Annotated in this window: 96 protein-coding genes and 3 pseudogenes (2 of these 99 only partly in view); 40 read left to right on the top strand and 59 right to left on the bottom strand. The window is 58.7% G+C overall.

The window, feature by feature from the left end:
* The 6 genes from ACI5GA_RS16590 to ACI5GA_RS16565 all read left to right on the top strand — a co-directional run.
* Window positions 1-1,098, top strand: the 3' portion of a protein-coding gene (locus tag ACI5GA_RS16590; RefSeq protein WP_404635560.1) for an aspartate ammonia-lyase. 327 nt of this gene lie to the left of the window's left edge; the window shows 1,098 of its 1,425 coding nt (coding positions 328-1,425); its start codon lies beyond the left edge, outside the window; it ends in the stop codon at window positions 1,096-1,098.
* Between the two features lie 344 nt (window positions 1,099-1,442).
* Window positions 1,443-2,897 carry an alanine/glycine:cation symporter family protein gene (locus ACI5GA_RS16585; protein WP_404635562.1) on the top strand — a complete coding sequence of 485 codons (1,455 nt, stop codon included), beginning with the start codon at window positions 1,443-1,445 and terminating at the stop codon, window positions 2,895-2,897.
* Window positions 2,898-2,926: 29 nt separating this feature from the next.
* Window positions 2,927-3,931, top strand: coding sequence for an asparaginase (locus ACI5GA_RS16580; RefSeq protein ID WP_421423461.1), 1,005 nt, complete (start codon window positions 2,927-2,929; stop codon window positions 3,929-3,931).
* 228 nt (window positions 3,932-4,159) lie between these two features.
* Window positions 4,160-5,152 (top strand): AraC family transcriptional regulator, encoded by a 993-nt coding sequence (locus ACI5GA_RS16575; protein ID WP_421423459.1) that lies wholly within the window; start codon window positions 4,160-4,162, stop codon window positions 5,150-5,152.
* 179 nt (window positions 5,153-5,331) lie between these two features.
* Window positions 5,332-6,360: a histone deacetylase family protein gene (locus ACI5GA_RS16570; protein WP_404635568.1), complete on the top strand. Its 1,029-nt coding sequence runs from the start codon at window positions 5,332-5,334 to the stop codon at window positions 6,358-6,360.
* Between the two features lie 35 nt (window positions 6,361-6,395).
* Window positions 6,396-7,496, top strand: a complete 1,101-nt coding sequence (locus ACI5GA_RS16565) for a polyamine ABC transporter substrate-binding protein (protein ID WP_421423457.1) — start codon at window positions 6,396-6,398, stop codon at window positions 7,494-7,496.
* A gap of 141 nt (window positions 7,497-7,637) precedes the next feature.
* Here the strand turns inward: ACI5GA_RS16565 and ACI5GA_RS16560 are convergent, their stop codons facing one another.
* Window positions 7,638-8,519, bottom strand: coding sequence for a bestrophin family protein (locus ACI5GA_RS16560; protein WP_404635572.1), 882 nt, complete (start codon window positions 8,517-8,519; stop codon window positions 7,638-7,640).
* A gap of 205 nt (window positions 8,520-8,724) precedes the next feature.
* Between ACI5GA_RS16560 and tkt the strand changes: the two genes are divergently transcribed.
* A complete protein-coding gene (gene tkt / locus ACI5GA_RS16555; RefSeq protein WP_421423454.1) occupies window positions 8,725-10,794 on the top strand; it encodes a transketolase in 2,070 nt (689 codons plus the stop codon).
* 148 nt (window positions 10,795-10,942) lie between these two features.
* On the opposite strand, the gene ACI5GA_RS16550 is transcribed toward tkt, so the two are convergent.
* Both ACI5GA_RS16550 and ACI5GA_RS16545 read right to left on the bottom strand, forming a co-directional pair.
* Entirely contained in the window at window positions 10,943-12,154 is a 1,212-nt protein-coding gene (locus tag ACI5GA_RS16550) for a YeeE/YedE family protein (RefSeq protein ID WP_404635576.1), read from the bottom strand.
* A gap of 204 nt (window positions 12,155-12,358) precedes the next feature.
* Window positions 12,359-13,894, bottom strand: coding sequence for a PLP-dependent aminotransferase family protein (locus ACI5GA_RS16545; RefSeq protein WP_421423452.1), 1,536 nt, complete (start codon window positions 13,892-13,894; stop codon window positions 12,359-12,361).
* Window positions 13,895-13,982: 88 nt separating this feature from the next.
* Here ACI5GA_RS16545 and ACI5GA_RS16540 point away from each other — a divergent pair, with 88 nt between their 5' ends.
* From ACI5GA_RS16540 to ACI5GA_RS16525, 4 genes are read left to right on the top strand one after another with little or no spacing between them, the layout of a single operon-like run.
* On the top strand, window positions 13,983-14,621 hold the full coding sequence (locus tag ACI5GA_RS16540; RefSeq protein WP_421423450.1) for an FMN-binding negative transcriptional regulator: 639 nt from the start codon (window positions 13,983-13,985) through the stop codon (window positions 14,619-14,621).
* Window positions 14,614-15,060 carry a GNAT family N-acetyltransferase gene (locus tag ACI5GA_RS16535; RefSeq protein ID WP_404635582.1) on the top strand — a complete coding sequence of 149 codons (447 nt, stop codon included), beginning with the start codon at window positions 14,614-14,616 and terminating at the stop codon, window positions 15,058-15,060. Before ACI5GA_RS16540 ends, ACI5GA_RS16535 begins: the two co-directional genes overlap by 8 nt.
* 17 nt (window positions 15,061-15,077) lie before the next feature.
* Window positions 15,078-15,749: a GNAT family N-acetyltransferase gene (locus ACI5GA_RS16530; protein ID WP_421423447.1), complete on the top strand. Its 672-nt coding sequence runs from the start codon at window positions 15,078-15,080 to the stop codon at window positions 15,747-15,749.
* A 58-nt stretch (window positions 15,750-15,807) separates the two neighbouring features.
* Window positions 15,808-18,795 carry an autotransporter outer membrane beta-barrel domain-containing protein gene (locus ACI5GA_RS16525; protein WP_421423445.1) on the top strand — a complete coding sequence of 996 codons (2,988 nt, stop codon included), beginning with the start codon at window positions 15,808-15,810 and terminating at the stop codon, window positions 18,793-18,795.
* A gap of 155 nt (window positions 18,796-18,950) precedes the next feature.
* Here ACI5GA_RS16525 and oadA read toward each other — a convergent pair whose 3' ends face one another.
* Window positions 18,951-20,756 carry a sodium-extruding oxaloacetate decarboxylase subunit alpha gene (gene oadA / locus ACI5GA_RS16520; RefSeq protein ID WP_404635588.1) on the bottom strand — a complete coding sequence of 602 codons (1,806 nt, stop codon included), beginning with the start codon at window positions 20,754-20,756 and terminating at the stop codon, window positions 18,951-18,953.
* A gap of 11 nt (window positions 20,757-20,767) precedes the next feature.
* A complete protein-coding gene (locus tag ACI5GA_RS16515) occupies window positions 20,768-22,183 on the bottom strand; it encodes an acetyl-CoA carboxylase biotin carboxylase subunit (RefSeq protein WP_404635590.1) in 1,416 nt (471 codons plus the stop codon).
* A gap of 197 nt (window positions 22,184-22,380) precedes the next feature.
* On the opposite strand from ACI5GA_RS16515, the gene ACI5GA_RS16510 reads away from it, so the two are divergent.
* Window positions 22,381-23,331, top strand: coding sequence for a LysR family transcriptional regulator (locus ACI5GA_RS16510; protein ID WP_404635592.1), 951 nt, complete (start codon window positions 22,381-22,383; stop codon window positions 23,329-23,331).
* On the opposite strand, the gene ACI5GA_RS16505 is transcribed toward ACI5GA_RS16510, so the two are convergent.
* The 3 genes from ACI5GA_RS16505 to ACI5GA_RS16495 all read right to left on the bottom strand — a co-directional run bounded on the left by ACI5GA_RS16505 (window position 23,297) and on the right by ACI5GA_RS16495 (window position 26,685).
* Window positions 23,297-23,506 (bottom strand): PA3496 family putative envelope integrity protein, encoded by a 210-nt coding sequence (locus ACI5GA_RS16505; RefSeq protein ID WP_404635594.1) that lies wholly within the window; start codon window positions 23,504-23,506, stop codon window positions 23,297-23,299. The genes ACI5GA_RS16510 and ACI5GA_RS16505 overlap by 35 nt on opposite strands.
* A 128-nt stretch (window positions 23,507-23,634) precedes the next feature.
* Window positions 23,635-24,501 carry a transcriptional regulator HexR gene (hexR, locus tag ACI5GA_RS16500; RefSeq protein WP_166593990.1) on the bottom strand — a complete coding sequence of 289 codons (867 nt, stop codon included), beginning with the start codon at window positions 24,499-24,501 and terminating at the stop codon, window positions 23,635-23,637.
* Between the two features lie 144 nt (window positions 24,502-24,645).
* Entirely contained in the window at window positions 24,646-26,685 is a 2,040-nt protein-coding gene (locus tag ACI5GA_RS16495) for a putative bifunctional diguanylate cyclase/phosphodiesterase (protein ID WP_404635596.1), read from the bottom strand.
* 336 nt (window positions 26,686-27,021) lie between these two features.
* On the opposite strand from ACI5GA_RS16495, the gene uvrD reads away from it, so the two are divergent.
* From uvrD to ACI5GA_RS16480, 3 genes are all read left to right on the top strand, one after another.
* Window positions 27,022-29,208, top strand: coding sequence for a DNA helicase II (gene uvrD, locus ACI5GA_RS16490; RefSeq protein WP_421423440.1), 2,187 nt, complete (start codon window positions 27,022-27,024; stop codon window positions 29,206-29,208).
* A gap of 339 nt (window positions 29,209-29,547) precedes the next feature.
* Window positions 29,548-30,399: a Tim44 domain-containing protein gene (locus tag ACI5GA_RS16485; protein WP_421423438.1), complete on the top strand. Its 852-nt coding sequence runs from the start codon at window positions 29,548-29,550 to the stop codon at window positions 30,397-30,399.
* Between the two features lie 130 nt (window positions 30,400-30,529).
* Window positions 30,530-30,937 carry an SMI1/KNR4 family protein gene (locus ACI5GA_RS16480; RefSeq protein ID WP_404635602.1) on the top strand — a complete coding sequence of 136 codons (408 nt, stop codon included), beginning with the start codon at window positions 30,530-30,532 and terminating at the stop codon, window positions 30,935-30,937.
* Between the two features lie 32 nt (window positions 30,938-30,969).
* On the opposite strand, the gene ACI5GA_RS16475 is transcribed toward ACI5GA_RS16480, so the two are convergent.
* Window positions 30,970-32,733, bottom strand: a complete 1,764-nt coding sequence (locus ACI5GA_RS16475) for a cation:proton antiporter (protein WP_404635604.1) — start codon at window positions 32,731-32,733, stop codon at window positions 30,970-30,972.
* 308 nt (window positions 32,734-33,041) lie between these two features.
* On the opposite strand from ACI5GA_RS16475, the gene ACI5GA_RS16470 reads away from it, so the two are divergent.
* A complete protein-coding gene (locus ACI5GA_RS16470) occupies window positions 33,042-33,527 on the top strand; it encodes an acyl-CoA thioesterase (RefSeq protein ID WP_404635606.1) in 486 nt (161 codons plus the stop codon).
* Between the two features lie 174 nt (window positions 33,528-33,701).
* Here the strand turns inward: ACI5GA_RS16470 and pdxY are convergent, their stop codons facing one another.
* On the bottom strand, window positions 33,702-34,574 hold the full coding sequence (gene pdxY, locus ACI5GA_RS16465; protein ID WP_421423435.1) for a pyridoxal kinase PdxY: 873 nt from the start codon (window positions 34,572-34,574) through the stop codon (window positions 33,702-33,704).
* Window positions 34,575-34,708: 134 nt separating this feature from the next.
* Between pdxY and ACI5GA_RS16460 the strand changes: the two genes are divergently transcribed.
* Window positions 34,709-35,101 (top strand): DUF3301 domain-containing protein, encoded by a 393-nt coding sequence (locus tag ACI5GA_RS16460; protein ID WP_404635610.1) that lies wholly within the window; start codon window positions 34,709-34,711, stop codon window positions 35,099-35,101.
* 20 nt (window positions 35,102-35,121) lie between these two features.
* On the opposite strand, the gene ACI5GA_RS16455 is transcribed toward ACI5GA_RS16460, so the two are convergent.
* Window positions 35,122-36,084 (bottom strand): CobW family GTP-binding protein, encoded by a 963-nt coding sequence (locus ACI5GA_RS16455; protein WP_421423433.1) that lies wholly within the window; start codon window positions 36,082-36,084, stop codon window positions 35,122-35,124.
* A gap of 54 nt (window positions 36,085-36,138) precedes the next feature.
* On the opposite strand from ACI5GA_RS16455, the gene ACI5GA_RS16450 reads away from it, so the two are divergent.
* On the top strand, window positions 36,139-36,510 hold the full coding sequence (locus ACI5GA_RS16450; RefSeq protein ID WP_404635614.1) for an NADH:ubiquinone oxidoreductase: 372 nt from the start codon (window positions 36,139-36,141) through the stop codon (window positions 36,508-36,510).
* A 161-nt stretch (window positions 36,511-36,671) separates the two neighbouring features.
* Here ACI5GA_RS16450 and zigA read toward each other — a convergent pair whose 3' ends face one another.
* Complete coding sequence (zigA, locus tag ACI5GA_RS16445) at window positions 36,672-37,874, bottom strand: zinc metallochaperone GTPase ZigA (protein WP_404635616.1); 1,203 nt, start codon at window positions 37,872-37,874, stop codon at window positions 36,672-36,674.
* Between the two features lie 89 nt (window positions 37,875-37,963).
* Here zigA and ACI5GA_RS16440 point away from each other — a divergent pair, with 89 nt between their 5' ends.
* Window positions 37,964-38,353, top strand: coding sequence for a glutamine synthetase (locus ACI5GA_RS16440; RefSeq protein ID WP_421423430.1), 390 nt, complete (start codon window positions 37,964-37,966; stop codon window positions 38,351-38,353).
* Between the two features lie 143 nt (window positions 38,354-38,496).
* Here ACI5GA_RS16440 and ACI5GA_RS16435 read toward each other — a convergent pair whose 3' ends face one another.
* Window positions 38,497-39,738: an N-acetylmuramoyl-L-alanine amidase gene (locus tag ACI5GA_RS16435; RefSeq protein ID WP_404635620.1), complete on the bottom strand. Its 1,242-nt coding sequence runs from the start codon at window positions 39,736-39,738 to the stop codon at window positions 38,497-38,499.
* A 227-nt stretch (window positions 39,739-39,965) separates the two neighbouring features.
* Entirely contained in the window at window positions 39,966-40,487 is a 522-nt protein-coding gene (locus ACI5GA_RS16430; protein WP_404635622.1) for a DUF3617 domain-containing protein, read from the bottom strand.
* 179 nt (window positions 40,488-40,666) lie between these two features.
* Between ACI5GA_RS16430 and cls the strand changes: the two genes are divergently transcribed.
* On the top strand, window positions 40,667-42,106 hold the full coding sequence (gene cls / locus ACI5GA_RS16425; RefSeq protein WP_404635624.1) for a cardiolipin synthase: 1,440 nt from the start codon (window positions 40,667-40,669) through the stop codon (window positions 42,104-42,106).
* A 217-nt stretch (window positions 42,107-42,323) separates the two neighbouring features.
* On the opposite strand, the gene cfaB is transcribed toward cls, so the two are convergent.
* The 5 genes from cfaB to hflK (ACI5GA_RS16400) all read right to left on the bottom strand — a co-directional run bounded on the left by cfaB (window position 42,324) and on the right by hflK (ACI5GA_RS16400) (window position 49,817).
* On the bottom strand, window positions 42,324-43,508 hold the full coding sequence (gene cfaB / locus ACI5GA_RS16420; protein ID WP_421423427.1) for a C17 cyclopropane fatty acid synthase CfaB: 1,185 nt from the start codon (window positions 43,506-43,508) through the stop codon (window positions 42,324-42,326).
* A 282-nt stretch (window positions 43,509-43,790) separates the two neighbouring features.
* Window positions 43,791-45,749 carry a cation-translocating P-type ATPase gene (locus ACI5GA_RS16415; RefSeq protein ID WP_404635628.1) on the bottom strand — a complete coding sequence of 653 codons (1,959 nt, stop codon included), beginning with the start codon at window positions 45,747-45,749 and terminating at the stop codon, window positions 43,791-43,793.
* Window positions 45,746-46,813 (bottom strand): protease modulator HflK, encoded by a 1,068-nt coding sequence (gene hflK, locus ACI5GA_RS16410; protein ID WP_421423424.1) that lies wholly within the window; start codon window positions 46,811-46,813, stop codon window positions 45,746-45,748. Before hflK (ACI5GA_RS16410) ends, ACI5GA_RS16415 begins: the two co-directional genes overlap by 4 nt.
* The gene (gene hflC / locus ACI5GA_RS16405) at window positions 46,810-47,841 is read right to left on the bottom strand and encodes a protease modulator HflC (RefSeq protein ID WP_421423422.1); all 1,032 of its coding nucleotides are present in this window, start codon (window positions 47,839-47,841) and stop codon (window positions 46,810-46,812) included. The genes hflK (ACI5GA_RS16410) and hflC overlap by 4 nt, the downstream gene beginning before the upstream one ends.
* Before the next feature lie 11 nt (window positions 47,842-47,852).
* Window positions 47,853-49,817, bottom strand: a complete 1,965-nt coding sequence (gene hflK / locus ACI5GA_RS16400) for a protease modulator HflK (RefSeq protein ID WP_421423420.1) — start codon at window positions 49,815-49,817, stop codon at window positions 47,853-47,855.
* A gap of 322 nt (window positions 49,818-50,139) precedes the next feature.
* Here hflK (ACI5GA_RS16400) and ACI5GA_RS16395 point away from each other — a divergent pair.
* Window positions 50,140-51,016, top strand: a pseudogene (locus tag ACI5GA_RS16395) (LysR substrate-binding domain-containing protein).
* A gap of 307 nt (window positions 51,017-51,323) precedes the next feature.
* On the opposite strand, the pseudogene ACI5GA_RS16390 reads toward ACI5GA_RS16395, so the two are convergent.
* Window positions 51,324-51,688: pseudogene (locus ACI5GA_RS16390) on the bottom strand (MFS transporter); the annotation flags it as partial.
* Window positions 51,689-51,783: 95 nt separating this feature from the next.
* A pseudogene (locus ACI5GA_RS16385) lies at window positions 51,784-51,864 on the bottom strand (hypothetical protein); the annotation flags it as partial.
* Window positions 51,865-51,945: 81 nt separating this feature from the next.
* Between ACI5GA_RS16385 and ACI5GA_RS16380 the strand changes: the two are divergent.
* Together ACI5GA_RS16380 and lpdA are read left to right on the top strand one after the other, a co-directional pair.
* Window positions 51,946-52,578, top strand: a complete 633-nt coding sequence (locus tag ACI5GA_RS16380; RefSeq protein ID WP_404635636.1) for a CDP-alcohol phosphatidyltransferase family protein — start codon at window positions 51,946-51,948, stop codon at window positions 52,576-52,578.
* A gap of 219 nt (window positions 52,579-52,797) precedes the next feature.
* Window positions 52,798-54,198 (top strand): dihydrolipoyl dehydrogenase, encoded by a 1,401-nt coding sequence (gene lpdA, locus ACI5GA_RS16375; protein ID WP_421423417.1) that lies wholly within the window; start codon window positions 52,798-52,800, stop codon window positions 54,196-54,198.
* A 103-nt stretch (window positions 54,199-54,301) separates the two neighbouring features.
* Here the strand turns inward: lpdA and ACI5GA_RS16370 are convergent, their stop codons facing one another.
* Complete coding sequence (locus tag ACI5GA_RS16370; RefSeq protein WP_421425487.1) at window positions 54,302-54,775, bottom strand: Lrp/AsnC family transcriptional regulator; 474 nt, start codon at window positions 54,773-54,775, stop codon at window positions 54,302-54,304.
* A 153-nt stretch (window positions 54,776-54,928) separates the two neighbouring features.
* On the opposite strand from ACI5GA_RS16370, the gene ACI5GA_RS16365 reads away from it, so the two are divergent.
* From ACI5GA_RS16365 to ACI5GA_RS16340, 6 genes are all read left to right on the top strand, one after another.
* A complete protein-coding gene (locus ACI5GA_RS16365; RefSeq protein ID WP_421423415.1) occupies window positions 54,929-55,558 on the top strand; it encodes a LysE family translocator in 630 nt (209 codons plus the stop codon).
* Between the two features lie 181 nt (window positions 55,559-55,739).
* On the top strand, window positions 55,740-57,359 hold the full coding sequence (locus ACI5GA_RS16360; protein WP_421423413.1) for a glucan biosynthesis protein D: 1,620 nt from the start codon (window positions 55,740-55,742) through the stop codon (window positions 57,357-57,359).
* 448 nt (window positions 57,360-57,807) lie between these two features.
* On the top strand, window positions 57,808-59,112 hold the full coding sequence (locus ACI5GA_RS16355) for a hypothetical protein (protein WP_421423411.1): 1,305 nt from the start codon (window positions 57,808-57,810) through the stop codon (window positions 59,110-59,112).
* A gap of 5 nt (window positions 59,113-59,117) precedes the next feature.
* Complete coding sequence (locus ACI5GA_RS16350) at window positions 59,118-60,410, top strand: hypothetical protein (RefSeq protein ID WP_421425486.1); 1,293 nt, start codon at window positions 59,118-59,120, stop codon at window positions 60,408-60,410.
* A gap of 166 nt (window positions 60,411-60,576) precedes the next feature.
* A complete protein-coding gene (locus ACI5GA_RS16345; RefSeq protein ID WP_421423409.1) occupies window positions 60,577-61,356 on the top strand; it encodes a substrate-binding periplasmic protein in 780 nt (259 codons plus the stop codon).
* Window positions 61,357-61,563: 207 nt separating this feature from the next.
* Window positions 61,564-62,223 carry a hypothetical protein gene (locus ACI5GA_RS16340; RefSeq protein ID WP_421423407.1) on the top strand — a complete coding sequence of 220 codons (660 nt, stop codon included), beginning with the start codon at window positions 61,564-61,566 and terminating at the stop codon, window positions 62,221-62,223.
* A gap of 63 nt (window positions 62,224-62,286) precedes the next feature.
* On the opposite strand, the gene ACI5GA_RS16335 is transcribed toward ACI5GA_RS16340, so the two are convergent.
* A complete protein-coding gene (locus tag ACI5GA_RS16335; protein ID WP_421425485.1) occupies window positions 62,287-63,984 on the bottom strand; it encodes an FAD/NAD(P)-binding protein in 1,698 nt (565 codons plus the stop codon).
* On the opposite strand from ACI5GA_RS16335, the gene ACI5GA_RS16330 reads away from it, so the two are divergent.
* A complete protein-coding gene (locus ACI5GA_RS16330) occupies window positions 63,928-64,089 on the top strand; it encodes a hypothetical protein (RefSeq protein WP_404635722.1) in 162 nt (53 codons plus the stop codon). The two genes, ACI5GA_RS16335 and ACI5GA_RS16330, sit on opposite strands and share 57 nt — an antisense overlap.
* 2 nt (window positions 64,090-64,091) lie before the next feature.
* On the opposite strand, the gene sbnB is transcribed toward ACI5GA_RS16330, so the two are convergent.
* The 8 genes from sbnB to gcvA all read right to left on the bottom strand — a co-directional run bounded on the left by sbnB (window position 64,092) and on the right by gcvA (window position 72,751).
* Window positions 64,092-65,099 carry a 2,3-diaminopropionate biosynthesis protein SbnB gene (sbnB, locus tag ACI5GA_RS16325; protein ID WP_421423406.1) on the bottom strand — a complete coding sequence of 336 codons (1,008 nt, stop codon included), beginning with the start codon at window positions 65,097-65,099 and terminating at the stop codon, window positions 64,092-64,094.
* Window positions 65,092-66,111, bottom strand: a complete 1,020-nt coding sequence (sbnA, locus tag ACI5GA_RS16320; RefSeq protein ID WP_404635652.1) for a 2,3-diaminopropionate biosynthesis protein SbnA — start codon at window positions 66,109-66,111, stop codon at window positions 65,092-65,094. Before sbnA ends, sbnB begins: the two co-directional genes overlap by 8 nt.
* The gene (locus tag ACI5GA_RS16315; RefSeq protein WP_404635654.1) at window positions 66,108-67,466 is read right to left on the bottom strand and encodes a SidA/IucD/PvdA family monooxygenase; all 1,359 of its coding nucleotides are present in this window, start codon (window positions 67,464-67,466) and stop codon (window positions 66,108-66,110) included. Before ACI5GA_RS16315 ends, sbnA begins: the two co-directional genes overlap by 4 nt.
* 50 nt (window positions 67,467-67,516) lie before the next feature.
* On the bottom strand, window positions 67,517-68,464 hold the full coding sequence (locus ACI5GA_RS16310) for an ABC transporter substrate-binding protein (RefSeq protein WP_421423405.1): 948 nt from the start codon (window positions 68,462-68,464) through the stop codon (window positions 67,517-67,519).
* Entirely contained in the window at window positions 68,461-69,585 is a 1,125-nt protein-coding gene (locus ACI5GA_RS16305) for an NAD(P)/FAD-dependent oxidoreductase (protein WP_404635658.1), read from the bottom strand. Before ACI5GA_RS16305 ends, ACI5GA_RS16310 begins: the two co-directional genes overlap by 4 nt.
* A 17-nt stretch (window positions 69,586-69,602) precedes the next feature.
* Window positions 69,603-71,111: a methionine--tRNA ligase gene (locus ACI5GA_RS16300; protein WP_404635660.1), complete on the bottom strand. Its 1,509-nt coding sequence runs from the start codon at window positions 71,109-71,111 to the stop codon at window positions 69,603-69,605.
* Window positions 71,111-71,554 carry a cupin domain-containing protein gene (locus ACI5GA_RS16295; RefSeq protein WP_404635662.1) on the bottom strand — a complete coding sequence of 148 codons (444 nt, stop codon included), beginning with the start codon at window positions 71,552-71,554 and terminating at the stop codon, window positions 71,111-71,113. Before ACI5GA_RS16295 ends, ACI5GA_RS16300 begins: the two co-directional genes overlap by 1 nt.
* A gap of 288 nt (window positions 71,555-71,842) precedes the next feature.
* Window positions 71,843-72,751, bottom strand: coding sequence for a transcriptional regulator GcvA (gcvA, locus tag ACI5GA_RS16290; protein ID WP_404635664.1), 909 nt, complete (start codon window positions 72,749-72,751; stop codon window positions 71,843-71,845).
* 158 nt (window positions 72,752-72,909) lie between these two features.
* Between gcvA and ACI5GA_RS16285 the strand changes: the two genes are divergently transcribed.
* Window positions 72,910-73,833, top strand: a complete 924-nt coding sequence (locus tag ACI5GA_RS16285) for a DMT family transporter (RefSeq protein ID WP_421423404.1) — start codon at window positions 72,910-72,912, stop codon at window positions 73,831-73,833.
* A 63-nt stretch (window positions 73,834-73,896) separates the two neighbouring features.
* Window positions 73,897-74,829, top strand: coding sequence for a LysR substrate-binding domain-containing protein (locus ACI5GA_RS16280; RefSeq protein ID WP_421423403.1), 933 nt, complete (start codon window positions 73,897-73,899; stop codon window positions 74,827-74,829).
* A 9-nt stretch (window positions 74,830-74,838) separates the two neighbouring features.
* Here the strand turns inward: ACI5GA_RS16280 and ACI5GA_RS16275 are convergent, their stop codons facing one another.
* From ACI5GA_RS16275 to rpmH, 22 genes are all read right to left on the bottom strand, one after another.
* Entirely contained in the window at window positions 74,839-75,582 is a 744-nt protein-coding gene (locus ACI5GA_RS16275; protein WP_421423402.1) for a substrate-binding periplasmic protein, read from the bottom strand.
* 161 nt (window positions 75,583-75,743) lie between these two features.
* Window positions 75,744-77,579 (bottom strand): glutamine--fructose-6-phosphate transaminase (isomerizing), encoded by a 1,836-nt coding sequence (glmS, locus tag ACI5GA_RS16270; RefSeq protein WP_404635672.1) that lies wholly within the window; start codon window positions 77,577-77,579, stop codon window positions 75,744-75,746.
* A gap of 9 nt (window positions 77,580-77,588) precedes the next feature.
* Window positions 77,589-78,356 carry a DeoR/GlpR family DNA-binding transcription regulator gene (locus ACI5GA_RS16265; RefSeq protein ID WP_404635674.1) on the bottom strand — a complete coding sequence of 256 codons (768 nt, stop codon included), beginning with the start codon at window positions 78,354-78,356 and terminating at the stop codon, window positions 77,589-77,591.
* 175 nt (window positions 78,357-78,531) lie between these two features.
* The gene (gene glmU, locus ACI5GA_RS16260) at window positions 78,532-79,899 is read right to left on the bottom strand and encodes a bifunctional UDP-N-acetylglucosamine diphosphorylase/glucosamine-1-phosphate N-acetyltransferase GlmU (protein ID WP_421423401.1); all 1,368 of its coding nucleotides are present in this window, start codon (window positions 79,897-79,899) and stop codon (window positions 78,532-78,534) included.
* A 117-nt stretch (window positions 79,900-80,016) separates the two neighbouring features.
* Window positions 80,017-80,442 (bottom strand): F0F1 ATP synthase subunit epsilon, encoded by a 426-nt coding sequence (locus ACI5GA_RS16255; RefSeq protein WP_108236319.1) that lies wholly within the window; start codon window positions 80,440-80,442, stop codon window positions 80,017-80,019.
* Window positions 80,443-80,486: 44 nt separating this feature from the next.
* On the bottom strand, window positions 80,487-81,863 hold the full coding sequence (gene atpD / locus ACI5GA_RS16250) for a F0F1 ATP synthase subunit beta (protein WP_421423400.1): 1,377 nt from the start codon (window positions 81,861-81,863) through the stop codon (window positions 80,487-80,489).
* Between the two features lie 28 nt (window positions 81,864-81,891).
* On the bottom strand, window positions 81,892-82,752 hold the full coding sequence (gene atpG / locus ACI5GA_RS16245) for a F0F1 ATP synthase subunit gamma (RefSeq protein ID WP_421423399.1): 861 nt from the start codon (window positions 82,750-82,752) through the stop codon (window positions 81,892-81,894).
* 50 nt (window positions 82,753-82,802) lie between these two features.
* Window positions 82,803-84,347, bottom strand: a complete 1,545-nt coding sequence (atpA, locus tag ACI5GA_RS16240) for a F0F1 ATP synthase subunit alpha (protein ID WP_421423398.1) — start codon at window positions 84,345-84,347, stop codon at window positions 82,803-82,805.
* A gap of 21 nt (window positions 84,348-84,368) precedes the next feature.
* Entirely contained in the window at window positions 84,369-84,905 is a 537-nt protein-coding gene (locus ACI5GA_RS16235; RefSeq protein ID WP_404639367.1) for a F0F1 ATP synthase subunit delta, read from the bottom strand.
* 12 nt (window positions 84,906-84,917) lie between these two features.
* Window positions 84,918-85,388, bottom strand: coding sequence for a F0F1 ATP synthase subunit B (locus ACI5GA_RS16230; RefSeq protein WP_404639369.1), 471 nt, complete (start codon window positions 85,386-85,388; stop codon window positions 84,918-84,920).
* Between the two features lie 57 nt (window positions 85,389-85,445).
* Window positions 85,446-85,703, bottom strand: coding sequence for a F0F1 ATP synthase subunit C (gene atpE, locus ACI5GA_RS16225; RefSeq protein WP_002555987.1), 258 nt, complete (start codon window positions 85,701-85,703; stop codon window positions 85,446-85,448).
* Window positions 85,704-85,837: 134 nt separating this feature from the next.
* Window positions 85,838-86,707, bottom strand: coding sequence for a F0F1 ATP synthase subunit A (gene atpB, locus ACI5GA_RS16220; RefSeq protein WP_404639371.1), 870 nt, complete (start codon window positions 86,705-86,707; stop codon window positions 85,838-85,840).
* Between the two features lie 16 nt (window positions 86,708-86,723).
* Complete coding sequence (locus tag ACI5GA_RS16215) at window positions 86,724-87,131, bottom strand: F0F1 ATP synthase subunit I (RefSeq protein ID WP_421423396.1); 408 nt, start codon at window positions 87,129-87,131, stop codon at window positions 86,724-86,726.
* A gap of 146 nt (window positions 87,132-87,277) precedes the next feature.
* Window positions 87,278-88,150: a ParB/RepB/Spo0J family partition protein gene (locus ACI5GA_RS16210; RefSeq protein WP_404639374.1), complete on the bottom strand. Its 873-nt coding sequence runs from the start codon at window positions 88,148-88,150 to the stop codon at window positions 87,278-87,280.
* Between the two features lie 9 nt (window positions 88,151-88,159).
* Entirely contained in the window at window positions 88,160-88,954 is a 795-nt protein-coding gene (locus tag ACI5GA_RS16205) for a ParA family protein (protein ID WP_404639376.1), read from the bottom strand.
* Between the two features lie 18 nt (window positions 88,955-88,972).
* The gene (rsmG, locus tag ACI5GA_RS16200) at window positions 88,973-89,617 is read right to left on the bottom strand and encodes a 16S rRNA (guanine(527)-N(7))-methyltransferase RsmG (RefSeq protein WP_404639378.1); all 645 of its coding nucleotides are present in this window, start codon (window positions 89,615-89,617) and stop codon (window positions 88,973-88,975) included.
* Window positions 89,614-91,512: a tRNA uridine-5-carboxymethylaminomethyl(34) synthesis enzyme MnmG gene (gene mnmG, locus ACI5GA_RS16195; protein ID WP_404639380.1), complete on the bottom strand. Its 1,899-nt coding sequence runs from the start codon at window positions 91,510-91,512 to the stop codon at window positions 89,614-89,616. The genes rsmG and mnmG overlap by 4 nt, the downstream gene beginning before the upstream one ends.
* A gap of 522 nt (window positions 91,513-92,034) precedes the next feature.
* Window positions 92,035-93,405, bottom strand: a complete 1,371-nt coding sequence (gene mnmE / locus ACI5GA_RS16190; RefSeq protein WP_421423395.1) for a tRNA uridine-5-carboxymethylaminomethyl(34) synthesis GTPase MnmE — start codon at window positions 93,403-93,405, stop codon at window positions 92,035-92,037.
* A 79-nt stretch (window positions 93,406-93,484) separates the two neighbouring features.
* Window positions 93,485-95,161 carry a membrane protein insertase YidC gene (gene yidC, locus ACI5GA_RS16185; protein WP_421423393.1) on the bottom strand — a complete coding sequence of 559 codons (1,677 nt, stop codon included), beginning with the start codon at window positions 95,159-95,161 and terminating at the stop codon, window positions 93,485-93,487.
* 2 nt (window positions 95,162-95,163) lie between these two features.
* Window positions 95,164-95,409, bottom strand: coding sequence for a membrane protein insertion efficiency factor YidD (gene yidD / locus ACI5GA_RS16180; RefSeq protein WP_404639386.1), 246 nt, complete (start codon window positions 95,407-95,409; stop codon window positions 95,164-95,166).
* Window positions 95,402-95,803 carry a ribonuclease P protein component gene (gene rnpA, locus ACI5GA_RS16175; protein ID WP_404639388.1) on the bottom strand — a complete coding sequence of 134 codons (402 nt, stop codon included), beginning with the start codon at window positions 95,801-95,803 and terminating at the stop codon, window positions 95,402-95,404. The genes yidD and rnpA overlap by 8 nt, the downstream gene beginning before the upstream one ends.
* Window positions 95,804-95,819: 16 nt before the next feature.
* Complete coding sequence (rpmH, locus tag ACI5GA_RS16170; RefSeq protein ID WP_003290924.1) at window positions 95,820-95,954, bottom strand: 50S ribosomal protein L34; 135 nt, start codon at window positions 95,952-95,954, stop codon at window positions 95,820-95,822.
* A gap of 587 nt (window positions 95,955-96,541) precedes the next feature.
* On the opposite strand from rpmH, the gene dnaA reads away from it, so the two are divergent.
* The 4 genes from dnaA to gyrB are packed head-to-tail and all read left to right on the top strand — an operon-like array spanning window position 96,542 to window position 102,756.
* A complete protein-coding gene (gene dnaA, locus ACI5GA_RS16165) occupies window positions 96,542-98,077 on the top strand; it encodes a chromosomal replication initiator protein DnaA (protein WP_404639390.1) in 1,536 nt (511 codons plus the stop codon).
* A 35-nt stretch (window positions 98,078-98,112) separates the two neighbouring features.
* Entirely contained in the window at window positions 98,113-99,216 is a 1,104-nt protein-coding gene (dnaN, locus tag ACI5GA_RS16160) for a DNA polymerase III subunit beta (protein ID WP_404639392.1), read from the top strand.
* A 14-nt stretch (window positions 99,217-99,230) separates the two neighbouring features.
* Window positions 99,231-100,334: a DNA replication/repair protein RecF gene (recF, locus tag ACI5GA_RS16155; protein ID WP_421423392.1), complete on the top strand. Its 1,104-nt coding sequence runs from the start codon at window positions 99,231-99,233 to the stop codon at window positions 100,332-100,334.
* Window positions 100,335-100,338: 4 nt separating this feature from the next.
* Window positions 100,339-102,756 carry a DNA topoisomerase (ATP-hydrolyzing) subunit B gene (gene gyrB, locus ACI5GA_RS16150; RefSeq protein ID WP_421423391.1) on the top strand — a complete coding sequence of 806 codons (2,418 nt, stop codon included), beginning with the start codon at window positions 100,339-100,341 and terminating at the stop codon, window positions 102,754-102,756.
* Between the two features lie 61 nt (window positions 102,757-102,817).
* Here gyrB and ACI5GA_RS16145 read toward each other — a convergent pair whose 3' ends face one another.
* Both ACI5GA_RS16145 and ACI5GA_RS16140 read right to left on the bottom strand, forming a co-directional pair.
* A complete protein-coding gene (locus ACI5GA_RS16145; protein ID WP_421423390.1) occupies window positions 102,818-103,966 on the bottom strand; it encodes an acyltransferase family protein in 1,149 nt (382 codons plus the stop codon).
* Between the two features lie 26 nt (window positions 103,967-103,992).
* Complete coding sequence (locus ACI5GA_RS16140; RefSeq protein WP_421423389.1) at window positions 103,993-105,108, bottom strand: acyltransferase family protein; 1,116 nt, start codon at window positions 105,106-105,108, stop codon at window positions 103,993-103,995.
* A 272-nt stretch (window positions 105,109-105,380) separates the two neighbouring features.
* Here ACI5GA_RS16140 and ACI5GA_RS16135 point away from each other — a divergent pair, with 272 nt between their 5' ends.
* A complete protein-coding gene (locus ACI5GA_RS16135) occupies window positions 105,381-108,023 on the top strand; it encodes an MGH1-like glycoside hydrolase domain-containing protein (RefSeq protein ID WP_421423388.1) in 2,643 nt (880 codons plus the stop codon).
* 45 nt (window positions 108,024-108,068) lie between these two features.
* Window positions 108,069-109,256, top strand: coding sequence for an MFS transporter (locus tag ACI5GA_RS16130; protein ID WP_421423387.1), 1,188 nt, complete (start codon window positions 108,069-108,071; stop codon window positions 109,254-109,256).
* A gap of 185 nt (window positions 109,257-109,441) precedes the next feature.
* Here the strand turns inward: ACI5GA_RS16130 and ACI5GA_RS16125 are convergent, their stop codons facing one another.
* Genes ACI5GA_RS16125 through glyQ form a run of 4 tightly spaced genes read right to left on the bottom strand, consistent with a single transcriptional unit; the run spans window position 109,442 to window position 113,835 of the window.
* Window positions 109,442-110,212 carry a lysophospholipid acyltransferase family protein gene (locus ACI5GA_RS16125; protein WP_421423386.1) on the bottom strand — a complete coding sequence of 257 codons (771 nt, stop codon included), beginning with the start codon at window positions 110,210-110,212 and terminating at the stop codon, window positions 109,442-109,444.
* A gap of 56 nt (window positions 110,213-110,268) precedes the next feature.
* A complete protein-coding gene (gene gmhB, locus ACI5GA_RS16120; RefSeq protein WP_421423385.1) occupies window positions 110,269-110,820 on the bottom strand; it encodes a D-glycero-beta-D-manno-heptose 1,7-bisphosphate 7-phosphatase in 552 nt (183 codons plus the stop codon).
* Window positions 110,821-110,836: 16 nt separating this feature from the next.
* Complete coding sequence (gene glyS / locus ACI5GA_RS16115) at window positions 110,837-112,891, bottom strand: glycine--tRNA ligase subunit beta (RefSeq protein WP_404639408.1); 2,055 nt, start codon at window positions 112,889-112,891, stop codon at window positions 110,837-110,839.
* Window positions 112,888-113,835 carry a glycine--tRNA ligase subunit alpha gene (gene glyQ / locus ACI5GA_RS16110; protein ID WP_166593916.1) on the bottom strand — a complete coding sequence of 316 codons (948 nt, stop codon included), beginning with the start codon at window positions 113,833-113,835 and terminating at the stop codon, window positions 112,888-112,890. Before glyQ ends, glyS begins: the two co-directional genes overlap by 4 nt.
* Window positions 113,836-113,917: 82 nt before the next feature.
* On the opposite strand from glyQ, the gene ACI5GA_RS16105 reads away from it, so the two are divergent.
* Window positions 113,918-114,472 (top strand): DNA-3-methyladenine glycosylase I, encoded by a 555-nt coding sequence (locus tag ACI5GA_RS16105; RefSeq protein WP_421423384.1) that lies wholly within the window; start codon window positions 113,918-113,920, stop codon window positions 114,470-114,472.
* A gap of 159 nt (window positions 114,473-114,631) precedes the next feature.
* Window positions 114,632-115,343 carry the 5' portion of a lysophospholipid acyltransferase gene (locus ACI5GA_RS16100; protein ID WP_421423383.1) on the top strand. It continues 176 nt past the right edge of the window, so the window shows 712 of its 888 coding nt (coding positions 1-712); it begins with the start codon at window positions 114,632-114,634; the stop codon falls past the right edge of the window.

Genomic DNA, 115,343 nt, shown 5'->3' with positions numbered 1-115,343 from the left:
AACGCCAACGAAGTCATCGCCAACATCGCTCTTGAAGCGATGGGCCATGCCAAAGGCGAATACAAATACCTGCACCCGAACAACGACGTAAACATGGCGCAGTCGACCAACGACGCCTACCCGACAGCCATTCGCCTGGGTCTGCTGCTGGGTCACGATGCCTTGCTGGCCAGCCTCAGCAGCCTGATTCAAGCGTTCGCTGCCAAAGGCCAGGAATTCGCCCACGTCCTGAAAATGGGCCGTACCCAATTGCAAGACGCGGTGCCGATGACCCTTGGCCAGGAATTCCGCGCCTTCGCCACCACGCTGACCGAAGACCTCAACCGCCTGCGCAGCCTGGCGCCTGAGCTGCTGACAGAAGTGAACCTGGGCGGCACCGCCATCGGCACCGGCATCAACGCAGACCCCGGCTATCAATCCCTGGCGGTCGAGCGTCTGGCGATCATCAGCGGCCAGCCACTGGTTCCAGCCGCCGACCTGATCGAAGCCACCTCCGACATGGGCGCCTTCGTGCTGTTCTCGGGCATGCTCAAGCGTACCGCCGTCAAACTGTCGAAGATCTGCAACGACCTGCGCCTGCTGTCCAGCGGCCCGCGCACCGGCATCAACGAAATCAACCTGCCAGCGCGCCAGCCAGGCAGCTCGATCATGCCGGGCAAGGTCAACCCGGTGATTCCGGAGGCCGTGAACATGTGCGCCTTCGAGATCATGGGCAACGACCTGGCCCTGACCGTGGCGGCCGAAGGCGGTCAATTGCAGTTGAACGTGATGGAGCCGCTGATCGCCTACAAGATCTTCGACTCGATCCGTCTGCTGCAGCGCGCCATGGACATGCTGCGCGAACACTGCATCGTCGGCATCACCGCCAACGAACAACGCTGCCGTGAACTGGTCGAGCACTCGATCGGCCTGGTCACTGCGCTGAACCCGTACATCGGTTACGAGAACGCCACCCGCATCGCCCGCGTCGCACTGGAAACAGGCCGTGGCGTGCTGGAACTGGTGCGCGAAGAGGGCTTGCTCGACGAAGCGATGCTCGCCGACATCCTGCGCCCCGAGAACATGATTGCTCCACGCCTGGTTCCGCTGAAAGCCTGATGCCAGGCCTGCGCGGGACACGCAACACGATCACCAGGCTGAGGGCCTAGACACCCCTCACCCTTTTGAGGGCCGGAAGGAGACGCTTCCAGGCCCTTTTTTTTATCCGCATTTTTGCGAATCGAATTTTGAAAACGAAACGCTCCCTGTAGCAGTCCGGCTTGCCGGCGGCAGCGATTTCGATGACGTCAACGCCGGCACGCAGGACTGCTACAGATCGAACGCCCAGGACGGACAAGCACCCACACAGAGAGCGATACGGGCTCAAAAGCAGAAACGGTTTACAGACTCCAATAACGCGCACCGGTATAGTGCGCCCCCTCTAAAAAAGCGAGGCAACAACAATGCTTGAAGTCATCAACGACTTCCTTTCGGGAAAACTGCTGATCGTGCTCATCGTCGGGCTCGGTGGATACTTCACGATTCGCTCGCGTTTCGTTCAATTACGTCATTTCTTGCACATGTTCGCGGTCTTTCGCGAAAGCCTGCGCAGCAGCTCTGGCCAATTGAGTTCGTTTCAGGCCCTGATGCTGAGTCTGGCCGGCCGCGTCGGTGCCGGTAACATCGCCGGTGTCGGCATCGCCGTGACCCTGGGCGGACCGGGCGCGGTGTTCTGGATGTGGGTCACTGCTCTGGTCGGCATGGCCAGCAGCTTCTTCGAATGCGCCCTCGGCCAGTTGTACAAACGCTGCGACTCCGATGGTCAGTATCGCGGTGGCCCTTCTTTCTATATTCAGCACGGTCTGGGCAAGCGCTGGCTCGGTATGGTCATGGCCGTTCTGCTGCTGGTGACCTTCGGCTTCGCGTTCAACGGTCTGCAATCCCACGCTGTGACCCACTCCCTGAACAACGCATTCGGTGTTTCGCCGGGCTATTCGGGCATTGCGCTGGCTGTGTTGCTGGGGCTGGTATTCATTGGCGGCATCAAGCGGATCGCGGCAGTCGCCGACCTGCTGGTTCCGGTGAAGACATTGGTCTACATCGGCGTCACCCTTTACGTGATCGGCGTGCAGTTCGAACACGTTCCGCACATGCTGATGACCATCGTCAAAAGCGCATTCGGTCTGGACGAAGTCTTCGGCGGCCTGCTGGGCAGCGCTATCGTCATGGGCGTGAAGCGTGGCGTGTTTGCCAACGAAGCCGGTCTGGGCAGCGCGCCAAACGTGGCAGCCGTGGCTGAAGTGAAGCACCCAGTCGCGCAAGGCGTGGTTCAGGCGTTCAGCGTGTTCCTCGACACCTTCGTCATCTGCACCTGCACCGCGTTGCTGATCCTGCTGTCCGGCTTCTATACCCCGGGCTTCGAAGGCGACGGCATTGCACTGACGCAAAACTCGCTGGCAGCGGTCGTGGGTGACTGGGGTCGCGTGTTCATCAGCGTTGCACTGGCGCTATTCGTGTTCACCTCGATTCTCTACAACTACTACCTGGGAGAAAACAGCCTGCGCTTCCTGGTCGGCGAGAGCCGCAAGGCGCTGATCAGCTACCGTGCGCTGGTGCTGGCACTGATCCTGTGGGGCGCCGTGGAAGACCTAGGCACCGTATTCGCCTTTGCCGACATCACGATGACACTGCTGGCATTCGTGAACCTGATTGCCTTGGCGATGCTGTTCAAGATCGGTTTGCGTATCCTGAACGACTACGATGCACAGCGTAAGGCGGGCATCGAAACGCCAGTGTTCGACTCCAGCCAGTTCCCCGATCTGGATCTGGACCTCAAAGCCTGGCCAAAACCGGGTCAGGAACAACCGGCGGCCAACGCTGAAGCGGTCACTGGCAGCCCCGCCGTCGACGCACGTTAATCATCCGAAGTCAGTCCAGGGAGACATCCATGAATCGCGAAAACGCCGCACCGGCTCAGCACGTGATGGTGCTCTATACCGGTGGCACCATCGGCATGCAGGCCAGTGAAAACGGTCTGGCGCCCGCCTCCGGTTTCGAAGCGCGGATGGCCGAACAACTTGCCGCACTGCCCGAGCTGGTAGTGCCGCAATGGCAATTTTGCGAGATGTCTCCGCTGATCGACAGCGCCAACATGACGCCCGCCTACTGGCATCGTCTGCGCGAGGCGGTGATCGATGCGGTGGACGTGAAGGGCTGCGATGCCGTGCTGATCCTGCACGGCACCGACACCCTCGCCTACAGCGCTGCGGCCATGAGCTTTCAGTTGCTGGAGCTGGATGCGCCAGTGGTGTTCACCGGTTCCATGCTGCCTGCTGGCGTGCCGGACAGCGATGCCTGGGAAAACGTCAACGGCGCCCTGCAAGCGCTGGGCAATGGCCTGCCGTCGGGGGTGCATTTGTACTTCCACGGCGAGCTGATGCAGCCAACCCGCTGCGCGAAGATTCGCAGCTTCGGCCGCAATCCGTTTGCCGCTCTCAACCGTTCGCGGGGCGGGGAGGCCGTCGGCACGCTGCCTACGGCGCTGGGTTATCGCCAACCGAAGACGCTGGCCAATGTCGCCGTGCTGCCACTGTTTCCCGGTATCGGCGCCGCTCAACTGGACGGCCTGCTCGGCAGCGGCATTCAGGGCCTGATCCTTGAATGCTTCGGCAGCGGCACCGGCCCCAGCGATAACCCGGCCTTCCTAGACAGCCTGCAACGCGCTCACCAACAAGGCATCTGCGTAATCGCGATCACCCAATGCCATGAAGGTGGTGTGGAGCTGGACGTCTACGAAGCAGGCAGCCGCTTGCGCGGCGTGGGTGTGCTGTCCGGTGGCGGCATGACCCGCGAAGCGGCGTTCGGCAAACTGCATGCGTTGCTGGGTGCGGGCCTGACAGCGGATGACGTGCGGCGGTTGGTGGAGCTGGATGTGTGTGGGGAACTGCAGTAAGCCGCCAGACTGACATCCTGTTGCGCGACTCAACACGCCTTCGCCAGCAAGCCGGCTCCCACAGGGATTTGTTTCAGCCTGGATGATGAGTCAGGCACAAAACCTGTGGGAGCCGGCTTGCTCGCGAAAGCGGCCGATCAACGAGCACCTAACAACGCTGACTTACGCGGTTTTATCCGGCACATCTCTTGCTCCCCCATTCCGACCCAAAAAACGGAATGCGCCTTCATGCTTCACTCTCACCTGACCACTCTCAACGCCGTCTCTTTGGTGCTGGAAACCTTTTCCGCCGAAGGATGGGGCAGCGAGGCGTTGCTGGCCGGGAGCGGGATCACGGAAGCGGACCTGAGCCGACCGGACATTCGCATCACCACCTTTCAGGAAATGCAGGTCTGCGCCAACGCCGTAGCGCTGCGTCGGGAGATCGGCTTGCCGCTCGGGCGGCGCATGCATGTGTCGTCTTACGGGATTCTCGGTTACGCCCTGCTCACCAGTGCCACTTTCGGTGACGCCCTGCGCCTGGCGCTGGAGTATCCGGCACTGCTGGGCACGCTGTTCGAATTACAGTTGATCGAGGACGGCGAACTCATCTGGTTCAGCGCCAGTGATTACCGGGACGACGAGGGCCTGCGCGTGTTCAATGCCGAATTGTGCATGGCCTCGCTGAAAGTGATTTGCGACGACTTGCTGGGCAAACCCTTGCCGCTATCGGCTGCGCGCTTCACCCATGCGGCACCGAATTACCAGGCCAGCTATCGGGAAAGCTTCCATTGCGAGCTGTATTTCAATGCCGAAGACAACGCCTTTGCCTTCGACAGACGCTGGCTCGATCAGACGCTGACCCTCGCCGATCCCGTCACCCATCGCGACATGCGAGAGCGCTGCCGACGCCAGAACATCGAATTCACCGGACGCCAGGCGTGGCTGGGACGCATCCGTCAGCTGCTTGCCGACCAACTGGACCAGACGCCCAGCCTGCGAACGCTTGCGCAAAAAATGAACTGCTCTGAGCGCACGTTGCGCCGCCATTTGCAGGCCACGGGCAGCAGTTATCAGCAATTGCTCGACGAGCTACGCTTCGAACGGGCCAAGCAATTGCTGCAAGACGATCAGATGCCGATTCATCACATCGCCGAAGTGCTGGGGTTCAGTGAAACGGCGAGCTTTCGTCATGCATTCATTCGCTGGAGCGGCGTGGCGCCGAGCCAGTTTCGGGCCTGACGCCCGACCCCCATTCCTGTAGCAGCACGCCTCCAAACGGGGCAGCGCGCCCTATTCAGGGGCGATTTTCGGACAGCTTTTATGGCCGAATACATCCCCTTTTGGCCGTTTCCGTCGTTCTCCAAAAAGCCGTCCGCCACAAGAATGTCGGACACCTTAGCCCACAGGAGAACAAGAAAATGCTGACGATCTATTCAGACGATCATCATCTGCATCATGGCCGCTGCGAGCTGATCGACGGCAAATTGATGCCCTGCTTCGAAATGCCGTCGCGCGCCGACCATGTGCTGCAACGCGTGAAAGACCGCGAAATCGGTGCCGTGGAAGGCCCGCAGGATTTCGGCATCGAGCCGATCAAGCGCATTCACACCGAGGCATTTCTGGAATTTTTCAAAGGCGCATGGGATCGCTGGGCCGCCACCAACCCGGAAGGCGACCTGCTGCCCTACACCTGGCCTGCGCGCACACTGCGCTCGGTCATGCCCACCAGCCTGCACGGCCAACTGGGCTATTACACCTTTGACGCAGGGGCACCGATCACCGCGGGCACCTGGCAAGCGGCATACAGTGCAGCGCAGGTTGCGTTGACCGCTCAGGCTGAAATTCAGAAAGGCGCACGCAGTGCCTTCGCCCTGTGCCGCCCGCCAGGGCACCACGCCGCCAGTGACGTCATGGGTGGCTATTGCTACCTGAACAACGCCGCGATTGCTGCGCAGGCATTCCTCGACCAGGGCCACAAAAAGGTCGCGATCCTCGACGTGGACTATCACCACGGCAATGGCACGCAGTCGATTTTCTACGAACGCAGCGACGTGTTGTTCACCTCGATTCATGGCCATCCGGAAGCCGAGTTCCCGTTCTTCCTAGGCTACGAGGACGAGCTCGGCGAAGGTGCGGGTGAAGGCTTCAACTTCAACTATCCGTTGGCTGCTGGCAGTGACTGGGCGATCTGGAGCGCCGCGCTGGAGAAAGCTTGCGACGAGATCGACCGCTTCGGCGCTGACGTTGTGGTGGTGTCGCTGGGTGTGGACACCTTCAAGGACGACCCGATCTCACAATTCAAGCTCGACAGCCCGGATTACCTGCGCATGGGCGAACGCATCGCGCGCCTGGGCAAACCGACGCTGTTCGTGATGGAAGGCGGGTATGCCGTCGAAGAAATCGGCATCAATGCCGTGAACGTGCTGGAAGGTTTTGAACGCGTCTGACCCCTCCCATCTGCGAGACAAGAAGAGAGATAACGATGAACAGACTCAAGCGCCTTATCGTCCCCGCCCTCTGCGCGGCCATGCTCGGCGGCGCGGTGCACGCCGACGAGCCGAAAACCCTGCGCGTGTACAACTGGTTCGATTACATCACGCCGCAGACGCTGGAAAACTTCAAAAAGGACACCAAAGTCCCGCTGATCTACGACATTTTCGACACCAACGAAGCCCTCGAAGCCAAGTTGCTGACGGGCAACTCGGGCTACGACGTGGTGGTGCCGTCCAACGTGTTTCTGGCCAAGCAGATCCAGGCCGGGGTGTTCCAGCCGCTGGACAAGAGCAAGCTGACCAACTATTCGCACCTCGATCCGAGCCTGATGAAGCTGCTGGAGGCGAACGATCCGGGCAACAAGTTCGCCGTGCCTTACATGTACGGGACCATTTTGATCGGTTTCAACCCGGACAAAGTCAAAGCCGCGCTGGGCGACAACGCGCCGGTGGACAGTTGGGACCTGATCTTCAAGGAAGAGAACATCAGCAAGCTGAAGGCCTGCGGCGTGACGCTGCTGGATTCACCTTCAGAGATTCTGCCGCTGGCCCTGCAGCATCTGGGGCTTGATCCGAACAGCAAGAATCCCAAGGACTACGACAAGGCCGAAGCCTTGCTGATGAAGATCCGTCCATACATCACCTATTTCCATTCGTCCAAGTACATGGCCGACATCGCCAACGGCGACATCTGCGTGGCCGTGGGCTACTCGGGCAGCTTCTCGCAAGCGGCCAACCGGGCCAAGGAAGCGAAGAACGGTGTAACCGTGGACATGCGCCTGCCGAAAGAAGGCGCGCCCATCTGGTTCGACATGCTGGCGATCCCGAAAGGCGCCAAGGATGTGGAAGATGCCCACACCTTCATCAACTACCTCCTGCAACCGAAAGTGATCGCGCCAATCAGCGACTTTGTCGGCTATCCAAACCCGAACAAGGACGCGACCGACATGGTCGACCCGTCGATCCGCAACAACCCGAACCTGTACCCGACTGCTGAAGCCATGAAAACGCTGTACACCCTGACGCCGTTGCCGCGTGATGCCGAGCGGGCACGGACGCGGGTGTGGACCAAAATCAAATCGGGTACTTGATGACCGGAACCGGATGACAACTTTGTGGGAGCCGGCTTGCTGGCGAATACGGCGGGTCAGTCAGTACATCCATAGCTGACAGACCGCATTCGCCAGCAAGCCGGCTCCCACAGGCTGTGTTCCCCATATTTCATCGAATCACTAGCGCTGCTTCTCGGTGGCATCCCGCAACATGGAGTTCAGGTTGCCCGAAATATTCGCGCACAACGCCTTCATCTGAATCTCGTGCTCCGACGCCTTGAACGGGCTTTGCAGGTCGGTGCCGATTTTCTCGATGGCCAACAGCATGAAGCCCACAACAGTCGAGGCCAACGGCGTGAACCAGCCTAGCGTCTCGACCAGGCCAATGGGCACGATGATGCAAAACAGCGTGATGAACAACCGCGGAAAGGTGACGTAGGGGTAAGGCAGCGGTGTGTTGGCGATCCGCTCCATGCCGCCCTGGCAGTTGGAGATTTCCACCAGCGTCGCTTCCAGCCTCTCAAGACGAATGCTGTCCAGCCGCCCGGCCTTGTACTCGTCCGCAAGGATCGCCGCAGAGACGTTCAAAATGTCGTTGGGAAAGTTGTTGGTGCGTTTGCGCCGGTCGTATTCCTCACGCGAGATCATCGCAGTGACGTCTTCATCGCAATCGCTGCCCTTCAAATGCGCCGACAGACACTCCACGTAGGCCACATGCCGACGCAACAGTACGGCCTTGACCGGGTTCAGGTCGTCTTCGTCGTCGATCAACGTCAGCACTTGCCGCGCATAGCTGCGGGAATTGTTCACCAGTGCACCCCACAACGTGCGGGCTTCCCACCACCGGTTGTACGCGCTTGAGTTACGAAAGCTGGTCAACACCACCAATGCCGAACCCAGCAAGGTCAGCGGCATCGACGGCAAGGTGATTTTGGGCTCCAGATAGAGCATGAAATCCACCGTCACAATCACGTCCCAGATCAGCAGCCAGAACAGCGACCAGCCGATGTAGGTAAACGTTTTGATCATGGCGCGGTACTTCCTGATGATCATGTCCTGCAATGCCCACCCCCTCGGCTTTACAACACCCGGTAACACACTCGGGTTCCAAGGGGTTCGAATACGAAGGGGGTCATTGGTTCGGCGCTGGAAAATCCTGAAACATTCTTCGTGGTCGCCCGCCTCGGATATTTCATGGAACGAACCCGCCTCGCACGTGCTCAACCCTGTCTGAACGTTTCAGCTATTCGTCTTTGAGGAGAACGTCATGGGCTCGCCTGCTACGCCGAACGCCAATGAAACCGACCAACTGACCATCAACACGATTCGCACGCTGGCCATGGATGCGGTGCAGAAAGCCAACTCCGGCCATCCCGGCACGCCCATGGCGCTCGCGCCGGTGGGCTATACGCTGTGGAAAAGCTTCCTGCGTTACCATCCGGAGCATCCAGACTGGCCCAATCGCGACCGTTTCGTGCTGTCGGTCGGTCACGCGTCGATGCTGCTGTATTCGCTGCTTCACTTGGCGGGCGTGGTCGAGATCGACGAGCACGGCAAGCCGTCCGGCAAACCAGCGGTAAGCCTCGATGACATCAAACACTTCCGCCAACTGAACTCCAAGACGCCGGGCCATCCGGAGTACCGCATGACCACAGGCGTTGAAACCACCACCGGTCCGCTGGGTCAGGGCTGCGCCAATAGCGTCGGGATGGCGATGGCCGAGCGCTGGCTGGGTGAACACTTCAACAAGCCCGGCGCGACGCTGTTCGACTACAACGTCTACGTGCTCTGCGGGGACGGCGACATGATGGAAGGCGTGACCGCCGAAGCGGCGTCGCTGGCGGGCCATTTGAAGCTGTCGAACCTGTGCTGGCTCTACGACAACAACACCATCAGCATCGAGGGCCACACGGAATTAGCCTACAGCGACGATGTGCAAAAGCGCTTCGAGGGATATGGCTGGAAAACCCTGCACGTGAAGGACGCTAACGATACGGCTGCGCTGGCTGAGGCGATCCGCACGTTTCACAAGACTGACGATGCGCCGACGCTGATCGTGGTCGACAGTGTGATCGGCTATGGCTCGCCAAACAAACACAACACCGCCTCCGCTCACGGCGAACCACTGGGTGATGAGGAAATCCGACTGACCAAAAAGGCCTATGGCTGGGACGAGAACAGCCAGTTTCTGGTGCCTGAAGAAGCACGCCATCACCTGCGCGATGCCATGCTCGAACGCAGCGCCAAGGATTTCGAGGAGTGGCAGGAAACCTTTGCCCGCTTTGAAAAAGAGCAACCTGCGTCGGCCGATGAACTGCAACGCATGCGTGCCGGGGAGATGCCCGAGGGTTGGCGCAATACCGCGATCAGTTTCGAAGCAGACGCCAAGGGTCAAGCCACGAGGGCGGCAGGCGGCAAGGTGCTGAACGGCTTTGCCCAGCAGGTCCCATGGTTACTCGGAGGGTCGGCGGACCTTTCGCCGTCGACCAAAACCAATCTGACGTTCGCAGGCGCAGGCAGCTTTGAAGCAGGCAGCTATGGCGGTCGCAACCTGCATTTCGGCGTGCGAGAACATGCCATGGGCGCGATTGCCAATGGCTTGGCGCTGTCGTATCTGCGCCCTTATACCTCGACCTTTCTGGTGTTCAGCGATTACATGAAGCCGCCGATCCGCCTGGCCGCGATCATGGAGCTGCCGGTGGTGTTCGTCTTCACCCACGATTCCATTGGCGTTGGCGAGGACGGACCGACCCACCAGCCCATCGAACATCTGACTCAGCTACGTGCCACCCCCGGCCTTCTGACCTTGCGTCCGGGTGACGCCAACGAAACCGAAGAAGCCTGGAAGGTGGCATTGGCGCAGACCCACAAACCTACGTGCATCGTGCTATCGCGCCAGCCGATGCCGACACTGGACCGCGCGAAATATGCCAGCGCTGAAGGTGTCGCCAGAGGCGCGTATGTGTTAGCCGACGCAGTGGAGGGCAAGGTCGAGGTGATTTTGATCGCCACGGGCAGCGAAGTGGGGATGACCGTTGAGGCGTTTGAGCAGCTCAAAGCCGCAGGTATTGCGGCGCGTGTGGTGTCGATGCCGAGCTGGGAGCTGTTCGAACATCAAGGCAAGGCCTATCGCGACAGCGTATTGCCGCCAGACGTGAAAGCGCGGGTGGTTGTGGAACAGGCAGGCCCGCTGGGGTGGGACCGTTACGTAGGTCAGACGGGCGGGAAGATATTGATGAACACCTTCGGCGCCTCCGCGCCGATCGACAAGTTGCAGGCGAAGTTCGGGTTTACGGCGGAGAACATCGTCAAGGTCGCGAAAGCGCAGCTCGCCTGAGGCTGACCTCGGTATAACGATCAACTCTGTGGGAGCGAATTCATTCGCGATGGCGTCGGCACATGTCACATCGTCTGTGGCTGACACACCGCTTCGCGAATGAATTCGCTCCCACAGGGGGGATTTCCACCATGACGTCAGGGTGTGATCAGCAGCCGCTTAACACCACCGGACGACGCTCGCCTTCAAAGAAGAACGGGCGCAAGCGCACACCCACCGCATTACCGGCGAACGCCGCGATCAACCATAACCAGCCATGCAGGCTGCCCGACGCGATGCCACTGAAATACGCGCCAATGTTGCAGCCGTACGCCAAGCGCGAGCCGTAACCCAGCAACAGCCCCCCCAGCACCGCTGCAATCAGCGAACGAGTCGGAATTTTCAGGCTTGGCGAGAAACGTCCTGCCAGCCCCGCCGCCACTGCCGCACCCAGCATGATGCCGATGTCCATGACGGTGGTGATGTCTTCCCACACCGGCGCGGCCAGCGCCTTGGCGTTGGCAGGCATCTGCCAGAACACCCAACTGCCGACATCCACGCCCATCGCGGTCAACGCCTTCGCGCCCCACAGCGCGAACGCCGAAGTAATGCCCCACGGGCGCCCGGCCAGTGCCAGCGTCGCGTAGTTGAGCAGCGCCAGCGCGATGGCGCCCCAGACCAGCGGCCATGGACCGCGCAGGAAACGACGCAAACCCACGTGCTCACTGGTCACCGCAGCTTCCAGCTCGCCGTGGCGGCGTTTTTCCAGCTTCACGGTCACGAACGCAATCACCGCGAACAGCGCCAGGCTCATGATCAGCGCAGGCATCACGCCAAAGGTTTTGACGATGGACGTCGCCGGGAACGATGGGAGCGAGAACCACCAGTCCGCATGATGCGTAGCGACCACCGAGCCGATGATGAAGAACAGCAAGGTCACCAGCATCCGCGCATTACCGCCGCCAACCGTGAACAGGGTGCCCGACGCACATCCGCCGCCCATCTGCATGCCGATGCCGAAAATGAACGCGCCAAACACCACCGACACTCCCGCCGGTGCGACAAGACCGGTGACAGGCGTACCAAACAAGGTGCCTGCGCCCAATGCAGGGAAGAACAGCACCACGGCAATCGTCAGCATGACCATCTGCGCCCGCAAACCGGCGCCACGGCGTTCATTGATGAACACACGCCAGGCCGAGGTGAAACCGAACGCGGCGTGATACAGCGTCAGGCCCAGCGCAGCACCGACGATCAGCAACAGGACTTGCTTGCCGCCAACGGCGGATTGAAGGAATAAGGCACCGACCACCAACAGAATGAAGGCGACCAGCGGCGTGCCGAACTTTCGCTCAGGCGACGCGGAAAGAGGGAGGCTCATGGATGTGTCTCAGGATGTGTTTGCGATGGGGAGTATACATCCGACGGCTTATGTCGGAATTTTTGGCAGAGATCCTGACTCTGGCGCCAATCCCTGTGGGGGCCGGCTTGCTGGCGAAGACGATGAGCCAGTCAAAGATGAATTGGCTGGCATACCGTATTCGCCAGCAAGCCGGCTCCCACAAGGTCTGTCACCACTCTCAACTCACCAAACACCCCGCAACCGCGCCAACGCCGACGCGATATCCGCCTCGGGCACCGCCGCAAATCCCAGCACCAGCCCCGCCCGGTTATCCACAGGCGTGTCCGAATCCGGTAGCCAGTAATCGCTTAAAGGAGAAAGCTCGACCCCCACGCTCTCAGCCTTGGCAATCAGCTCCCGCTCACGAGCAAGGCTTTCGACCGTCACTGACACATGAAGCCCCGCCAACGGCTTGGGCATCGGGCTGCAACCGGAGATGTGCTCGGGCCAGCCCGCCAACAACGCATCACGCCGATTCAACGCCGCCCGCCGCATACGCCGGATATGCCGCTGAAAATGCCCCGCCGCGATGAACTCGGCCATCACCACCTGAGTGCCGATCTCCGAATGGCGCATGTCCACCGCCCGGCGCTGGCTGAACGGTTTGACCAGATTGCGCGGCAACACCAGATACCCCAGTCGCAGCGCAGGAAACGCCACCTTGGCAAACGTGCCCACGTAGATCACTCGACCGTTTCGGTCCAATGCAGCCAGGGGCGACAGCGGCGCGCCGCTGTAGCGATACTCGCCGTCGTAATCGTCTTCGACGATCCAGCCCTGCGTGCGCTCGGCCCAGGCCAGCAGTTCTAACCGCCGCGCCAGGCTCATGGTCACGCCCAATGGGTACTGATGGGACGGCGTGACGTAGGCCAGCCTACAGTCCGCCGAATCCGGGCAGCGCATCCCTTCGTGGTCCACTGGCAGGCCACGCAACCTGGCGCCTGCCACTGCGAACGCGTGACCGGCTGCACGATAGCCCGGATTTTCTATCGCCACGCCATCGCCATCGTTCAATAACAACTGTGCACAAAGCGTGATCGCCTGCTGCGCACCGGAGGTGATCACAATTTGTTCAGGGGTGCACTGCAAGTCACGAGATGTTCTTAAATAAATCGCGATCAGCTCACGCAACCGCCACTCCCCTGCCGGGTCGCCGTAGCCGAGATGATGCAAGCCCGGTTTTCGCCAGAAACCCGCGTGCAGCTTGCCCCACACGTCGAACGGGAACAGGTCGAACGCCGGAATTCCCACCCGAAAGGCTCTCGGCAGACCGGTTTTATGAGTGCTCAAATGATGCCGTTCCAGCAACGCCAGCGGAGCGCTGTGGATAACTTCACTGGATAAATCACCAGCCTCATTTTGAGAAAATGTGGATAAGCCTGTGGGTAAGCTTGGTGATAACCCTGTGGACACTTTTGTGGATAGTTTACGGCCGGCAGCTTTTTTGTCGGGCAGTTGAGCCACATAGGTGCCGTCCCCCACGCGCCCCTCTGTGAAACCTTCGGCGTAGAGCTGATCGTAGGCCCGCATCACGCTGTTGCGCGAAATGGATAACGCCGCTGCCAGATCGCGACTGGCGGGCAATCGAGTGCCGCCGCTCAAACGTCCGTCGAGAATCCGCTGGCGCAATGCCTGGTAGAGCTGACGGCTCAAACCTTGACGCCGGTCCAACTCGATACCGGCGAAATCGAAGATCAGCGAAGGTGTGCTGATTGGCATGAATTGGCCCTATGAAATAGACCATTAATGGTTCTTACAACAGACCAATAGGCTGCCTAGGATTGCGTCAGACGCCAAGGAAAATCTCATGTACACACCCAGCTACTTCAAAGATGAGGATCTCGTCAGCCTGCATCGACAAATCGAAGGCACGCGTCTGGCCACGTTGGTCACCGCCGATGACGCAGGCCTGCAAGCGATTCACGTGCCGCTGCTGCTGGCCCCGACACAAGGGCCGAATGGCACGCTGTACGGGCACCTCGCCAAAGCCAACCCACAGTGGAAGGCGCTGGCATCCGGCGAAGCACTGGTGATTTTTCAGGGTGCCGACGCTTACATCAGCCCCTCGTTCTACGCCGCCAAGGCAGAGCACGGCAAAGTGGTGCCGACCTGGAATTATCTGGCGGTCCACGCCTACGGCCATGCCGAAGTCTTCACCGATCCAGCGCGCCTGCTTGAGATCGTCAGCGGCCTGACCGACAAACACGAAGCGGGCCGTGACTCGCCGTGGGCCGTGAGCGACGCCCCCGCCGATTACATCGAAAAAATGCTCCACGGCATCGTGGGTTTCGCCATACCTATCGAGCGACTGGAAGGCAAGCGCAAGCTCAATCAGAACCGCAGCGCCGAAGACATCATGGGCGTGAGCAAAGGCCTGGCCAGCAGCCCACACCCACACGATCAGGAAATCGCTCGCTTGATGAGCCAAGGAGAAAACCGTGTCTGACGTACAGATCCGCCCCGTTACCGCCGATGACCACGCCGCATGGCTACCACTGTGGAAGGCCTACCTGACGTTCTACAAGACCGAATTGCCGGATGCCGTCACACTCAGCACCTGGAAGCGGTTCCTCGACAGCAACGAGCCGACCAACGCCGCCCTTGCCTGGCAGAACGGCAAAGCGGTGGGCATGGTGCATTTCATCTATCACCGCTCGAACTGGAGCATCAATTGGTCCTGCTATCTTCAGGACTTGCTGGTGACGCCCGAGCAACGCGGCACAGGCGTAGGTCGCACCTTGATCGAATACGTCTACGCCACCGCGAAGAACGACGGCGCTGACAAGGTCCACTGGCTGACCCACGAAACCAACGCAACAGCCATCCAGCTATACGAACGCATCGCCGAACGCCCTGGCTTCATTCAATTTCGCAAACCGCTTTGAGCGCTGGAAACCTGATCATGTCGAACCTTGAACACTGGCAAGCGGCAAGACTGCCTGACACCCGTACATTGAATGGGCGCTTCGTTCGCCTGGAAAAACTCGACGCAGCACGCCACGCCGACGGGCTGTGGACGGCGCTGGAAGGCCCCGGCGCCGATCCAAAGCTGTGGGATTACCTGGCGGTCGGGCCGTTTACCGAACGCGCAGCCTTTGATGATTACCTGGTGGGCCTGCAAGGCTCGACCGATCCGTGGTTCTACACCGTGATCGATCAGCAGAGCGGCGCCATCGACGGCTTCCTCAGCCTGATGTCGATTGTCCCGAGCGCGGGACGCATCGAGATCGGCCACGTGACGTTCGGCGCTTCCATGCAACGAACACCAAAAAGCACGGAGGCGGTCTACCTGCTGGCAAAAGAGTCATTCGCGCTGGGCAATCGCCGTCTGGAATGGAAATGCAACGCCGACAACGCCCGCTCCATCGCCGCCGCCGAGCGTTTCGGCTTCACCTTTGAAGGCACGTTCCGCCAACACATGATCGTCAAAGGCAAGAACCGCAACACCGCGTGGTTCTCGATTCTGGACAGCGAATGGCCGCAGATCGAAAAGGCCTTCGTGGCCTGGCTGGCTGTGGATAACTTCATGGACGGGAAACAAATCGACACACTGAGTCATTTCCGGTCGTTATAAACCTGTCATATCAAACGGCTATATAGGACGGCCTTTTCATAAAAACAGGCCGTCCGTCATGTTCCGCGCCAAGAACCGTCTCGCCCTGCACGTTGCTCTTATCGTCTCCAGCGGCTTCGCAGGCGAAGCCCTCGCCGTAGCGGCGCCTCAGGACCTTCTGATCACGACGCCCGATCAGGCAGGCGTCAAATTGAGCGGGACCGACAAGCTGACCGTGAGCAGCACCGGCGGGATCAAAGCGAGCGGCAAGGCGGTCAGCTTCAATGACATTACCAGCGGTTCCGGTGTGGTTGTGGATAACAGCGGCACCATCAAATCCACGGGCGGGCGTGCGTTCGACAGTAGCGGCGACGAAACTCAAGCGCGCAACTACAGCATCACCAACCGCTCGACGGGGGTGATCACCAGCACCGACGACGCCATCCGCATCGACACCCACTTCCCCAGCGGCAGCGTTCTGATCGACAACAGCGGCACCATCCGCTCAACGGCAGGCGGTCAGGGGATCGACCTGGATTCCGTGCGGGGTGCGGGCGTGACGACCACCATCATCAACCGCGAGGGCGCACTGATTCGCGGCGACTTGAGCGACGGCATGAAGACCGGCTCGAACGCCACCATCACCAACTACGGCGAGATTTCCTCGGGCGACTCGACCAACGCCGATCAGAAATTCGACGGCATCGACGTCGACTCGGCGACCGGCGTGACCATCAACAACTACGGCCTGATTTCAGGCGGCCGCCACGGTATCACCACCGACCTGGGCGCCACGCTGACCAACTACAGCACGGGCGTCATCATCGGCCGCAACGGCTCGGGCTTCGGTTCCGATGGCAATGGCACCGTGATCAACTACGGCACCATCACCGGCAGCAACAACGGCCTACAGCCCAACGGCGACGGTGACGGCGTGGACATCGACCTGGTCGCCCACATCGAGAACTACGGCATCATCAAGGGCCTGGGCGCCAGCGGCGTGGACAAGAACGGTTTTGCCAACGGCAGCGAAGGCATCGCCGCAGGCGGTGGCTACATCTACAACGCCAGCAACGCGCTAATCAGCAGCGTCGACAACGCCATTCTGGTCGACAACGGCAGCGACGGTCCCGGTGTGGCTGCCACGACGTTGATCAACCACGGCACCATCGAGGGTCTGGGTGGCTTCGGCGTGAAATTTGTCGGCGAGTTCGCCGACAATGTCTACAACAATGGCTTGATCAGTGGCAGCAACGGCCTGGCCATGGACATGGGCGGCGGTGACGACACCCTGACATTGGGGCACAACAGCCGGTTCGTCGGCGTAGTCGACGGCGGCACCGGCACTGACACGGTCATCATGGACGACGCGCTGGGTGGCAGCTTCGGCGCCAGCCAGAATTTCGAAACGCTGCAAGTGCGCCAGGGCACCTGGACCCTGACCGGCAGTGGCGATTTCAGCGACGGCGGCAGCGTGTCCAGCGGTGCGACGCTGATCAACCAGGGCGGCATCGCGGGTGCCATGACAGTCGATCAGGGCGGCATATATGCAGGCGGCGGCACGGTGGGTGGCCTGAACGTCAACGGCACATTGGTCGCGAACAAAACCCTCGGTGCTGCGCAGGTCAACGGCAATCTCAACATGAGCAGCGGCTCGACAGTGGCCTTTGGCACCGATGCAAACGGCGGCAGCGCGACGATCAAAGTCAGCGGGAACGCCAACCTCAACGGCGCCTCGCTGGTGGTCAATGCCAGTTCCGGCACTTACCCGTGGCAAAGCCAGTACACCGTGCTTCAGGCAGGCAGCATTAGTGGCACCTTTGGCAGCGTCACCAGCGACTACGCCTTTCTGACCCCGACACTCAGCTATCAACCCACCAGCGTTGGTCTGACGTATACCCGTAACGACGTGGCCTTCAACGATTACGCCACCACTGGCAACGGCGGTCAGGCCGCGAACAGCCTGGCGACACTGGGCAAGAACAACGCGCTGTACAACGCCTTGCTCAATACCAGCACGTCATCCGCAGGCTCTGCCATCGAACAACTGGCTGGCAGCAGCAACGCCAACCTGACCAGCGCGACGCTGAGCGGAACCTCCCAAGTCAGTGCCACCATGATGTCGGCGATGCAAGGGATGAGCAGCAGCTCCAGCCTGTTGGTCGGCATGGACGACAAAGACACCCCGGCCCTCGCCACTACTGGCGTGCCGACAGCCGCACGCAACCTGAACGACCCGAACGCACGCGGTCGTGTCTGGCTGCAAGGCATCGGCAGCTACGGCAAGCTCGATGGCGAACATGGCAGCGCAGGGCTGGAACAACGCACCAAAGGGACGGTGCTGGGTGTCGATTGGTCGCTGACCCCAGCTTGGCGCATGGGTGTGTTGGGCGGTTACTCGCGCACCGATCTGGACAGCACCGGTGTGGACGGCAAAGTCAACAGTTGGCACCTCGGCGCCTACGCGCAGCGTCAGGATGGCCCGGTCGCGTTGCGCCTGGGCGCGGCTTACAGCCGTCATGACGGTGAGAGCAAACGCTCGGTGGCGTTCGATGGCTTCAGCGATCGTCCGAAAGGCGACTACGACGCCGACAGCCAGCAGGCATTCGCTGAGCTGGGCTATCAAATGGGCAGCGGTCGTCTGAACGTCGAACCATTCGCCAACCTCGGCTACCAGCGCTACCACCGGGACAGCTACACCGAAAAAGGTGGCGCAGCGGCGTTGAGCGTCGACTCGCAAAGCCAGGACAATTTCAGCAGCACCTTCGGCGTACGTCTGGCACAACTGACCCAACTGGAAAACGGCATGAGCCTTACACCACGGGGCAGCCTGGGCTGGCGCCACACCTACGGCGACGTCGACAGCAAAACCCGTCAGGCCTTCGTGCTGGGCGGCAGCGCATTCAGCGTTGAAGGTACTGCGCTGGATCGCGATGCCATGGTCATTGAAGCCGGTCTGGACTTGGGCATCTCCGCTCGCCACACCCTCAGCGTCGGTTACAACGGCGAATTGGGCAGCAACAGCCGTAATCATGCGTTGATGGGGCAGTGGCAGATGAGTTTCTAATCCGCAGAACGCTGGGCAATCTGTAGGAGCGCGCTCCTACGGACTCAACGAAACCAGCAGGCAAAAAAAGAGGAGCCACGAGAGCTCCCCCAGAGGTAACCATTTAGCCTCCCGCATCTGCGCGCAGGAGGCTTTCATTCATTGATCCATCGCAATCATTCGATCTCGATCAAGATCTCACCCGGGTTCACGCGATCACCCTTGGCAACATTGATCGCCACGACCTTGCCCGCGACCGCTGCCTGAACCTCGGTTTCCATCTTCATCGCTTCGGTGATCAGCACGGCTTGACCAGCCTTGACCACATCACCTTCCTTGACCAGCACATCGACGATGTTGCCCGGCATGGTGGTGCTGACGTGGCCCGGCTTGCTGGCCTGGGCGCGTTTACCGATACCGCCGCCGACGAATTCGTTGAGCGGCTCAAAGACCACCTCTTCGGGCATGCCGTCGATGGACAGGTAGAAGTGACGCTTGCCCTCCGCCTTGACGCCGACACCCGTGATGTCGACGCGGTAGCTCTCGCCGTGCACGTCGATCACGAACTCGGTCGGCACGCCATCGCCGCTGGCCTTGGCCACAGCACCCGGCTCTGGAATCGGCAGCAATTGCTCTGGCGCCAGAGTGCCCGCCGCGCGCTCTTCGAGGAATTTGCGGCCGATGTCCGGGAACATGGCGTAAGTCAGAACGTCTTCCTCGGACTTGGCCAACGCGCCGATTTCACCGCGCAGCTTGGTCATTTCCGGCTTCAGCAGGTCGGCTGGGCGCACATCGATCAACTCTTCGTTGCCGATGGCCTGACGGCGCAGTGTCTCATCCACTTGACCCGGCGCCTTGCCATAACCGCCAGTAAGGTAGAGCTTCACCTCGTTGGTGATGGTCTTGTAACGCTCGCCCGCCAGCACGTTGAAGAACGCTTGAGTACCGACGATTTGCGACGTCGGGGTCACCAGCGGTGGGTAACCGAGGTCTTTGCGCACACGCGGGATCTCGGCCAACACTTCGCCCATGCGGTTCAGGGCGCCCTGCTCTTTGAGCTGGTTGGCGAGGTTGGAGATCATGCCGCCTGGCACTTGGTTGACTTGTACGCGGGTGTCGACCGCAGTGAATTCACTCTCGAACTGGTGATATTTCTTACGCACCGCGTAGAAGTACAGGCCGATTTCCTGCAACAACTCCAGATCCAGACCAGTGTCGAATTCGCTGCCTTTGAGCGCTGCGACCATCGATTCGGTGCCCGGATGGCTGGTGCCCCAGGCGAAGCTGGAGATCGCCGTGTCGATGTGGTCGACGCCGTTTTCCACAGCCTTCAACTGGCACATCGCGGCCAGGCCAGCGGTGTCGTGGGAGTGAATGAACACCGGAAGCGATTGCTCGGCCTTCAGCGCCTTGACCAACTCGCCTGTAGCGAACGGAGTCAGCAGGCCGGCCATGTCCTTGATCGCCACCGAGTCGCACCCCATGGCTTCCATTTGCTTGGCCTGAGTGACGAAGGCGTCGATGGTGTGCACCGGGCTGACGGTGTAAGCGATGGTGCCTTGAGCGTGCTTGCCCGCCGCTTTCACCGCTTCGATGGCCACGCGCAGGTTACGCACGTCGTTCATCGCGTCGAAAATGCGGAACACGTCGATGCCGTTGACGGCTGCCTTGGCGACGAAGGCCTTGACCACGTCATCGCTGTAATGGCGGTAGCCCAGCAAGTTCTGGCCACGCAGCAGCATTTGCAGACGCGTGTTCGGCAACGCGGCGCGCAGTTGGCGCAGGCGCTCCCATGGGTCCTCTTTCAGAAAGCGCACGCAGGCGTCGAACGTCGCGCCACCCCAGACTTCCAGCGACCAGTAGCCGACTTTGTCGAGCTTCTCGCAGATCGGCAGCATGTCCTCGGTGCGCATGCGGGTCGCCAACAGCGATTGGTGGGCGTCGCGCAGGATGGTGTCAGTTACAAAAATCTTTTTGGACATTGTTGTATTCCTCACAGGCCTGCGTGGGCGGCAATGGCGGCAGCGATGGCCAGAGCCAGCTCTTCGGGTTTGCGCTTGATCGAGTAGTTGGTCAGTTCAGGGTGGCTTTCAACGAAGCTGGTGTTGAACTGGCCACTGCGGAATTCCGGGTTGCGCAGGATTTCCTGGTAATACGCGGCGGTGGTCTTCACGCCTTGCAGACGCATATCGTCCAGCGCGCGCAGGCCACGGTCCATCGCCTCTTCCCAGGTCAGCGCCCAGACAATCAGCTTCAGGCACATGGAGTCGTAGAACGGTGGAATGGTGTAGCCGGTGTAGATCGCCGTGTCGGTGCGCACGCCCGGCCCGCCGGGGGCGTAGTAACGGGTGATCTTGCCGAAGCTGGGCAGGAAGTTGTTTTTCGGGTCTTCGGCGTTGATGCGGAACTGCAACGCGAAACCACGATGAATGATGTCTTCCTGTTTCACCGACAGCGGCAGGCCCGAGGCGATGCGAATCTGCTCGCGAACGATGTCGATCCCGGTGATTTCCTCGGTGATGGTGTGTTCCACCTGCACCCGAGTGTTCATCTCCATGAAGTACACCTCGCCCTCGGCGAGCAGAAACTCCACAGTACCGGCGTTCTCATAACCCACGGCCTTGGCCGCACGCACCGACAGGTCGCCGATGTAGGCGCGCTGTTCAGGGGTCAACTGAGGGCTTGGGGCGATTTCGATGAGCTTCTGGTTGCGACGCTGGATCGAGCAGTCACGCTCGAACAGGTGCACCACGTTACCGAAGCTGTCACCCAGGATCTGCGCCTCGATGTGCTTGGGATTGACGATGCATTTTTCGAGGAACACTTCGGCTTTTCCGAATGCCTTGGTCGCTTCGGAGATGACGCGAGGGAAGGCTTGCTCCAGTTCTTCACGGCTGTTGCATCGGCGAATACCGCGACCGCCGCCACCCGACGTTGCTTTGAGCATGACCGGGTAACCAATGCGATCACCCTCGGCCAGCGCCTCGGTCACGTCAGCGACGTTGCCTTCGGTGCCCGGGGTGACCGGAACACCGGCCTTGATCATGCTGCGGCGCGCTTCGGTCTTGTCGCCCATGCGACGGATCACTTCAGCGGACGGGCCGATGAATTTGATCCCGCGTTCGGCGCAAATCTCAGCAAGTTCAGCGTTTTCCGAGAGGAAGCCATAACCAGGATGCAACGCATCGCAACCGGTTTCCACGGCCAGGTTCACCAGCTTGCGAGGGTTCAGGTAACCCTCAAGCGGTTCTGAACCAATGCCATACGCCTCATCCGCACGCTTCACGTGGAGCGCATGGCGGTCCGCGTCGGAGTAGATCGCAACCGAACGAATGCCCATTTCGGCGCAAGCACGCACGATCCGGACAGCAATTTCTCCACGGTTGGCGATCAGGATTTTTGTTATCACTGGCATTTCCTCGACCGATGAGCAGACGGGCCGGAAACCCGGCCAGTACGTAGCGACATTCCGTTACTGCATGTTGCGTCGCAGCGATGGGTGCACCCTATGACGAATCAGTAATTAACAAAAATGAGTAAAAATTGGGTTAAACATAAGTAAAACCTTATAGTTGCTCATTCAGTCATTTGCGAGGCAGGCGAACAGTGCGTAAGTCATTGATGCGTATGACATTGCGTCAATTGCGAATCTTCAACGAGGTCTGTGATCTACGTTCCTACAGCCGCGCGGCCGAGGAAATGTCACTCACGCAACCGGCCGTCAGCCTACAAATTCGTCAGCTGGAGGACCTGATTGGTCAGCCTCTGTTTGAGTACGTTGGCAAGAAGCTTTACCTGACCGAAGCCGCAGAAGCACTCCAACTCGCCAGTCGCGATATTTTTGGGCGGCTGGAGAACCTCGACATGCAGCTTTCGGACATGCAGGGCTCGTTGCAAGGTCAATTAAAGCTCGCGATCGAGTCCAGCGCGAAATATTTTGTCCCGCATCTGTTCGCAGCTTTTAAACGCCAATACCCAGAAGTTGCACTCAATTTGACGGTGGTTAACCGCGCACAGGTGATTCGCCGACTGTCGGACAACCGTGACGATCTGGTGGTGATGTCGATGGTCCCGCAGGACATGGGATTAGAGTTTTTGCCCTTCTTGAACAACCCGATCGTGGCCGTCGCAAGGCCGGATCATCCGTTGGCGCAACTGGCCAGCCCCTCGCTGAAGGATCTGGAAAGCCACACACTGGTGGTTCGCGAGCAGGGTTCGGGAACGCGCAAAGCGTGCGAGGAGTATTTCAAGGAAAAGCGCATTCACTTCGAGCAATCGCTGGAAGTGTCATCGGCCGAAGCCCAGCGCGAATGTGTGGTGGCGGGGCTGGGTGTGGCGTTGCTTACACGCCATGCCCTGAGTCTGGAATTGGCCACCGGCACGCTGAAAGAGCTGCCAGTGGCCGAGTTGCCGCTGTATCGAAGCTGGTGCGTCGTACAGGCTCGGGAGAAACGTCTGTCGCCAGTGGCTCACGCCTTCCTGGCATTCATTCGCAGCGAGCGGGCACAAATCAGTGAGCTGGTCACGCGCTTTGACGGACACCTTCCGACGCGCTAGCGCTCTGCCAGAACGTACCCGAGACTTCCAGATAATCGTCGTATTCGAGGCTCAGACGGCGGTCTTCGAAGCGGGTTTCAATCGCACGCCGAAACGCCATGCGGCGCTGGTCTTCCTGCTGGCGGCGGGTCTTGGCGCTGGTGCTGTTCTGCGAGTCATCGTAGTGCCGAGGCATATCCTGTCTCCCATTGCGTGTGCGGAAGTACAGGGTGACCGTCAGGCGTGACGATCAAGTGGCGTGAGAGTTACAAGTTGGTGAAGGTTTGATCACCCACTCCTACAGGGGCAGCGGCAGACAAGCAATCAATCTTCTGAAGACTTGATCGACTTTGGCGACAACCGGAGGCTGCGCAAGCTGCGCTTCACGCTTTTCAGGTGGTTGACCAGACTTGGCCCGCGAGCCATCGCCACGCCCATCGCCAGCACGTCGATTACCACCAGATGGGCGATGCGTGAGGTCAGTGGCGTGTAGATTTCGGTGTCTTCGTGCACATCGATGGCCAGGTTGACCGTCGACAGCTCAGCCAACGGCGTCTGGCTCGGGCACAGGGTGATGAGGTTGGCGCCACTCTCACGCACCAGATTGGCGGTGATCAGCAAATCCTTCGAACGCCCGGACTGGGAAATGCACACAGCCACGTCTGTTGGCTTGAGGGTGACCGCTGACATCGCCTGCATATGCGGGTCAGAGTAGGACGCCGCCGTCAGCAACAGCCGGAAGAATTTGTGCTGCGCGTCAGCCGCGACCGCACCCGATGCCCCAAACCCATAAAACTCGACACGATGCGCCGCGGCCATGACCGTCACCGCCGCCTGCAAAGCGTGAGGATCGAGCTTTTCGCGCACTTCCATCAGAGTGTGCAGCGTGGTGTCGAAAATTTTCAGGCTGTAGTCCGCGACCGAATCGTCTTCGTGAATGGCGAACTGCCCAAAACTCGCCCCCGCCGCGAGGCTTTGCGCGAGCTTGAGTTTCAGGTCCTGAAAACCGGTGCAGCCGATCGCGCGGCAAAAGCGCACGATGGTCGGCTCACTGATGCCTACGCTGTGGGCCAGATCGGCCATGGAACTGTGCATGACAGCCGCAGGATCAAGCAGCACATGGTCGGCTACCTTGAGCTCTGACTTACGCAAGAGATGGCGGGACTGGGCGATGTGCTGCAACAGATTCAAAGGACAGGACTCAGGTGGAGGATGGGCCGGGCTGTAGCTTTCTTGTAGTTATACTACATGACCTGCAAACCGCACAGCTAAACGAGATAGCAGTTCGCAACCGACTGGCCTTGGATGACTGATCGCCCTGGAGTGTAGGACTTTTCACACGCTACTCCAGGCAACTGACGAATAATTACGCAAGACATCGCCCATCGCACTTGCCTCAACAGGCCGACTGATCAAGTAGCCTTGTACCTCATCGCAATCATGGGCACGCAGAAACGCCAACTGCTCAGCGTTCTCAACGCCCTCGGCCACCACCTTCAAGTCGAGGCTATGCGCCATGGCGATGATCGCACGCGTGATCGCCGCATCTTCAGTGCCTTCGTTCAGGCCACGGATGAACGCCTGGTCAATCTTCACGTAGTCCACCGGAAAACGCTTCAGGTAACTCAATGACGAATAACCGGTGCCGAAATCATCGATGGCCAGCTTCACCCCCAGTTCCCGCAATTGCCGGAACGTGCTGATGATGTGCTCGACACTGTCCAGCAACTGGCTCTCGGTCAGCTCAAGTTCAAGGCATTCAGGCATCAAGCCGGTTTCATCGAGCACCTGACGCACCAGGCTCACCAGCTTGCCTTGTCTCAATTGATGAACCGACAAATTGACCGACACCCGAATCGGCATCAGCCCACTGCGCTGCCATTCACATGCCTGACGGCAGGCGCGACGCAGAACGAACTCCCCGATGTCGGCAATCAGGCCAGACTCCTCCGCCAGTCCGATGAACTCACCGGGCGGCACCATGCCGCGCGAGGGATGACGCCAGCGCACCAGTGCCTCGGCTGAATTCAGGCGCCCTGTCGCCAGCTCCAGCTTGGGTTGGTAGAACACCTCAAGCTGGCCCTCCTCGATGGCGCGACGCAACTGGATCTCCAGTTGCAGCCACTCCAGCGTTCTGGCTTGCAGGCTCTCGGTGTAGAACTGGAAGTTGTTGCCGCCCAGATGCTTGGCGTGTTGCATCGCCATGTTGGCCTGGGTGACCAGTGTAGAAATGTCACGGGTCGAGTCTGGAAACAGAGCGATGCCAATCGACGCACTCACCACCAGGTCGTGGCCGGCGACCGGCGTCGGCGAGCGCAACTTGGCCAGCAAACGTGTGGTCACCCGCGCCAGCGCCGTCAAATTGCCGTGAGAATCGAGCAGGACAGCAAACTCATCGGCAGACAAGCGCGCCACGGTGTCAGCGTCCGACAGCTCTGCGATCAACCGCCGCGCCACATGGCGCAATAACTGGTCGGCGATGTCGTGTCCGAGGCTGTCGTTGAGCAACTTGAAGCGATCGAGGTTGATGTGCAGCAGCGCCAGATTGCGCCCGCCCTGACGCACACGCTGATTGGCTTCGCGCAGACGCTCGTTGAACAGCGCCCGATTCGCCAGGCCAGTCAACTCATCGTAATGGGAGAGGTAGCGCGTGCGCTCTTCGTACTGCCTGGCCAGCTCTCGATTAAGCTCTTCGCTTTTAGCTTGCGCCTGTTGTAAGTGCTCGATCAGCGCCAGGTTCTGAAAGCGGCGCATCAGACCACGCTGAATCAAACGATTGACCTGCGCAGCGACAACGATAAGCGCAAGCAACAGAATGAGCCCTAGCCAGCCCCATCCGCGCAACGGCACGTCGCCACCCCAGAACAGATACACGATTGGCGGCAGCAGACAGGGGACGGCGAACGTCAGAAAGGCAGGAATACTCGCCGCATAGGCCACGCTCGCGGACAACGTCGCCGCGCCGATGAGACCGAACACCCACGCCTGCTGAACGAAGCTTTCCGCAGGGACCAGCACCAACGCGGCGCTGGATAACGTGAAGCCGCTGACGCACGCTCCCGCAAGAAACATGCGCTTCCAGATCGGATGCGCCTGACGCTCCTGCGAGGCAGCTCGAAACGCCGCCACTTGCAGAATTCGCAGGCACACCAGCGCCGACAGCCAGCCGACCCAAATGCTGACCAACACATAGCGCTCCGGGCTCCAGAGCAGCCAGGCGCACAGCAGACCATTGATGAACATGAACAGGGTCGGCAGCATCGACCCCTGATAAAGAAGACGAGTGCGCTCGACGGCAAGCTGGGTGGCGTAACGTTTGCGGATGACACGGCGTGTCGCCACAGAGTCGGCCGGGGCTTCTGAGCTGGTGGTCATGGCGGTTCTTATAATTGGTGAGCCTTGAACGTCAGCGGAGCATACACAAGCCATTGGCGAGACCATACAGTCAGAAAAATAAAATGCATGAATGGTTACCGCCCATACGAATTGCACACACCTCTGTAGGAGCGTGGCTTGTCCCGCGATCGGCTGCGAAGCAGTCGTAAAGTCAGCGACTTCTATTTGTCGGGTTACCCCGCGTGCTCTGGGTTTGCTGCCGGTTCCCGGCAGATCGCGGGACAGGCCACGCTCCTACAAGTAATCCGGACAGCTTTTCACGACCGACCGGCGTTAGGGTTTGCCCGCCATCCCCCTGCCCCCTAGAATGCGCCGATGCATAACGACGACCTCTCCCTCCTGCTTAATTCCCTCAACGATGCCCAACGCCAGGCGGTCGCCGCTTCCGTTGGTCGTCAGTTGGTTCTCGCTGGCGCTGGCTCCGGCAAAACCCGCGTGCTGGTGCACCGTATCGCCTGGCTGATCCAGGTCGAAAACGCATCGCCGCATTCGATCCTGTCGGTGACGTTCACCAACAAGGCCGCGGCCGAGATGCGCCACCGCATCGAACAACTGATGGGAATCAACCCGGCGGGCATGTGGGTTGGCACCTTCCACGGCCTGGCGCACCGCTTGCTGCGCGCGCACTGGCAGCAAGCGGGCCTGAACCAGAACTTCCAGATTCTCGACAGCGACGACCAGCAACGCCTGGTCAAGCGGGTGATCCGCGAAATGGGACTGGACGAGCAGAAATGGCCTGCGCGTCAGGCGCAGTGGTTCATCAACGGCCAGAAAGACGAAGGCCTGCGACCCAAGCACATTCAGGCGTCCGGCGACCTGTTCCTGAGTACCATGAAAGCCATCTACGAGAACTACGAGGCAGCCTGCCAACGGGCGAGCGTCATCGACTTCTCCGAACTGTTGCTGCGTGCACTGGACCTGTGGCGCGACAACAAAGGCCTGCTGGAGCACTACCAGCGGCGCTTCCGCCACATTCTGGTGGACGAATTCCAGGACACCAACGCCGTTCAGTACGCCTGGTTGCGTCTGCTGGCCAAGGGCGGCGACAGCCTGATGGTGGTGGGCGATGACGATCAGTCGATTTACGGCTGGCGCGGCGCGAAGATCGAGAACATCCATCAGTATTCCGATGACTTCCCGGACACTGAAACCATTCGTCTGGAGCAGAACTATCGCTCCACGGCCAGCATCCTGAAAGCCGCCAACGGCCTCATCGTCAACAACAGCGGACGCTTGGGCAAAGAGCTGTGGACGGACGTCGGCGATGGCGAACTGATCAGCCTTTACGCCGCGTTCAACGAACACGACGAAGCGCGCTACGTGGTCGAGACCATCGAAAGCGCGATCAAGACCGGCCTGTCCCGCAGCGACATCGCCATTCTCTACCGCTCCAACGCCCAGTCGCGGGTGCTGGAAGAAGCGCTGCTGCGCGAGCGCATTCCGTACCGTATCTATGGCGGCCAGCGCTTCTTCGAACGTGCCGAGATCAAGAACGCCATGGCGTACCTGCGCCTGCTCGATGGCCGTGGCAACGACTCGGCGCTGGAGCGGGTGATCAACGTGCCGCCACGGGGTATCGGCGAGAAGACTGTCGAAGCGATTCGCGAACACGCGCGCCACGCCGATGTGTCGATGTGGGAATCCATGCGTTTGCTGGTCGCCAACAAAGGCCTGACCGGCCGCGCCGCCAGTGCCTTGGGCGCGTTCATCGAACTGATCGAGAACCTGTCGGCCAAGGTCATGGACATGCCGCTGCATCTGATGACCCAAACCGTCATCGAGCAGTCCGGGCTGATCACCTACCACCAGGAAGAAAAAGGCGAGAAAGGCCAGGCTCGGGTAGAAAACCTTGAGGAACTGGTCAGCGCCGCCCGCGCCTTCGAGAACAGTGAAGACGAAGAAGACCTGACCCCGCTGGCCGCCTTCCTCGGCCATGCATCGCTGGAAGCGGGCGACACTCAGGCCGATGAACACGAAGACAGCATTCAGCTCATGACGCTGCACAGCGCCAAAGGTCTGGAATTCCCGTACGTGTTCCTCGTCGGCATGGAAGAAGGCCTGTTCCCGCACAAGATGAGCCTGGAGGAGCCGGGCCGTCTGGAAGAAGAACGCCGCCTGGCGTACGTGGGCATTACCCGCGCCATGCAGCATCTGGTGCTGACCTACGCCGAAACCAGACGCTTGTACGGCAGCGAGACCTACAACAAGGTGTCGCGCTTCGTACGCGAGGTGCCGCCAAATCTGATTCAGGAAGTGCGCCTGTCCAACAGCGTGTCGCGCCCGTTCGGCGGCTCCAAGACCATGGCGCCCAGTCGCCTTTTCGAAGGCGAGGGCATTCCGCAGAGCCAGTTCTCGCTGGGTCAGCGTGTGCAGCATGCGGTCTTCGGCGAAGGCGTGATCCTCAATTTCGAAGGCTCTGGCGCACAGGCGCGGGTTCAAGTGAATTTCGCCGAAGGCAGCAAGTGGTTGATGCTGGGGTACGCAAAGCTGGAGCCGGTTTGATCAGAGCCTGAAACCGGAGACAACTGTGGGAGCGAATTTCATTCACGATGCGGTTTTTCAACCCATGATGTTCTAGCGGCTGCACTGGCCTCTCGCGAATGAATTCGCCCCCACAGGGGATCCGCGTCGTCACGAATGTCATGGCCATAATCCACGATGGCTTGCATTCCTACGAATGCCCCCCATCTTTCCTACAGAACTTTCTCCATAGCCCTACAACCCAAGTCTTATGGGCGCTATTGAGATCCACGCAAAAGCCAGAAACATTTGGTCGCTGGTCAGACACATTTGTCCTGTTCAATATGGCGCGCGTGCAATCCACAAACGGGAATTCCCACTATGCAACGTTTTCTTAGCATCGCTCTGGCGCTGGTCATCGGACTCACCATGAGTCTGGACGCCAACGCCGCGCGTTTTGGTGGTGGCAAGAGCATGGGCTCGGCGCCGACTCACCAGGCGCGCCAAACGGCCCCTTCCGCTCCTGCCGCTGCCCCTAACGCCGCCGGCCGTCCTGCGCCAGCCGCAGGCGGTGCTTCCAAATGGCTTGGTCCCTTGGCCGGCATCGCTGCCGGTGGCCTGCTGGCCTCCATGTTCATGGGCGGCGGTTTCCAGGGCATGCAGTTCTTCGACATCCTGATCATGGCGATCATCGCCTTCGTGATCTTCCGTTTTATCGCCGCACGTCGTCGCAAGCAGCAGCCGCAAATGGCACCGGCTGGCGCACCGTACCAGCGTGAAACGTTCGAACAGCCTGCGCAGAACACCAACTCGATGTTCGGTGGTTCGCCTGCCGCGTCGGCTCGCCCTGTGATCAACGCACCGGCCTGGTTCAACGAAGAGCGCTTCATCGAAGCCGCACGTACACACTTCCAGTCGCTGCAGCAGCACTGGGACGCGAACGAGATGGACAAGATCGCTGAGTTCGTGACCCCGCAAATGTTGCAGTTCCTGAAAAAAGAACGTGCGGATCTGGGTGATGGCTTCCAGTCGACCTACATCGACAACCTCACCGTGCGACTGGAAGGTGTCGACGACCGCGCCGACAAGACCATCGCGACCCTGACCTTCAGCGGTGTGGCGAAGACCTCGCGCTTCGACCAAGGCGAAGTGTTCAGCGAAAGCTGGAACATGGAACGCGCCCCAGGCGAAAACCAGCCTTGGCTGGTGGCAGGTATCCGCCAGAACGGCTGAAACTCTTTGCCACTTCGCTAATCCAAAACCCCGACTGCGATCGGGGTTTTGTTTTTTAGGGGCCGCGGTTAATTTGGTGATGTCTTTGAGCTACTGTATAAACCGCGCCAATCGTTAGAGGGTCCACGTCGTGGAAGAAGTCATCGAACAACTCCGTGAAGCCAATGAGCCGGTCCCCGTCCCGCTTGAGCTGCCGGACGAAGATCAGCTTGTCGAAATCGAAGAAGAGCTGTTCATCAACATTCCTTTTGTCTTCAAGGAATTCCTGCTGCACGTCAGCGACGTGGTCTACGGCAGCCTTGAGCCGGTGACGGTCACCGATCCGGGTTCGCACACCTACCTGCCAGAAGTGGCGGCCAACGCGTGGGACGCCGGTGTCCCGCGCGACCTGATTCCGATCTGCCAGGACGGCGACGACTACTACTGCGTCGAGGAAGACGGCACCGTAGTGCTGTGGTCCGGCGAAGAAGAACTCGTCACCGAAGAAAGCTGGGAATCGGTCTGGCACTGGGCACGGGATGTCTGGCTGGAAAGCTGAGACGTTCCCTCCCCTCAGGAGCCTTCAGCACCTCAATGCTCGGAAGGCTCCTGATGGTTCCCCAGCGTCTCCAACAGCGCGATCTGCATGCGCGTGTGCACGCGGATGAACCAGCGCCACAGCACCGCAGCCACCACCCCCGCCACCAGAACGATCAACAGCAACCACTCGCTGGTCGGCAGCATGCTCGCCGACAACAAAGCGATCAGCAGGAAAATCACCATCAGCGACAGCAACGGGATCACTTCGGCGATCACCCTGCGCACGCGCTCGGTATGACGCCCCGCCATTTCCGGCTTCACGCTCATCTCGGCCAGCAACATCGACAGCGCCTTGAGCTTGCGGTACGCCGCGATCAGGAATGGCAGCGACAACAGCAACGACGCCCCCCAGATCCAGGCCTTTTGCTGGCCCACCTCGGCGACCCATTCGCTGAAGTAATCGCCAATACGCTCAGCGAAGTACGCGCCGCAGAAGAAAATCGCCACCACCAGCGCCAGATTCACCCCCACTTGCAGCAGGATCTTGCGAATCATGGAGGCAAGCAATGCACTCTGCCCTTGTGGCTGAATACTGCGCAGCCATTCCCCATACAACCCGAAAACACGTGCCATGCGCGTAGGAACGATCCCGGCAAGAGAGTGGGACAATGGATCGGCGGCGCGAATCAGATACGGCGTGAGCAGCGTGGTGATGGCCGAAACCGCCACAGCTACGGGATAGAGGAAGTCGCTGGTGACCTGTAACGTCATCCCCAGCGCGGCGATGATGAAAGAAAACTCGCCAATCTGTGACAGCCCCATGCCGACGCGCAATGAAGTCTTGCCATCGTTGCCTGCGATAAAGGCGCCAAGGCCGCAGGACAGCATCTTGCCCAGCACCACCGCAACGGTGATCACCGCAATCGGCCAGGCGTAGTCGAGCAGAATCTGTGGATCGATCAGCAAACCGATGGCGACGAAGAAAATGGCGCTGAACATGTCGCGAATGGGTTCGATCAAGTGCTCGATCTTCGCCAATTGCTTGGACTCCGCCATGATCGCGCCTATCAGGAATGCGCCCAGCACCATGCTGTATTCCAGCTTTACGACCAGCAGACAGAAACCAAAGCAAAGTCCCAGTACGGTAATCAGCAACATTTCATTGCTCTGGAATTTCGCGACGTAAGCCAGCAAACGCGGCACCAGCAAAATGCCGATCACCAGTGCGACGATCATGAACAGAGACAGCTTGCCAACCGTGGAGAACACCTCGCCGGAACTGACCGTACCGCTTACGGCGATCCCCGACAGCAGCGCGATGATGCCAATGCCGAGAATGTCCTCGACGATGAGCACGCCAAAGATCAGTTGAGCGAAGCGCTGATTCTTCATCTTCAGGTCGTTGAGCGCCTTGACGATGATCGTGGTGGAGGAAATTGCCAGAATCGCGCCCAGGAACAGCGAATCCATAGTGCTCCAGCCGAAGAACTGGCCTATCTCGTAGCCGATCCAGATCATCAGCATGATTTCGAGAAAGGCGGCAATGAATGCAGTGGCGCCCACCTTGAACAATTTGCGCAGGCTGAACTCCAGCCCCAGACAGAACATAAGGAAGATCACCCCCAATTCGGCGAGGGTCTTGATGGTTTCTTCGTCATGAATCAGGCCGAACGGCGGGGTGTGGGGGCCGATGATGAAACCGGCTGCAATGTAACCGAGCACCACGGGCTGCTTGAGACGGTGAAACAGGACCGTCACCACCCCCGCCACCAGCATGATGACTGCCAGATCCTGAATAAAGCTGATGGCATGCATGACGTGGCTCCTTGTGACTGCGAGAAGATGCGCGTTCTCGACGGAAATACCAACGACTGCCGTACGAAAACTCGTTAGCAGGGCCGGAATTTTCCGGGTAGAACGCAGGAATTACCCCATCCAAGGGTTTTCGCAGGTTAACACCGCACAAAAGCGGATAAAGGCGGTGCAATATATGGAAACAGATCGACACCGGGCGTGACGGCAAGCGCACTGCCAGCGTCCCGATAATGTCGGTTCTAATGGCCGCATGACATTCGAGCACCCACCCGAGGTGCCAATTGACTCAACCTGACCGTGAGCACGCTATGGAACCCGGAAACGCCCAGCTGTCGATGACTGTTTTGATGACCCCGGACATGGCCAACTTTTCTGGCAACGTGCACGGCGGCACCCTTCTGAAATACCTCGACGAAGTCGCCTACGCGTGCGCGAGCCGATACGCGGGCCGTTACGTCGTGACGCTGTCGGTGGATCAGGTAATTTTCCGCGAACCGATTCACGTTGGCGAACTGGTGACCTTCCTCGCCTCAGTGAACTACACCGGCAACACGTCCATGGAAGTCGGAATCAAGGTGGTGACGGAAAACATCCGTGAACGCTCCGTGCGTCACACCAACAGTTGCTTCTTCACCATGGTGGCCGTTGATGACCAGCGCAAGCCAGCCGGCGTCCCGCCGCTGACGCCGGAGACCAGTGAAGGCAAACGGCGTTACGTACAGGCGCAGCAGCGTCGGCAGATTCGTCAGGAGCTGGAAAAGCGGTATCGCGAGATTCGCGAAGACGGGGTTTGATCGAAATCGTTGGCGTTTGAAAGCCCTCATCGCGGATGAATCCGCGATGGCGTTTGATCGTGCCCATGCTCTGCGTGGGTACGCATCCCGTGACGCTCTGCGTCACCCCGGCGATGGACGCAGAGCGTTCAGAACGGCATTCCCACGCAGAGCGTGGGAACGATCATGTGTCTGTCAGACATCCAGCCGGGTTGCCTCAAACTTGACCCGCGGGTGCGCAATCCGGTCTTGCGCCCGGACCAGTTCCAGCTCGTAACTGCCGCAAGCCTGGGTTTCCAGCAGCACCTCATGCACCGCCGATGCGGTGAATTCGAACGCGCTGCGCAGATCATCGCCCAGCAGGACTTTCGACAGGAACAGCCCTGATGTCAGGTCACCTACCCCCACCGGCTGGCGCGGAAACGCCAGCAACGGGCGGCGCAAGTGCCAGCTCTCGTGCTCAGTCACCAGCAACATCTCAAAACTGTCGTCCGACTTGCCGGGGTAGGCCAAGTGCTTGACCACCACCGCTTTTGGACCTTTGGCCAACAGCGCGCGAGCCATCGCCACACAATCCATCAATCCGCTCGGTTTGCGCTCCGAAAAGCTGTCCAACTCCAGTTGATTCGGGCAAAGGAAGTCAGCCACCGCGGCGGCCTCCTCCAAGAGAAAATCACTGACCTCCTGCGGCACGATGCAGCCTTTTTCGGGATGCCCCATCACTGGGTCGCACAGGTACAGCGCGCGCGGATTGGCCCGTTTGATTTGCGCCACCGCCGCCAGAATCGCCCGCCCCTGCGCCGCACTGCCCAGATAGCCTGAAAGCACCGCATCGCAGTTGCCCAACTCGCCAATGCCGGCGATCCCTTCGACCAGCGCAGGAATTTGCTGCGGCGCCAGCACTTCGCCTGTCCAGTGTCCATACTGAGTGTGGTTGGAGAACTGAACGGTATTCAGCGGCCAGACATTGATGCCGATACGCTGCATAGGGAACACGGCCGCGCTGTTGCCAGCGTGCCCGAAGACCACGTGGGACTGGATTGCGAGTAGATGAGGCGAACGTTTCATGACAGGTTCCTGAAGCCGGGAAAGCACAGTAGTGGCGATGCCGGACGAAGTGAAGCGAAATTAAACCATCGGGCTATGGCTGTCGGTGACCTGACGCAGTTAAGCTGAACGTCTTCTGTTGGAGCTCTCTTTTCATGCTGACCCTGGGCAATATTTTCGTCCTGATGTTGCTGGCAACCGCTGGCGCATGGCTGTGGCATTCCCATGGTTTGCGCGAACGGGCGTTGGAGCGCGTCAAGCAGCACTGCGCCAAGCTCGATATCGAATTGCTCGACGGCAATGTTGCGCTGCGTCGCATCACGTTCAAACGCGACAACGAGGGTCGCAAGCGTCTGGCGCGTGTGTATAACTTCGAATTCACCGTGACGGGCGAGCAACGCCATCCCGGCACGATCACCATGTTCGGCGCCCACACCGCGCAGATCGAGCTGGCGCCCTACCCGTTCGAAATCAAAGACCCCAAACCGACTGCCGAAATCATTCAGCTCAGCGAATGGCGGCAGGAACACAACAAATGGAAGCAGTGATTCACTGTGGATAACAGCCGCTAGGCTGCGCACTCTGCCAACTGTGCATTCAACCTGACCTCGTCCTGAGGCTCTGCAAAGATCAATTCAATCCGCGAATCCTTGCGCCACTCGCTCGGCGCCCAGTTCAGAGCACTCCCCTCCAGTGCGTTCGCGGATATCCACCCGTCTGCGCTGTGGATAACCAGCTTGGCACGCCGCCAGTCAAGGCTTCGCAGCCAACTCTGCACTTTCGCGCCGTCGAACACCCGGTCAGGATGCCAGCGCCAGCCAATGCTCCAACCCTCCGCCTGCCCTTGGCTCAGGCAAATCGGGGTCATGGGATCGGCCCAGACAGCAGGCCATTGCGCGAGGGTCTTGGGCGCGACGAAGTTATCCACACCCTCGATGCCCTGCACCTCGACGCCCGGCAAACGCTCCAGCGGTACCGCGCTCAGCTCCGTCCAGAATAACGCCCGATCAGGTAAAGACTCGCCGATGAACTGTCGTCGCGCGTCGTCGAGCCCGGCCGATTTGTTGAGCACCAACAAACCGGCGCTCTGCACAGCCTCGTGTTGAGTCTGTGAAAGCGGCTTTCCGGCGGCAAGCGACTGGGCATCGAGCACGACCACGCTGGGTTGAACGGCGAGTACCCCCACCCAGGGTGGCTCTCTCAATTGCGCCATCAATTGCACCGGATGGCCCAAACCGGAAGGCTCGATGAACACGCGATTCGGTCTCGCCTTGCGTAGCAGACGGCCCAGCCCGATCTGAAATGGCGCGCCATTGACGCAGCACAGACAGCCGCCAGCCACCTCGCCAAGTGCGATACCATCCTCGGCCGTGGCGAGCAGCGCAGCATCCAGCCCGATCTGGCCAAATTCGTTGATCAGAATCGCCCAGCGTTCATGCGCCGGTTTCTGCGACAGCAGGTGTTTGATCAGACTGGTCTTGCCCGCGCCCAAAGGGCCAGCAATGACATGGGTGGGAATGTTCTGCAGCATGTCCGGCCATTCTTGAACGTCGCTCCCGAAAACGAGCGCAGACGGAGGTAATCAATGCGAGCAATCTGGCTGCCCGCGCGGCTGGCGTTGGTGCTGCTGGCCATCACGTCGAATCAGGCGTGGGCTGAATCCTGTGTTGTCCACAGTCAGGGCGAACGGCTTGACGTGAAGGTCTGTCAGGAAAATCTCACCATCCCGCCGGATCTGTTCCACGACGGCTTTTGCAAACCACAGCTCAAGGATCAGAAGGTCGAAGTGACCTACGCGGACCAGTGCCCATCTGGGTCATTTGGCCAGTGCAGCAACGCGCAAGTCGCCAATATGCCCTATCGGCAGAACATTCACTATTACGGCGTGGCCAGCGATGCGGCGTTTTTGAAGCCGTTCTGTGAGCAGCAGAGTAAGGGTGTGTGGAAGGCGCAATAACCGTCCAGATCCATTCCCGGATCTGACAAGCGCACGATATCCCTGTGGGAGCGAACCCATTCGCGATGCGTAGGTACAGTCGACACATCTCTATCGAATGTACCGGCCTCTCGCGAATGAATTCGCTCCCACAGTTGTTCTCCTACAGGAATTCCATCGAGTTACGCCGCCTCGCCGTGCCAATCCCCAAACGGATCGGCCAACTGCGTCCAGCCTTCAACGCCCGCCGCCATTTCGATGTCCGTCAGCAGACAAGCATCAAGGTCGGCATTCAGTTGATCAAAATCGATATTCTGCCCAATAAACACCAACTCCTGACGGCAATCGCCACTCTGCGCCATCCAGTTACGCATGATGATTTCGGTGCTTTCCTCGTCCTGCGGCCAGTGCTCTTTGGGCACGAAACGCCACCAGCGCCCGGCAAAGCCGTAGCGCATCAGACCACCCGCCTGGGACCAGCTCCCTGCCTCTTGGTGCTTGTTCGCCAGCCAGAAGAAGCCTTTGGAGCGCAGTAGTTTGCCGTTGGTCCACTCACCGTTGATGAAGTCGAAAAAGCGCTGCGGGTGAAACGGACGACGGGCGCGATAGGCCGTTGATGCGATGCCGTACTCCTCGGTTTCCGGCATATGTTCGCCGCGCAGTTCCTTGAGCCAGCCCGGCGCCTGGGCGGCGCGTTCGAAATCAAAACGTCCGGTATCGAGAATCTTGCCCAAGGGCACTGCGCCCATCACCATCGGCAGGATTTCGGCCTGGCTGTTGAGGCGTTGAAGAATGGCCATCAATTCCTGGCGGTCGCTTGCGCTGATCAGGTCGATCTTGCTGATGAGGATCACATCCGCGAATTCGACCTGTTCGATCAGCAAATCGGTGATCGAACGCTCATCTTCCTCGCCCAGCGTTTCGCCACGGGTCGCCAGACTTTCGGCAGCCTGGTAGTCCCGCAGAAAATTAAGCCCGTCGACCACGGTAACCATGGTGTCCAGCCGCGCGATATCGGCGAGACTCTGTCCGTTCTCGTCGCGAAAGGTAAACGTCTCGGCCACGGGAAGCGGTTCGGAAATGCCCGTGGACTCAATGAGCAGGTAATCGAAGCGGCCATCGTTGGCCAGGCGGCTGACTTCTTCCAGCAAGTCTTCGCGCAGGGTACAGCAGATGCAACCGTTGCTCATTTCCACGAGTTTTTCTTCGGCGCGATTGAGGCTGACGTCGCGCTGGACCTCACTGCCATCAATGTTGATTTCGCTCATGTCGTTGACGATAACCGCGACACGCAGGTTTTCGCGGTTGCGCAGCACATGGTTGAGCAGGGTACTTTTACCGGCACCGAGAAAGCCGGACAGGACGGTAACGGGAAGACGGTTCATGGGAGTCTCATCAGGTAGCAGGTTCAGGTGGGTTTTACGTTATAGTATAACAATACAAACCTGCTAACACTTTTTACAAGGTCCGCTCGATGGTCAGGGTTTTCAACGTTTTTGCCGGGTTTGTTTTGCTGTTGAGCGCGCAGGCGTTTGCAGCACCGCCGTCACCAAAACTGGATCAGGCGCTGTGCACGCGCAGCGCGACGTTACTGGCGTGCATCGACGCTTACAACAACCAATACAGCGTGGCGATGGCAGGCACGACGATGTATTTGCGCGGTTACGAAAGCGCGGACAAACGCAGTTGGGCACAGACCAACAGCCGCTATGGGTCGCTGACGTTCTTTACGGGGCTGGCCTCGGATGGCGAGGCGTGGGTGGGGACAATCCAGAAAGTGGGCTGGACGACCATCAGCCGGGTGTCCAGCTCCAGCGGCAGCCGGAGCAAGATCACCTGTGATCGGGTGATGGGTTGCCGCTAGTAGGGCACGGATTAATGTGTGGGAGCCGGCTTGCTGGCGAACGCGGTGTGTCATACACCTGCTGTGGTCAGACAGATTGCATTCGCCAGCAAGCGGAGCGCCGCCCGGCCGGCTCCCACAAAAAGCGCGCAGGACTCATTGAATCAAACGAGCGCCTGCTCCGCCGCCTTCTGCTCCTGACGCCAAGCCACGAACGACCCTACCGGCGGATTGCGCTCAAAGTACCTCTTCATGCCGTCAAACAAGCCATCGGCCACCGCTTGCTGATGACGCGCCGTCACCAAGCGCTGGCTGTCGCGGCTGTTGGAGATGAAGCCGGTCTCGACCAGAATCGAGGGCACGTCCGGCGACTTCAACACCGCAAAACCTGCCTGTTCCACGCGCTTCTGGTGCAACGTGGTCACGCCTTCCAGACTGCCCAGCACCGAGTGGCCCAGTTGCAGACTGGCAGCGATGGTGGCGTTCATCGACATATCCAGAATCACGCCCGCCAGCATCGGGTCTTTGTCTTTGAGGTTGAGCAGACTGTTGGCGCCGATCAGGTCCGCATCGTTCTCGCGCTGTGCCATGAAGCGGGCGGTTGCCGAGGTCGCGCCGGTTTCCGACAACGCAAAGACCGACGCGCCGGAGGCCGTCAGCCGTGGCGCCGCATCGGCATGGACGGAGATGAACATGTCGGCGTTGTATTTGCGGGCGATGTCGACGCGCTTGCGCAGTGGCACGAAGAAGTCGTCGTTGCGCACCAATCGCACATCGAAGCCTTTCTCACGCTTCAGGCGCTTGGCGAGCAACTGTGCGATGGACAGCACCACATCTTTCTCGCGCTCGCCTTTGGAGCCGATGGCGCCCGGGTCTTTACCGCCATGACCTGCATCGACCACCACCATGATGTCGCGCTTGGGATGAGCCTTGTCAGTCACGGGCGCAGGTTGTTTAGCAGCCGCCGCAGGCGCGGCAGCCAGTTGCACCGGCGCGTGGGCAGCAACGTCATGCCCCAGATCCAGCACCAGTCGATTGCCTTGCGCACCTTCAGGTCCTAGCAAGAAGCTGTTGAGCTGAACGGGGGACGCGAGGTCGAGCACGATACGCGTGTCGCCCTGCCCGAAATGCCCCGAGCGAATTCCTTTGATCGGCGTGTTCTCCAGTGCGAGCTGGCTGAAGTTGCCTTCCAGACGTGCGCCGCTGATGTCGATGATGATGCGCTCAGGCGCACTCAGCGTGAACGTCTTGTACTGCACCGGGCCGCTGAGATCGAAGACCAGCCGCAGCTTGCTGTCGGAGCGCCAAAGGCGAGCGTTGCGAATCTGCGTGGCGTTGACAGAGAAAGGAAGCGCGAAGGCGGCGCTGGCCAAAAGCATATTGAGCAGCATTTGACGTCGGTGCATGACACGTTCCGAAAAAAGGTGACATTCTTCGCAACAATATAACATGCCCGCACAGTGTCAAAGATGAAGCTTTTGATAGGTTGGCGTTGAAGTTTTCGCATTAAAACAATGGGTAACGGCAAAAAACTCAAGTGAAACAACAAGATGTTCCACGTGGAACAGCCTCAACGTTTTAGCTGCGAACACTAAAACGCCCCGGCTGGCGGGGCGTTCAGACGAACGGTCATTCAGGTACGAGGCTTGACGGTTCCACAGTTCTGACCCAGCCAGACAGCCTTGGTGTCCATGCTGCCGTTCTGCTGCTGGCCAGTGGCGTTGAACGAACCGACAACGTGAGTCGTGAACTGGCGATCGCTCTGGAACTGCGCAATGCCAGTGCCTTGCGCACGAGGGCAACTGAATTTGAATTTCCACGTCGGGCCATTGCGATCGGTGATCTGCTGGTTGCAGCCTGTCTTCGGATCAGTCAGCGGGATCTGCTCATTCTTCACCTGTTCCGGCGTCAGGCACACCCGCACGCCTTGTCCGCCCAACGTAATACCTTGTTTTGCCAGCATTTGTTCCATCGCAGCCCGCTGCTGCGGCGCCATCATTTGCAGTTGCGCGAGCATCACCTGCATGTCCGGCATCTGCTGCCCATCGACCTGCATGTTGCTCGACGTCAGTTCCCACAAACCGGGCTGCAGCACCTGCGCTTGAGCGAAGGGCGCGGCCAGACAAACCATCAACGCCAATACGCGCTTTTTCATGAACCTGATTTCCTGTTTGCACTGAAGCTGTTGAGTGCAGGCTGCTGACCGGACATCAGCCACCCGACGATGACGCTTAGACGGCGAATTCCCGGACCAGTTGCAGCCGCAAGAAAATAGCGACAATCCCCGCGCGCTGTGGTCTGTTAGACACCTACGCCGCGAGCACAAGGTTGCGCATGGATTACCACAGCCCGTATTTCTTTGGCTATTTGCTTGGCTTCACTCATCTGATCGGCATCGTAGCAGCGATTCATGCGTTGCTGACCGTACGAACCGCACAAGGCTCGATTGCATGGGCGATGCCGCTGATTTTCATCCCCTACATCACGCTCATCCCCTATCTCGTTTTCGGTCGCAGCACCTTTGACGCCTACATCAAGGCGCGGCGCCAGGCGAACGACGAGATGCGCAACGCCATCGTCGACTTCAACTGGAAGCCGTGGATCGAGGAGGCTGTAGCCGCCCGGCGCTCAGCCGCTTACGAGTCTCTGCGTGCCATGCCCAAGCTGGGCCGCATGCCGTGCCTGGCGAATAACCAGGTGAAGTTGCTGATCAATGGCGACGCCACATTCTCTGCCATCTTCGATGCCATCCGCACGGCGAAGCGTGTGGTGTTCGTGCAATTTTTCATCATTCACGACGACGACTTGGGGCGCCGCTTGCAGTCCCTATTGCTAGAGAAAGCGGCCGAAGGCGTTGAGGTCTTTGTGCTGTACGACCGCATCGGCAGCCATGCCCTGCCCGCCAGTTATGTTGAGAAGCTGCGCGCAGGCGGGGTGCAGATTAAGGCCTTCGCTACCCGTGGCGGTTGGCTCAACCGCTTCCAGATCAACTTTCGCAACCACCGCAAAATTGTGGTGGTGGATGGCGTGAAGGGTTTTGTTGGTGGCCATAACGTCGGCGATGAATACCTGGGACTCAAGCCTCCGCTTGCGCCGTGGCGCGACACCCATGTATCGATTGTCGGGCCGGTGGTGGCGTGCTTGCAGGAGTCGTTTGCCGAAGACTGGTTCTGGGCGACCCGCGAACTGCCGCCGCTAATTCTGCCCGAGCGCTACCCAGAGAACGGGGTATTGTGTCAGTTCCTTGCCACCGGACCCGCCGACCGGCAGGAAACGTGCTCGCTGTTCTTCGTCGAGGCGATTCATGCGGCGACCGAACGGGTCTGGATCACCACGCCTTATTTCATCCCCGATGAAGCGGTGTCAGCAGCACTACGTTTAGCGGTGCTGCGTGGCGTGGATGTGCGTCTGTTGCTGCCCTCGCGACCCGATCACTACACCGTTTATGCGGCATCCAGCCTGTTCGCCTTCGAAGCAGTGCGCGCTGGGGTGCGAATGTTCCGCTACAAACCGGGTTTCCTGCACCAAAAGGTGGTGCTGGTGGACAACGAGATTTCAGCCATTGGCAGCGCCAATCTGGATAACCGCTCATTCCGGCTGAATTTCGAGCTGATGTTGCTGACCGTGGATGAGGATTTTGCGCGGGAGGTCGAGGCGATGCTGAGCGATGACTTCAGCAATGCCCATGAGATTTCCATAGAGGAGAGCAAGGAGACGCATCACTTGCAGCAGTTGGGGATGCGCGTGGCGCGGCTGATTTCACCGATTCTCTGAAACCGCAACACCGTTGTCCTATAGGAATTTCTATGTTGTTTGACCTGACGCCTTCGCCACCAAGGCGGCTCCCACAATAATCGCCGCGAATCCAAATCTCGTTGTCTGCACCGAAACTGTGGGAGCCAGCTTGCTGGCGAAGGCGGCGTGTCAGTCAACATTCTTGTGTCTGCCCTGACGCTTTCGCCGTCAAGCTGGACTGCTACATAGGCCAAGATCAGCGATACAGATCATCCCGCGTCCATGGCAGGTCATGGCCGCCATCGGCATGGGGCTTCACCGCCAGGATCTGATGCAGGTTGATCCAGCCCTTCGAGAACGCATACGCGCACCCGGCCAGGTACAAACGGAAGATCCGCAGCGCCTGCTCCGGCACCATCGCCGCCGCAACATCCAGCTTGGCCTCCAGCCGCATGCTCCAGTGATCCAGCGTCTTGGCGTAATGCAGGCGCAGGCTTTCAACGTCCACGACTTCAAGACCCGCTTCGCTGATAAACCCGGTGATCATCGCCAAGTGCGGCAGCTCACCATTGGGAAACACGTAGCGATCAATGAAGTCACCTGCACCGCGCCCGACTGGGCGACCGTCAGTGTGCTTGGCGGTGATGCCGTGGTTCATCACCAGACCGCCCTCCTTCACCGCGCCGAACAGACACTTGGCGTAGAGCGCTAGGTTGGCATGGCCGACGTGCTCGAACATGCCGACGCTCACTACCTTGTCGAAGCGGCCATCCTGCGGCAGATCGCGATAGTCGAGCAGTTGCAGTTCGACACGGTCCTGAAGCCCTTCGGCCTTCACCCGCTCCTGCGCCAGTGTCAGTTGCTCGCGACTGAGGGTGATGCCGAACACCTTCACGCCATACTCACGAACGGCAAAACGGGACAAACCGCCCCAGCCGCAACCGACATCCAGCAAATACTCGCCAGGCTTGAGACGCAGCTTGCGGCAAAGGTGGTGGAATTTGTCCTGCTGGGCCTGATCCAGCGTTTCTTCGCCGGTCTTGAAGTAAGCGCAGGAATAGACCATGTCCTTGTCCAGCCACAGCCGGTAGAAGTCGTTGGACAGGTCGTAATGGTAGGAAATCGACTTGGCATCGGTGGCCTTGTCGTGCTGCGTACGGACCGGCGCGACACCGTCGTCCGGGTCCCCGAGCGCTGCGGTCAATTCATCACAAACGCGCATGACTTCGCTAATCGAGCCTTCCAGCTCCAGGCGCCCTTCAACGAACGCACTGCCCAGCAGATCAAGGCTAGGGTGGGTGAAGTCAGACACCAGCGAGGGGTCCTTGACGACAATCGTGACGCTGGGGTCAGCCCCCAGTTCAACCTCATTGCCATCCCAGAGCTTGAGTCGCAGTGGTAGATGAAGCTTCTGTAACGCTGGTGGTAATTGCGCAAGCATTGAGATAACCCCCTGATCCACAAATACGGAAAAGGGTAGTCCAAAACCGGTCCGAGACGAGAACCGTGAGGCTATCGGCTTTTTTTGAAAAACTGCGACGAACCTAATGCCGGGTACTTCCTTGCCCCAGGATCGAGCCAATTTGAAGCCTGCTGCGTTGGAGCACCCACTTCATGACTGACTGGTAATTTGTTACAGAGTTCTTCAAAGCTCAAGCGAATTTTTATACTTAGGGGGAGCGTCTGTTTCGGCGCTTTCCTTGAAAGCGCCGAATTAAAAGGCTTAAGCGGGATTGTGAAATTTCGCGATAGGTTCGTGGAAGCGCAACAGACGCCCCGCGTTGCCCAGCACCAGCAGTGTGCTGAGGTTGTGCAAAACCGCCGCAATCATCGCGCCTGCTGCACCGAGCACACCGAACGCCGCCAGCGCCACAATCGCCAGCGTCCAACCCAGACCGATGATCACGTTGACCTGCAACGTCGAGCGGCACTGACGACTCAACCGCACACAGGTGCCCAGGCGGCGCAGGTCGCTGCCGATCAGCACGATGTCCGCCGACGCCAACGCGATGTCAGCACCGCCTGCGCCCATCGCAACGCCCACCACGCCGGCTTTCAACGCGAGGGAGTCGTTGATACCGTCGCCAACCACCATCGGCCGGAAGCCGCTTTTGATCTCGCCCATGACCCGATTGAGCTTGTCTTCAGGCAACGCCTGCGCCTGAATGTCGCTGATACCGACCTCGGCGCCCAGGCTATCGGCCACGCTCTGTCGGTCGCCGGTCAGCAGCAACTGGCGCCCCATGCCCAAATCGCGCAACTCACCCAGGGCCTGACGCGCCTCGGGCTTGAGGCTGTCCGCCAGCAGCAGCCACGCGAGAAACACCCCATTCACGGCCAGCCCGGCAATCGGGCCGTCATGGTTGGGAACGGGTGAAGTGGCTATACCCAATTGCGCGAACAGTTCAGGACGCCCCAACGCTGCTTCGCCTCGAACGGTCTTCGCAACAACACCCAAGCCCTGCCGCTCGCGAATGTCTTCCAGCGCCAGCAGATGATCTTTCTCCACCAACCCCGCCAGCGCGCGACTGACCGGGTGGCTACTCGCAGACCCCAGGCTTGCGGCCAGCGCAACCACCTCATCGCCCGCGCCCTCCTCGGCTTTTATCGATTGCAGGCGCAGGCTGCCGTAGGTCAGGGTGCCGGTCTTGTCGACCACCAGCGAGGTCAGGTCGGCGAGTTCTTCAAGGAACGCTGAACTGCGAATCAGAATGCCATGGCGGGCGGCTACAGCGATTCCCGCGATGGCCGTAGCAGGCGCCGACAGCACCAGCGCGCAAGGGCACGCAGCGACCAGCACTGCGAGCATCGCCTGGGCATTGTTGGTGACAAACCAGGTTACGGCGGCGATCAGCAGCACCAGCACCATGTAGCTGCCTGCGTAACGCTCCAGCAGCCGCGTGATCGGCGGCTTCGAACGCTCGGCGCTCTGCATGAGTGCGATGACTTTGCCCAACGTCGATTCGTTGCCGATGCGCGTCACTTCGATGCGCAGCAGACCGTCGAGGTTGATCGCACCGCCGAACACTTCCATGCCCGCGCGGGCTTCGAGGGGTACAGATTCTCCCGTAATGGGTGCAGTGTCGAGGCTGGCCTGACCAGACATCACCAAGCCATCGGCGGGCACTCGATCTCCGGCGCGCACTTCGACGCGATCACCGGCCACCAGCGAGCCGTTATCCACTTCGCGAATCGAGCCATCAGGAGCGATCAGGCGCGCATGGCTGCGGGTCAGCTTGCCGAGGGCCTGAATGGCTTCCTGTGAACCAATGACGCTGCGCTCTTCCAGCACGTGGCCGAAGATCATGATGATCGGCAGCAACGCAGCGGTCATCAGGTCGCCCGTCGCCCAGGCGCCAAGCATCGCCAACGCGATCAGTTGATCGGTGATGCCGTGCAGGCTCGGGTAGCGCAAGCTGTGCCAACCGGCACCGACCACGGGAATTGCCACCAGCAGCGAGGAAGCCCCCAACAGCAGCTGGCTGACGCCGACTTGCTCGGGTGCGAAGAATCGCCAGACCAGCCCCAGCGCCAGCAGTCCCAGCGCAAGCATCGCCAGCGTGAGTTGCCGCGCGGCGCTGCGCTGCTCGTTGCGGGTCAGCATACTGCCGGGCGCGGCGGGTTCCGCGTGGTGGTGATCATGATGATCGTGGGAATGGGTGTGTGCGGCGTCGCCACTCATTTGTCGGCTCCCTGAATGATCAGGCGTGAATCGTCATGGGGATCGACCGTCGTCACAGAACCGGCCTGCTTGAGAATGCCGGGCACGCGCTCGCGATACAGGCGCAGCAACAGGCCAGGGTCGCTCTTGTTCTGGATCGACTGTGCCAGCCCCGTGACGGCAGCAGTGTCGGTCTGTGCCTTGGCCAGTCGCTCGGAGGCTTGGGCGTGGGCGACCTGCAACAGACGGTCAGCCTGCTGGTTGGCAGTCTGGTTCTGTTTCTCGGCATCGGTGCGTGCGTTGGCCACGGCCTGATCGGCTTGCTGGCTGGCAGTCAGAACAGCGTTGAAGGCGTTCACAGCAGCGGGGGGCAGGCTGGATTGCACGTCCACACGCACCACTTCCACGCCCAGTCCAACGCCCGTAGCCGTCAGCTCTTCAAGACGCTTGTTGATGCCTTGCACCAAATCACCCCGCAGCCGTTCGCGACGCTCGGCGGCCTGGCTGTCGGAGCCGACCAGTTCAGGGCGCGCCACCAGAATCGTGTCCAGATCCCGCGCGGCCGTGAGGCTGACCGCGCTGCGATTCACCAGACGATCCAAGGCTGGCAGCACGTGCTCACCCTGCAACACGAACTCGCGGGGGTCGGTGACCTTGTAGTACGCCGTCACATCCAGCTGTACGACACCGGCATCACCAGTCAGCAGAAAACCCGAACCTGCCAATGCGTCGCTCATCGGCGTGGCGAAGCTGGTGACCTTGTCAGCGGCAAGCGCTGTGGGGGAGCGCAACAACGTTTCCACATGGCGCTCGATCACGCGGTCTGCTGACGGCAACAGCACCACTTGTTCGAAGGGCTGCGGCCAGGCCAGCAGCAGGCCTGCGTTCTGCACGCGGTCCAGTTCACCAAAACGGAACACCACGGCGCGGTTTTGCGGGTCGATCTGGCGCACGTTAGACACTGCCCAGCCGAGGGCCGCGAGCAATGTCACCACGTACAAACCGAGGAACGCCAGACGGCTGGCTTGCAGCCACGGGCTGTTCACCACCGGGCGCTCGATGTGCGTCGAGTCCAGCTCACTCATGGCTGCGTCCCGGCTTTGCCGTCCTGCTTGCCATCCAGGGCAGGCGGACCGTCGACCAGCACGCGGAACGGTGCGGCGTCGGTGCGCAGAATCAGCTTGGTGGTCGGGCCGACGATGGTGCCCAGTGTGTCCAGTGAGCGCAGCAGGTTATAGAGCTGCGGCGAGCTGGCGTAAGCGCGGCCATAGATCAGCGCCGCCTCCACGCGAGACTGCGCTTCGATGTCGGCGGCTTTCACCGTCGCCTCGGCTTCGACAATGCGCGCATCACGCTCGGCGGCTGAACGGATCTGCGCGGCTTCACGCTTGCCGATGGCGGTGCGCTCGGTGGCGATGGTTTCCCGCTCGGCGCGCATGCGGTCGACCGTGGCGTTGAGCGTGACCGAAGGCAATGTCAGACGCTCGACACCGACTTGCAGGACGCGCACGCCATAGGTGGCCAGCAATTGCTTGTCGATCTGCTGGCGCAACTGGTTTTCGAAGTCACCGATGCGCACTTGATTGGCGTCGGTGTTAATCAGGTTCGAAAGATCGAAACTCGCCGCAGTGGTCTCCAGTGCCGAGCCGACGAAGGTACGGATCTGCCGCGCTGCTTCGTCCGGCTGGTTCTGCACGGCGCGCATGAAGCGCTTCACGTTGTCCGGGTCGCCCTGCACCTGCCAGGCGACATAGGCCTGCACGATGATGCGCAGCCCATCACGGGTGCCGACGTCCTGCAAGCCGCTGGAAGTGGTGCGCAAACGCAAGTCCACAGGAATGGCCGCTTCGAACGGCGCAGGCCAGCGCCAGCTCAGGCCCGGATCGAGCAGCACGCGAGACGGGTTGCCAAACCGAGTGACGACCGTCGCCTCGCCAGAGCGCACCTGCACCAGGCTCGCCGCGGCCACCGCGAAGGCGATCAGCACCGCCGCCAGCCCTGCCCGACGCCACGGAAAGCCGACCGGACCGGAATCTTCGCCATGATGGTGGTGACCGTGGTGATGCCCATGGCCAGAGTGATCGTGATGATCGTGGGAATGAAACAGACTCAAGGGACGACTCCTTATTCAGCCACTGGCTGTTCGGCTGATTTGGGCGACGTGGCGGGGTCGACCGGAAGAGTGAAAGAACGCAGATCGATGGTCGGCGCGCTGCCGCCACCCAGACGATGATCCAGCACCAGCAATTTGGCGTGGGTCATGCCTTGGGTCAGTTGGCTCAGGTACTGCTCCAGCAGAAACGCCTGACCGGCCTTGGCGTAGCCCTGTTGCTCGGCGCTGAAGCGCAGATCGGCACTTTGCGCGGTGGCCATGACTTCGCGAGACGTCGCTGCGGCCTGATCGTGGGCGATGCTGGCGTGCAGTTGGGCGAGGTTGGCCTGATCCGCCGCCGCACCACGCTCACGGGCAATCAAGGATTGCGCACTGATTTGCGCGGCCTGTACGGCATGGTAAGCATTGGCAGCACCGGCGGGCGGATGAATCGACTCGACGACCGTCGCGAGAATTTCCACACCGCTGTCGAGTTTTTTCAGGTCCCGTGCGACGGCGCTGCCGATATCGGCGGCCAGATCGGTGCGCTGCTCACCGAGCAATTCGTCGAGGGTCCGCGAGGCAAAATCGTGCACCAATACGCGGCTGGCGGTGCTGCGAATCAGACTCGGAATGTCGGCGCTGTTGTAGGTCGCAGCCATGGCCGCCTGATCGTCCAGGCCAATGCGGTAGACGAAGCGCACGTCCATGTTGACGATCTGAAAGCTCTGCTTGTCGCCCGAACCGCTGGCGATCACTTGGGATTTGTCGTTGATGTGAGTGGCGTCCCACAGGCGGTTGGCAACAGTGGGCGGCGGACCTTCGGCGGGGTCGAGGGTCTGTTCAGTGCTGGCACCCTCAGAGACGCTGGTCGCCAGCTCATGCACCACTCCATTCTCTACCGGGAGCACTGTGCCAAACGGCCATGGCAGCCCGGCGTGTAGCCCCGGCCCCAATACCTCGACCGGCTTGCCGAAACGTTCGTAGATGCCCCGCCCCTGCATCGGGATTTCATGTACACCACTGAGCAGCCAACCGAGAGCTACGATCACCGCCAGCACAGGCAGAAATGCCCGACGCATGTAGGTAAACGCCCAGACTTGCCGAAGGTCGATGCCAAAACGGTTGTGCAATTCGTTCTGCAACGCTGTCAACGGACGCGGTGGCCAACGCAGGAGGCCGGCGATGAAGCTGCTGGCCACAAGACGCGGCTCAAGGCGCTCGTTGCGCGGGCTGAAGATCGATAGCAGGGCGCGGATCAACAGTTCGACCGCCACCAGCCCCGGCAACAGGCCGATCAGCACCGCCAGACGCGCAGGCCAGACCCGATCAACCGAGGAGAAGAACAGGCAGAACGCCGCGACCAACAACGTGCCAATGGCCGCCCGCGCGATCTGCGCCAATTGCTCGGACTCGGGCCAGCTCGCTTCGGACTCGTTGCTGAACTGCCGCTCCAGCACCAGCAGGCCAAAGCCGATCAATAACAGGAGGCCACCGACCACGTTGCCGATCAGGCCGACGTTGCTGCCGACAAGGGTGAAATTCCAGACCAGGCCAATGCTGATCAACGCCAGCAACGACCACCCCGCCAGCCAGAATACCGGCACGCCGATCTGGCCGACCATCGAGGTCCCTGCCCCGCCGATACGTCCCAACAGGCGGTCGTACCAGCCCTGCTCTTCGGCAACGGCATTCTCGTCGGCCATGACTTCGACGTCATCAGGGGCCAGCACGTGAGATCGCCAAAGCGCCACGATCTGCGCAGACTGCAACGCAGAAGCGAGCACCAATAGGCTCGCCGCGCTGTTGGTCAGCACAGCAGTCCACAGAGAATTAGGAGAGAACAGATCGACGAACAGCGAAACCACCAGGCCCATCACGCCCATCGCGCCCAGTACGTAGGTCAATCGCGACAGCCGACGCACCTGAAAGCTCGCGCGCTGAAACCTGGGCAGGCTTGCAGGCGCTGCACCTTCGACATCCAGATCAACCCGCATCGACACTCCAGAATTTGCTGAACGCTGAACTCATCACTCGACCTGCCGAATCTGCGGAATAAACATCCCGCAACACTGTTTTATGAGGCGTTACGGTATAACACGCGCCGTGAAATTTTCGTCTGGTTCTCGCCTACGAACATGACGAATTCTTCACCCAGACAGCCATCAGACAGGTTAGCCCCCCATCGGACGAACAAGGGCCGCGTTTTTGCCGCGCAGCCCTTGCGCCACCCTGCGCAACCGCGTCAGATACGCGCTATCGAATGCCCACAAAAACAACATCGCTCGCTGCTTCACGGATCAGCGCTGGAGCCGTCACATGCGTCAATTGCCTTCGCTGAACACCTTGCGCATCTTCGAAGAAGTCGCACGCCATCGCAGTTTCAGCAAGGCCGCCGAGTCGCTGAACGTGACCCAGGGCGCCATCAGCCGACAAATCAAACAGCTCGAAGACTATCTGGGCGTCACCCTTTTCATTCGCACGCCTCGCGGCTTGTCGCTGACCGAATCGGGCGCTGCGCTGTCACCGAATCTGGCTCAAGCATTCGATCACATCGAACGCGCCCTGCAATCGGTGCGGGTGCCGAATTTGCGCCAGCGGCTGCGTATCCTCGCGCCGCCGACCTGGGCCACCCGCTGGCTATCGGTGCAATTGCGCACCTTCGTGCAACGCTATCCCGAGATCAGCCTCAGCGTGACCAATCAGGCCAGTCATGAGGGGTATGCCGACGTGGATTGTCACATTCGCTTCGGGCTGGAAGCGGATACCCATTGCCAGAGCCAGTTGCTGGTGATGGAGCGGCACATCGCCGTGGCCAGCCCGGAACTGTTCGAAAACGGCGAAGCACCAGACCTGCGCCGCTTTCCGTTGCTGCACATCCTGCACGAAGGCAAACGACTGAAGGTGTGGGAAAACTGGTTGAGTGCAGTGGGAAGAATCGATGTCGATGCAACTCAGGGCATCGAGTTCAGTACCTTGGATCAGGTGATCAACACCGCGTTGGCAGGCGGTGGGCTGGCCGTCATCGACCGGCAAATGATCGAGCGCGAACTGGCCAACGGCAGCCTGCTGCCGATCCCCCCCCGTGGAAGTGATCGGCCCGTACGGTTATTGGCTCGACGTACCCAATGACAAGCAGGGGTTGTCGAAGGTGCAGTTATTTACCGAGTGGTTGAGTTTGGTGAGTAACCCGTGATTTCAACCATTGTGGGAGCCTTTGTGGCGAAAACGGTACATCCGACAACGAAATGCTGCCTGGCACGGCACTTTCGCCAGCAAGCCGGCTCCCACAGGTTCAGCGCCGAACGAAAAATCTGGATTCGACGCGATCACTGTGGGAGCCGCCTTGGTGGCGAAAGCAATTGATCAGACACCATAGAATCTCCCACAAGGAATCACCTCAAATCTGAGAACCGAGCACAACCTTTGGAGTCGCAACAGAGGCTTCGCCTTCCTCCTTCACCGAACACGCCTGATTCAACGTCAACGCCTGGGTCTCCGGCGCCCAGACCAATGCCGATCAACACCCGACAGAGGAACAGTTGCATCGCGGTTTCGGCGTAGAACTGCATGACTGAGGCGAGGGTGATCAACACGAAACTGACGAGGAAGATCTTCTGGCGTCCCAGCCGGTCGGAAATCCAGCCGAAAAACAGGCTACCGAGAAACAGACCGATCAGCGCCGACGCCCCGATCAGCCCCTGCCAGAAGGCGTCCAGTTGAAGCTGGGGGCTGAGCAACGTGAACGCGATGCCGATCAGGCCAGAATGTAGCCATCGGTGAAATGTGCGCCAAACGTCAGGCCCGCGATTTTGATGTGGAATTTACCGATGGGCAGATCATCGATTTGGACCGGTTGAACAGACATGTTTGCCTCCAGTTATTGTTATTGACGGAGAAGCGAAACCAGAAATTTCCATACACATTGATCGTTCCCACGCGGAGCGTGGGAACGATCACCGACTACAAATCACCCATCAGCAGGTATTTGATTTCCAGGTAATCCTCCAGCCCGTAGCGCGACCCTTCACGCCCCAGGCCCGATTCCTCCCACAGGGATCTGCGTCACGCGAAAACTGCACTATGCTCCCGAATAGTTATCCACAGGCAACGGGGGCCACGATCATGCTCAACACCTGGCTGCAAAAATGCCTGCACCCCCTCGCCAAAACCCTGTTCGACGACGGTGTGCGCGCCATTCACGTCACCCTGTGTGCAGGGCTGATTTCAGTGGCCGTCGGCGTGCTGGTCGCCGCGTTCGCGCTCAACGACTGGATTTTCATACTGATCCCGATCTGGATACTGATTCGCATGCTGTTCAACGCAGTCGAAGCGTCGCTGATCAGCGAATTCGGTCAACACTCCCGACTCGGCAACTGCGCCAACGAGCTCAGCCGTGTGATTGCAGAAACCGCTCTGTTTCTGCCGTTTGCAGTCATTCCCAAGGTAAGCCTGCTGCTGGTTTTGCTGGTGACGTTGCTGGCGATTTTTAGCGAATTTGCCGGTCTGCTCGGGCCATTGATCAAGGCGTCACGGCGTCGCGACGGGCCGATGAACAGCCACGTCCGGATGCTGTGTTTTGCGATTTTCGGGGTCGGAATCAGCTCGGGTTACGTGCTGACTGCGCCGATCAATATCACCCTGGCGATCATGGCCATTCTGCTGCTGGTGACCATTTTCAATCGCATCCGGCGGGCGGTAGCGGAAGTGACGAAACCGGTCACGGCGCCTTCGGCCAAAGCTTACGCATCAGAGTGAACGAACTGTTTCAACAGCTTTACACACAAGCTGTGTACATCTTATCCACAGGTCATTTTCTGCTGGCTCGATAGCCCTTGAAATGGACAGGGCTTGACCTCAGCTTAATCATGACCAGATATTACAGCCGTAATTTTACTGATTGTGATCTTTCAGAACATTTGTGAAGGGACGTCTACGCTTCCCTCCACTGTCGATTCTTCATTCAGGAGTACGTTCATGAGTCACTACGACGTTGTCGTCATTGGCGGCGGCCCAGGCGGTTATAACGCAGCCATCCACGCGGGGCAAAAAGGCTTGAAGGTCGCCTGCATCGAGGGCCGCGAGACCTTGGGCGGGACGTGCCTGAACGTAGGCTGCATCCCTTCCAAATCACTCCTGCATGCCTCCGAGCTGTACGAAGCCGCCACTGGAGACGAGTTCAAAAAGCTGGGCATTGAGGTCACACCCACCTTGAACCTGGCGCAAATGATGGCGCAGAAAGTCGAGAGCGTGACCGGGCTGACCAAGGGCATCGAGTTTCTGTTTCGCAAGTACAAAGCCGAGTGGGTCAAGGGCTGGGGGCGCCTCGCCGGGCCTGGCAAGGTCATCGTCACCGACGCCAGCGGCGCTGAAACCGAGCTGACTGCCAAAGACATCATCATCGCCACCGGTTCCGAACCTACGCCACTGCCGGGCGTGACCATCGACAACCAGCGCATCCTCGACTCAACTGGCGCGCTGTCCCTGAGCGAAGTGCCCAAGCATCTGGTGGTCATCGGCGCGGGCGTCATCGGTCTGGAGTTGGGTTCGGTCTGGCGTCGGCTGGGCGCCAAAGTGACCGTGGTTGAGTTCCTTGATCACGTCGCCCACGGCTCGGACCTGGAAACCGGCAAAACACTGCACCGCTCGCTGTCGCGTCAGGGCATGAACTTCAAACTCAGTTCCAAAGTGACCTCTGCCGTCACGAGCGATTCTGGCGTGAGCCTGACCGTCGAACCCGCAGCAGGTGGCGAGGCCGAGGTGATCGAAGCGGACTACGTGCTGGTCTCCATCGGCCGACGTCCAGTGACCAAAGGCCTGGGTCTGGAAACCGTCGGGCTGGAAGTGGACAAGCGCGGCGGGCTGGCCAACAAGGGCCATCGCACGGCGGTAGACGGCATCTGGGTGATCGGCGACGTGACCTCAGGCCCCATGCTCGCGCACAAGGCCGAAGATGAAGCGGCGGTGTGTGTGGAACGCATCATCGGCAAGAAGGGCGAACTCAATTACAACCTGATCCCCAACGTCATCTACACCCGACCGGAAATGGCCAGTGTCGGTAAGACCGAGGAGCAATTGAAGGAGGAAGGCCGCGCCTACAAAGTGGGCAAATTCCCGTTCAGCGCCAACAGCCGGGCCAAGGTCAATCACGAGAGCGACGGCTTCGCCAAAGTACTGGCCGATGAAAAAACCGACGAAATCCTCGGCGTGCACCTGGTCGGCCCGAGTGTCAGCGAGATGATTGCCGAGTATTGCGTGGCGATGGAGTTCGCGGCGTCGGCAGAAGATGTGGCATTGACCTGCCATCCACATCCGACCCGCTCCGAAGCGTTGCGCCAGGCGGCGATGGGTGCGGGTGGGCATACGACGCAAGCGTGATTGGTTCGCGGACATCCCTTTTGTGGCAGCACGGCTTGCCGACGGTCGCGCATATGAAATCGCCGCCGCCGGCAACTCGTGCTGCTACAGAGTGCTCACCGCCTTAAACCGGCAAATGCCCCAACGGCAGTGGCCCTTGGGGCTTGAGCGTGCGAATCGCAAAGTTGCTGCGAATGTCCCGCACGCTTGGCATTTTCAATAACGTCTCGCTGAGAAAACGGTCGTAGCTGCGCAGGTCCGGGACGACTACTTGCAGGAGAAAATCCGACTCGCCCGACACCAGATACGCCGAGATGACCTCAGGCAACGCCGACACCGCCTGATGAAATTTCTGCGCTTCTTCTTCGTGATGGCGGTCCACCTTCACCCCAATGAACACCGTCAGCCCCAGCCCCAATGCATCGGCATCCAGCGTTGCCTGATAACCCCGAATGACGCCCGCTTCTTCCAAATGCCGAACCCGGCGCAAGCAGGGCGAAGCCGACAGTCCGATCTCATCGGCCAGTTGCACGTTGGTCAAGCGACCATCGCGTTGCAGCGCGTTGAGGATGCGGCGGTCGTAGGCATCCAGTCTCACATTCGGATGGTTTGGCATATCAGACACCTTTCAGGCAGCTATAGAAGCAGAAGCTGCCAATACTAAGGCTTTCAAGGGTCAAACACGCAAGCACCTGCCCTGCCCTTCGGCCATAGAATTTTCTCTCCGAATCCCTGCCCTGAGAGCCGAATAATGGAAAACATCGCGCTGTTTATCGTGGCCCTGTCGATGATCCTGCTGGTGCCGGGACCCGACATGATTCTGTTGCTGCAAACCGGCGCACGCCATGGACGAAGCAAAGCCCTGGCCACTGCACTGGGACTGGCCATCGCCCGAGGTTGCCACGTCGCATTGGCAGCCTTCGGTCTGGCGGCACTGCTCAAAGTGTCCCCCTGGGCATTCGACGTGGTGCGAGGTGTGGGCGCTGCCTACCTGTTCTGGCTGGGACTGAAGATGTTCAAACCGGGCGCGGCAGGCGCTCTGCACACCACCAGGACCGCTGATCAGGCGATCGGCTGGCAAACGGCGATCCTGCGTGGCCTGCTGACCAATCTGCTCAACCCCAAGGCGCTGCTGTTCTGTTCGGTGCTGCTGCCGCAGTTCATCGATCCCCGGATCGGGTCTGTGCCCGTGCAGTTCGCTGAATTGGGGGTGATCCTGGTGGTGATCGGCCTGTCGTTCGACAGCGTCTACGCCATGGCCGGAGGCTGGATCGGCCACTGGCTGGCACACAGCGAAACAGCGCAACGGGTCCAGCAGTGGCTGTTTGGCAGCTTGCTGATTGGATTCGCCGCACGGCTGGCGTTTGTTCAACAAACCTGAACACACCATTGGCAACCTATTGAAGCTTCGCACGAAGTGCCCTGAAACGATTTTTTCTCTTTTTTGCGAACAAGATGCCGAGATTGTTATCTGTGTTGTTGGTAATTTGCGTTCGGCAAGGATTGGGAAAGCGCACGTCCATGTGCAGGAAGGCACAGCATTTCTTCAGAGGCTTCACCTTATGAATCGCAGGAATCTACTGAAAGCTTCCATGGCGCTGGCAGCCTATAGCGTGCTGCCCGCCTCGGGTCTCTACGCAGCACGTGCCTTGGCGGCAGCAGCAGACGGCGACATCGAACATTTCGACTTCAAGACCTTGCAAGACCTCGCCAAGCAAATGGCGGCCAAATCCTACGTCAGCACCAAGCAGAACCTGCCGCCAACCCTGGCGAACATGACACCGCAACAATTCAACGCGATCAAATACGACGCTGGCCATTCCCTTTGGAACGACGTGAAAGGCCAGTTGGACGTGCATTTCTTCCATGTCGGCGCAGGTTTCAAAACCCCGGTGCGCATGTACAGCGTCGACCCGGCAACAAACCAGGCGCGCGAAGTGCATTTCCGCCCAGAGTTGTTCAACTATGAAGCCAGTCGCATCGATCAAAGCCAGCTCAAAGGCGACCTGGGCTTTGCCGGTTTCAAACTGTTCAAGGCCCCGGAAATCGCCATCAACGACATACTTTCGTTCCTCGGCGCCAGCTACTTCCGCGCCATCGACAGCAACAAGCAATACGGACTGTCCGCCCGCGGTCTGGCCATCGACACCTATGCGCACAAGCCGGAAGAGTTTCCCGACTTCACCAAGTTCTGGTTCGAGAAACCGACCAAGGACGCCACCCGCTTCGTGGTCTACGCGCTGCTGGATTCGCCGAGCGCCACGGGCGCCTATCGCTTCGACATCGACTGCCAGGCCGAACGCGTGGTCATGGACATCGACGCGCACATCAACGCTCGCGCCGACATTGAGCAGTTGGGTATTGCGACCATGACCAGCATGTTCAGTTGCGGCACCCATGAGCGTCGCATGTGCGACACGATTCACCCCGAAATCCATGACTCGGACCGTCTGGCGATGTGGCGCGGCAACGGCGAGTGGATCTGCCGCCCGCTGAACAACCCGGCCAAGCTGCAATTCAACGCCTTCGCCGACAAAGATCCGAAAGGCTTCGGCCTGGTGCAAACCGACCACGACTTCAAGACCTACCAAGACACGGTCGACTGGTACCACCGCAGGCCAAGCCTGTGGGTCGAGCCGACCACACCGTGGGGCGAAGGCTCCATTGACCTGCTGGAACTGCCGACCACGGGCGAGACGCTGGACAATATCGTCGCGTTCTGGAACCCGAAAGTGCCGGTCAAAGCCGGAATGTCGATGAACTACGGCTACAAACTCTACTGGAGCCCGCTGCCGCCGGTGAGCACGCCGCTGGCACAAGTCCACGCGACCCGCTCGGGCATGGGCGGTTTCATCGAAGGCTGGGCACCGGGCGAGCATTACCCGGACGTCTGGGCACGGCGTTTTGCCGTCGACTTCAACGGCGGCGGGATCGATCGACTGCCCGAAGGCGCTGGCATCGAGCCGGTGGTCACGGTTTCCAATGGCAAGGTGCAGGACTTCAACGTACTCGTACTGCCGGACATCAAGGGCTTCCGCGTGACCTTCGACTGGTACCCGACCAACGACTCGGTCGACCCGGTGGAAATGCGCATGTTCATCAAGACCGGCGACCGGACCTTGAGCGAGACGTGGCTGTACCAGTACTTCCCGCCTGCGCCGGATAAGCGCAAGTACACCTGATACCGCGGCAAAAGGTGATTCGCTCCCACAGGGGTCGTCAAAATTCCGATAACGACGACAGGCAATCTACCTGTTACAAAAATGAGTCATAGACAGCTTGGGCTATGACTCATTTTTTCTTCTGTTTAATAGCGTCAATTTTTACGCATTCAATAAATTCAATAAGTTACAACACACGAATTTATTGATCTCTGACAACTGTCCGAAAATTTGACTATTTGATTGACAGCCCCAAATTCTGAGGCTGATATATCCCCTGTCACGCCGTTCCAGAGGGACCTTTCACGGCCACTCCCTCCCGCAACGGCCCTCCAACACACAACGACTTCTACCCCAATCGACGGCCTGCGCCGACTTCGATGAGCGGTAGCTTTGCCTCACAGATCTCACTTTCCTGTTCGCTGCTGCGCCTGCCGATCACTTCCAGCGCTCCAGAGGGGCTGTAACCATGATGTCGCCTTCCCCCGTTTACGTTGAAAAGCCTTCGATCATGTCGTTCGACAAATCCACTGCCATTGTCGTCGTCGCGATCAGTCTGATCCTTGTCGAGACCTTTTCCGGCGCGCTACGGTTTTATCTGGACAAGGCCGGAGTGTCGGTTTTGCTCTACGTGCCGAAAGTCGCCTGTTTGCTGTTCTTCGCGCTGGAACTGCGCAGTTTCAAGGCAGGACCTGCGCTGTGGCTGAGTTTCATCGCGCTGCTGCTGTCAGCGGCCTGGGCGACGCTCAATGGCGCGGGCTTCGGTAATTTTGCGTTCGCGCTCTATGGCATTGCCCCGTTGTTGTTCGGGCTGACCTGCGGTGATCAAATCATTCGTCACAAGCGCTTGTTCATGTGGGCGATTGTGTTTGCCCTCGGTGCCTCGCTGGCGGGGCTGGCGCTGGACAAATACTCCAATCTGCCGTGGAAGGGTTATAGCTACTCCATCGGCGGCACCGAATTGAGCGCCAATACCAGTTGGGCCTCCGAGGACGCCGACCGGCCTGCGGGCTTTGCGCGGATTTCCAGTGCACTGGCGATCATCATTTCGATTTTCAGCCTGTACCTGATGGCGACCGTGCGCTCCCGACTCCTGGCGCTGGGCATCTTTGCCGTGGGGCTGGCAGGCGTGGTGCTGACCACCAGCAAGGCACCGGTCTTGGCGCTGGCCGGGGCGGCAGGGCTGATGATGATTCTGCAATTTCGCTGGACCACCCGGGGCGCGATTGTCTTCGCCGTGCTACTGGGCATGTCGCTGCCGTTCGCGGCGATGATGTTCGATTTCGACCCGAACAAGGTGTCAGCCGCCAGCTCGTTGTCATCGATCTACGACCGGCTCGTCAACACCTGGCCAACCGTGATCAACGAGCTGATTCGTGAAGACCGCGAATACACAGGCGCAGGCTTTGGGCTGGTGGGCAGTTCGGTCGCGGCATACCCCATTCCGGGCGCGGACCTGTTCGCCATTTCCGACAGCACCGTGGTCTACCTGTGGGCAATCTTTGGTGTGGCCGGGTTGTTTCTCTATGCCTTGCATATCCCGCTGTTCATCACCCTCGCGAACAGCACCACGCGTTACGGGCGGGCGATGCTGGCGACCGGGTTCTGCATCTGCATCGTCAGCTGGACCACGGACACGCTGGAAGTGACCCTCGCCAACCTGTTTCTCGGCATGGCCATCGGACACGCGCTGGCAGCGAGATATCAGTTCAAAGCCAGTGCCCCAAAGCCAGTTGAGGCCGCCCAGTGGCGCGGCCTGCCAGGTTTGAGCTGAAGAGCATTTCCCGCATGAGCGCATTGAGTATTGGCCGCGTAGGCCTGCTGTTACTGTCCTGCCTTTTCGGCGCTGGCGTTGCCGTGGCAGACCCTTTCATCGTGGGCGTCGCCACCCATTCGATGAACAACCCGAACCAGCCGCTGCGCAGCCTGGAACTGGCGAGCATCGCGGGCGCGAGTTCGATCCGGGATGACGCATTCTGGTCTACCGCCGAACCGATCCGCGGCCAACTGCGCGTCGTCCCGCAATGGCGCCAATGGATGGCCAAGGCGGGAGGGCTGAACCTGAACCCGATGATCATCCTCGGCTATGGATCGGTGTTCACGGGAGGCGCCAAGCCGCGCAAACCCGAGGTGAAAATCCCTTACCTGAACTACGTCGACTACATCACTCGCCAATTGGGCAACCCGGTGAAGTTCTATGAAGTGTGGAACGAATGGGATGTCGACGGGCCGTCCGACCCGCGACTGAGCAGCGACTACGTGGCCTTGGTACGGGACGCCGCACCCATCATTCGCAAAAACAATCCACAGGCCAAAGTGCTGGCGGGCGCGGCCACCACGGCGGGTATCAAAGCCGGGTTCATCGATCGGATCGTCGCAGGCGGCGTGCTCAAGTACGCGGACGGGATTTCGCTGCACCCTTACGTGCATTGCGAAGGCCGCGATCGAAACACGCCAGAAAGCTGGATCGAGTGGATGCGAGGCGTGGATCGCAGCATCAGCGCCAAAGCAGGCAAACAGGTGCCGCTGTACCTGACGGAAATGAGCTGGCCCAGCCACGAAGGCAACTGCGGCGTCGATACGCCTCGTCAAGCTGCATATCTGGCGCGGGCGTATTTCCTGGCGCGCACCCTCCCCAACATCAAAGGCATGTGGTGGTACGACCTGATCAACGACGGCACGAAAAGGGACGATCAGGAGCACAACTTCGGCTTGCTCGACATCGACCTGAATCCAAAACCCGCTTACGCCGTGCTCAAGGCCATCAGTCCGTACCTGAGTGACTTCAGCTACGACGCTGCACACAGCCTGCAAACCGACAATGTCTACAAACTGGCATTCACCGACGGCCACGAGCGGATTCTGGTGGCGTGGGCCTCAGGGCGTGAACGCCTGGAGAGTGTCGATGCCAGCGCCATGGACAACGGCCCGCTGCGAATGCTCGACACCCAAAAGCCGGATCGGGGAATGGCTAACAGCGGGCAGCAATGGAACTGCAATGGCGATCAATGCAGCGCCCCGGTCACGTTGACCGAGTTCCCGAAAATCATTCGCCTGAGCCCTGGATCCTGAACGTCCCAATCACCCGAAGCCCGCCTGGCTCTGTCAGCGCGGGCTTTTTTCATGGTTTTTCGTGAATCCTTCGGCAAATAGTGGCATTACGACACATACTGGACATCTGCCGCTGCTAGGCTAGGTCTCCTTTAACGGGAACCCATGACCGAGGGAATGTATGGGGATGGGACGCAAACTGATCATGGGGTGTTTGCTCTACCTGTGCGCGTTGCCCGCGTGGGCAGATCCCTACGTTGCCGGAAGTGCGCAATGGAAGCCCTACGCTTATGAAGACGCCAACGGCCATTTACAGGGGCTGGCCGTCGACATCGCCCGGCGCGTGATGCAAATTGCCAAGGTCGACGTCACGTTCGTGACCTACCCGGTCAATCGCCTGCAATCAATGCTGCAAAAGGGCGACATCGACCTCAATTACGCCGATGCGCTGATCTGGAACAGCCCCGAAGAACAGCGTCATTTCGTGTTCTCCAAGCCCTACTCAAGTGTCAACGAGCACCTGTACTTCCTCGCCGACCACCCCGACCGCAAACGCCCCATCGAGCAGATGAACCACCTCACCGTCGGCATGGTGCGCGGCTACACCTACTGGGCGCTGGACCCGGCCCTTGAAATGCACCGCATCGAACGGCTGGAAACCTCACAGGACGACACTCTGATCAAGCTGTTGCAAAGCCGACGCGTCGACGCCATCGCCATCGTCGACGACATCTTCGACGCATTGGTCGCCAGCAACCATCTGGACCCCGCCCAGTTCCAGCAAGGCGCCAAACTCAGCGAAGCGCCCTTGGTGATCAAACTTCAACCCGAACTCGCGCAATGGCTGCCTCAGATCAATCGCGCCATCGACACCCTGCGTGCCAGCGGAGAACTGGAGAACATCAGACGGCAGTATTTGCCGGGGAATGCGGGGTTGAAATGTGCTGGGGCGGGGAAAGGGTGTTAGGGAAAAGTCTGACAAGGCACGATGGAAAATCGGGCGATTCTCCCCCATCGAGGCCAAAAACAGGGGCGTATAATTCGGCGCCGAAAACGAAGAACCCCGCCAACGGCGGGGTTCTTTTTTGCTTCGTCTGTCCTCGGGGGGAGGTGCTGGCACCCGCGTATCCCGTGGCTAGTGCGGAAACTATATGGATGTAGGTCTTACCAGTCAATGCAGAAATCATGCGCAGTCAAAGCCGCTTTGTCTCCATCAAGAATGTCCACGTATGAAGCCCGCGCCTTGGCCGCGGGGCACGACATTTCAGCAGCATTGAAACTGTATGCGTGGAACGCACGAATCTGTGGTGCATTTCTCACCCCTCTCCACATTTGTGAAGTGGTGATGCGAAATGCGGTCGCTGACGCCCTTGAATCTGTCCATGGTCCACAGTGGCCGTGGAATCCAGGGTTTGACCGAAGCCTCCCCCGGCAGAGTGGGCCTGGTTACAACGCCTTAAAGGATCTTCAATGTGTGCGTCAGAGAACGGAAAAAACAGGACAAGTGATCGCTGAACTCAAGTTTGTGTTTTGGGAAAAGATGTTCACCAGCCGACACGACGACCGGATTTGGAATACCCACCTCCGTCATGTGCTGCCAAACCTCATGTCTACAGAAACCATCGCCGAACACCGGAAGAGAATTTTCGGCGACTTGAACTCTATCAGAATGCTCAGAAACAGAATTGCTCATCACGAACCCATCTTCGCAAGGGACCTGCTGAGAGACTTTCACGTGATTCAACAACTGATCGAGGCAAGATGCAGCATCGCGGCCCAATGGCTGCTGATTGAGCAACAAGTGATGGATACGATTAAAGACAGGCCCTTCTAGACGAAAAAGGGCCAAGAACATCTCTTTTGAGCGAACGGCAGGCGCAGCAGGCAGAACCGGCATTCACACCGTCACCACCACCCCCAACATCTCCCGCGCAATTCGGTCGGCATCCACGAACGCCCGTGAATAACTCCCCGACGAAGGTACGTAATGGTTGTAGTACGTCGACCCCTCCACCATAGGCCCGGTTATCCACAGATTGGGCTGCGCCTTTCCTTCACTGTTGACCCTAACGCCCTCACCCTCGGCATTGAGGCTGTGGATAATACCGCTCTCGCGTAATTGGCGAATAATTTCAGGCTGCGCATCACTGCGTCGGCTGTCGCTGACGTGGGCGCAAATGACTGTCTCCAGCGAGATAATCTCGGTGTCTGACTGCTGAATCGAGGTTTCACCGGTCCTGGAGTTGTGCATAACTTTGGAGCCGTGAACCCAGTACACAATTCCAGCCTTCGCTAGCGCCAGCAACTCCTGATGACGCTCTTTTTGCGGACCCGCGACCATCCTGTTGACCAGCGGGGCATATTTATCAAAGAACACGCGATGAGATTCCGGAGTCAAGCCGTTGTTATCCACAACACGACGCAGTTGTTCACGGCAACTTCTCCAGACTTCAGCCGCCGCCTTGATCGGACTGTGATCCAGATCAGCGATGCTCTCCTTCAGATCCTCCTGAATGAAGGCTTGCACCCACTGTGAATAATTATCCACAGGCGCTTGGGTGCGTCGGGGATTGAAGAGGCTTTCATCAGGCATGGGCACGCCGAATTCCTGCGACAGCGCCTGAGCTTTGGCCCCCATTTCGCCCAGCAGAAACGACGTCGCGATCTTAGATTTCACACGCAAGGACGATTTGCCGCGCAAAGATGCCACCATGCCGAAGTATTCAGCGATCATTTCCGCTTTGATAAACGGCAATACCTGGGCTTCAAAGTCGAGGCCATCGGGATTTCGCGCACGAAGATCGGCCACTGTGGATAAGGTGAATATCAGTGGCGCACCGCCGACACGATGAGGTGTGATGTCAGGCCGCGTGCGATAAGGCAGCCCGCTACGCGAATACATGTACACGCGCGGTTCCCGCCCAGACGGTTGATAATCGAGCCCTTCAGGCCCTTCGACGAAGCGCCCTCCCCGCCCCACTGTCAGATTCGCCACGGCATCCATGGCTGACAGGCCCAACCCCTCGATGCCCACTGCGGCTGTGGAAGAAATACGGCTCATCGCTTGAGCCTGTGGATAAGCTCCTAAACGTTGCGTCGTCCCGAAAAGGTTGTCCACTGGCTGGGGCGAATCGGCATGCCCGACGGTGATCAACAACCAGTCCACGCGATGGCTGCGCCCGTCATCGGCGGACAACACGAACCCACCCAGGTCCATGTGTTCGATGTTATCCACAGTGCGAGCATGATGAATAACCTGCATGTGCTCCGGCAGTGCTCGAATCACCTCTTCATACGTCCACGCCAGGTATTCGCCCAACCACGCTCGAGGCAGGAATTCATTGGGTCGGACAACGCGTTCGGTCGCCTTGTAGCGCAGACACCATTCATAGAAATTCGGCCCCGGCCGCCCACTGCGCCCACCCAGTGCAGCCGAGTCGGGAAACATGGAAATCTGCGACGCCACAGTGTTGAGCATCAACCAGTCGGGCTGTTCCACCGAGTGCAGTCCCGGCCCCGGTTGGCGAGGGTCGAACACATGAATCTCGACCCGCCGCTCACTCTGCCCAGCCAACGCGCAGAGCCGTTCGAGCACGGTCAGCCCGCGCGAACCGCAGCCCACGATGCCGATTCGAATGGCGGCCTCGCGATCATTGAAGACTGGCCGTTCGAACGTGTTTCGACCAAAACGCAGCGCTGAACTCAGTTCCATCTCAGGGTTTCTCCAAAGAACGAATCGATGGCCACAGCGCGTGATTCGGCCAGTGCGGTGTCAACGATGAACTTGGCCAGCGCCAGGTCCAGCACGCCCAATCCAAACGGCGAGAAGATTGAGGGTTTGTCCGGATCAAGCGTGAATTCGCCCCGGATCAGCCCGGCGAGGGTGCCGTTCATGAAATCGCGATTGCCGGTGAGCTGCTCGGTCAGGTGGGGCGAGGTGTTGGCCTTCATACAATGCTCGACGTCATCGCACAGGTTATTGGCCGCCAGCAGCAATTGGGGAGCGATATCGCGCAGAGAAATGTTCAACACCACCTGACCGGCGCGAAACGCCATCGGAGGCTTCACGTAAGGTTCGCCCGCCGTCGTGGCAAAGATCACCAGGTCCGCAGCGAGCGCCTCTTCAAGCGAGCCGGTGCGGGCTGTGCATAAGTCGATGTGCTCGACGTAACCTTTCAAGGCATTGGCCGACGCCGCATCGAAGTCATGCACCACCGCCTGCCCGATGTCCCAGCCTTCAACGGCCAGCATGCGGGCAATGTTCCGGGCGATGACGCCCGCGCCGACAAATCCCACAGATTCGACGTGATGCGACTGACCATTGAGCCAATAAGCGCCTGACACTGCCGAGGCTGCGGTTCTGACAGCACTGATCTGTGCGCCTTCCAGGCACGCGAAGGGATAGCCGGTCTCGCGGTCGTTGAGAATCACGACTGCTGAGGCACGGGGTTTCTGCTGCTGAACGTTGCCGGGAAAGCTGGAAATCCATTTGATCCCGGCCACCGCATCCTCGCCTTCCAGTGACGCGGGCAGCGCGATGATGCGGTTGGCAGGCTGCTGTGGAAAACGCAGAAAGTAGCTGTCCGGGTTGAGGGTCTGGCCGTCATGGTGTTGCAGGTAAACCTGTTCGACCCGCGTGACCATTGAGTGGGCCTGAGCATCGAGGATGTCTTTGATCACCGCGCCGGGGATGACATGAAAATCAGACATTGGCCTCCTCCCTTTCGAACGTATGCACGTACTGTTTGAGGTAACGACTGATCGGTTGCGAGGAAAGCGCCGACAACTCGGCGAGACCGAATTTCTGCATGACCCACTCGTCGTTGTAGATCGTCTCCAGGTAGCGCTCACCTGCATCCGGCGAGATCGCCACGATCACCGCATCCTTGGGAATGCCCACCGAGGGCGCGGCCAGCCCGGCGACGACGGTTCCGGTCGAACCGCCCGCGAGAACACCATTGGACTTGGCCAGCCAACGACACATCGCCACCGTCGCGCGCTCATCGACCACTTGCTGCCTGTGAAGGTGATTGGCGCGAAAAATGGGAGGCATTTGGCTCGATCCCAGCCCCGGTATGTAGCGTTTGCCTGGCGCCTGGCCGAAGGTGACCGAGCCTGCGCTGTCCACGGCGATGATCTTTGTGCGCGGCGAATGCTTGCGGAAATATTGCACGCAGCCCATCAATGTCCCTGTTGTCCCCGCCCCCACTACCAGGTAATCCAGCGCCGGAAAGGCGATGTGAATCGACCGGGCGGTGGTCTGCTCGTGGGTGCGGGCATTCGCCGGATTGCTGTACTGGTTGAGCCACAGGTAGCGCGGATCACGGGCGACGGTGTCGCGGATATAGCGAATGCGCGTGCCCAGATAGCCGTCGTTGTCATCCCGCTCGGTGACGATCACGATCTGGGCGCCAAAGGCTTCCATCATCTTGATGTTGTGCAGGTTGGTGTTCGGATCGACCACGCAGCAGAATTTGTAGCCACGTTCGGCGCAGATCATCGCCAGCGCCACGCCCAGATTGCCGGACGACGACTCGATCAACACGGTCTCCTTGTGGATAAGTCGCCGCTCGGCATAAGAGTCGATCAAACCGATGGCCGTCTTCATCTTGATCGAGCCTGCTGGATTGCAGGATTCCAGCTTCAGGTGCAGGTTCTCGAAGCCCAGCCCCTTGAGACGAACGAAATTCGAGTCGCCGACAATATGCGAAATGAAGTTCATGGGCGTGCCTCGGCGCGTGCAGCCACGGCGCGTTTTGGATGGGCCACCACGGGCGCCAGTTGCCGTGGCTGGGTGGCGAGCAAGGCATCGGTCAATTGCTGAGCGCGTAACGCCACCATCGAGAACGATTGCGCATCGCTGATGCCGTGGGTTTTCTCCGATGTGCCGTTGGCCAGAATCTGCAAGCCTTCGCTGTTTTGCAGACCTACCCGGTAGGATCTGTCCACAGCCAGGCTGCCATCCTCATCGCGCAACAACCAGGGTTGCAGCAACGTCAGCAGCGGTGGCACAGCCAGTTGCTCATAACCGGTGCCGAGCACGATGCCATCGACATAGAGCGTGGTCTCAAGGCCGGTGTTGCTGTCACGCAGTAGAACGGAATAGGCGTCGCCGACTTTTTCCACAGACACCACGTTTGACCAAATGTGTAAGTTCAGCCGTTGATGCCCGCTGACCTCGCCTTCGTACATGAACGAGTACAACGCCTGACTTTCATCAGCGTCGATGCCTGCGTAGTTGGTCGAGCGGATTTCGTCGAATACTTTGTTGCGACGCGCAGGTTCCAGTTGATGGAAGTAATCAACCTGCTCCGGCAGGAACGCCATATTGGGGAACTGCCCCAACTGGCCCACCCTGAAACCCACCCCACGATGCACCGAATGCACTTGCGTGGTGGGCGCGGCGCCCAACAGATGCGCCACCGCTTCCCCTGCGCTTTGCCCCGAACCCAACACCAGCCAGCGCTGGGCAATCGGACCACCACCCAAGTGAATGTTCTTCAGGTATTGGGAGGTGTGGAAAACCCGACCGCCCAGATGCGCGCTGAAGGCCTCAGGGATTTTGGGCAGGCTGCCGTGGGAAAGTACCAGCCGTTTGGTGCGGTAGGTCCCTTCCGAAGTGACGATATCCACAGCCTTCAGAACGCCCTTTTCTGCGACCGGCAAGATATCCACAACCCCTTCTTCGTAGGACACATAATCCTTTAACTGATCTGCAACCCAACCGATGTAGTCGGACCATTCCACGCGACTGGCCGGACGCCCCAGCAGGCCAAACTTGTACAGCCGCCCCTTCTCCTTGAGGTACATGGCGAACGAGAACCGGCTGCGTGGGTTACGCGGGGTCACCAGATCACGAAATACGTGGTGATTGATGTCCGTCCCCGCCAGCAGAAATGCGCCATGCCAAGTCGCGTCGCGCCCCTTCTCGAAAAACTTCACTCGCTGAAACGGCTTTTTGCCGTTGTCTTCCGCTTCGTCTTCCAGCGCACAGGCCAGCGCGATACCGGCGGGACCGAAGCCGACCGACGCAACGTCCAGCTCCTGACGCAAACCCTCGATTTCAAACTGATTCATGGTGGTTCTTCCTGAAAGATTGAGAGACGTGGCGAGCCTGTCGGCCCGGTTCAACTCAGTAGCCGTCGTTCGTGGACGCGCTTGTCGGCGTAGACCCAAAGCGAAACCCGGGCGTGATCGTTTTCCCCATTGCTGAAGCTGACGGGGCCTGCGGGTGTGGAAAACTTTTCATAGCGCAACGCATCCAGCAGGCCGCGCCGCTGACGCGCAGCCACATCGACCAGCGAAAAGGCGGCCAGCGTTTCGATGGCGTAAACCGGCGCCTGCTCGCCGTAGAAGCGTTGATACGTGAGGTCGACCGCCTGCGCTTCAGGCAGGTCGCTGGCTACAGGAAAACTGACGACGTACACCGTGCCGGTCTGTTCCAGGCCGCTGACCAGCGCAGGTGAAGCCGCGTCATCGGTAAAGAACAGAGGTAATTCACAACCGGCCGCGCGGTTTTCCACAAGGAACTGGCGACTGGCTTTCAGGCGTCCACAAAACACCAGCGCATCAGCATTACCTGTATCCGAAACGATGCGCACTGTGGATAACTGCGCGCTCTGCACCAGTTCGTGCAGTTGCCGCTGCCCATGCAGGCTTGGATCGGCGAACAACGCCAGCTTGCGCAGACCCTGCGCTTCAGCGAACTTCAACAGGCGCCCGGCCAGCACGCGATCCGAAGCACAGACACGGAACGTCGTGCTGCCGTCCTCGGTCAGCGCAGCGCATGTCGAGGCCGGGAGAATCAGCGGAATGCCAGCCTGTGCATAACTCTCTACCACGGCTGCCGCCGACTCGGACGCAAAGTGGCCGATCACCGCATCCACCCGCGCATCGATGAAACGCCTGGCCGCGGCCCGTCCCCCATCCGCGCTGGCACCGTCATCGAAATACAGGTGTTGAGCGCGACGAACATGGCTGAACAGATGGCTGGACAGATAAACGCCTCGCAAAAAGCTCCGTGCATGCAAGGTCGTGCCGACGTCCAGCGCCGCGCAGATTCCCAGGCGCATCATGACAAGGCCACCTCGGTGAACCGGGAAGGACAGAACGCCTGCATGATCGAGCGATGGTTGGCTTCCAGTTGCACCCCGGCCATCAGGCTGCCTAACTCGTAAGCCAGGCGTTCGGCGACGTTCGGTGCCATCTTGAAGCCAATGCCGCAGAAGCCGGTCGCCAGATAAATATGGCTGTTAGGGCTGAAACGCCCGATCAATGGCCGACCGTCATCGGTGTAGGCATCCCAGCCCACTTGCGTCACGATCGGCAGGCTGTGGTGAGCGTCGTAACCCAGCCTGGCGATGCGCTCGATCACATCCTGTTCGTTGTCCAGCACCGCAAGATTCAACTGATCGGCATGCTCTGCCCGTTGCCGATGCTGCCCACCCACCTGAATTACGCTACGCCCCAACGGCAGCAGGTAGGTGTTCAGGTGATGCGCGATGACCGGCATGCTCGGCGACTGATCGCAGCCTATTCGGGTGAAAGGAATCGTGCGCGCATGCACCGCCCCATAAGGCCTGGCGAGCGGGCCACTGGCACCGCACGCATCGACCACCCACGTGGCTTCCAGCCGCAGTTGCCCCGCGAACACCTGAACGTGCCCCTCATGTTCCACGCAGCGATCCACTGCCAGATGGTCGATGAAAGCGGCCTTCTCCCGCACGTAACGGCAAAGGCCCGACACCGCAACCCGTGCATCGACGATGCCGCCATTGCGCTCGATCAACAGGCACTCTTCCGGGCAATACGCCGAGAAGCGACCGTTATCCAACGGGCTGACCGAGGCGTGCAGTTCGACGTTCTGCGTCCCCTCGCTGCCCACCGCATCGAGGTATTTTCCACAGACCCCAGGGCTGGCGATGTAAGCCACACCGGTACGCTTGAGGGCCTGCTCGAACACGGCGTGAACGATGCCGGTGCTGCCATGCCGGGACGCGGGACTGGTCAGCGGACGCAAAACCGGGTCCAGTTCCAGCCCGCGCACGATGCCGCCGGTATCGCGCGTCGCGCCCTGTCCGCCACCGATGCCCTTTTCGATCAAGGCGACGTCCAGGCCACTCTCGACCAGCGCAGCGGCAACCGACGCACCCATGACACCCGCGCCGATCACGATCACATCGAATGAGGTCTTCATCAGCGCATGTCCCCCGATCAAATCTCGTACTCGACGGCGCTGACGTACACCAGTTGCTGAAACACCTCGTTCTCGGTGAAACGGCAATAGCGCAGAATCTGCCGGGCCAGGTCCGGGAACACGGGCGCGCCGATGGCCCCAATCAGGGCCATGTACGGCAGGATGCGCTTGCCGAGCAGCTGGCGATCACGGGCCGCGTTGATGACGTCGGAAAGCAGCACCGCGAGGCCTTTCATGGTGAAGTGGTCGACCGAGGTCACCTCGAACCAGCGAGCGACCAACAACTTGATTGCCGCCGCATCCGCCGAGGACACCTTGAGGCTGTCGCCGTCGACACGCTCGCGCTCGGCCTGAGCGGCCAGCTTGACCAGCACTTCGTTGAACGTGTGCTCACGCCACGATGCAAACTTATCCACATCGAAATCGTCGGTGTCCTGCTCAGGCGCAATCAACGCCAGGTAGAACCGCGCGCTGTCGGTGCAGGCATCTGCCACCAGGTCCCGCGCCCAGATCGCGTAGTTGCGGCTGGTCGACAGGTTCTTGCCATTCAACGTCAGAAACTGGTTGGTGTAGAACGTCTGACGCATGCGATAGCCGTGCATCGTCTGCAACAAGGCCGGGTACACCATCATGTGGCTGAACGCGCAGTCATAACCGAGAAAATGCACCAGTCGGCCTTTGCCCGAACGGCAATATTCGTCGTATTCCCACGGCGCGTGTTTGTGCTCGTGCAGGTACTCGCGAAATGCGCCCAGATAACCCGACAGGCCCATGACCCACGTGTGGATTCGTCGGCTGCCATCTGGCTTGAGGTCCAGCCCGCCGTCATGAGGGCGGGTAATGGCCCAGTCAATCGGGCCGATCTCGAATTCCTCATTCAAGAAGCGGCGAATGAAAGGCCGCAGCGGCGCGTGCTCGAAGGTGCTTTTCAGATGACTGCGGAAATTGGAGAGCGCCAGAAACTCGCGCTCTACCGGTTTCCAGATCATTTGCCCCGAGCACAACTTGCAGCGGAATTCGCTCATCTTCGACGCATTGGGCGTGTGCGCGCACTCTTCGCACTGGCTCGCATCGGAGTCCGAACCACAGTGATCACAGTTGCCCCGACCGAAAGCCTCGTAGCCCCATTTATCGCAATGTTCGCAATACGGCTCCTGGCTGACCTTTTTGTAAATGGCCCCTGCCTTCACAGCGGCTTCGTAGGTTTCCTCGACAGCCTTCTTGAAGTAGTTGTTGCGATAAGGGCGCATCCAGAAATCAACTTCAATCCCCATCTTGGCCAGGGTGTCGTTGATCTTGTCGGTGTTTTCCAGTGCCAGTTCCTGCGGCGCGCGATCCAGCTCGATTCCACGCCGAAGCATGTACGACTGATAGTCGTCGGAGTACGACACCAGTGTGCAGTCATGGCCGCGCTGGCGCTGAGCACGGGTGAAAATGTCTGCCGCCAGAAACGGCCCGGCCATGTGCCCAATGTGTAAATCGCCATTGGGTGTGGGCGGTGTAATGGTGACCAGAAGTTTGCCCATTACGAAGCCCTCTGATCGGAGACGTCATGAATGGGCGCTTTTTGCAGAGCGAACTCATTGAGCGCCATGGCCTGCTGCGCATCTTCATCGAGAAAGCGGTTGGCCGAATCCCGATCCCACCAGACCACATAAAAGTGGAAGTCTTCGTCGGTGTCATTCACGACGTAATGGTCGGTGTGTTTGGGAATGGCCGCGATATCGCCCATGGTGAAGGGGTAGGTTTCATCGCCCACCACCAACTTCGCGTTGCCTTTGATGCCGATGAAAAACTCCTGATCGATCTGGGTGTGCGACAACGATTTCGTGCCCGGGCGCACGACACACCAGCCCCCTCCGATCGGTGTGGGGTAACCGTCCCAGGGCAATAGTCTGGACCCGTCCAGGTCGTATTCATGAACCAGTTTGTCCCACGCCATGGGCCGGAATATTTGAAAGTCTGTCATGAAGTTCTCCTTCAGCGCGGAGCATCCCTGCCCGTTGTTTAAGCGGCTGAACAACGCCGTCGAGTTGAGGGATAAGCTGAAGAAAATCGCAAAAGGGAGCAAACAAGAAATACGCAAGCAACGGTTAAGTTTGACTTAACTCAACTTTGCTTAATCGGCATATTTATCAGAGGGTTGGGTGTGTTTTTCTTGACGAGTGTTTTAATTCTGAACACTGAAGCAGGACTTAACTGTCGCGATAAACATCCGATAACTGAACGCAGTTTCTGTAGGGGACGGTTATGCACACTAGCGCGTCGTGAATTCCCGCTGGCTGGCAATCGCCTGGGACACCAGCCAGTCGCGAAACTGGCGGCTGGATTTGGGCAGGATGGCGGTCTCGTCGTAGACCAGGTAATACGCGATCGGCGTGTCGATGGTGGCGCGAAACGGTACCACCAGACGCCCGGATGCCAGCTCTTCACGAATCAGCGAACGGCGCACGAGCGCGATACCCATCCCCGCCAGCGCCGCCTCGATCACGCCATTGGAATCCACGAACACCGAGCCGCGATGCACTGCCGCTTCAGCATCTTCGATACCCACGGCCCTGAGCCACAAGGCCCAGTCTTCGCGATGTTCATCGTGCAGCAGGTTGTAATTCTTCAGATCGATCGGGGACGACAGGTAACGGGAATCCGGCAACAAACTCGGCGCGCAAACGGGCTGAAGACGGTCATTGATCAGCATCTCGACCTCAAGCCCCGGATAACGCCCCAAGCCATGGCGGACGGCGAAATCGACCCCATCGCCGAGCAAATCCACCAAGCGGTTGGTGGTGCTGATCAGCACTTCGATACCGGGACACAACGCCTGAAAATCCGGAAGGCGGGGCAGCAGCCACTGCATGGCAAAGCCGCTGGTGCAGCTGACGGTGATGGTGTTGGGACCGTTGTCGTTCATCAAACGCTGAGTGGCGTCCGAGATTTGCCCCAATGCCGGGCGAATGGCGCGCAGGTAAATCTTGCCTTCAGGGGTCAGCTCCAGACGCTTGGTGTTGCGAATGAACAGCGTGACGCCAACGGCCTTTTCCAGCTTGGCGATCTGTTGGCTGATCGCGGCCGGGGTGACGAAAAGCTCGCCCGCTGCACTCTTCATGCTGGCGTGACGCCCCGTCGCTTCAAAGCACAGCAAGGCGTACAGGGGCGGGAATTTCATGCCAATCCTTGAGTTAAGAAAATCTAATGTGCTTTAGAAAAGCTCGCTTGAGCGAGGCTTAAGACACTGTTGAAATCATCACACCCCGGCTCGACAAGCGTCAATCTACACTTTTCGAGCCGCTTTGTTGAACGCATTGAAGACAGGAAGGAAGTGTCATGCGGCCATCTGATTATGTTCGGTTACTGCTCTTGGCGGCGATCTGGGGAGCCAGTTTTCTGTTCATGCGCGTGGCAGCGCCAGTATTGGGCGCATTACCGACGGCCTTCTTTCGCGTGCTGTTGGGCGCCATCGGTTTATTGGTCATTCTGGCCATCCTCAAAACGCATCATGAATTCAACGGCAAGTTCAAAGCCACGTTGATCCTGGGCGTCATCAACTCCGGCATTCCGTTTCTGATGTACAGCATGGCAGCCCTGTTATTACCCGCCGGTTACTCCGCCATCCTCAATGCCACCACACCCTTGATGGGCGTGCTGATTGGCTCGATGTTCTTCAACGACACCCTGACGCCGAAGAAAGCGGCAGGCGTATTGATTGGCTTGTTGGGGATAACGTTGCTGACCACCACCGGCCCGATGACTTTCACCAGCACCGTGGTCATGGGCGCGCTGGCTTGCCTGGTTGCTACCAGTTGCTACGGCGCAGCCGGTTTCCTGACGCGTCAGTGGATTGCCGATCAGGGTGGCCTTGATGCGAAGCTGGTCGCCTTCGGTAGTCAGGTCGGCGCCACGCTGTTTCTGGCCCCGTTCTTCGGTATCTCGGCGGTGGTGAATCCGCCTGCCAGCTGGGGCGATGCCACGGTATGGCTGTCTTTGGCGGCCGTCGGGTTCATCTGTACTGCGTGCGCATACATCCTGTATTTCCGCCTTATCGCCGACATTGGCCCGGTGCGCTCCCTGACCGTGACCTTCCTGATCCCACCGTTCGGCGTGCTCTGGGGAGTGATGTTCCTGGATGAACACCTGTCAGCCGGCCATTTGTACGGCGGCGGTCTGATCTGCCTGGCGGTGTGGTTTGTGCTCAGCAAGAGCAAACCCAGACCCGCACCGGAAACCCGGGACACTCCCGCGACGACCTGAGTTTCGGGTTCGTAAGTTATCCACAGTCTCCCTCTTCCGACTGCTGAACACGGAATACGTACGATGAGCAGAGCGATCCCATTGATTGCACTGCGCACCTTCGTCGAGGTGTGCAAAGTGGGCAGTATGAAACGCGCGGCGGATCACCTTTGCGTTTCCCCCGCCGCAATCAGCCAGCAAATCAAAGCGTTGGAAGATCAGATCGGCAAGCGCCTGTTCGAACGCGATGCCAAAGGCATTCAGCTCACCAGCAGTGGTCGGAGCCTGTACGACGAACTGGCCGACACCTTCGACGTCATCGAAAAGGCCTGGTCCGGCGCTGCACTCAAACAACCCCGGCAAACACGTCTGGTCATCAGCACCACGTCCACCATCGCCAGCTCCTGGCTCATTCCTGCCCTTGGCGACTTCAAGGAACGCTGCCCGAACATCGAAATTTCGATCCAGATCTGCAACGGCCTCTCCGACCTCAAGCACGGGCATGTGGATATCTCGATCCAGCGCGAAATGGCCGCCAGTCCCGACAACCACGCCACCCGCCTGTGGTCGTCTTACCTGATCCCGGTGTGCAGCCCGGAACTGCTCACCAAACAGCACACCATCGAAAGCCCGCAGGATTGCCTGACTTATCCACTGTTGCAGGACACCGAACGCAACTACTGGAAGGTGTGGATGAACGCGTTTGGCGTGAGCAACCGCAAAATGATTCAGGGGTCCAGCTACGGTGATGAGTCCCTGTTGATAAGTGCTGCCTGCGCAGGCCAAGGCATCGCCCTTGTGAATAACGTCTTTGCGTCCGAAGCGTTGCGCTCCAGGCGACTGGTGCAAGTCACCCACGCGACGTCCGAGCTGAAATTCGATTACTTCGTCTACTGCGCGAAAGAGCGGCGAGAAGAGTGGGCGATTGTCGAATTCATGAAGTGGGCCGTGCAACAGGCGGGCAAAACAGCGAAAGGCTCGGCGCGCGAAGCCGAGGGCTTGATCAAGGTTGCGTAAAGCCCTTCTTCATTCAACGAGATGGTCATACCGACGCTGAATACGCGCCAGAGCGCCCGAGCTGCGCAGCGTTTCCAGTGCGTTCGCCCAAGCGGCTACCACGCTGTCTTCCGAGTCAGGGCTGAACGCGATGTACAACGATGAGCGATACAGCTCGACCGGAATTCTGCGTAGCGTCGCCGGTGGAATGTTCAGTTGACGGCTGTAATACACGACCCCTGCCGGGGTGTCGCCGACGATGATATCCGTGCGTCCGACCAGCAACATGCGATAAAGCTGATCGCTGCCCGTCGCGCTCTTGTCCAGATTAGTGAAACCTTTGGCCTCCAACGTATTGGGGATCAAACCCGCGATCCGCGTCGTGATTTGAGGCGCATGCATCAATTGCTCAAGGGTGTTGACTGGCGTGGCGCTGGCTAATTGATAGGGATAGATCGACTCCTCGGCAATCGGCCCCACCCACTTGTATAACGGCTCGCGATCCGGGGTGCGAAACATCGAATACAGAATGGTCCGAGGTCGACTGTTCAGTACCTTCGCGCTGCGCATACTGGGCAGCACCACGGTCTCGAAGTTATCCCCAGTCAACCCCATGATCGCCCGCACCACATCTGTGGTCATGCCAGTGAGCTGGTTGTTTTCGGTGTAGTTATACGGCGCCCATTCTTCCGTCACGATCTGATAAGGATCAGCGGCAGCGGGTCTGATAAGCAGAGAAAAGAGCAGCACCAAGGCAAATGCCGAACATTTCACGTGTTCTACCTTCTGAAAGTGTCGGTCGATGTGCGGATCATCCGATCTTATGACGATAGCTGACGCAGGCGGGTTCGCGGGGAAGGGCTGGCGGTTTGAGCAGTGTGGATAACGCGCTGATGGGATGTCGGCGTGTTGCAGACACCCCCTCTGTGGATAACTTATTCCACCGTCACCGACTTGGCCAAGTTACGCGGCTGATCCACATCCGTACCCTTGAGTACCGCCACGTAGTAAGACAGCAGTTGCAGCGGGATGGTGTACAGGATCGGCGCCAGGGCGTCGACGATATGCGGCATCGCGACAACATGGGTGCCTTCGCCGTTGTTCAGGCCAGCTTGTTCGTCGGCGAAGACGATCAGTTGGCCGCCACGGGCACGGACTTCCTGAAGGTTGGACTTGAGCTTTTCCAGCAGCTCGTTGTTCGGGGCGACGGTGACAACGGGCATATCGTTGTCGACCAGCGCCAGCGGGCCGTGTTTCAGCTCGCCTGCCGGGTAGGCCTCGGCGTGGATGTAGGAAATCTCTTTAAGTTTCAGAGCTCCTTCCATCGCCACCGGGAATTGCGCACCTCGGCCCAGGAACAGGGTGTGGTTCTTCTCGGCGAACAGTTCGGCCACTTTCTCTACAGTGCTGTCCATGGCCAGCGCTTCGCCAAGACGAGTCGGCAGACGGCGCAGTTCTTCTACCAGCTCGGCTTCGACACCGGCTTGCAGTGTGCCTTTGACTTGCCCCAACGACAGGGTCAGCAACATCAGGGCGACCAGTTGAGTGGTGAAGGCCTTGGTCGAGGCCACGCCAATTTCCGGACCGGCCTGAGTCAACAGGGTCAGGTCGGATTCGCGCACCAGCGAGCTGATACCGACGTTACAGATCGCGAGGCTGGCGAGGAAACCCAGCTCCTTGGCGTTGCGCAGCGCGGCCAAGGTGTCAGCGGTTTCGCCGGATTGGGAGATCGAAACGAACAGCGTGTCCGGCTGTACCACGACCTTGCGGTAGCGGAACTCGCTGGCCACTTCGACCTGACACGGAATACCTGCCAGACCCTCCAGCCAATAACGGGCAACCATACCGGCGTGATAGCTGGTGCCGCAGGCGACAATCTGCACATTGCGCACCTTGGCGAACAACTCTGCGGCCTGAGGGCCGAAGGCTTGTGTCAGAACCTGCTCTTGACCCAGTCGGCCTTCCAGCGTGCGTTGCACGACCTTCGGCTGTTCGTGGATCTCCTTGAGCATGAAGTGGCGGAATTCGCCTTTGTCCGCGGCCTCGGCGCCTTCACGGTATTGCACGATTTCGCGTTCGACCGGCAAACCGGCGGCGGTCCAGATTTGTACGCTGTCACGCCGGATTTCGGCGATGTCGCCCTCTTCCAAATACATGAAGCGGTCAGTGACCTGGCGCAGCGCCAGTTGATCGGATGCCAGGAAATTTTCGCCCAGCCCCAGGCCCACGACCAGCGGGCTGCCACTGCGGGCGGCGACCAGTCGGTCTGGCTGTTTGGCGCTGATGACCGCCAGGCCGTAGGCACCGTGCAATTCTTTGACAGTGGCTTTCAACGCTGCGGTCAGATCCGGAGTGTCCTGCAACTTGTGGTGCAACAGGTGCACGATGACTTCAGTGTCAGTGTCCGAGGTAAACAGGTAGCCGAGGTCCTTCAGACGGGCGCGCAGCGGTTCGTGGTTTTCAATGATGCCGTTGTGGACAACCGCCAGCTCACCGCTGGAAAAGTGCGGGTGTGCGTTGTGTTCCAGTGGCGCGCCGTGGGTGGCCCAGCGCGTGTGGGCGATGCCCAGACGACCGGCCAGCGGCTCACCTGCCAACGATTGCTCCAGCTCGTTCACCTTGCCGACACGACGACGACGCTCCAGCACTCCGGCGTTACTGAACAGCGCAACACCCGCGCTGTCGTAGCCGCGGTATTCCAGACGCTTGAGGCCTTCCAGCAGGATGGCAGTGACATTACGTTCAGCGACAGCGCCGACAATTCCACACATGGTCTTCTCCTAGGAAACAGTGGCGCAGATCAACGTCACGCCACGAGCCTGAATCTGGTCGCGCGCTTCTTGAGGCAGGCGATCATCGGTAATGAGGGTATGGACACTGCTCCACGGCAGCTCCAGGTTGGGGATCTTGCGACCGACTTTGTCGGCTTCGACCATCACGATCACTTCGCGAGCGACATCCGCCATGACGCGGCTCAGGCCCAGCAATTCGTTGAAGGTCGTGGTACCACGCTGCAAATCGATGCCGTCAGCACCGATGAACAGTTGATCGAAATCGTAGGAGCGCAGCACCTGTTCGGCGACCTGGCCTTGAAAGGATTCGGAATGGGGGTCCCATGTGCCGCCGGTCATCAACAGCACCGGCTCATGCTCCAACTCACCCAAGGCATTAGCCACATGCAAGGAGTTGGTCATGACGACCAGGCCGGGCTGCAAACCGAGTTCGGGAATCATCGCGGCGGTGGTGCTGCCGCTGTCGATGATGATTCGGGCATGCTCCCTGATACGAGCGACCGCAGCTTGGGCAATAGCGCGTTTGTAGCTGGAAACCGGCTGGCCGGGCTCGCCGATCAGTTCTTGAGGCATTGGCACTGCCCCGCCGTAGCGACGAAGCAACAGGCCATTGCTTTCAAGAGCAGCTAGGTCCTTACGAATCGTAACTTCTGAGGTTTCGAAGCGCTTGGCCAACGCTTCAACACTGACTTCGCCCTGCTCACCAAGCATGGCGAGAATGTTGTGACGGCGTTGGGGAGTATTACGTTTCGACATTTTCGACTTTAAGTTTCGTTTCGAAAGATAGCGAAGCGAATAGAAACCTATCGAAAGTTATTCGTCAAGCGCGAATGCACAGGTCGCAGGTCGATGGATGACCGACGGTAGCACCTGTGGATTGAATCAAGCCTGAACGCGGGTCGAGATCAGGCCGATTCGGGCTGTGGATAAATCAGGGCTTTTTAACTTTGACCGGGCGCTTCCAGCCATCAATGTTGCGCTGACGTGCACGGGCCACGGCCAGTTGTTCAACGGCCACATTCTGAGTGATCGTCGATCCGGCCGCTGTGCTGGCACCCGACGAGATATCCACAGGTGCTACCAACGAGTTATTGGAGCCTATGAAGACATCTTCGCCCAGAACGGTCTTGTGCTTGTTGGCGCCGTCGTAATTGCAGGTGATGGTGCCTGCACCGATGTTGGTGCGCGCCCCGATCACTGCATCGCCCAAATAGGCCAAATGGCCCGCCTTGGCTCCCTCGCCCATCTGCGCGTTCTTCAATTCAACAAAGTTACCCACATGGGCACGATTCCCCATAACGCTTCCAGGACGCAGGCGCGCGAACGGCCCAGCATCGGCGCCCTCTCCAACGACCGCCCCTTCCAGGTGACTATTGGCCTTGATGATCGCGCCCTTGCGCAGCGTGCTGTCTTTGATGACGCAGTTGGGGCCGATAGACACGTCATCCTCGATCACCACCTGCCCTTCGAGAATCACGTTGATGTCGATCATGACGTCTCGGCCCACTGTCACTTGGCCACGAACATCGAAACGAGCGGGATCGCGCAAGGTCACACCAAGGGCCATCAGGCGACGAGCTTCACGCAGTTGATAGTGACGTTCCAGATCCGAAAGCTGTTTGCGATCGTTCGCGCCCTGCACTTCCATGGCGTCCTGTGGCTGTGCTGTGGCCACCGTCAGGCCGTCATTCACGGCCATGGCGATAACGTCGGTGAGGTAGTACTCGCCTTGGGCGTTGTTGTTGGACAGACGCCCCAGCCAGTCCGCCAAGCGTTTGCCTGGTACCGCCAGAATGCCGGTGTTGCCTTCTTTGATGGCCCTCTGCGCGTCGTTTGCATCTTTATGTTCAACGATGGCGCTGACGCGATTGTCAGCGTCCCGCACGATGCGACCATAGCCAGTTGGGTCGTCCAGATTGACCGTCAGCAGGCCCAACTGTTGATCATTGACCAGCGTCAGCAAGCGTTGCAGGGTCTCGACCTCAATCAATGGAACGTCGCCATAGAGAATCAGCACAGTGTCCGCGCTCAGTACGGGCACTGCTTGAGCGACTGCGTGACCCGTGCCCAATTGTTTGTCTTGTAGAACGAAATTCAGATCGTCAGCCGCCAGCCGTTCACGTACCAGATCCGCACCATGACCAACAACCACCTGAATGCTTTGTGGCGACAACTCACGAGCGCTGTGGATAACATGGCCCAGCATGGAGTTACCGGCGACTGGGTGCAAAACCTTGGGCAAGGCCGAACGCATGCGGGTGCCCTGGCCAGCAGCAAGAATGACGATATCGAGTGACATGAAAGGATTCCAAGCGGGCGCAGCCGTGGCTGAGCAGATGATTCGGGAAGACGCAGAAAAAGAAAAAGGGTAGCCGAGGCTACCCTTTTACTCAATCGCACATGAAAGACGTTGGCCTTAGCCGCCGAACTTCTTGCGAATCTGCTGAACGGTGCGCAGCTGGGCTGCAGCTTCCGCCAGACGTGCAGCCGCAGATCCGTAATCGAAATCTGCGCCTTTTTCGTTCAGGGCGCGCTCGGCAGCCTTAACGGCTTCCTGAGCAGAGGCTTCGTCCAGGTCGCTGGCGCGTTGCACGGTATCGGCAAGCACTTTGACCATGTTCGGTTGAACCTCAAGGAAACCACCGGAGATGTAAAACACCTCGGTCTCTCCACCCTGCTTGGTCAGCGTGATCGGACCCGGATTCAGACCGGTGATCAGCGGCGCGTGGCCTGGAGCGATACCCAGATCGCCCAGACTACCGTGCGCAATCACCATCTCGACCAGACCGGAGAAAATCTCTCCTTCCGCGCTGACGATATCGCAATGGACTGTCATAGCCATTTGCCTGCCTCAACCTGATGAGCGCCCGTTTCCGGGCGCCATGATTACAGTTTCTTGGCTTTCTCGATCGCTTCTTCGATGCCGCCAACCATGTAGAACGCTTGTTCTGGCAGGTGGTCGTAGTCACCGTTGAGGATGCCTTTGAAGCCAGCAATGGTGTCTTTCAGGGAAACGTATTTACCCGAAGCACCGGTGAAGACTTCAGCCACGAAGAACGGCTGCGACAGGAAGCGCTGAATCTTACGAGCGCGGGCAACCAACTGTTTGTCGGTTTCGGACAGTTCGTCCATGCCCAGGATCGCGATGATGTCTTTCAGCTCTTTATAACGCTGCAGCACGTACTGAACGCCACGAGCAGTTTCGTAGTGTTCGGTGCCGATCACGTTCGGGTCCAACTGGCGCGAAGTCGAGTCCAGTGGGTCAACCGCTGGGTAGATACCCAGGGAAGCGATGTCACGGGACAGAACGACGGTGGCGTCCAAGTGGGCGAAAGTGGTCGCTGGCGACGGGTCAGTCAGGTCGTCCGCAGGTACGTAAACGGCCTGGATCGAGGTGATCGAACCTTGTTTGGTCGAAGTGATGCGCTCTTGCAGCACGCCCATCTCTTCAGCCAGGGTCGGCTGGTAACCTACTGCGGAAGGCATACGGCCCAGCAGTGCGGATACTTCAGTACCGGCCAGGGTGTAACGGTAGATGTTGTCGACGAACAGCAGAACGTCGTTACCCTCGTCACGGAACTTCTCGGCCATGGTCAGGCCGGTCAGAGCAACGCGCAGACGGTTTCCCGGCGGCTCGTTCATCTGGCCGTATACCAAGGCTACTTTGTCCAGAACGTTGGAATCCTTCATCTCGTGGTAGAAGTCGTTACCCTCACGAGTACGCTCGCCCACACCCGCGAACACGGAATAACCGCTGTGCTCGATGGCGATGTTACGGATCAGTTCCATCATGTTTACGGTTTTACCAACACCGGCACCACCGAACAGACCGACTTTACCGCCTTTGGCAAACGGGCAAACCAGGTCGATAACCTTGATGCCGGTTTCCAGCAGGTCGTTGCCGCCTGCTTGTTCAGCGAACGAAGGAGCGGCACGGTGAATACCCCAGCGCTCTTCGGTGTCGATCGGGCCAGCTTCGTCGATCGGGTTGCCCAGGACGTCCATGATACGGCCCAGGGTGCCCTTGCCGACTGGCACGGAGATAGCTGCGTTGGTGTCGGTGACGTCCAGGCCGCGTTTCAGGCCTTCGGTCGAACCCATCGCAATGGTACGAACCACGCCGTCGCCCAGCTGCTGCTGAACTTCCAGAGTGGTTTCCGCGCCTTGTACTTTCAGCGCGTTGTAGATGCTCGGTACGCTGTCGCGTGGAAATTCCACGTCGATCACGGCGCCGATGATTTGAACGATACGTCCGCTACTCATTAGCTGGATCCTCTGAATATTTGAACCGTTAAACCGCGGCAGCGCCGCCGACGATTTCCGAGATCTCTTGGGTGATCGCTGCCTGACGCGCCTTGTTGTAGATCAGCTGCAAATCACTGATCAGGTCACCGGCGTTGTCGGTGGCGTTCTTCATTGCGATCATCCGCGCCGCTTGTTCAGCTGCGTTGTTCTCGACCACCGCCTGGTAGACCTGCGACTCCACGTAACGCACCATCAAGCCGTCCAGCAGCTCTTTGGCGTCGGGTTCGTACAGGTAATCCCAGTGGTGCTTGAGTTCTTGATCCGGGGTCGCGACCAACGGAACCAGTTGCTCAACCGTTGGCTGCTGAGTCATGGTGTTGATGAACTTGTTGGATACCACGGACAGGCGGTCAATACGGCCCTCCAGGTAGGCATCCAGCATCACCTTGACGCTGCCGATCAGATCATTGATCGACGGCTCTTCGCCCAGGTGGCTGATCGCAGCGACGACGTTACCGCCGAAGTTGCGGAAAAACGCCGCACCTTTGCTGCCGATCACACACAGATCGATCTCAACACCGTTGTCACGGTTCTGCGCCATGTCCTTGACCAAAGCCTTGAACAGGTTGGTATTCAAGCCACCGCACAGGCCACGGTCACTGCTCACCACGATATAACCGGCGCGCTTGACGGCGCGGTCGATCATGAACGGGTGGCGGTATTCCGGGTTAGCGTTGGCAAGATGACCAATCACCTGGCGGATGCGCTCCGCGTAAGGACGGCTAGCAGCCATGCGCATTTGAGCCTTGCGCATTTTGCTGACCGCCACTTTTTCCATGGCGCTGGTGATCTTTTGCGTGCTTTTGATGCTCGCAATCTTGCTGCGAATCTCTTTTGCGCCTGCCATGTAACACCTATCAGGTTAGCAAGCGGGAGCCTCGCGACTCCCGCTGCGGCTTACCAGGTTTGGGTGGCCTTGAACTTCTCGATACCGGCTTTCAGGCCAGAATCGATTTCGTCATTGAAGTCACCCTTCACGTTGATCTTGGCCATCAAATCGGCATGATCGCGGTTGAAGTAAGCAATCAGCGCTTGTTCGAAGCTGCCGACTTTGGCGATTTCAACGTCGGTCAGGAACCCACGCTCAGCGGCATACAGCGACAGCGACATGTCGGCGATCGACATTGGCGCATATTGCTTCTGCTTCATCAGCTCGGTAACGCGCTGACCATGCTCAAGTTGCTTACGGGTCGCTTCGTCCAGGTCAGAAGCGAACTGGGCGAATGCCGCCAGTTCACGGTACTGAGCCAGAGCGGTACGGATACCACCGGACAGCTTCTTGATGATCTTGGTCTGAGCGGCACCACCCACTCGGGATACCGAAACACCGGCGTTCACTGCCGGGCGGATGCCGGAGTTGAACATGGCCGATTCCAGGAAGATCTGACCGTCGGTGATGGAAATCACGTTGGTCGGAACGAACGCGGAAACGTCGCCAGCCTGAGTTTCGATGATCGGCAGTGCGGTCAGGGAACCGGTTTTGCCAGTCACTGCGCCGTTGGTGAACTTCTCGACGTACTCTTCAGAAACGCGGGATGCGCGCTCCAGCAGACGGGAGTGGAGATAGAACACGTCACCTGGGTACGCTTCACGTCCTGGTGGACGACGCAGCAGCAGGGAGATCTGACGATACGCTACAGCTTGCTTGGAAAGATCGTCATAGACGATCAGTGCGTCTTCACCGCGGTCACGGAAGAATTCGCCCATGGTGCAACCGGCATACGGAGCCAGGAATTGCAGCGCAGGGGATTCGGAAGCACTGGCAGCCACGATGATGGTGTTGGCCAGAGCGCCGTTTTCTTCCAGCTTGCGAACGACGTTGGCGATGGTCGATTGCTTCTGACCTACTGCAACGTATACGCAGAAAATGCCGCTGTCTTTCTGGTTGATGATCGCGTCGATCGCCAGAGCGGTCTTACCGATCTGGCGGTCACCGATGATCAGCTCGCGCTGGCCACGGCCGACAGGGATCATGGCGTCAACAGCCTTGTAGCCAGTCTGTACAGGCTGGTCTACCGACTTACGCCAGATAACGCCCGGAGCAACTTTTTCGACCGCGTCGGTCTCGGTGTTGTTCAGAGGGCCTTTACCGTCGACTGGGTTACCCAGTGCGTCGACAACGCGACCCAGCAGTTCCTTACCAACCGGAACTTCCAGGATGCGGCCGGTGCACTTGGCACTCATGCCTTCAGCCAGCGTGGTGTAAGCGCCCAGTACCACCGCACCTACGGAGTCTTGCTCCAGGTTCAGTGCCATACCGTAGACGCCGCCCGGGAACTCGATCATTTCGCCGTACATAGCGTCGGCCAGACCGTGGATCCGCACGATACCATCAGACACGCTGACAACGGTGCCTTCGTTACGGGCTTGAGAGGCTACATCGAGTTTCTCGATGCGACCCTTGATGATTTCACTAATTTCGGAAGGATTGAGTTGCTGCATTGCTCTGCTGCCCCTTCAAACTCAAGATTTCAATGCTTCGGCTAGTTGCGCGAGTTTGCCGCGAACTGAGCCATCGATAACCAGGTCGCCGGCGCGGATGATGACACCACCTATCAGGGCAGCATCCTCCGCAGCGTGCAGGCGCACTTCCCGGCCGAGCCGTGCACTGAGAACCTTGGCGAGTTTGTCTTGCTGTTCTTGGTTCAATGCAAAAGCACTGGTGACATCCACATCTACCGACTTTTCCTGCTCGGCCTTGTACAGCTCGAACAGTTCGGAGATCTCCGGCAGAAGCTGGAGACGGTCGTTTTCAGCAACGACGTGGATGAAATTCTGTGCCTGGGCATCGAACTTGTCGCCGCACACTTCAATGAAAGTGGCGGCCTTGTTTGCGCTCGTCAGTCGCGGGGCCTTGAGCAGGCGCTGCATCGTGTCGTCCTGCGACACAGCAGCAGCCAGGCCGAGCATGGCTGACCAATTGGCCAGTTGCTGGTGGGCCTGGGCATGCTCGAAGGCTGCCTTAGCGTAAGGTCGGGCCAACGTGGTCAGTTCTGCCATGATCGCCCTCGCTTAAATTTCTGCAGCCAGTTTGTTAACCAGCTCCGCGTGCGCGTTTTGATCGATTGTGGCACCCAGGATCTTCTCGGCACCGTTGACGGCCAGGCTGCCCAGTTGGGCGCGCAGAGCGTCTTTGACACCGTTCAGTTCCTGCTCGATCTCGGCCTGAGCCTGAGCCTTGATGCGGTCAGCATCGACACGAGCCTGTTCACGGGCTTCGTCGACGATCTGAGTACCGCGCTTCTTGGCTTGCTCAATGATTTCGGCTGCCTGAGCTTTCGCATCGCGCAGTTGCTGGGCCGCTTTATCTTGGGCCAGCTCCAGGTCGCGAGCTGCTCGGGTGGCAGCGTCCAGTCCATCCGCGATCTTCTTCTGACGTTCGTGCAAAGCCGCGATGACCGGAGGCCACACGAACTTCATGCAGAACAGCACAAAAATGAAGAACGCAACGGACTGGCCAATCAGGGTTGCATTAATGTTCACGCCAACACCTCGCTCGTTCGTTGTCCATCACACCAATCAACTCGAAAAATCGAGCGATTAGCCAGCGAGTTGACCAACGAAGGGATTCGCAAAGGTGAAGAACAGAGCGATACCAACACCGATCATGGTTACGGCGTCGAGCAGACCAGCCACGATGAACATCTTAACTTGCAGCATTGGAACCATTTCTGGTTGACGCGCAGCGCCTTCCAGGAACTTACCGCCCAGCAGGCCGAAACCGATTGCAGTACCCAGTGCGCCCAGGCCGATCAGCAGTGCAACAGCGATAGCAGTTAGACCAACTACAGTTTCCATCTTTCCTCCCGACTTTTACGTCGTATTGGTTAGGTTTTTTTAGTTTAAAGCGGTAAAGCAAAATCGTTTGTACATCAGCCCTTGCGGGCGCCCCTCACCGCAATGAGGGGATCATCAGACTCGCCAGGCGGGTCTTAATGGTTATCTTCGTGAGCCATCGACAGGTAGACGATGGTCAGCATCATGAAGATGAACGCTTGCAGGGTGATGATCAGGATGTGGAACACTGCCCACGCCCATTGCAGAACCACGCCCAGACCGCTCAGCCAGAGCAGGCCGCTGCCGAACATGACCGCGATCAGGATGAACACCAGTTCACCTGCATACATGTTGCCGAAAAGACGCAGTGCCAGAGAGATTGGCTTGGCGACCAGAGTCACGAATTCAAGCAGGAAGTTCACAGGAATCAACAGCGCCTGAACGAGAACGTTCTTGCTGCTGAACGGATGCAGGGTCAGTTCACCAATGAAGCCGCCAATGCCTTTGATCTTGATGCTGTAGAAGATGATCAGTGCAAATACGGACAGCGCCATACCCAACGTGGCGTTCGGGTCGGTGGTCGACACGGCGCGGAACGGGATGTGGTGGTCACCGGAAATCATGACAGCCAATTGCGGAATCCAGTCGACCGGGATCAGGTCGATGGCGTTCATCAGGAATACCCAGGCGAAGATAGTCAGCGCCAGAGGTGCGATGACGGCACTACGACCGTGGAAGCTGTCCTTCACGCTGCCGTCGACGAATTCGACCAGCACTTCAACGAAGTTCTGCAGGGCGCCTGGCTGACCGGACGTTGCCTTTTTAGCAGCCATGCGGAAAAACAGGACGAAAATCAGACCCAGAGCAACCGACCAGCCGAGAGTATCGAGGTGGAAAGCCCAAAAGCCCATTTCTTTTGCTTCTGCTGCGGAATGCGCGAAGCCCCAAGTGCCGTCAGGCAAATGACCGAAGGTCAAGTTCTGCAAGTGGTGCTGGATATAGCCCGAAGCTGTTTGCTCTGCCATGGTTGCCTCAAACGCCCTAAGGTCTCAAAAGTCTTGTTCTCATTAGCAGGGGTGCGAACCAGCTGACCAACTGGGTCAGCATGAACACGCCGAAAACCGCCAGCGGGGCCAGCGGCTTCACACCTGCAAAGGTCAGTGCAAACAGCACTGCCGTAAAAATCAGTTTGCCCGCCTCGCCGGCATAGAACGACCGAACGATGGCTTGCGCTGCCCGGGCTCCGGAAAACCGGAACGCCTTATGGGCAAAGTACAAATTGGGCAGCCACGCTATCAGGCCTCCGCAAAGACCTGAATATCCAGCTACGACTCCATGCCACTGCCAAAGCGTCACCGCTCCCAGTAGCAGGACAATCAATTGAGCCAGCAAAACCGGGAAAACAGCCAGACGATGGAACGGCAAGCGGTTTGGCGTGCGTGTCTCCATCACATGGGCTCCTCGTATGCCAGCCGCCAAAATCAATAACTTGGCATAATTTGTGCCGACAAAATGCGCGCAGAGTATAGGGGCGGTTCAGCCCCTATTCAACTGCCGGGTAGTGATTTCCGACTACACGCTACGCACGATGTGTTTCAGCGGATGTGGGCGAGGACGCCTTGCAGCTCGTCCAGCGAGTTGTAACGGATCACCAACTGACCTTTTCCCTTCTGGCCATGGCGAATCTGCACCGTAGAGCCCAGCCGCTCGGCCAGACGCTGTTCAAGGCGGGCAATATCCGGGTCGGCTTTGACAGGTGCCGCAGGCTCCTGTTTGCCACTCAGCCACTGACGAACCAGTGCTTCGGTCTGGCGCACGGTCAGACCCCGTGCGACAACATGTCGCGCCCCCTCAACCTGCCGCTCTTCCGGCAAGCCAAGCAATGCGCGAGCGTGACCCATTTCGAGGTCCCCGTGGGACAGCATGGTCTTGATAACGTCCGGCAACGCGATCAAGCGCAGCAGGTTAGCCACGCTGACACGGGATTTACCCACAGCTTCGGCAACCTGCTGTTGCGTCAGCTGGAACTCGTTCTGCAAACGCTGCAGCGCGATGGCCTCTTCGATCGGATTGAGGTCTTCGCGCTGGATGTTCTCGATCAGCGCCATGGCAATGGCCGCTTCATCCGGCACATCGCGCACCATCGCCGGGATGGTATCGACGCCCGCTTGCTGACTGGCGCGCCAGCGACGCTCACCTGCGATGATCTCGTAACGATTGTCAGCGATCGGGCGCACGACGATCGGCTGCATGACGCCCTGTGCCTTGATCGAGTTGGCCAGCTCTTCCAGCGCCTGTGGGTCCATGTCCCGACGTGGCTGGTATTTGCCGCGCTGAATCAGGTCCAGCGGAATGTTTTGCAGTTCGCGCTGGTCGGCCTGAACGGCCTGTTCTTCCAGTGCGCTGACGGTGGGACTGCTCAGAAGTGCGTCCAGCCCACGTCCGAGTCCTCGTTTCTTGACGGCCATGGAGTTTCCTTAAGTGGGCTGAGCGGCAGCGCGAGAAGTTCGGCGCTGACGGCGAACCATCTCGCCAGCCAGTGCCAGGTACGCCAGTGCGCCGCGAGAAGTCTTGTCGTAGGCCAGTGCGGGCATCCCGAAACTCGGCGCCTCGGCCAAACGAATGTTGCGCGGAATTACCGTGTCGTAGAGCTGGTCACCGAAGTGTTCCTTGAGCTGCGCCGATACGTCGTTGATCAGACTCAGGCGCGGGTCGTACATGGTCCGCAGCAACCCTTCGATCTTCAGCTCCGGATTCAGCAGTTCACCAATGCGTTTGATGTTATCCACAAGGTCGCTCAGACCTTCGAGCGCATAGTATTCGCACTGCATGGGGATAATGACGCCATCGGCAGCAACCAGCGCGTTAAGGGTCAGCATCGACAGCGACGGGGGGCAATCAATTAGGATGTAATCGTAATTCTCGCGAATCGGCGCCAGCGCTGTGCGCAAGCGTGCCTCTTTCATCTGCATTTCCAGCAAAACGACTTCGGCGGCTGTCAGGTCGCGGTTGGCCGGCAGCAGTTGATAACCGCCATGTTCGGAGAAGTGCATGGCCTGATTCAGGTCGCATTCGCCAATCAGCAAATCGTAAACGGAATGCTCCAGGGCATGTTTATCCACACCGCTACCCATGGTGGCGTTGCCCTGTGGATCGAGATCGATCAACAACACCCGCCGCTTGGTGGCGACCAGCGACGCTGCGAGGTTGATACAGGTGGTGGTTTTACCCACACCACCTTTTTGGTTCGCTATCGCGAATACCTTAGCCATTCTTGCGTGTGTTCCCTGTCATGCCGTGCGGCGCAGTATCAGCAGATGCCGTTGACCTTGGCAACCGGGTACGGCCAAGGCTTGCGCGCTTTCCAGATGAAAATCTGCGGGCAATGCTACCAGTTCGTCCGCAGGATGCAGACCCTTCATTGCCAACCAGCGCGTTTTCACGTCACCCATATGGCGGGTCCACTGTGTAAAGTCTTCCAGGCTACTGAACGCGCGGGAAATGATCCCGGTAAATGGCAACTCTGGCTGAAAGGCCTCCGCACGGCTGTGGATAACTGTGAGGTTGTCCAGTTTGAGTTCTAGTTTGACCTGAGTCAGAAAGCGGGTTTTCTTGCCATTGCTGTCCAACAGCGTGACTTTCATGTCTGGAAACATGATGGCCAACGGAATGCCGGGCATCCCGCCACCACTGCCAACGTCCAGTTGGCGCTCGCCATCGATGAATGGCACCACGCTTAAACTGTCGAGCAAGTGCCGCGAGACCATTTCATCCGGATCACGCACGGCAGTCAGGTTGTAGGCCTTGTTCCATTTGATGAGCAATTCCAGATAACCCAGCAACCGGGTGTGCTGGATTTCAGTCAGCTCGACGCCCAGCTCTCTGGCGCCAAGGGTCAATTCTTCTGCGTGCTGCGGGGTAACCAACGAACTCAAGCGCTTTGCTCCAACTGACGGCCCGCGCCGCGTTTTTTCAAGTGAATCATCAACAGCGAAATGGCTGCCGGAGTAACGCCGGGGATGCGTGAAGCCTGCCCTAGGGTGTCCGGACGAGTTGTCCCCAGCTTGCTTTGAATCTCTTTGGACAGGCCCGAAATGGTGGCGTAATCGATATCCACAGGCAGCTTGATGTCCTCACTCGCTCGCAGACGTGCAATTTCATCTTGCTGTCGATCGATATAACCGGCGTATTTGGTCTTGATTTCGACCTGCTCGGCCACCTGGGGATCGACGATCTGCTGACCCGTCAACGAAACCAGGCTGGCGTAGTCCACTTCAGGGCGGCTCAGCAGGTTGAGCAGGTTGTATTCGTGCGTCAGCGGCGTGCCGAAATGAGCAGACACAGCATCGCCCTGTTCGGTTCCTGGACGAATCCAGGTGGACTTCAGACGCTGCTCTTCCCGCTCGATGCCTTCGCGCTTGGCGCAGAAAGCAGCCCAGCGGGCATCATCGACCAGGCCCAACTCGCGACCTTTTTCGGTCAAGCGCAGATCAGCGTTGTCTTCGCGCAAAATCAGGCGGTATTCAGCACGGGATGTGAACATCCGGTACGGCTCTTGGGTACCGAGGGTGATCAAGTCATCCACAAGCACACCGATGTACGCTTCATCGCGACGTGGGCACCAGCTTTCTTTGCCTTGCGCACGCAATGCCGCGTTGGCGCCGGCCAGCAAACCTTGTGCTCCGGCCTCTTCGTAACCCGTCGTACCGTTGATCTGCCCTGCGAAGAACAGGCCGCCGATGACTTTGGTTTCCAGGCTGTATCTCAGGTCGCGCGGGTCGAAGTAGTCATATTCGATCGCGTAACCAGGGCGCACGATATGGGCGTTTTCCATGCCGCGAATAGAACGCACGATTTGTAATTGCACGTCGAACGGCAGCGAGGTCGAAATCCCGTTCGGGTAGAGTTCGTGCGTAGTCAGCCCTTCGGGTTCGATGAAGACCTGATGGCTTTCCTTGTCGGCAAAGCGATGAATCTTGTCTTCGATCGATGGGCAATAACGCGGGCCAACGCCCTCTATTTCGCCTGCTGCGGAATACATCGGCGAACGGTCGAGGTTCGACGCAATGATTTCGTGTGTGCGAGCGTTCGTGTGGGTAATCCAGCAACTGACCTGACGTGGGTGCTGTTCTTTGGAGCCCAGGAACGACATCACGGGAATCGGAGTGTCACCCGGTTGCTCGCTCATCACAGAGAAATCCACAGAGCGACCGTCAATACGTGGCGGTGTACCGGTTTTCAAGCGCCCGACACGCAGGGGCAGTTCACGCAGACGCCGTGCCAGCGCGATGGAAGGTGGATCGCCTGCACGTCCGCCCGAGTAATTCTGCAAACCAATGTGGATAAGTCCACCGAGGAATGTGCCCGTGGTCAGAACGACGGAGTCGGCCATGAAACGCAGACCCATCTGAGTCACGACGCCACGCACTTGATCCTGTTCGACGATCAGGTCGTCGCAGGATTGCTGAAATATCCACAGATTGGGCTGATTCTCAAGAATCTCGCGGATCGCCGCCTTATACAGAATGCGATCAGCCTGGGCGCGTGTTGCGCGTACCGCTGGGCCTTTGCGGCTGTTCAGTACACGGAACTGGATGCCGCCCAGATCAGTTGCAGTCGCCATGGCGCCGCCGAGTGCGTCGATCTCTTTGACCAGATGGCTTTTACCGATGCCACCGATGGCCGGGTTGCAACTCATTTGCCCGAGGGTTTCCACGTTGTGCGTCAGCAGCAGGGTTTTTGCACCCATGCGAGCGGACGCCAGTGCTGCCTCGGTACCGGCATGACCGCCGCCGATGACGATCACTTCAAAACGGGAAGGGAAATCCACCACGCACCTCGTGCCTGTTAAATGGGGGGAATAGGAAATTGGCGGCAAGTATAGGGACTTCGCCCCCTTGAAAGGAACCTTTTGCGCAAAATTTAACCAGCTGTGGATGAGTGGCGGTTAAAAAAGTAAAAAGGAGAGAAATTTATAAAATCCTTGTTTTTATGTTTATGTTTAGAGGGCCTCCTATCTGTGGATAGATGTACACAGGCCTTATATTCCAACGTGTAGAGAGAAATTAAAGTCTGTGATCAGGTGCGAATGAGCCCCTTGGATAAGCGCCTTGAGCCTGTGGGTAAAAATGATGGTTATCCACATGGCAGGTTTTCCTCAACCAGCATGGCCACTTATCTACCGAGCTGAATACGAGTTATGCACAGGTCTTATTTGGGAAGAGATGGACCGTAGAAAGGCCATTCCGGGGCGAGCGAATACGCCCGCCACGCTTTACGGGACTGGAAAAAGGAGGGAACGGGTGAGAAAGGCGACAGGCGGTCGTGTTGACCGCCTGAGCCAAGGGGGGAGTTATTTGCCGATGCAGAAGCTGGAGAAAATGCGACCGAGCAGGTCATCTGAACTGAACGCGCCTGTAATCTCTCCGAGGAATTGCTGGGCCAGGCGCAAATCCTCTGCCAATAGCTCACCCGCTCCCGCCAAGGTCAACTGAGAACGACCGTGTTCCAGCGAGGCGTTTGCCTTATGCAGTGACTCAAGGTGACGCCGACGCGCGCTGAAGCTGCTTTCGGCAGTCTGCTGATAACCCATGCAGGCTTTCAGGTGCTCACGTAGCAACTCAAGGCCTTCTCCACCCGCTTTCGCGCTAAGGCTGATCGTGACATAGCCATCGGCGCTTCGATCAAGTGTAATCGCGTCGCCGCTCAGGTCGGCTTTGTTACGGATCAGCGTGACGTTTGCAGGGTCTGGTCGCTGCTCAAGGAATTCCGGCCAGAGTGCAAAAGGGTCTACGGCTTCAGGAGCCGTTGCGTCGACCACCAACAGAATACGATCAGCATCGTTGATCGCCTTCAACGCGCGCTCGACGCCGATGCGTTCTACCTGATCTTCTGTGTCACGAAGACCTGCTGTGTCGACGATGTGAAGCGGCATTCCGTCGACGTGGATATGTTCGCGGAGAATATCTCGCGTGGTACCCGCGATGTCGGTGACGATGGCAGCCTCTCGGCCTGCCAGAGCGTTAAGCAAACTCGATTTACCCGCATTTGGTCGCCCGGCGATCACCACAGTCATCCCATCGCGCAACAGGGCGCCTTGATTGGCTTCCCGCAATACTGTGGATAACTGATCTCGCACCTCGTCCAGCATGTTGAGTACATGGCCATCGGCAAGGAAGTCGATTTCTTCTTCAGGGAAGTCGATAGCGGCCTCAACGTAGATACGCAGGCTGATCAGTTTCTCAGTGAGGCTGTGAACGCGCTGAGAGAATGCGCCTTGCAGCGAGCGCAGGGCGTTCCGGGCCGCCTGTGCAGAACTCGCCTCGATCAAGTCGGCAATGGCCTCCGCTTGCGCCAGATCGAGTTTGTCGTTGAGGAACGCACGCTCGCTGAACTCACCTGGCCTTGCGAGACGACTGCCGAGTTGTACACACCGCTGCAAGAGCATGTCCAGTACGACAGGGCCGCCATGGCCTTGCAGTTCGAGCACGTCTTCACCCGTGAACGAACTAGGCCCTGGAAAATACAGCGCAATTCCTTCGTCGATAATCTGTGCGTCAGCGTCCTGAAAAGGACCGTAATGGGCGTGGCGGGGCTGCAAATGCTTACCGGTGATGGCTTCAGCCACCTTGCCTGCCAATGGGCCGGACACGCGTACGATACCCACTCCACCCCGACCTTGAGCTGTGGCGATAGCGGCGATGGTTTCACGAGGGACGTTCATGTCCGCCTCCTGAATAAACTGACGGATAGCAAAACGCTCCACGAGGGGGCGTTTCGGGATTACTTATTCACAGGGTAGATCACGCTGTTGCTTTCTTGGCTTTGGCCTCGATGCTACGTGTGATGTACCACTGTTGAGCGATGGACAGGGTGTTGTTCACAACCCAGTACAGCACCAGACCTGCCGGGAACCACAGGAAGAAGAAGGTGAAGATGATTGGCATCAGCTTCATGACCTTGGCCTGCATCGGATCTGGCGGAGCCGGGTTCAAACGCTGCTGGATGAACATGGTCGCGCCCATGATGATCGGCAGGATGAAGAACGGGTCCTTGATCGAAAGGTCGGTTATCCACAGCAGCCAAGGCGCTTGGCGCATTTCAACGCTTTCCAGCAGCACCCAGTAAAGCGAGAGGAATACCGGCATTTGCACGAGAATTGGCAAGCAGCCACCCAGCGGGTTGATCTTCTCTTTCTTGTACAGCTCCATCATGGACTGCGAGAGCTTCTGACGGTCATCGCCATGCTGCTCTTTCAGTGCGGCCAGGCGTGGAGCAACGGCGCGCATACGCGCCATCGACTTGTAGCTGGCAGCGGACAGAGGGAAGAAAAGCCCTTTGATCAGCATGGTCAGGAAGATGATCGACCAGCCCCAGTTACCCACGATGCTGTGAATATGTTGCAGCAGCCAGAAGATTGGCTGAGCGATGAACCACAGAATGCCGTAGTCGACAGTCAATTCCAGGCCTGGGGACAACTCTTTCAGAACGGCCTGGCTCTTCGGACCTGCGTACAGCGTCGCGGTCGTCTCGGCTTTGGCGCCTGGCGCAATGGTCAGCGCAGGACCGGTGAAGCCGATGATGTAGTTACCCACACTGTCTTTACGAGTGGTGACGGTATTGCTGTCAGCCTTGCTCGGGATCCATGCAGTCACAAAATAATGTTGCAGCCAGGCAACCCAGCCACCTTGAACGGTATCTTTGAGCGAGCCTTTGTCGATGTCCTTCATGGAAACCTTTTTGTAAGGCTCCGAAGGTGTCCACATGGCGGCACCCAGATAGGTCGCGGTGCCGGTAGCCGTGGTCGACGATGGATCAGCGCTGGCGTCCCGTTTCAACTGGGCGAACAGGTTGCCGTTCCAGGCTTGAGTGCTCTGGTTGTCGATCAGGTAGGTCACGGTCAGATCATACAGACCGCGCTTGAACGTGAAACGCTTGATGTAGTTAACGCCTGCATCGCTGTACTTCAGGTCTACGACCAGATCGTTCTGACCATCCGCCAGTTGATAACTTTTCTGCGCAGTTGCGTATACAGGGCGACCACCGGCACGGGCATCCGGACCGTTGATGCCGGTCAGGCCGCTTTGTGCGAGAAAAATACGCTCGCCGCCGTTGTCGAACAGCTGAAATGGAATCTCTGGATGGTCCTGACGACGCGGATACAGAGGCAGGCGCAGTTGCACCACATCACCGCCCACCGGGTCGATTTCCAGGTTCAATACGTCAGTTTTGACCTGAATCAGATCTTTGCTGGCGGCTACCGGCGTTTCGGCAGGCGCAGTCACTTCGCCCGTTGCACTTGGTACGTCCGCATTGGCGGAAGTGCCAAGTGCCGTATCGGGAAGCGCGGCGGTATTGGTGCTGGAGGCAACATTCTGAGTCGGCAAGGCAGCCTGACCATAGTCCTGGTTCCATTTCAGGACACCGACATAGGTCACGATTGCCAGGGCGACGATCAGGATTGTGCGTTTGATATCCATGATTACTCGGCCATCGAAGAGGAACGGGAGTTGGGAGCTGTTGGAACCGGGTCGAAACCACCGGGGTTCCACGGATGACAGCGACCTAAGCGACGCAAGGTCAGCCAGCCGCCGCGTACCAGGCCATAGGTTTCAATGGCTTCGTACGCATAGCAGGAGCAACTGGGGTAGAAACGACAATGACTGGCCATCAAAGGACTAATGGCGTAGCGGTAAAACTGGATCGGAACGAGCGCCAGTTTACGCATCAGGACTGTCTACCCCCGCAGTTTCGGTTGTTGCTTCCGAGGTCGGTCGGCTGCGCGCCAGACGTTTCCAGAGCTTGCCGAAATGCTGAATCAATTCGGGGTTTTCAATATCACCCAAGCCTTTGCGTGCAACGACCACGATATCCACGCCTGCCAGTTTGTCCTGGTGGAGACGAAAGGATTCGCGCATCAGACGCTTCAGCCGATTGCGTTCAACGGAGAGCTTGACGCTCTTTTTCCCGATCACCAACCCCAGTCGGGCGTGATCGAGATCGTTGTCGCGTACAAGGAGCAGGAGATTTTTCCCCGGAACCTTGCCGGTTGGGGAGTCAAAGACTGCCTTGAAGTGCCGGGGTGTCAGCAGACGTTTTTCCCGACTGAAGTCTCGACTCACCACCTTTGCCGACTGATCAAACTGTCAGACGCTTACGGCCTTTGGCGCGACGACGCGACAGAACCTGACGGCCGTTTTTGGTAGCCATGCGAGCACGGAAACCGTGGGTGCGGGCGCGCTTGATGGTGCTCGGTTGGAAAGTACGTTTCATGGTGTGTTACCTGGTTCGTCCACAACGGGCCGGAATGACCCCGTTTTAAGAGAGCGGGGATTCTAGAGAAAGCAAGCTCGCAGGTCAATTTCCAACCAACGTTTCCTGCGTGTCTCTTTTATATGGGCGTTTTCGCATTTTTCCTTTCTGACCAATGTGGGGTGTGGATCAAAAATAGAAATAGAGAAGGAAAGTATTAAAAGCTGTTCTGTAAAGCTTATAAGAGCTAGTAAGGCATCGATCTGTGGATAACTGATGATAGGCCTTGTTTTTCAAGGTATACAGAGAATCATAACCCTGTCAGAAAACCGTGCCGGGGCTGTGCTGGAGCTGCGGAAAGGCTGTGAATGGAAACTCTTTTTATCCACAGGCTGGTTATCCACACATTTTCGACCTGAGTTATGCAGAGACGTCATTTGGGCTTATCCACAGAGCTTATGCACACACCACCGGTCGGCTTTTCTCTCTATAAGGTCTTGATTTTGAGACGCCCGTTAGCGACCTACGTGTGGATAAGTCCAGCGCGGGTGGGTACAATGGCCGCTTGTTTTTTTGCCTCACCGGCTTTCGATACTTAGGGGATCTCCGTGTCAGTGGAACTTTGGCAGCAGTGCGTGGAGCTTTTGCGCGATGAGCTGCCTGCCCAGCAATTCAACACCTGGATCCGTCCGCTACAGGTCGAAGCTGAAGGCGACGAGTTGCGTGTATACGCGCCCAACCGATTCGTGCTCGACTGGGTAAACGAAAAGTATTTGGGTCGCCTGCTCGAACTGCTGGGCGAGCACAGCCAAGGTGCTACCCCTGCTCTTTCCTTATTAATAGGAAGCAAACGTAGCTCTGCACCTCGCGCAGCGCCCACGGCACCATTGGCTGCCGCTGCCGTGGCCGCCTCACAAGCTGCTCAGAACATCGCTCAAACCATTGGCGTAGCTGCGGCTTCGAGTGAACCTGCTCAAGCGCCTGCTCCTGTCGAACAGGTTTCTCTGGATGTAGATGGCGAACCTTCGCGGGCGAGTTTCGATTCGATGTCGGCGGCAAGCGTTCAATCGACACCTGCCAAAACCGAACAACGTAGCGTTCAGGTAGAAGGTGCGCTGAAACACACCAGCTATTTGAATCGCACGTTTACCTTTGAGAATTTCGTCGAAGGTAAGTCCAACCAATTGGCTCGCGCTGCGGCGTGGCAGGTAGCAGACAACCCCAAGCACGGTTACAACCCGCTCTTCCTTTACGGTGGCGTAGGTTTGGGTAAAACGCACTTGATGCACGCTGTGGGTAACCATCTGCTCAAAAAGAATCCGAATGCGAAGGTGGTGTACCTGCATTCGGAGCGTTTCGTGGCCGACATGGTCAAGGCGCTTCAGTTGAACGCGATCAATGAATTCAAGCGCTTCTACCGCTCGGTTGACGCGTTGCTTATCGATGACATCCAGTTTTTCGCCCGCAAGGAGCGCTCGCAGGAAGAATTTTTCCACACCTTCAACGCCCTGCTCGAAGGCGGCCAGCAGGTCATTCTGACCAGTGACCGCTATCCGAAAGAGATCGAGGGGCTTGAAGAACGTCTGAAGTCCAGGTTTGGCTGGGGTCTTACGGTGGCTGTCGAGCCGCCGGAGCTGGAAACTCGCGTGGCCATTCTCATGAAGAAGGCCGACCAGGCAAAGGTCGAACTTCCTCACGATGCCGCGTTCTTTATTGCCCAGCGCATTCGTTCCAACGTGCGTGAGCTGGAGGGTGCGCTCAAGCGCGTCATCGCTCACTCGCACTTCATGGGGCGTGACATCACCATCGAGCTGATTCGCGAATCGCTAAAAGACCTGCTGGCGTTGCAGGACAAACTGGTGAGTGTGGATAACATTCAGCGCACGGTTGCTGAATATTACAAGATCAAGATCTCCGACCTTTTGTCTAAACGTCGCTCAAGATCGGTTGCCCGGCCGCGCCAGGTGGCCATGGCGTTGTCCAAAGAGTTGACCAACCACAGCTTGCCGGAAATCGGCGATGTGTTTGGTGGGCGCGACCATACCACCGTGCTGCACGCTTGCCGCAAGATCAATGAACTTAAAGAATCCGACGCGGATATCCGCGAGGACTACAAGAACCTGCTGCGGACTTTGACAACGTGATGCCGTCGCAGCTTATCAAGGCAAGGGACTAGACCATGCATTTCACCATTCAACGCGAAGCCCTGTTGAAACCCCTGCAACTGGTCGCCGGCGTTGTCGAACGCCGCCAGACCTTGCCGGTTCTGTCGAACGTGCTGTTGGTCGTCGAAGGCCAGCAATTGTCGTTGACCGGTACCGATCTGGAAGTCGAACTGGTTGGACGCGTGCAACTGGAAGAGTCTGCAGAGCCGGGCGAAATCACCGTTCCTGCGCGCAAACTGATGGACATCTGCAAGAGTCTGCCCAACGACGCGCTGATCGATATCAAGGTTGACGAGCAAAAACTGGTCGTGAAGGCGGGCCGTAGCCGCTTCACATTGTCGACGCTGCCTGCCAATGATTTCCCGACTGTCGAAGAAGGCCCGGGATCGCTGACGTTTAATCTGGTGCAGAGCAAGCTGCGTCGACTGATTGAGCGCACCAGCTTTGCAATGGCGCAGCAGGACGTTCGTTATTACCTCAACGGCATGCTGATCGAAGTGCAATCGGGTGTCCTGCGTGCTGTTGCGACTGACGGCCACCGCTTGGCGATGTGCTCGATGGCTGCTGAAATCGAACAAGCTGATCGGCATCAAGTCATTGTGCCGCGCAAGGGTATCCTCGAATTGGCGCGTTTGCTTACGGAGCAAGATGGTTTGGTGAGCATCGTACTCGGCCAGCATCATATCCGTGCGACCACAGGTGAGTTTACCTTCACCTCCAAACTGGTCGATGGCAAATTCCCCGATTACGAGCGCGTTCTTCCGAAGGGCGGCGACAAACTGGTGGTCGGCGATCGCCAGGCGTTGCGCGAAGCGTTCAGTCGTACCGCGATTCTGTCGAACGAAAAATACCGGGGTATTCGTCTTCAACTGGCCAGCGGTCAGTTGAAGATTCAAGCGAACAACCCTGAGCAGGAAGAAGCGGAAGAAGAGATCAGCGTCGACTACAGTGGCGGTTCGTTGGAGATCGGCTTCAACGTCAGCTACCTGCTTGATGTTTTGGGGGTGATGACCACTGAACAGGTCCGTCTGATCCTGTCCGATTCCAACAGCAGCGCGCTGGTTCAGGAGTCCGGTAACGACGATTCGGCTTATGTTGTCATGCCGATGCGTCTGTAACCAGCGGGCATTCGATGTCTCTCAGTCGCATCTCGGTCACCGGGGTGCGCAATCTGCACCCGGTGACCTTCTCCCCCTCTCCTCGCATCAATATCCTTTATGGCGCCAATGGCAGTGGCAAGACGAGTGTCCTTGAAGCCATCCATTTATTGGGCCTCGCCCGTTCATTTCGCAGCACTCGACTCCAACCTGTCATTCAGTATGAACAGCCCGCTTGCACGGTTTTCGGTCAGGTGGAGCTCACGGAAGGAGGGCACAGCAATCTCGGTATTTCGCGAGACCGCCAAGGCGAGTTTCAGATTCGCATCGACGGCCAGAATGCCAAGAGTGCTGCGCAACTTGCGGAAACTTTGCCCCTGCAACTGATCAATCCGGACAGTTTCAGGCTTTTAGAGGGCGCTCCCAAAATCAGGAGGCAGTTTCTGGATTGGGGAGTGTTCCACGTGGAACCTCGATTCATGGCCACTTGGCAGCGCTTGCAGAAGGCCCTGAGGCAGCGGAACTCGTGGCTGCGGCATGGTACACTTGACGCCGCTTCGCAGGCTGCCTGGGACCGGGAATTGTGCTCGGCCAGTGATGAAATTGATGAATATCGCAGGGCCTATATTAAAGCGCTTAAGCCCGTATTCGAACATACGTTGAGCGAGCTTGTTCAGCTTGAAGGATTGACCTTGAGTTACTTCCGCGGGTGGGACAAGGAAAAAGATCTGAGCGCTGTGCTCGCCTCTTCTCTTAATCGCGATCAACAGATAGGCCATACCCAGGCCGGTCCTCAGCGTGCTGACTTGCGACTTCGGCTCGGCGGCCATAACGCTGCCGATATTCTGTCCAGAGGACAACAGAAATTGGTTGTCTGCGCGTTGCGCATTGCCCAAGGACATTTGGTCAACCAGGCCCGCCGCGGCCAATGTATTTACCTCGTCGACGATTTGCCATCAGAGCTAGACGAGCATCATCGCAGCGCATTGTGTCGCTTGCTTGAAGAATTACGCTGCCAGGTTTTTATCACCTGTGTAGATCATGAATTGTTGAGGGAAGGCTGGCAGACGGAAACGCCAGTCGCTTTGTTCCACGTGGAACACGGCGGTATCACCCAGACCCACGACCATCGGGAGTGAATGCATGAGCGAAAATCAAACGTACGACTCGTCCAGCATCAAGGTGCTGAAAGGACTTGATGCCGTACGCAAGCGTCCCGGTATGTACATCGGCGATACAGACGATGGCAGCGGCCTTCACCACATGGTGTTCGAGGTGGTGGACAACTCGATCGACGAAGCCCTTGCCGGCTATTGCGATGACATCACTGTGATCATCCATCCAGACGAATCCATCACCGTGCGCGACAACGGTCGTGGCATTCCGGTTGACGTGCATAAAGAGGAAGGTGTCTCGGCGGCAGAAGTTATCATGACCGTCCTGCACGCAGGCGGTAAATTCGATGATAACTCTTACAAAGTCTCTGGCGGTCTGCACGGCGTGGGTGTATCCGTCGTTAACGCCTTGTCTGAAGAGTTGAATCTGACTGTTCGCCGCAGCGGCAAGGTATGGGAACAGACCTACGTTCACGGTGTGCCTAAAGAGCCGATGAAGATCGTCGGTGAAAGCGACACAACGGGCACCGAGATCCACTTCAAGCCGTCTGCAGAAACCTTCAAGAACATCCATTTCAGCTGGGACATTCTCGCCAAGCGGATTCGTGAACTGTCGTTCCTCAACTCTGGCGTGGGCATTGTCCTCAAGGACGAGCGCAGCGGTAAGGAAGAGCTGTTCAAGTACGAAGGTGGTCTGCGTGCGTTCGTTGAATACCTGAACACCAACAAGACAGCGGTGAACCAGGTTTTCCACTTCAGCGTCCAGCGTGACGATGGTGTTGGTGTAGAAATCGCATTGCAGTGGAACGACAGCTTCAACGAAAACCTGCTGTGCTTCACCAACAACATTCCTCAGCGCGACGGCGGTACTCACCTCGTGGGCTTCCGTTCGGCGCTGACGCGTAACCTCAACAACTATATCGAGCAGGAAGGCCTGGCTAAAAAGCACAAGGTCGCCACCACCGGTGACGACGCTCGCGAAGGCCTGACCGCCATTATCTCGGTGAAAGTTCCCGATCCGAAGTTCAGCTCGCAGACCAAAGACAAGCTGGTTTCGTCCGAAGTGAAAACCGCGGTCGAGCAAGAGATGGGTAAATACTTCTCTGACTTCCTGCTGGAAAACCCGAACGAAGCCAAGGCGGTTGTCGGCAAGATGATCGATGCGGCACGTGCTCGTGAAGCTGCACGTAAAGCCCGTGAGATGACTCGCCGTAAAGGTGCTCTGGATATCGCGGGTCTGCCGGGCAAGCTCGCGGATTGCCAGGAAAAAGATCCGGCGCTGTCCGAACTGTATCTGGTCGAGGGTGACTCCGCAGGCGGTTCCGCCAAGCAAGGTCGCAATCGGAAGACTCAGGCCATTCTGCCGCTCAAGGGCAAAATCCTGAACGTCGAGAAAGCCCGCTTCGACAAGATGATCTCCTCGCAGGAAGTCGGCACCTTGATCACCGCACTCGGCTGCGGCATCGGCCGCGAAGAGTACAACATCGACAAGTTGCGCTATCACAACATCATCATCATGACCGATGCTGACGTCGACGGTTCGCACATCCGTACCCTGCTGCTGACCTTCTTCTTCCGTCAGTTGCCGGAGCTGGTCGAGCGTGGCTACATCTATATTGCTCAGCCGCCCCTCTACAAAGTGAAGAAAGGCAAGCAAGAGCAGTACATCAAAGACGACGACGCCATGGAAGAGTACATGACGCAGTCGGCTCTGGAAGATGCAAGCCTGCACCTTAACGAGTCGGCCCCAGGTATTTCCGGCCCTGCGCTGGAAAAACTGGTCAACGATTTCCGTACCGTGATGAAGACGCTTAAACGTCTGTCGCGTATCTATCCGGAAGATCTGACTGAACACCTGGTGTACCTGCCGGCTGTCGCGATGGAACAGTTGTCCAACCACACCGCTATGCAGGGGTGGTTGAGCAAGTTCGATGCGCGCCTGCGTGCAGCCGAGAAGTCCGGGATTGTCTACAAGACCAGCCTGCGCGAAGACAAGGAGCGCAATGTCTGGTTGCCAGAAGTCGAAATGATCTCCCACGGTCTGTCCAGTTACGTCACGTTTAACCGCGATTTCTTCGCCAGCAACGACTACAAGACTGTCACCGCCTTGGGCGTGCAGATCGGATCGCTGCTTGAAGAGGGCGCTTATGTTCAACGTGGCGAGCGCAAGAAGACCGTCACCGAGTTCAAGGAAGCGCTCAACTGGCTGATGACTGAAAGCACCAAGCGTCACACCATTCAGCGATACAAAGGTCTGGGCGAGATGAACCCGGATCAGCTGTGGGAAACCACCATGGACCCAACAGTCCGCCGTATGTTGAAAGTCACCGTGGAAGACGCAATCGCTGCCGATCAGATCTTCAACACGCTGATGGGCGATGCTGTTGAACCTCGCCGCGACTTCATTGAAGCCAACGCACTGGCGGTGTCGAACCTGGACTTCTAAGGTTCCTTCACTGCAAACCAAAACCCCGGTCGATTTGTATCGACCGGGGTTTTTTCATGTTTCAGCCAGGACTTTTGGCAGAGCCAAGCGGTGATGTCCCCTGCCCTCTCGCCGCCCAACGCTTGCCCCACTGAATCCCTTTCTGTTCGATGAAGCGGTGGCTCAATGATGAAAGCCCCACGATCACGATCAGCAAAAACACCAACAGCAGGTTGTTGAGTAGCGCGCTGTTGAAAGACAGCAGAGGTCCAGGTCCTGTCTCTGGATAGATCACGAACCCATGCCCAATGATCTTCCCGACGAACAACATCGTGAGCGTGAACGCGAACAGGATCATCGCGTGGGTCATGTAGATCGAGTAGGACAGTGTGCCCAGTCGCTCGAATGGGCGCGCCTTGAGCATGTCTGAAAGTCGGCCTGCTTCGAACGAGAAGATCATGATGACTATGCAGAACAGCAGCATCAGAAGGATCTGCTTATGCGCGATATCCATCACCATCACAACGCCTACCAACAGTAGGCCGATCGCTTCCAACAGTGTGAACAGTTCACGGCTGGCGCTCAGTCCTTGAATGCGCTGATAGAGCGTGTAAGTGAGCACACCGGCAAAAAAGCAGGAAAGTCCTTCCAGAGCGGGCTCCATCATCGGCGCGAGTTGCAGTAACAGCAACAACGTCGCGACGAGCGAAATGCCGAGGAACAGCTTCTGCGACAGTCTCGGAATAAACAGCAGGATGGCAGCGAAGATCATGTAGAGGTAGTACTCGACACTGATGCTCCACGCGGGGTAGTTGAATGACTGGGCGTTGAAACCCGGCCACCAGGATTGCAGCAGGAACAGGTTGGGAAGGATTTCCTGCGGTGCGCGTTGGCCGGTGAAGCTACCTTGGTTGAACGCTACGCCTGCGTGTTCTGCGCCCCACTTCATGACTTCCAGGCCGATGGCCAATAGCAGAACGAAGACATGCAAGGGGTAGAGCCGAAACGTGCGGGTGATGAAGAACTGCCGGAATTGTCCTGATGAGGTAAGACGCTGGCCGTAAGTGTGGAACATCACGAAACCGCTGAGCACGAAGAAAAAGCTCACCAGATAGTGCGCATTGCGGAAGAACGCCCACTCGCCGAAGCTCTGCAAAATATGGACGTGATAGATCGCAACGCTGAGGGCGCAAAGGCCTCGGAAGCTGTCCAGTACGAGGAATCGTTTCATCGGCACCTTCCCTGTTTGAGCCTGCATTACGCGGCGCCCTTCCCGGTGCCCGGCCAGTACGCCTTCAAACCCTCCACTCGTGCCGCAAGCTGTGCCGCGAAGATGTGTCGTCTGGACATCGCAGGCTTTTCAATGAAGTGCCAAGAGAGCATCGCCGCGATCAACACGACGGGAAATGCGAGGAGCATCATCATGACCGGGCTGATTCCCGAGATCTGATGGGCGAGTATTTCCTGCACCGGGAACGCGTAGATATAGACCCCGTAGGAGTAGTCGCCGAGTTGGTTGTAGCGGTCGATCCAAGGGTGAGTGGCGAAGCCCAGATAGAAAATCAGGTAGGTCCAGGCAAGCACGAAGCTCTCGAAGAAAAACGGTTTCTGATAGGACCAGGCTGCCAGTGCCGCCAATGGTAAGAACCAGACGAACCGGTGTTGGATGTGTTGGCGGTAGCGGTAAAACGACATGCCCAATACGAATGGCAGGCTCCAATTGAAGAAAAACTGCATCCGGTGGAAATCGGCTAGCAACGTGGTGTTCGCCATCAGCAGTTTGAAGACGATATAAATCGCGGCGTAGATCACCAGAAACCCGGCGAAGCGCAAACCACGCTCGTAGAACGCAAACGCCCCTAGCCCTCCGACCAGCACATACAGCGTGACCTCGTAAAACAATGTCCACAGCGAGCCATTGATCCCCGGCCATGGGTTATTTTCGAATACACCGGGTAGCTGGAATTTCATGCTGAACAGCATCAGGTTGTTGCTGAGGTAACTGTAAGTCGCGCCCGCGCGGAAATAATCCAGCATGCCGAGTGTCGTAAAGATCGGGCCGACTACAAATACGCTCAGCAGCAGAACGAGTGTCAGTCCGGGATAGATGCGCAGAAAACGTGCCGAGAAAAAATCGAGATTGCTGGGCGCCCGGTCGCGGCTCAAGGAGATGAAAAAGCCGGAGACACAAAAAAACGTGACCACGGCCAGTTCGCCGAGCGTGAGGCCGATCCAGTTGGACAGCGGTTCCACCGCGCTGCTGCCCAATGCCAGGGGATAACTGTGGGAGATCAGCACGGCGGTGGCAGCGAGCATTCTGATCAGGTTGAAGTTATTGTTTCGTCTGGACGCCAGATCACCCAATGTAGTCATACCGCCTCCGCCCGCGCGCTGGGCAACCACGTTTCGATCCATTCACCGCTGTGATGCTTCGCGTCTTCGAGGGACGCGTAATACCGAGGGGGAGCCGGAATTGTGTTTCGACGTTGAAACGATACACCGCCGACAATAGTCGTCTAATTGCCATCCCTAATGGGGCGGTGAATAAGTCCATTGCCAATAATTTGACCAAAGACGTCGAGCGATAGATTTAACGGAACGAACGTCGGTTTCAGCCATTCGAATCGTCATTAATGGAAGCGACCATGCCTGCCGAACCTGCCCATCCGACACTGCAGCACACCACCGAAGGATTGCGTCTGGAGGGACACGACGCGGCGAGCTGGCGTGAATGGGGGCCTTACGTCAGTGATCGACAATGGGGAACTGTGCGCGAGGACTACAGCGCCGATGGCAATGCCTGGGATTATTTCCCACACGATCACGCCCGCAGTCGTACCTATCGTTGGGGCGAGGACGGTTTGGCCGGGTTCTCCGACAAGGCCCAACATTGGTGTCTGGGGCTGGCGTTATGGAACGAGCGTGACCCGATCATTAAAGAGCGCCTGTTCGGGCTGAACAACGCCGAGGGTAACCATGGCGAAGACGTGAAAGAGTTGTACTTTCACGTGGACGGTGTACCGAGTCATGCCTACATGCGCATGCTCTACAAATACCCTCATGCAGCGTTCCCCTACGATGATCTGGTCGAAGAAAACGCACGCCGAGGGCTGGAAGATCCTGAATACGAAGTGCTCGACACGGGCGTTTTCAATGACAACCATTACTTCGATGTGAGCATCGAGTACGCCAAGCACACCGCTGACGACATCTTGATGCGGGTCACGGTCGTCAATCGCTCTGACCGCTCGGCCCGTTTGCATGTACTGCCACAACTCTGGGCGCGGGATGTCTGGAGCTGGGTGCCAGGTGCCGAGCGCCCTTCCCTCACCCTTGAGGATAACCGCATTGCCGCCGTCCACCCGTTGCAACCTGAAAAGGTAGCCACAGCATGGGGACTGGACGAGTGTGAATGGCTGTTCTGTGAAAACCGCACGAATGCGCCCAAGTTGTTTGGTCGGCCGGAGCCTGGGCCGTTCAAGGATGGGATCAATGAATGGCTGGTGGGTGGTGGGCAAGATGCAATCCGCCGTGACGCGGGCACCAAGGTCGCGGCGCATTTTTTGGTCGTATTGGACGGCGGGGCGTCAACATCGGTGTACCTGCGCTTTGCGCCTGCCAATTCCGGGCACGTGAATGCGCGCGCTCTGTTCGAACAACGCCGATATGAAGCGGATGAATACTACGCGGTATTGCAGCAGAACCTGATGGACCCGGATGCGCGCAATGTTCAACGTCAGGCGCTGGCGGGCTTGCTGTGGTCCAAGCAGCTTTACGACTTCGACGTCAAAGCCTGGCTGGAGGGCGATCCAGGTCTCCCTCCCCTGCCTCCCGAGCGAGCCCACATCCGCAACGACCAGTGGCGACACTTGTGTAACTTCGACATCGTCTCAATGCCGGACAAATGGGAATACCCCTGGTACGCCTCCTGGGACCTCGCGTTTCAGGCCGTGGCCTTCGCACTGATCGATATCGACTTCGCGAAAGATCAGTTGCTGTTGCTGGTCAAAGATCGCTTCATGCATCCCAACGGTCAGCTTCCAGCCTACGAGTGGCGTTTTGATGATGCGAATCCGCCCGTTCATGCGTGGGCTTCATGGCGTGTGTATCAGATGGAAAAGGCGCAGAAAGGCCAGGGCGATGTGGTCTTTCTTGAAAGGGTTTTCCATAAGCTGCTGCTGAATTTTTCCTGGTGGGTGAATCGCAAGGACGCTGAAGGCCACAACATTTTCCAGGGAGGCTTTCTCGGGCTGGACAACATTGGCTTGTTCGACCGCTCGGCCGCCCTCGCCCCCGGTTATCAGCTCGATCAGGCCGACGGCACAGCATGGGTGGCGGGCTATGCACTGGATCTGATGCGTATCGCGTTGGAGTTGGCGCAGCACAACGAAGTCTACGTCGATATCGCCGTGAAGTTTTTCGAGCATTTTTTGTACATCGCAGGCGCCATCAACGAGGTCGATAAAGAAGAAGTCGAAGGCTTGTGGAATGACGAGGATGGTTTTTTCTACGACGTACTGCATCGTCCTGATGGTCAGCGTGAGTCGGTCAAGTTGCGCTCGTTCGTGGGGCTGATTCCGCTCTTCGCGGTGCGAGTGCTGGAACAGCGTGAACATGAAGGTCTCAAGGGATTGCGTGAAAGGCTGCTGGGGTTTTTGCACCATCGGCCGGATCTGGCCGCCCTGATCTCGCGCTGGACTGAACCGGGTAAAGGAAATCGCCTGTTGCTGGCGCTGTTGCGGGGGCAGCGGACCAAAGACTTGATCAAGCGCATGCTCGATGAAAGTGAATTTCTGTCCCCTCACGGGGTGCGTTCGCTGTCTCGGTTGTATGGCGAAAATCCCTTCAGCATGCAGGTCAACGGCAATACGCTGTCGGCGGATTACGAACCGGCGGAATCCAGCTCTCGGCTGTTCGGTGGGAATTCAAACTGGCGAGGTCCGGTCTGGATGCCGCTGAACTACATGCTGATCGAATCGTTGCGTGAGTTTCATCGCTATTACGGCGAAAATTTTTCCGTCGAATACCCCAGTGGCTCAGGGTATCTGGCGTCGCTTGAAGAAGTAGCTGACGGAATAAGCCAACGCTTAAACAGACTTTTCCTGCGCGATGACGAGGGCAACCGGCCCTCCATGGCGGGTTATCCACAGCTTGAAATAGACCCTCAGAGCCGGGATCTGGTGTTGTTCCACGAATACTTCCACGGTGAAAACGGTCGTGGTTTGGGGGCTTCACATCAGACGGGGTGGAGTGCATTGGTGGCCCTGTTGCTTCAGCCAAAAGGATAAACTGCGCGGCTGACTCACACGACGGGCCAAGGAGTTGTATCCCGGATGTCGTTTCGCAAATACCAGAAAGTACTGTCGATACCCCGGGTGCTACCCGCCACGTTGTTCATGTTTGTGGCGGGCATTCCGCTGACTGTCATGACCCTCACTCTGAGCCTGCATGTGCTCAATGAGATGGGACGAAGTTATTTCGATGCCGGGTTGGTGGGAACTGCCACTGCGCTAGGCTTCGCTGTCGGATCCCCGCTGTTGGGCCGCATGATCGATCGCCATGGTCTTCGTCCAGTGGTCGCCGTCAGTGGCGTGTTATCCACCCTCGCCTGGCTACTGCTGCCGGTGTTGACCTATCCGTTCTTTGTCCTGTTTGCGTTTCTCGCGGGCGCTTCCACCGTTCCAACCGGATCGCTCGCGCGGCAATTCGTGGCGAGCCTCGTGCCGCTCGACCAACGGCGCCCGGCCTACACGCTCAACATGATGCTGACCGAGCTTTCGTTCGTGATCAGTCCGGCAGTGGCAATCCTGTTGATAACCACCTATTCGGCGTCGGCCATTTTGATTGGTATCGGCGTGTGGCGGGCGCTGTCCTACATTGCGCTCTACATCCTGAATTGGCCTACACGCAGTTCCGAAGAACTCACTAGAGATCCCGATCCTGTACGACCCGGCATCAGGTCATGGATGACGCCTCAACTGATGAGTGTGTTTCTGGTCGCGGCCGGCGCGTTGTTCATGGTGTTTGGAACAGAGCTGGCGCTGATTGCTGTGCTGCGTACCAACGGAGAAGTCGCGTTCACCGGTTACGTGATCGCTGCAATGGCGCTGGCGTCGATCTGCGGCGGCTTCATTCACGGTGCCGTTCACAGATCCTGGTCACAGCTACGGCTGGCGTTGACCATGAGCCTGCTGTTGATGCCGGTGGTCTTTTTCGACGGCGTTTGGTGGTGGTTGATGTTGGCGCTGTTGCCGAACAACTTGCTGTGTACGCCAACATTGGCATCAGGTTCAGAAGCAGTCGCCAAGCTCGCGCCCGCCAATGTGCGAGGCGAAGTAATGGGGTTGCATGACTCGGCCAATCGGCTGGGTCAGACGCTGTCTACGCCGCTTGTAGGGCTTGCGATAGACCACCTCTCCCCGGCAATGGGATTCGTGGCAGCAGCCACCGGTGGATTGGTACTGGTGGGCATGGCAGCACTTTGCAATCTGTGGATATTCTCCAAGAAACCCATGGCGTAGAAACAAAAATCGGCCTTGGCCGGGGAGGCTCAAGACCGATATTTTCAACCGTGAAAAAGCGCTGTCAGAAAAAACTTATGCACGTTTTTGGTTCGATAATCGCAGTCAGAAATAAGTAATTAAATTAATGACTTAGCGATGGTTCTCAGAAATCTCACACATTTGGTGCACAGGTTATCCACAATTCACGCGGTTGATTTTTCAGGGGTTGGCGCTGGTACGGCAGGCGAGCCTAACGCTTTCTGGGTTTCCTCGTTCCAGGCAGCGACCCGATCATTTAGCGCGGCGATGGCACGGGGGCCAGTGCCCTCGGCGTACATCGGCTCACCAATCACCACTTCGATCGTGCCAGGTTTCTTGCCCCAGCCTTCTTTCGGCCAGTATTTACCTGCGTTGTGAGCAACCGGCAACACGGGCAATTCAGCGTTCACCGCCATCGCTGCACCGCTGCGCGAGAATTTTCCGATCTGGCCGTAAGGCACACGCGTCCCTTCCGGGAAGATCAGCACCCAAACGCCATCCTTGAGTAACTCGTCACCTTTCTTGGCTACGACTTTCAGCGCCGCCTTCGGGTTGTTACGGTCGATGGCGATGGGGCGCAGCATCGCCATCGCCCAACCAAAGAACGGCACGTAAAGCAGCTCGCGTTTGAGCACCTGGCTCAGCGGCTGGAAGTGCGCCGACAGGAAGAAGGTTTCCCACGTGCTCTGGTGGTTGGAGACGATCACGCAGGGCGTCTTGGGGACGTTTTCCTGGCCCGTAACCTTGACCTGAATGTTCAGGAACACCTTGGTCAGCCAGACCGCGCAGCGACACCAATAGACGTTGATGAAGCGATAACGCACAGGGAATGGCAGGAAAGGCGCGACGAAGAAACTCAGTGAGCACCACAGCAAGGCGCTGGTGCCCAGCAGCAGGTAAAAGATGAAGATCCTGATGGCCTGCACTATCGACATAGCTGCTTTTACCATTACGGGCATTGCCCGGATTGAGCGTGCCGTCGAACGACCGGTCAGCCGTTCGACGAAGCGCTGTTGTGAATAAGTTCTGCGGCAACCGCCGCCAGATCGTCAAACACCAACGTTCCAGCGGGTATCGGATTGCTCCGCGTCTTGTGACCTTTGCCCGTCATGACCAGAACAGGTTGAGAGTCGACGGCCACCGCCGCCTCCAGGTCACCCTTGCTGTCGCCCACAAACCAGATTCCGCTCAAATCAACGGAATAATGGCTGGCAATGGTGCGCAACATGCCAGGTTTGGGTTTGCGGCAATCGCACCCCGCATCCGGGCCATGAGGACAGTAAACGATCAACCCGACCTCTCCGCCCTGTTCCGCTACCAATTCACGCAGACGAGCGTGCATGGCGTCGAGGGTGGCGAGGTCGTAATAACCGCGAGCGATACCGGACTGGTTGGTAGCCACTGCCACCGTCCAGCCCGCTTTGCTCAGTTGCGCGATGGCCTCGATCGAGCCGGGGATCGGAATCCATTCCTGCACCGACTTGATGTACGCGTCGGAGTCTTCGTTGATCACTCCGTCCCGATCGAGAATCAGCAGCTTCAAATCATGCGCTCCAGCGTCAGCCCAACAGGGAAATGTCGGCAACGCCGAGGAACAGATTGCGCAGACGTGCCAGCAACGCATAACGGTTGGCGCGCACGCTGGCGTCTTCGGCGTTGACCATCACGGCCTCGAAGAAGGCGTCCACCGGTTCACGCAGTGCTGCCAGACGGGCCAGCGCTTCGGTGTACTGACGGTCTGCGGACATCGGTGCCACCGCGTGGTCAGCCTGCTGAATCGCCGAGTACAGCGAGAACTCGTTGGCGTTGTCGAAATACTTCGGCTCCACGGTCTGGGCAATGCTGCCCTCGGCCTTGCTCAGCAGGTTCGACACGCGCTTGTTCACGGCGGCCAGTGCAGCGGCCTCCGGCAATTTGCGGAAGGCCTGAACCGCTTGGACGCGTTGGTCGAAGTCCAGCGCCGAACCCGGTTGCAGCGCACGCACCGACAGGTAAACCGACACGTCGACGCCTTCGTCTTCATAACGTGCACGCAGGCGGTCGAAGATGAACTCCAGCACTTGATCGGCCAGACCGGCTGGCTTGACCTTGGCGCCGAACTGAGTGACCGCGAATTGCACGGTCTTGATCAGGTCCAGGTCCAGCTTCTTCTCGATCAGAATCCGTAGGATGCCCAGCGCAGCGCGACGCAGTGCGTAGGGGTCTTTGCTGCCGGTTGGCAGCATACCGATGCCGAAGATCCCGACCAGGGTGTCGAGCTTGTCAGCGATGGCGACTGCCGCACCGGTCAGGGTGCTTGGCAGTTCGGCGCCCGCACCACGTGGCATGTACTGCTCGTTCAGTGCCAGTGCAACGTCTTCCGGCTCGCCATCGGCCAGCGCGTAGTAGTAACCCGCCACGCCCTGCATTTCAGGGAATTCGCCGACCATCTCGGTGGCCAGGTCGCACTTGGACAAAATGCCCGCACGGCCTGCGCGCTGAGCATCGCCGCCAATACGCGGCGCGATGAACGCGGCCAGCTTGGAAACGCGCTCGGCTTTGTCGAACACGGTGCCCAGCTGCGCCTGGAACACGACGTTCTGCAGGCGTTGGTTGAAGGTTTCCAGGCTTTGCTTCTTGTCTTGCTTGAAGAAGAACTCGGCGTCGGTCAGACGTGGGCGAACGACTTTCTCGTTACCGAGAACAATCTGCGACGGGTCCTTGCTCTCGACGTTGGCGACCGTGATAAAGCGCGGCAGCAGCTTGCCGTCAGCATCCAGCAGGCAGAAATACTTCTGGTTGTCCTGCATGGTGGTGATCAGGGCTTCCTGAGGCACTTCCAGAAAGCGCTCTTCGAACGAGCACACCAGTGGAACGGGCCATTCGACCAGCGCGGTCACTTCGTCGAGCAACGCAGGCGGTACGATGGCGGTGCCCTCGTGGCGGGTTGCCAGTTCGTCGACACGTTTGCTGATCAGTGCACGGCGCTCGTTGAAGTCGGCCAGTACCTTGGCCGCGCGCAGATCGCTGGCGTAGTTGGCTGGCGAGGTGATACGCACGTTTTCCGGGTGATGGAAACGGTGGCCACGGGATTCACGGCCAGCGGTCTGGGCGAGGATGGTGCAGTCGATCACCTGATCGCCGAACAGCATCACCAGCCACTGGGTCGGACGCACGAACTCTTCCTTGCGAGCACCCCAGCGCATGCGCTTCGGGATAGGCAGGTCGTTGAGCGAATCCTCGATGATGGTCGGCAGCAGGCTGGCCGTCGGCTTACCGGCGATATTCTGGCTGTAACGCAGCTTCGGGCCGCTCTGATCGATTTCGCTCAGGTCGACGCCACATTTCTTGGCGAAGCCCAGTGCGGCTTGCGTCGGGTTGCCGTCGGCGTCGAACGCGGCCTGACGTGGCGGACCGTCCAGATTGACGCTGCGGTCTGGCTGTTGAGTGGCCAATTGGGTAATCAGTACGGCCAGACGACGCGGTGCGGCGTAAACCTGCTTGGCGCTGTAGGTCAGACCAGCGGTCTGCAGGCCTTTTTCGATACCGGCCAGAAAGGCGTCAGCCAGGGTGTTCAGGGCCTTGGGTGGCAGTTCTTCGGTGCCCAGTTCAACCAGGAAATCTTGAGCACTCATTGTGCAGCCTCCAGCTTAGCCAACACTTCATCGCGAATATCAGGGGCGGCCATCGGGAAGCCGAGCTTGGCCCGGGCCATCAGGTACGCCTGGGCCACGGAGCGGGCCAGGGTGCGTACGCGCAGAATGTATTGCTGACGCGCAGTCACGGAAATCGCGCGACGGGCATCCAGCAGGTTGAAGGTGTGCGAAGCCTTGAGGACCATTTCGTAGCTCGGCAATGGCAGTTCGGCTTCGATCAGGCGCATCGCTTCACTTTCGTAGAAGTCGAACAGCTCGAACAGTTTGTCGACATTGGCGTGTTCGAAGTTGTAGGTCGATTGCTCCACTTCGTTCTGGTGGAACACATCGCCGTAGGTCACTTTACCGAACGGGCCGTCGGTCCAGACCAGGTCGTACACGGAATCGACGCCTTGCAGGTACATCGCCAGACGCTCAAGGCCATAGGTGATTTCGCCGGTCACCGGGTAGCACTCGATGCCGCCCACTTGCTGGAAGTAGGTGAACTGCGAGACTTCCATGCCGTTCAGCCAGATTTCCCAGCCCAGGCCCCAGGCGCCCAGGGTTGGCGACTCCCAGTTGTCTTCGACGAAGCGCACGTCGTGAACCAGCGGGTCCAGACCAACGTGTTTCAGCGAACCCAGGTACAGTTCCTGGAAGTTGTCCGGGTTCGGTTTCAGTACCACCTGGAACTGGTAGTAGTGCTGCAGGCGGTTAGGGTTCTCGCCGTAACGGCCATCGGTAGGACGACGGCTCGGTTGTACGTAGGCTGCGTTCCAGGTCTCCGGGCCGACGGCGCGCAGAAACGTGGCGGTGTGGAAAGTACCGGCGCCCACTTCCATATCGTAGGGCTGAAGTACCACACAACCTTGCTCGGCCCAGTATTGCTGGAGGGCGAGGATCAAGTCTTGGAAGGTACGCACGGCTGGCGTAGGCTGGCTCACGAAATTCACCTGTACTGGGGGGCTGCGATTTAAAGAGCGGGAGTATACCCGATTCGGCAGCGCCTCCACCCTTGGGGGGCCTATGCCACGCTGCTTTTGGTGCAACGAAGATCCACTTTATATGGACTACCACGATCAAGAGTGGGGTGTGCCGCTGCGCGACGCGCAGATGCTCTTCGAGTTTCTGTTGCTTGAAGGGTTCCAGGCGGGCCTGTCGTGGATCACGATTTTGAAGAAACGCGCCCGCTACCGTGAAGTGATGTTCAATTTTGACGTCCGACGCTTGGCCGCCATGACCGATGCCGAGATCGAAGAACTGATGCAGGAGCCGGGCATCGTTCGCAATCGCCTGAAGCTCAACGCCGCTCGTAAGAACGCTCAGGCGTGGTTGCGGCTGGAGGACCCAGTGGCATTCGTCTGGTCTTTCGTGGGCGGCAAGCCCAAGGTCAATCATTTCAAGGACCGCAGCGAAGTTCCGGCCATCACCCCTGAAGCCGAGGCGATGAGCAAGGCCCTGAAGAAAGCCGGTTTCACCTTTGTCGGCCCGACCATTTGTTATGCCTACATGCAGGCGACCGGGATGGTGATGGACCACACCACCGATTGTGATCGGTATGTGCAGTTGGTGAGTGCGTGAGATGAACCCCTGTGGGAGCCGGCTTGCTGGCGAAAGTGGTGTGTCAGTCGCCTGATGTGTAGCTGATGCAGTGCATTCGCCAGCAAGCCGGTTCCCACAGGTCCGCGTTGACGGTCAGGAGTGGTTACAATGCCCGCCTCATCGATTCAGGAGTGATCTGTGGATAAGTTCAAAGGCGCCATGATGGTCGGGGCGTTGCGGTTGTTTGCCCTGCTTCCCTGGCGCGCCGTGCAGTGGGTCGGCACCGGCATTGGCTGGCTGATGTGGAAACTGCCCAACCGTTCCCGTGAAGTGGCGCGCATCAACCTTTCCAAATGCTTTCCCGACCTGAACCCCGCTGAGCTTGAAGCCTTGGTCGGCCGCAGTTTGATGGACATCGGCAAGACGCTGACCGAAAGCGCCTGCGCCTGGATCTGGCCTGCGCAAAAATCGATCAATCTGGTACGCGAAGTCGAAGGTTTACACATCCTCAAGGACGCGCTGGCTTCCGGTAAAGGCGTGGTGGGTATCACCAGCCATCTGGGCAATTGGGAGGTGTTGAACCACTTTTATTGCAGCCAGTGCAAACCGATCATTTTCTACCGGCCGCCCAAGCTCAAGGCTGTGGATGAATTGCTGCGCAAGCAGCGCGTTCAACTGGGTAATCGCGTGGCGGCATCGACCAAGGAAGGCATTCTCAGCGTCATCAAGGAAGTGCGCAAAGGCGGTTCGGTAGGCATTCCGGCGGACCCGGAGCCAGCTGAGTCTGCCGGTATTTTTGTTCCGTTCTGCGGCACCATGGCCCTGACCAGTAAATTCGTGCCGAACATGCTGGCCGGTGGCAAAGCCGTGGGCGTGTTCCTGCACGCGATGCGTCTGGAGGACGGCTCGG

This window comes from Pseudomonas sp. Pseu.R1, from assembly GCF_045764065.1.
GTDB lineage: Bacteria > Pseudomonadota > Gammaproteobacteria > Pseudomonadales > Pseudomonadaceae > Aquipseudomonas.
The sequence above is the reverse complement of the archived record's forward strand: the minus strand, read 5'-3'. Positions and strand labels throughout refer to the sequence as shown.

Bases quoted from the DNA above. Each gene is read 5' to 3' on its own strand.
- ACI5GA_RS16295 (WP_404635662.1), bottom strand. From the start codon at position 71,554: ATGACAGACTTTCAAATATTCCGGCCCATGGCGTGGGACAAACTGGTT.
- atpD (WP_421423400.1), bottom strand. From the start codon at position 81,863: ATGAGTAGCGGACGTATCGTTCAAATCATCGGCGCCGTGATCGACGTG.
- ACI5GA_RS16505 (WP_404635594.1), bottom strand. From the start codon at position 23,506: ATGCCTCGGCACTACGATGACTCGCAGAACAGCACCAGCGCCAAGACC.
- ACI5GA_RS16585 (WP_404635562.1), top strand. From the start codon at position 1,443: ATGCTTGAAGTCATCAACGACTTCCTTTCGGGAAAACTGCTGATCGTG.
- ACI5GA_RS16435 (WP_404635620.1), bottom strand. From the start codon at position 39,738: ATGCACCGACGTCAAATGCTGCTCAATATGCTTTTGGCCAGCGCCGCC.
- ACI5GA_RS16130 (WP_421423387.1), top strand. From the start codon at position 108,069: ATGTCGTTTCGCAAATACCAGAAAGTACTGTCGATACCCCGGGTGCTA.
- ACI5GA_RS16580 (WP_421423461.1), top strand. From the start codon at position 2,927: ATGAATCGCGAAAACGCCGCACCGGCTCAGCACGTGATGGTGCTCTAT.
- ACI5GA_RS16495 (WP_404635596.1), bottom strand. From the start codon at position 26,685: ATGACCACCAGCTCAGAAGCCCCGGCCGACTCTGTGGCGACACGCCGT.
- ACI5GA_RS16365 (WP_421423415.1), top strand. From the start codon at position 54,929: ATGGAAAACATCGCGCTGTTTATCGTGGCCCTGTCGATGATCCTGCTG.
- ACI5GA_RS16355 (WP_421423411.1), top strand. From the start codon at position 57,808: ATGATGTCGCCTTCCCCCGTTTACGTTGAAAAGCCTTCGATCATGTCG.
- yidC (WP_421423393.1), bottom strand. From the start codon at position 95,161: ATGGATATCAAACGCACAATCCTGATCGTCGCCCTGGCAATCGTGACC.
- rpmH (WP_003290924.1), bottom strand. From the start codon at position 95,954: ATGAAACGTACTTTCCAACCGAGCACCATCAAGCGCGCCCGCACCCAC.
- ACI5GA_RS16205 (WP_404639376.1), bottom strand. From the start codon at position 88,954: ATGGCTAAGGTATTCGCGATAGCGAACCAAAAAGGTGGTGTGGGTAAA.
- glyS (WP_404639408.1), bottom strand. From the start codon at position 112,891: ATGAGTGCTCAAGATTTCCTGGTTGAACTGGGCACCGAAGAACTGCCA.
- gyrB (WP_421423391.1), top strand. From the start codon at position 100,339: ATGAGCGAAAATCAAACGTACGACTCGTCCAGCATCAAGGTGCTGAAA.
- ACI5GA_RS16550 (WP_404635576.1), bottom strand. From the start codon at position 12,154: ATGAGCCTCCCTCTTTCCGCGTCGCCTGAGCGAAAGTTCGGCACGCCG.
- ACI5GA_RS16450 (WP_404635614.1), top strand. From the start codon at position 36,139: ATGCGAGCAATCTGGCTGCCCGCGCGGCTGGCGTTGGTGCTGCTGGCC.
- ACI5GA_RS16530 (WP_421423447.1), top strand. From the start codon at position 15,078: ATGTCGAACCTTGAACACTGGCAAGCGGCAAGACTGCCTGACACCCGT.
- mnmE (WP_421423395.1), bottom strand. From the start codon at position 93,405: ATGAACGTCCCTCGTGAAACCATCGCCGCTATCGCCACAGCTCAAGGT.
- atpB (WP_404639371.1), bottom strand. From the start codon at position 86,707: ATGGCAGAGCAAACAGCTTCGGGCTATATCCAGCACCACTTGCAGAAC.
- ACI5GA_RS16105 (WP_421423384.1), top strand. From the start codon at position 113,918: ATGCCACGCTGCTTTTGGTGCAACGAAGATCCACTTTATATGGACTAC.
- ACI5GA_RS16210 (WP_404639374.1), bottom strand. From the start codon at position 88,150: ATGGCCGTCAAGAAACGAGGACTCGGACGTGGGCTGGACGCACTTCTG.
- cfaB (WP_421423427.1), bottom strand. From the start codon at position 43,508: ATGCTTGCGCAATTACCACCAGCGTTACAGAAGCTTCATCTACCACTG.
- ACI5GA_RS16285 (WP_421423404.1), top strand. From the start codon at position 72,910: ATGCGGCCATCTGATTATGTTCGGTTACTGCTCTTGGCGGCGATCTGG.
- glmU (WP_421423401.1), bottom strand. From the start codon at position 79,899: ATGTCACTCGATATCGTCATTCTTGCTGCTGGCCAGGGCACCCGCATG.
- uvrD (WP_421423440.1), top strand. From the start codon at position 27,022: ATGCATAACGACGACCTCTCCCTCCTGCTTAATTCCCTCAACGATGCC.
- tkt (WP_421423454.1), top strand. From the start codon at position 8,725: ATGGGCTCGCCTGCTACGCCGAACGCCAATGAAACCGACCAACTGACC.
- ACI5GA_RS16455 (WP_421423433.1), bottom strand. From the start codon at position 36,084: ATGCTGCAGAACATTCCCACCCATGTCATTGCTGGCCCTTTGGGCGCG.
- ACI5GA_RS16565 (WP_421423457.1), top strand. From the start codon at position 6,396: ATGAACAGACTCAAGCGCCTTATCGTCCCCGCCCTCTGCGCGGCCATG.
- ACI5GA_RS16485 (WP_421423438.1), top strand. From the start codon at position 29,548: ATGCAACGTTTTCTTAGCATCGCTCTGGCGCTGGTCATCGGACTCACC.
- ACI5GA_RS16430 (WP_404635622.1), bottom strand. From the start codon at position 40,487: ATGAAAAAGCGCGTATTGGCGTTGATGGTTTGTCTGGCCGCGCCCTTC.
- ACI5GA_RS16300 (WP_404635660.1), bottom strand. From the start codon at position 71,111: ATGGGCAAACTTCTGGTCACCATTACACCGCCCACACCCAATGGCGAT.
- atpE (WP_002555987.1), bottom strand. From the start codon at position 85,703: ATGGAAACTGTAGTTGGTCTAACTGCTATCGCTGTTGCACTGCTGATC.
- lpdA (WP_421423417.1), top strand. From the start codon at position 52,798: ATGAGTCACTACGACGTTGTCGTCATTGGCGGCGGCCCAGGCGGTTAT.
- hflK (WP_421423420.1), bottom strand. From the start codon at position 49,817: ATGCGGGTTGATCTGGATGTCGAAGGTGCAGCGCCTGCAAGCCTGCCC.
- sbnB (WP_421423406.1), bottom strand. From the start codon at position 65,099: ATGTCTGATTTTCATGTCATCCCCGGCGCGGTGATCAAAGACATCCTC.
- ACI5GA_RS16310 (WP_421423405.1), bottom strand. From the start codon at position 68,464: ATGATGCGCCTGGGAATCTGCGCGGCGCTGGACGTCGGCACGACCTTG.
- ACI5GA_RS16460 (WP_404635610.1), top strand. From the start codon at position 34,709: ATGCTGACCCTGGGCAATATTTTCGTCCTGATGTTGCTGGCAACCGCT.
- yidD (WP_404639386.1), bottom strand. From the start codon at position 95,409: ATGCGTAAACTGGCGCTCGTTCCGATCCAGTTTTACCGCTACGCCATT.
- ACI5GA_RS16570 (WP_404635568.1), top strand. From the start codon at position 5,332: ATGCTGACGATCTATTCAGACGATCATCATCTGCATCATGGCCGCTGC.
- ACI5GA_RS16255 (WP_108236319.1), bottom strand. From the start codon at position 80,442: ATGGCTATGACAGTCCATTGCGATATCGTCAGCGCGGAAGGAGAGATT.
- ACI5GA_RS16145 (WP_421423390.1), bottom strand. From the start codon at position 103,966: ATGAAACGATTCCTCGTACTGGACAGCTTCCGAGGCCTTTGCGCCCTC.
- ACI5GA_RS16135 (WP_421423388.1), top strand. From the start codon at position 105,381: ATGCCTGCCGAACCTGCCCATCCGACACTGCAGCACACCACCGAAGGA.
- ACI5GA_RS16575 (WP_421423459.1), top strand. From the start codon at position 4,160: ATGCTTCACTCTCACCTGACCACTCTCAACGCCGTCTCTTTGGTGCTG.
- ACI5GA_RS16280 (WP_421423403.1), top strand. From the start codon at position 73,897: ATGAGCAGAGCGATCCCATTGATTGCACTGCGCACCTTCGTCGAGGTG.
- ACI5GA_RS16140 (WP_421423389.1), bottom strand. From the start codon at position 105,108: ATGACTACATTGGGTGATCTGGCGTCCAGACGAAACAATAACTTCAAC.
- ACI5GA_RS16525 (WP_421423445.1), top strand. From the start codon at position 15,808: ATGTTCCGCGCCAAGAACCGTCTCGCCCTGCACGTTGCTCTTATCGTC.
- gcvA (WP_404635664.1), bottom strand. From the start codon at position 72,751: ATGAAATTCCCGCCCCTGTACGCCTTGCTGTGCTTTGAAGCGACGGGG.
- ACI5GA_RS16380 (WP_404635636.1), top strand. From the start codon at position 51,946: ATGCTCAACACCTGGCTGCAAAAATGCCTGCACCCCCTCGCCAAAACC.
- atpA (WP_421423398.1), bottom strand. From the start codon at position 84,347: ATGCAGCAACTCAATCCTTCCGAAATTAGTGAAATCATCAAGGGTCGC.
- recF (WP_421423392.1), top strand. From the start codon at position 99,231: ATGTCTCTCAGTCGCATCTCGGTCACCGGGGTGCGCAATCTGCACCCG.
- ACI5GA_RS16415 (WP_404635628.1), bottom strand. From the start codon at position 45,749: ATGAGTGGCGACGCCGCACACACCCATTCCCACGATCATCATGATCAC.
- ACI5GA_RS16545 (WP_421423452.1), bottom strand. From the start codon at position 13,894: ATGCCAATCAGCACACCTTCGCTGATCTTCGATTTCGCCGGTATCGAG.
- oadA (WP_404635588.1), bottom strand. From the start codon at position 20,756: ATGTCCAAAAAGATTTTTGTAACTGACACCATCCTGCGCGACGCCCAC.
- ACI5GA_RS16125 (WP_421423386.1), bottom strand. From the start codon at position 110,212: ATGTCGATAGTGCAGGCCATCAGGATCTTCATCTTTTACCTGCTGCTG.
- ACI5GA_RS16235 (WP_404639367.1), bottom strand. From the start codon at position 84,905: ATGGCAGAACTGACCACGTTGGCCCGACCTTACGCTAAGGCAGCCTTC.
- ACI5GA_RS16215 (WP_421423396.1), bottom strand. From the start codon at position 87,131: ATGGAGACACGCACGCCAAACCGCTTGCCGTTCCATCGTCTGGCTGTT.
- ACI5GA_RS16345 (WP_421423409.1), top strand. From the start codon at position 60,577: ATGGGACGCAAACTGATCATGGGGTGTTTGCTCTACCTGTGCGCGTTG.
- sbnA (WP_404635652.1), bottom strand. From the start codon at position 66,111: ATGAACTTCATTTCGCATATTGTCGGCGACTCGAATTTCGTTCGTCTC.
- ACI5GA_RS16470 (WP_404635606.1), top strand. From the start codon at position 33,042: ATGGAACCCGGAAACGCCCAGCTGTCGATGACTGTTTTGATGACCCCG.
- cls (WP_404635624.1), top strand. From the start codon at position 40,667: ATGGATTACCACAGCCCGTATTTCTTTGGCTATTTGCTTGGCTTCACT.
- pdxY (WP_421423435.1), bottom strand. From the start codon at position 34,574: ATGAAACGTTCGCCTCATCTACTCGCAATCCAGTCCCACGTGGTCTTC.
- dnaN (WP_404639392.1), top strand. From the start codon at position 98,113: ATGCATTTCACCATTCAACGCGAAGCCCTGTTGAAACCCCTGCAACTG.
- glmS (WP_404635672.1), bottom strand. From the start codon at position 77,579: ATGTGTGGAATTGTCGGCGCTGTCGCTGAACGTAATGTCACTGCCATC.
- ACI5GA_RS16315 (WP_404635654.1), bottom strand. From the start codon at position 67,466: ATGAATCAGTTTGAAATCGAGGGTTTGCGTCAGGAGCTGGACGTTGCG.
- ACI5GA_RS16340 (WP_421423407.1), top strand. From the start codon at position 61,564: ATGCAGAAATCATGCGCAGTCAAAGCCGCTTTGTCTCCATCAAGAATG.
- ACI5GA_RS16440 (WP_421423430.1), top strand. From the start codon at position 37,964: ATGGTCAGGGTTTTCAACGTTTTTGCCGGGTTTGTTTTGCTGTTGAGC.
- ACI5GA_RS16330 (WP_404635722.1), top strand. From the start codon at position 63,928: ATGAATCTCGACCCGCCGCTCACTCTGCCCAGCCAACGCGCAGAGCCG.
- ACI5GA_RS16265 (WP_404635674.1), bottom strand. From the start codon at position 78,356: ATGTCGAAACGTAATACTCCCCAACGCCGTCACAACATTCTCGCCATG.
- ACI5GA_RS16540 (WP_421423450.1), top strand. From the start codon at position 13,983: ATGTACACACCCAGCTACTTCAAAGATGAGGATCTCGTCAGCCTGCAT.
- ACI5GA_RS16305 (WP_404635658.1), bottom strand. From the start codon at position 69,585: ATGAAGACCTCATTCGATGTGATCGTGATCGGCGCGGGTGTCATGGGT.
- ACI5GA_RS16475 (WP_404635604.1), bottom strand. From the start codon at position 32,733: ATGCATGCCATCAGCTTTATTCAGGATCTGGCAGTCATCATGCTGGTG.
- zigA (WP_404635616.1), bottom strand. From the start codon at position 37,874: ATGAACCGTCTTCCCGTTACCGTCCTGTCCGGCTTTCTCGGTGCCGGT.
- hflK (WP_421423424.1), bottom strand. From the start codon at position 46,813: ATGAGTGAGCTGGACTCGACGCACATCGAGCGCCCGGTGGTGAACAGC.
- atpG (WP_421423399.1), bottom strand. From the start codon at position 82,752: ATGGCAGGCGCAAAAGAGATTCGCAGCAAGATTGCGAGCATCAAAAGC.
- ACI5GA_RS16360 (WP_421423413.1), top strand. From the start codon at position 55,740: ATGAATCGCAGGAATCTACTGAAAGCTTCCATGGCGCTGGCAGCCTAT.